Genomic DNA, 83692 nt, shown 5'->3' on the forward strand with positions numbered 1-83692 from the left:
TGGTGCCGCCGCGGACGACACCAAGCCCAACGTGGTTGCCGAAGACGCCTATGCGGAAGTCGACATGCGGGTGCCGACCATGGCTGACGCCGAGGAGCTGGTGCCGAAGATCCTCGGTATCACCTCCCGCACCAAGGGCGTCAGCGTGAAGGTCGCCGGCGAATTGAACCGTCCACCGTATGAGAAGAGCAACGCCGGGGCCGCACTTTACGAACACGCCAAGGGCCTTGCCGCCGAGCTCGGCTTCAAGCTGCTCGACGTCTTCAGCGGTGGCGGCTCGGACGGCAATTTCACCGCGCCGCACACCGCGACCCTCGACGGTCTCGGCGTTGACGGCAAGGGAGCCCATACGCATTACGAGCAACTCTACATTTCATCGATTGAGCCGCGCGCCCGGCTCTTCTATCGCCTCTATCAGACGCTGCAGTGATCTTCGCACTTGAAGAGCCCGCGATCGCGACATGCACCGGATGAAGGTACGCTTGCACATTCGCGCGGCTGGTTCGAACGGCGCAACGTGATAAGCTGCCATGAGGCCGACTTGTCGAACACGATCGTCCGATCTCGCCTTGTGCATCCGACAGATGCGCACTGAAGGATTCAATGACGGCGCAGCGGACGTTACATCCGCTATCAGCTGCGAAGACGACGGATGCCCGATCGCATAAGCGTGGGCGTTTCGATCACGGCCTCATCGCTCGCGAACCTAGTCTCAAGCGACATTCTGACGATAGACCGTGGCGCAGAATTGCCGTCGACACCACGCCTCTCGGCAGTGCTTTCCCGACAAACCTGAGAGCTTTGCCGAAAGGGCTTGAATCGGACGTAACGTTAAGTTGTACGATCCGTAAAACGACGCGAGTCTTCGTCTGTCGTCGGAAACGTGAAGGATTGCGAATGTCTCACCTCAACAGAACATACGCTGGGTGTTAGTCATGATCCTCATCCCCGACAGCGAGTCGGTCGAGAAGCTCATGCAGCGAGTCTTGATCGCAGCGCCACGGCTTGAAAGAAGTCATGAACGGGCCCATATTCCGGAACCGATGCTATGGGGCTATCCCAAAGCGAGGCGCCGACGAGACGGTGATGCCGGAAGAGATCGGCGTAGATACCGAGCCCTTGCAGCGCGCTGCCGCATCCCGAATTCGAAACCGAACGGCGAGACCACGGTATCGAACTCAGGCGTTTCGCTCGGTTTACACCACTTTCCCGTCCCTGGCAGGGCCCGCCCCTCGCGCAAGCGCGTGACAGCCCGTGCGACAGCCGAGACTTTCAAGAGACTTGAGCTGCACGTGGCGCTCGGGGTGACCGGCGTGACGTCGAAAGAGATGGCGCGGTATTTTGGAGCAGCAAGTTGAAAGCGCCGGACGGCGTCAAGAAGGTCCTGCTGATCGACCACATTGAAGGCCAATGCCGGGCCATTGTCGGCTTTAAAGATGGAGATCCAAGATCAGCATATATGTGCGGCGAACCTGTATGTCAAAGACCAGGCAAGAAACAGTCGTCATGGTGTACCTATCACTACGGGCAGATGCACGCCACTTCTGCCGAGCACAGCAGAGCAAGTGGATCAAGTGCCTGAGACACTTCGAAAAGCGTCGATCGTTCGCAATCCACGACAATCCTCAAGAATCGCTTCGTCATGCTAAAGGCTACGTGGTCATAACCTTTGCGAAGGGTACCCGAAGCACTCGATCGAGGTCTGACGAAGTAATTCCGGACTCCCGGCTGAACTACATTGGAACCAACGTCTCTTGCGAAGCGCAATCACACGGAGAATGAGTTGGATCTCTGCACATTGATCGAGCGCAACGCTGCGTATGCTCCCGACAAAGCCGCGATCCGTTTCGAGGGACAGACCCTGAGCTACGCCGGCTTCTATCGACGGATTGAGCGGGTCTCTCGCGGCCTCAAGAGCCAACTCGGCATCGAGAGAGGTGACCGGATCGCGATCCTCAGCCTCAACCGGCCTGACTATCTGACCTTGCTCTACGCCTGCGCGCGGCTCGGCGCAATTCTCGTCCCATTGAATTGGCGCCTTGCGGCCGCCGAGCAGCTTTTCATTCTGTCTGACTCCGGGGCAAAAGTGCTCATGCTTGAGCAGTCCTTTAACGCAGTCTTGCCGGATCTGACGCGGCAACTTCCTGATATCTGCCTCGTCGGGCTGGACTTTGGGCCGCCGGGCGGAAGCAAGTTGGACGACCTTATGGACGGAGACGGTGGTGGCGAACGCAATCCGCGTGCTGACCTGTCTTGCCCGCTTCTGATCGTCTATACTTCGGGCACCACAGGGCGACCCAAAGGCGCTGTGCTGCGTCAGGAAGCATTGCTGTGGAACGGGGTCATGAGTCAGCATATGCATGACCTAACCTCGACCGATCACGCCCTGACTGTTTTGCCGCTCTTCCACGTCGGCGGCCTGAACATCCAGACGACCCCAGGTTTGCATCACGGCGCGACGATAACTATCCAAAGCCGCTTTACGCCAGAGGCAACGTTTGATGCATTCGAACTGGACCGGCCCACGGTAGCAGCCTTAGTGCCGGCCATGATGCAAGCGCTAACCGACCATCCGCGGTGGGTAAGCACGGACCTATCCGCGCTCAAAGCAATCTGTACCGGGTCGACGATGGTGCCTCAGCGCCTTGTCGAGCGCTTTGTCAGGCGCGGAGTGCCAGTCTTACAGGTTTATGGTTCCACGGAGACCTCTCCCATCGCTGTGTATACCAAGCTCGGCGCAGATCCCGTACCTGACGGCGCAAGCGGCCTGCCTGGTCTTTGCTGCGAAGCAGCCGTCATCGATGATGTCGGCACCAAGTTGCCGCCAGGGACCCCAGGCGAGATCGCAGTACGCGGGCCCAACGTTTTCTGCGGATATTGGGGCGATCAACAGGCGACGCTTGAGGCCTTTAGTGAAGGTTGGTATCGCACTGGTGACATCGGCCGCTGCGACGCCGATGGATATTTTTGGATCCGCGACCGCAAGAAGAATCTGATCATCTCCGGCGGAGAGAATATCTATCCGGCGGAAGTGGAACGTGTGCTCATGGGCCATCCCGATGTCGCCGACTGCGCCGTCGTCGGTCGACCGGACCCGCGCTGGGAAGAAGTACCGATAGCCTATGTGATCAGGCGACCGAGGACCCGGATCGGAGCCGACGCGCTGTTGGCGCATGTCCAATCGCAGCTTGCCCGTTTTAAGGTACCGCGCGAAATCATTTTCACGCAACAGCTGCCGAAAACGGCGTTGGGCAAGGTCCAGCACTTCATGCTGAAGGTGCTCGACACGCAGTCAAGCCCGCAAGGAGACAACGATTGAGATCGGCGGATAAGCTGGGCGTAGTTCCCAACCACACCAAAAGAGATATCGAGACGGCGCAATACCGCCTTTCGGTCAGTACCTGCATACGATGCGCCGCTGCGAATTCATCATTGCTGGCATGGCGGTCTGTGTTTGATCGCGCCAAGCGCCTGGGGGACCGTCGTTGCCTCGGGTCCTAATCATGAATGCCGGGACGGCTCAAATGTCGGGCGGCGATCTGACAGCAACTCAACTGTCCCTTTCCGCCAACTCCGCATGCCGCTCTGCCTGGTTTGCACAGGAGGGTGACCTAATAGTCTCTCCGATAGCAATCCCGACAGACTTGTTATTCTTCATTGGCGCGACGCTCAATTTCGATGCCTCGAGTCTCTCTACGCTTGTGCCTGAAGGCACCGGCGAATCACCGATTCTTAATGATTGCACCCTGCTGTCCAATACGCTCGTCGAGCGACTCAACCGCCATATTCGCCGGAATTTCTCATCTTGGAGAATCCATTCCTGCTACTCTAGTGAGGGCGTAGCGCGCTTGGCGGCGCTGCTGGGCATCCCGCAGAGCGGGGACGATTTCGCTTTGCAGCGAGGGCCGGATCTCCTGAACCGCAAGAGCCACTTCCGTCAGTTGGCGACAAGTGTCGCGCTCCCGCTGCCCAGTGGATGCGCGACCACGAATCCAGACGAACTATTCAGAGCGGTGACCTCCTTGAGGTCAGAAAGCGGCAGCGTGATCGTCAAGTTGGACAATGGAGCGGGCGGGGTCGGAAATGTCATCCTGACCGGCAATGAAAGCGGTCCACTCCCTGGGGCAAGAGATACCCGAGCTGTTGCTTGGCCATCGTTTGATCCTGAAGCACTTTGGTCCGAGCTGACAACAGCATCCTGCAAGACGTTGGTCGTTGAATCGTACCACTTGGCTCGCGCTCCGTTCTATCTCGAGTATGAGATAGAGGAGGATGGTTCCATCGTTTTCATTAACAGCGGCAACATACGGCTACGTCGCAGCAAAGATCGATCCGAACGGGCACTCATCTGGACAGGACTTGAGCTTCCCAGCGACCTGACGAATGAGCAATGGCTGACGGCCCAGGCGCATGCCTACCGATTTGTGGAGCTCGCGCGAACGTTGGGATACCGCGGAATGATCAACATTGACGGCATTTTCGCGAGCGACGGCCGGCTTTTCTTTAACGAAGCGAACGGCCGATGGGGCGGAGGTTCGGTGTTACACAGCATTGCCGTCCGGCTGCTCGGCATCGACTATTCCGGTCGCCACGTCATTTCATCCGTGCGAAACGTCCCATCAGGTTCTCTCCAAGCTGCGCTTGATCGTTTCGTCAGGCATGGATTTCTATTCGATGGCGCACGGAAGGAAGGCGTGATTCCGCTTGCCGTCGATCAAGATGCAGGCACGGTGGAGTGCCTGGTGATCGCGCACGATAGGCCCACTGCCCGCGCTCTGCAGCACTGGTTATTGGCAATGGTCAATTGAAATCACTGTTTCAAACTCCTCCGTTCATTCGAACCCCTGCCTGTGCCCGCACGTGTGCTTGACGCCGGCGGCTGGGAACGTCAGGTGAGTATCTGCTTCGTCTCGCTCGAAGTAGATCCCACCGTGAACCTAGGATACGGCGCAAGGTCCGCTCTACAAAGCGCACGGCGTCTGTCAGAGGTTGGCTCTCCATATTCAACGCGTTCGAAGGCCATTCCAGCAAACGCTCCTATAGGTCATCAGCAGAGCTTTCGATGTTCCGGCGATTCGCGCCGCTGCGTTTTGAACAGAAATACACCAGCGATCGGCGCTCGCCAGCATGCACGGGCTTCACCTCATGCCGAAGCTTGCATGTGGTGACGAGCACGGCCCCCAGCGGCGGACGAAATACCTGCTGTTCGTACGCGCTCGGATAGACCACAAACTCCCCCCCCTCAAAGTCCCTCGCGAGCTGCACAATCACGGAGTAGTCGAAGTCGGGGTCGCTCTCAGCATCCAAATGGATGCCAACAAACGAACCGGGAGGCAGTCGATGCATTTGGCATCGACGAATCACGTAATCTGACGATGCTCCCAAGATCTTTTTCAGCGCAAAGCTGCGGTCTTTCCTCTCGAGCAGTTCGATGATCTGTCCTGTAGCTCTTCCATGGGCATTGCTAGGAGGGCGGCCGGGCGGATCCACCCTCACCCGCTTTACAAAGACATTGTGCGAATCGCCAGCATCGCCCAACCGCACCTCCTCTTCGGGAATTTGCGTCTGGAGCTGATCAATTCTCGCCAAATCATCTTGGGTGAACAACATCTGGGGAGCGATCACGACCGTACCCTTCACCAACAGCTCTATACGATATTTGGTGAGAGCTTCCTCTGAAAGCAGACGAGATCTATCATTCATTGCGCGGGTCATACGGCTTCACTCCAAGGTTTGATCTAATGATTGGCTTCCCAATCCTCGTGCGTCGAGCGGAACGCTTCCTCCCAATGCTCACCATCGAAATCTTCTATTCTCATGTTTTCGATCGTTCTCTTATCTAAACATCGAACGTTCACGCTGAAGCCGGAGGGATTCGATCGCGGCCTATAAAATGGCTTTACGCCGCAGATCCGGCAAAACGTGTGACGAGCGATATTCTTGTTGAATTGATACGTGGTGAGAAATTCTTCGCCGCACTCAATCGTGAGCCTATTGCCGGGCACAAGCAGGTGCAGTACCCCGGACATTTGGCAGATCGAGCAGTTGCATCGAACCGCAGATAGATCTCGCGGCGCTCGGACGTAGAACTTGACGGAACCACAATGACAACGGCCATGGTGTTCGATCTCCGCAAGGCCGTCTCCCTCAACTGAGACAATTCGCAGCAGATCGCGGCACCACTGTAAGCTGAGCCGGTAGGCTCGATCGAATTCATCCAAAAAACGACTATTACCGTCAGCAGGCACAAGTTCGCGAATGAGCCGGGTCGTCATTTCTCCGTGATACTTCTCGGCAGGATCGTCGCCGCCGACGTGACTGCGGAAGTACTCAAGATCGTCAGACCGTACATCAAAGATTTTGACCAGAGTGGTCCACAGCGACTGGATCATTTCAGCAGCATGCAGCTCAAAAGCCACCATGTAGGCGCAGCGCACTAACGGGTCTTTCGATGACAATCCGGTGTAGATGGAATGCAGGTATCGCTTCGTTGTAGTGCTGTAGCTGGGCTGTATCGGTCTTCCGAGTAGCCGCGATGCGTCCTTTCTAAGCAGATTTGAGTGGAAGTTTTCAGTGGCCAGGATATCGGGCAGCGCAGCCCTGCCGCCTCGGAGAACTCGGTCATAACCACCCGTCTCATCCCAACAGATGAAATTTGCGACCACGCTGGTTAGTTCAATATCCCTCGGAAGGTCTCGATTGCGACGCATCGCATCAAATATGAGATCCTTTTGCGAACCTGCCTGCAGGTAAGGGAACGCCTGTGACATCGCCAAGTATTCAGGCAGCATGCCCGCAACCTGGCCCTCAGACATCTCCGCAGCGAACGGATGCGGGCCAAACAGAGTTCGCGCTTGCTCAGTCAAGTACTCGCAGAATATCTGCGAGGGCTGATCCAGTTGAACTTGTGACGCTTGAGAAGACCTCATTTGAACCCTAGCCGTGAGGAGAGAACGATTCTTGACGAGCAACTCCGTGTAAGGGCCAACTATTGGCAGCAACGAGATCGGAGAGTTCGTCGGTTCGACAAGTTGTTGGTCGCGTTCGCCATGTAGGCGAACTTTCCCTTGACCATCTTCGCAGCAACAAAGAGGGGATCACGGGATCAGTCCGCGTTCATGAGTCGTGGATGGGAAACTGCGCATTGATTGAAGCCATGACCTCCCGTATTCGGATCCCGATCCACGAGCGATCCGATGCCAGAGCCGGGCGGCCACTCGCGCTTGCAGAAGCGCGGTAAGGGATCGCGCAGCCCTGGGGAGGCTCACGTCACATGCGGGAGTGACATATCTGGTCGCCCCGACATTTCGAGCTTGCGCGACGTGTCCTGGATAGGCCACGCTCTCGTGGTTCGCCTCGCTGACAGTTCAACGGACTCGCTGCGGGCTTAGTACCGCACTGCTGGTGTGAACCGCATCCGGCTGGCCAGGGCGAGTGTCTCAATGCAAAGAGTCCTCTACTGGTTTTTGTGCGTCCTACGTGCACTCGCCCACCATCCTGTGTTCCTGCGCGCTTAACAGCAATCTGCATGCCAAGCCTGCCGCCAATCCATAAAGTTCTGAATGCGCTGAAAAAACGCTCGCGACCGGCTCATCATTGCAGGTGTTTTGAACCTGACAGGATTTGCGCGGCGGTCAAAAACCGGACAGCGCCGGCGAGTCCGCGGCCTGCAGGACCTCATGGACGGCCAACGAGTGGCGGAAGACGAACCCCATCGGCCAAATTTCATCTCAAGAGCGGCTTGCGGCGATTGACGTAGAGGAACGCTCTTGGTTGTCAAACAAATCCCCAGATTCTGTGCACCAATGGCGCTGTCGCCGAAAATAAGCCGAAAAGATGAGGCGCCTTCCGGTTGTCGGCAATGTCTGTCTCTAAGAGAAAGTCACGGCCTGATTGCCTTGGGCTGGCCGCGAGGTTTTTCCGCAACCGGCCATTTCAGACGGGAAGGAAACTCGCGGTGTCACAAACGTTTATTCAGCACGCGACGGTCAAATCGCGCATCAACGCGATCCTGCGTGCGACCAGCGGGAATTTCCTTGAGCAGTTCGACTTTTTCCTATTTGGCTTTTACGCCAGCGCGATTGGGAACGCCTTCTTCCCGTCAGAGAACGAAACCGCCTCATTGCTCAACACCTTTGGCGTGTTCTGGCTGGGCGCCTTAATGCGTCCGGTGGGCGCAATCGTGCTGGGCGCCTATATCGATAAGATCGGCCGTCGCCAAGGCCTGATCATCACGCTATCGATCATGGCGATTGGCACCGTGATTATCGCCTTCTGTCCCGATTATGCGACAATCGGTATTGCCGCCCCGATCATCGTTCTAGCCGGACGGTTGTTGCAGGGTTTTTCCGCCGGTGTCGAGGTCGGCGGCGTTTCGGTCTATCTGGCGGAGATCGCAACCCCAGGCAATCGTGGTTTCTATACCTCGTTTCAGTCGTCCAGCCAGCAGGTCGCTATCTTTGTCGCGGCAATCGTGGGTTACCTCCTGAACGCATCGATGCCGGTCGACACCGTCGCCTCCTGGGGCTGGCGCATTCCTTTCTTTCTCGGCTGCCTTATCATCCCGTTAATATTCTTCCTTCGTCGAACGCTCGAGGAAACCCCCGAATTTCTGGCGATGAAGAAGCATCCCACGGCCCGCGAAATCTTTGCCTCGGCGCTAATCAACTGGCGCACCATCGTTCTCGGGATGATGATGGCGATCCTGACCACAACGACCTTCTATTTCGTTACGGTCTACACGCCCACGTTTGGCAAGACCGTCTTGAAGCTGTCCACCCAGGACGCGCTTTTGGTGACGCTCTTGGTCGCCGCGACCAACTTCATCTGGAATCCAATTGGCGGCGCCGTTTCCGACCGTATCGGCCGCAAGCCGGTTCTGCTCGGCATTGCTAGCCTAGCGTTGATGACCGCCTATCCGGCTTTAAGTTGGCTGGTGAGCGCACCCACTTTCGGTAAGATGCTGGCCGTGGCGATGATGTTCTCGTTCTATTTCGGTATCTATAGCGGAACTATGCTCGGGGCTCTCGTTGAGATTGTGCCTACACATGTGCGCACAACATCCTTCTCCCTGGCCTTCGCGCTCGCGGCAGCTCTATTAGGCACCTTTACGCCACTCGCTTCGACTTGGCTCATTGAACGGACTAATGACAAGGCTTCACCCGGGTTTTGGCTGATGATTGCAGCCGCGCTTGGCATCATAGCGGCACTCACCATCTATCGGGGGACCGCCAAGCCATCGAGGGCCGAGAAGCCTTCGCGCTCTGAGCCGTCCGACACCGCCTTAGGCGCGCAAGCTGCATCGCGCTAGGATACTGGCCGTAACCCTGAAGTATTCCCCATCGTTCATTACAACCAACCGCAGCGCTCTGGCCTCGGCGGCTTGCGAACGACGAGCATACGCCTGCGCAGTGTTGCGAGCTGGACACGGGTACGCAGCCTCTTGTCGACGCGCTTGATGGGCTCGGCCGGTTCCACGCGTTGATCGAGGCCGTAACACAGTTTGCGGAACAAGATGATTGGCGGGCAAATGAAGAAGGCCCCCGACAGAATGCGCCGATCGCGGGCCCGGCTACATGTTGCGCACGCAGTTGACCGGCGCTCTCGAAGGCCTCGAGACACTCCGCGACCACAATGTCAAGGTCAAAGCCCTATCAAAATAGAGATCGAGAAGCCGAATGGGACGATCGCGGCGCGTGCAAGTTTCAAATGTGGAAGCGTCGGCATCCCAGAGAGCCAACGTCAATTAGCCCTATGCAGCATGCATGTTCGAGATTGTCGGAAACCAGACACGTGATGCAATTGCACGTCTGAAGACTTACGAGTAAGCGGTATGAATTACCACGTCAGGCGATGATCAGCGTGCGCAGCTGATCGGCATTGAAAATCGACGTCAGGCCTCGACTGGCCGCTCGGTCCCGCGACCGCATGTGGCGCTCTGGACGGCTCTATGTCGCAGCTATGAGCAGCATGGACGACGGCAGGCCCTGATTGACGTTGCCAGCGTCCAGCTCCGCGCCCACACCGACAGCTTGACCTGCGTCGCGGCATAGAACCCTGGCACCAGGTGCTCGGATCGAAATCACCATCAACTTCTCGCCTCTGCATCGGCCTGAACCGATCGGGCGCAGTCGAGGGGGCGTTGCTGATATCATTGCGGCGCAGCTGGACGGCCGATATCGCGGCGAACTGCGGGGTGCTGCCATAGTTGAAAGCTTCGGCATCGATCACGAGTAGCCGCAAATCTAGTCGATCGACGTCGGCCCGGGTACGGTCACAGCGGCACAGTCGTCGAGCGTGGGAATGCTCATGGCGGCAGATCTCGATTGTCGTGAGCCTGGCGCCATCGCTTGAGGTCCGCAAGCAGCAGCATCGCCGCTGACGCCATCGAGATGCTACCTTATGATGACGTGCGCTCACGAGACAACCTGATGCGATGGTGCGCCATTCTGCTCGGACTAGATGCGCTCGCTCAGCACATTGGTCAGATAGACCCGCCGATCAAATTCTTGAAGTTTTGCCGTGAGCAAAGCCTGGACCGTGAGCTCTCGGCCGCCTTGGCCGTGTCCCCGAACAATGCAATGCGTTTTCCCATGCTAATCGAGCGCATGGAATGCTGGACGTTCATCGTCGGCAAGGTTGCTACTTGACCGGGCTGCAGGGTGGCCTTGTGTCGGATCCAGATCGGCTCCACTACAGGCGATAATTGATATCACAGGGGATTTCCATGCGCTGAAGGCGGATGCGCAGCGGTCGATGGCGCCGCACGATCAAGCAAGACAGTCCTGTCAGCGTTCCGCGATCAACGAGGCCATTTGACGAAGAGAGCTAGTCTCGGCCGTCACAGAGGCCAAGCCCAAAGAAGCGCGAGCTGGCCGGCTTGCAATGAGAATCGGATTCCAGACGTTGGGGCTTCAGTTCCAAGAACCTCGGACGTGCGGGTGGCACGAATGTAACCGCGTTCCTTCAGAACTCCCCGCTGGCAGTTTCAACGGTCACTTCACGCAAGAACTCGACCCTTCCGCTACTTCCGTGCTGGCCCAGATCCTGCATCGCGTCCAATGCGAGAAGATGAGCGGCAAGACGAGGGCCTCGTTTACGCTTTTGATCCATCAATCGACGATGCAGCTACCGGTGCAGAGCCGGCGACGGCGATTAGCAACGTCACGGAGACGAAAGAGTGAAAATCGTAGGTGCCTCGGTCACGCCGCTCGGGAGTCGTTCTGGGAGGCGGCTCTGCGTATCACGGCTAATGTGCGCGAACGCATCGATGCCGAGTGATGTTTGTGCGGACCCGGTGGCAGCCAGTCACGTTTGGAACTGCTTTCGCGAATTGAGAGCGGCTCGGGTCTCTTTTCGCCACGATACCATTGGAGGCCTGCGCGAACAGATCCTTACAGTCAACACCATCGCCGCTCGCGGCGACGCAGACAATTGCGTGCCAATTCTGAGACGAGGTGCTTACACGTGCTCGATAAGCTGGACCTTCGAAGTTTCAAACTACATCCGCAGCGGGATGCTGTGCTCAATGAAGTACACGCGCGCCCCTTTATGCAGCTTGTTCCGCCATTTAAGGTGGTCCACTTCGCATTTCTTGCGAAGGGCGATGCGGCCGCAAGCGTTCGCCGCGGCTTCGTCGCATTTTGTCGAGAGCGCGACCTTCCACCTCCGCAGCTCTCGGCGAAACATCACCAAATCGACATCGGACCCGTTGTGCTTCGCTGGGAGCAGCATGCCGAATTCGCAACCTTCACCTGGATAGCACAGAGTCCGTTCGCTCGTCAGACGGAGGACGCCCAAGGCGCCGTTCACTCCTTGATGAGCGCCTTGCGACAGGAAGGACAATTACTGGTCGCAATCAAGTTGGATGCAGAGCAGAACGCCTCCCCATTGAAACGCGCCGAACAACTTTTCGACAAGAGCAGCCTCGCCATGGTCCGCATAAAAGGCGGAACAAGTGTTATGGCCTCTGATTTTCGCGTGGACGAAGACGGTTTCACCAAAATTCTTGTCTGCGACCTCGGGTTGACGCCCCATAATCTCGGAGCACTGGTGCAACGGCTCCTTGAAGTCGAGACCTATCGTCCGTTGGCGCTGCTTGGTCTATCGGTCGCTCTTGAGCTCGGTCCATTCGTCGATCGCATTGATAGACGTCTTGGTGAGGTGCTCGACGAAATGCAAGGCGCGGAGGGATTGAAACTCAACAACCATCTGCTTGCCGAACTGACCGCATTGGCTGCCTCTTTCGAGCGTGGCGCGACCGGAAGCCTGTTTCGCTTCGACGCCAGCAGAGCTTATTACGAGTTGGTCCAATCTCGACTGTCCATTATCGAGGGCAGTGAGATCGCGGATTATCCGACCTGGTCGTTGTTCCTGGCGCGCCGGATGGCGCCGGCGATGCGGACTTGCGAGACGACCAAGGATCGTGAGGTAACCCTGTCGGTTAAGCTGGCGCGTGCCGCGGATCTTTTGCGAACCCGCGTCGACGTTGAAATCGAACGGCAGAATCGTGACCTATTGCACGCGATCAATGAACGCACTGGACAGCAGCTTCGGCTGCAGTGCACGGTAGAGGGATTGTCGGTCGCGGCGATAGGATATTATGTGGTCAGCCTGTTCGGCTACCTTGCCAAGGGAGCGCACGATGTCGGACTTCGTGTAGAACCCTCTTATCTAACCGCAGCGTGCGTTCCGATCGCCGTCGGGGTTATCTGGCTGGTCAGTTACAATACACGGAAGCGACACCTCAAGCATCGCGACGAGCCGTCCGTAACGGGCGAGTAAGCGCCCATTGCAGTGAATGGACGATAGGGCTTCACGACGTTGATCCTCAAGCGTCGCCGCCAGACGTGCTCGTGCCAATGGCGCGCAAGTCCGGCTTACGAGTTGCTGATATGGAAACAGAGGATGTCGCACAAACGATCCGCCGGCGGCTCGCGACACGACCGAGAGCGCGACAGATCTCCTTGATCGGCACCGTCAAGTTAAGGAATTAGGGCGATCGGGGAGCGGACGACCGGCATGCCGATCGCCTGGGACACTCCTAGTTCGGGGTACCTGTGGTGCGGAGATTTGACCTTTTCTCCGCAATTTAGGCGGAGAATAATATTGCTTATCCGACGAATGTAGCAGGCTATTCCCTGAGTGCTCACCAAAAGGACGATGCGAGATCGTCGCCGCGGATGCCTCGATCGACGAATCTTATTGACTTGAAATCGATAGCGATACGCCGTGGCGGGCAACCACCGTTGTGGAAATGATTTTCAAAGATCACGCGGCCCAGCTTTTCGTTGCCGATCTTACATTTGTGGCAAAACGACCTGATGATGGCAGCTCTCCTAACCACGACATGCCTATCGAATACGGATGGGTGCTCGGTTTGACCAACGACGAGCGCTCGGGATCGTAAGGACTCTTCAGATCAAGCCTCGCGGGCGAGTGCCGCAAGATCGGTTTCGAGATTCGGTTGATGCTTAAAGATGGCTTCAATCAAGGCTTGCGCTGGTTGCTCGGCGGCCTCAACAAGCGCCGCTTTGTCGGTCCGCGCAGAGGGAGCAAACACTCGCTTGACGACGGTCGGCGAGCCCTTAAGACCGCATTTGGAGACGTCCTCGACGCCGGCATCGTGCGCGTTCCATTTCACGATTGGTGCTCGCGCGGCACGCAGGGCATCCGCCATCGTGCCCCGCCGTATCTGGTTGGTCGCCTCTAGCATGGTGATGAGACAGGGCAGCCTCGTGTGCAAAACCTGGATACCACCTTCGGAGCGTCGCTCCGCTTCAATCGTGCGTGCGGCCAGGTCGAGGGATCTGACCTTGGCGACGTAAGTCAGCTGCAGCACGCCCAGCCGCTTTGCGATGCCGGGACCAACCTGCGCGGTATCCCCGTCGATGGTCTGCTTGCCGGTAAAGATAAGGTCTGGCGGGCCATATTCCTTGCCGATTTTTCGGATAGCGGTTGCCAGTGCGTACGTCGTGGCCAGGGTGTCGGAGCCCGCAAAGCAACGATCGGTGAGCAGTACGGCGCGATCGGCGCCATAGGTCAGCGCTTTCCGCAAGGAGTCTTCCGCCGATTGCGGCCCCATTGTCAGTACGGTTATTTCGCCGCCGAACCGATGGCGCAGCTCCAGCGTAGCCTCGAGCGCGAAGAGGTCATATGGGTTGATGATGGTCGGCACGCCCTGACGCATGATCGTATTGGTCACCGGGTGCACGCGGATCTGCGCAGAATCGGGAACCTGTTTGATGCAGACGACATTGTGCACGGAGTTGCTCCAAAAGTTGCGACAGCTGCGAAGAGAACAGCAAGTGTTGTACCATCGCACCCCATTCCCTGAATTAGCTCATTACTACAATGCCTTAGATGGAGCCCATGCACTCCTGTTGTTCGACGTTCCCGACGAACGAATATCGACACGCGTCGGAGCTGCGACAGCGCTATTCCGTTGGGCATGCCAGCCGAGTGGCGACAGGATCGCTTGCGACAGATTACCGCCGTCAAGATCAGCGCGCCGACAAGCGCCATCGCGGTATCAAACGAAGCTGTTGTACCGGCGGGCGAACGAAGGATAGATGATGCGAACGCGAACAAGAAGGTGGTGATGAAGCCGCCCGATTCCTTCTCGAGCTGCCGGGAGGAGTCTGCGTCGTTGACCGATTAACCGGCCGGAAGCGGCTGGGCGAGGTTCTTCAACGTCGCGCGCATCGCCCATTTCAACGCCCGGCATCGCCACGCGGAAACCGTTGCGGCGTTGACCTGCTGGAAATGGTTGATCACCTGCGGCACGGTGTTGTTCTCCAAATTGGCGACCGTCGCCAGCGATCGCATCATGTTGTTGCTGGTGCGGATCTCGTAGCTCAGGAGCTGCGCGTTCGTGAGGCGGTCCCTCTGACGGACCGGCGGGATTACTTCTAGGAGTGGCCGTCCAAGCTGAAATACTCGGCGTAACTGCCGCCGAGCATGGTCGCCAGCGAACCGCCGACATCGCTCATGTTCAGGCTGAGATCGCTGGTCTTGCCGCGGTCGAACATGACCGTTCTCTTCGACTTGTCGATCTTGAGTTCGTTGTCGAGAAAGATGAACTGTCCGGGCCTTGAACGCGTCCGCCATGAATCTCCGGGCGACCTCGTCGAGCTCGTTCGACGAACCTGTCGTGCCGATGACGAACTGGATCGGCAGCCCGTTGCTACCCGGCAATGGCGGCGGTGGAACGCCACCGAGCGCGCGCCCGCAATACCGTCGAGCACGCCCTGCAGTTCGGGCTGAACGCGCGGTCACACTGCGCGTTCCCACGGCTTGACCACGATGTCCCGAAACCCATCGTCCTCTCGTAAGTGCGTGCGTTCAGAACCGCTTGATCTCGATTCCGTACTTCCTCAGCGCGTAGCCAATCTGGCGCGGCGTTAGTCCGAGCAAGCGCGCTGCTTTTGCCTGAACCCAGCCAGATTTTTCCATGGCCGCGATGACCCGCTCGCGATCAGCTATCTTCGCACCGCTTACGAGGACTGTGCCGGGAGGCACCGGCGAGGCCAGCTCGCTGCCAGCAGGCGGAACCGGCGCGGTCGCTTCAGACAGCGAAGTGATCGGCTTGCCGGGCGCTGGGACGGTCGGTGCCGGTTGGACGGTCGCCTCCTCCGACGTACTTTTCCACAGCATCGCGGAAAGGCACTGACCATGGCAACATGCAAAGTCATTTCTCACGATCGAGGGCCCGGCCGACAGGGTCGCTGTGCGCTCGATGCAGTTTTCGAGCTCGCGCACATTGCCCGGAAAGCCGCAGTTCATCAGCACATCGATCGCACTCGCCTCCAAGGTCAGCGTACGACCGTTCACGCTGTTGAAATTCCTGAGGAACTCGCCGGCAAGCAGCGGGATATCGCTGCGTCTTTCGCGCAGCGGTGGCAGCAGCAAGGGAACAACGCTGATGCGATAGTAAAGATCTGCGCGAAACTCGCTTCTTGCCACAGCCTCTTCAAGGTTCTTGTTGGTCGCGGCTATGACTCTAACATCGACCTTTATGGTCTGATTGCTGCCGACCCGTTCGAACTCCTGCTCCTGCAGGACTCGCAGCAACTTCGCCTGGAACGGGGCCGAGATCTCGCCGATCTCGTCGAGAAACAGCGTGCCTTTGTCAGCAAGCTCGAAACGCCCCTTGCGCGAGCTGAAGGCGCCGGTAAAGGCACCTTTCTCATGACCGAACAATTCGGACTCCAGCACTGTCTCGGGCAGTGCCGCGCAATTCAGCTTAATGAAGGGCCGCTTGGCGCGGGAGGATGATTCGTGAATGGCCTTGGCTACAAGTTCCTTTCCGGTACCGGATTCGCCGCGCAGCAGAACCGTGCTGTTCGATTTGGCGACGACTGCGATCTTCTCGAGCAGCCCGCGCAGCGCCGGGCTGTCGCCAATGATCCCATGGACGGGCAGCTTCTTACGTTCCCGTGTAGGCTGCCTAAGCTCGAATAACTGCTTTTGCAGACGGTCCTTCTCTGCCATCAGTCGCTCGCGGTCGCAGGCGAACAAGCGATGCAGCCTCACTGTCTGTCCTACCAGGTTGGCGATCATGGCGAGCAGCCGCGCGTCGTAATCGAGCCGGAGACTCGACCTCTCGTCACGGACACGATCGATGGTCAGCGTACCCACGACGTTCGGATCAATGCGGATCGGAACTCCGATGAAGGACACTGGCATATTATCTGAGGCACCGAGCACTTCCAGATCAGCTGCGCTGAATGCCGGCTCCGCTGCCACGTTCTCGGCGACAAGAGGCCTGTCGGTCGCGACGATCTGGTCGACCGCCTTCCGCGGCAGGCGCATCCGGTAGCGCTCGTCGCTCCCTTCGCTCCAACCCGCGCCCACGGTAATGTCCGGCATCCCGTCATCGTCGAACAGTGAGACGATACCGTGTCGCATCTGCACAAACGATTGCAGAAGACTCACGACGTTCGCCAGCGTGACCTCGAGGCGGCAAGGAGCAGTGAGTATTTTCGATATTTCGAAGATACCAGTCAGCGCGCTTTCGCGCAGCGGCTCACCCGAGAGCTCGCGTTCCGTCTCTGGGTGAGAGGCAGGTCTTTCGCGTGCGGAAGCGATATGCAGCATAAGGCGGTCTCCATTATTTTGATCATCCTCCCTGGCACCTTGTTCGGGTTTGCGAGCTTCGTTTTGCATGTCATGCTCGATTCAGCGCCACGAGTTGACGAGATGACATAGAAGCGTAACACCTTTTCATGGCACGACGGTAACCTTACGGTCCCTTGATTTCACTTCTTCGGAAATGGGTGCGCGACGTCAGCCTAGAACACAAGCTCGAGCGCTGAGGTCAAGTCAGCCGTGATTCCAGGCTTGCTCGATTCACAGATGTTGCCCACCATTGATCGGCACCTCGGCACCCGTGACATAGCTTGCGGCATTCGAGCATAGGAAGTAGATGACCTCAGCCACTTCATCGGGGGTTCCCACTCTACGTAGCGGGATAGTTGGCACAAGACGCGCCTCTGTATCGGGCGACAACATGTCCGTTCTGATCTCGCCGGGCGCGATCGCGTTCACGCGAATGCCATGCGGCGCATAATCGTGGGCCATTTCGCGTGTAAGACTCGCAAGCGCAGCTTTCGACGTCGCATAGGCGCTGCCGGCAAACGGGTGCACCCGCGAACCCGCAATCGACGTCACGTTGACAATCGATCCTGACGCGGCCCTTAGCTCGTCAAATAAACCCTTCGCCAGCAGAATCGGGGCCACCAGGTTCAGATGGAACACCCTCATCCAGATTTCCGTTGACGTCGTTGACGACGTCAGCCGGTCACCATCGGGTGTTTTCGGCGAGATGCCGGCATTGTTCACTAGCGCGTGCAAAGGTGCACCAGCCAGGCGTTCCTTGACCTCGGTGATCAGGCGCGGCAGCATTCGATGATTGCTGAGGTCGACCTGGACATGATCCTCGCGGCCGGACTCCCACGGGCACCGCTCGCCGTCGAACGGTTGGCGCGCGCAGGAAATGATGCGCCAACCCGCTTCCGAAAACAGCTTGGCAGTGGCATGACCAATTCCGCGCGATGCCCCAGTCAGCAGCATCGCCTTCTGTTCTCCCCGATGGACGCGAACTTTATCGGGGTGAAAGGGACAACCCAAGTGTGTCTGGGGCGGCGGACCTCCGACCAGATCGTCATTCGGCTGATCGAGACCCACGCCCGCCTCCTCTCCTGTAGCGCCGCTGGTGAACGCGTAGCAGGAATCGGGCCACCGCGATGCACGCAAAGGCGCTCCGGTTTTGCGTCCTAATGTCGCGCACGCCGAACGCTTGGCGGATTCGAGACATGTTGCGTGTGCTTTGCGACAGCGACGGTGCATCACCTACACAATCCCCGCAGCCAACTTGGCCCACTGCTAACATCGGACACCAAGCCGCACCCTCATAATCGCGCAAACGAAGGGGCGAGCGGATGAACAGCGTCCATCGCCGAGACACGATTGGTCAGGCTGACGAAGCCGCCCAGCTAGCCGCGTCGATGCGATCGAAACCTCATGTACCAGCTCCGCACGTTAGGTTTTTGTCGCAACTGATACCGACCTCATCGCAGCTCATCGCCGCGTCGATTGGTTACAGCATCAAGAACTGCCACACTGAATGTCCAGCCCAAGATCATCGATCCCGAATGAGTCAGTCCGCGCTAGCGAGTGCCCGGCCGCCGCAACGGAACTCGCCGGCTCAACGTAGACGCTTTCGAAAACTTAATCCGCGATCAGCCACCGCGAAACTTTCACTTCCGGGCACGCGAGGTAAAGCCGAGGACGATCTTCACTAGCGCGGTGGCAATACGTTAAGGCCGCTCTTGTCGCGCTCGAGCTTCAGCGGATCGCATTCTGCCGCCGTATCTTGCTTTTCTTCAGTGCAAGAGCGCGTTGAAGCGTGGGTTTGGGCAACCAATTGCCGCCCGGAAACATAGTGGCAGTACTGCTCGATGAAAAAAGCAGCCACCAGGTCGATGAGACGGGTTACGACCGTCATGAAGCCACGAGCTCTTGTGAGGTTTCCTCAATCAAGATCAATCGGCTCGGATCATTCAAATCGAACTCTATAACGCGTGGCGCAAAGAGGCGCGCATAACGCGTAAAAGCGCTCGTCGGGGGGAAACGGATCACAGTGTCACATCGCGCAAGGAGATACATCTCGATGAGGGCGGAAACGCCGCCCCCGGCTCCGAGCGCCGCACTGTGCAACGGTCCGGCCTGAGGCGCCTGGAAGCGCTTTGGGATCGTGAAAACATCGGGAAACATAGCCGACACCTTCTCAAGGACGAGCGCGCTATCCGTGCACAGGAAAGGCCTGACAGGTTTCGCATGGGGTAACGCCTTGGCCTTGTCGATGGCATTAAAGACCTGTTGCAAGGCGCGCTGCGGATCAGCCCAGTAGGGTGCATGCCCCATAATATCCTCGCCGTTTCCGTGCCGAACATGAATGCCGATCACGCTGTACGGTTCAAAGTGCTCCCGGAAGATGGCATCGATCCGTGCCTGCACTTCGGCTCGCGGCTTGATGCTCCGAAAGATCTCACGTTCAGCCTCCTCATCGCAGCGCCACATCAGGCAGGCGTCACACACAACCGTGTTTGCATCGCTATCTTGCTCGCTTTGGAACAGTTGATCGAGCTCGTCGCGTTCCCGGAAAATCTGCTCGTCCGGTCGATAGGCGCAGTCTATGGTTGGCTTATTCCACCATGCGGGAAAGAACGGTCCCGGAAATGTGCGCTGATTGATCTGGTCGTCGCAGATCACTCGTACGCCAGCAATGTCTTGAACCGGTTCGAAGAAGACTGGAAAGGCGTTGGTGAATGGTTGATCGAGATAACAGGATCCCCGCCAATCGATGACCAGGTTCCGTCCGGTCCGCTGCGCAAAACGCCAAGCTGCCGCCAGCGACCACAAGCAGTCGCCCAACCCCGTACGTCGTCGGGAAACAACGAACCGATCACTTTTTGAACCACCACGCATCTGCATTGCCTCGTTCCGGGCTTTTGGCTGAACAAGAGACGTCATTGGAGACACCTCACATATGATCTCCGCCGATGTTATCGTCGGCGCCTGTGCTGCTTGCGAGTTGCGTCGGTAGAACTTCATGCAGCGCTATCCTCGAAAGCGGTCCTCTCAACGCGTTGCCTCTTTTCTTCCATTCAGAGCTGTTGCGCCGATATACCCGATTTAAGCCGGATGCCTATTGTGCCTGCTCAACCTCGGCCTAGCCTCCTGTCCGTGGAGGCATAGCCATGGCCATACCATAATCGCCGGTTATGCTGTGCCTTGAGCTTTACTGCGGACGCAGGCAGCGCGTGGCGGATGCAGCCGAACGCTGCGCTGCTCCCACACGAGCCGCAGTTCCTTCATTAGATCTTCGCGCTTGGGCTGGTCCAGCATAGTTGTGTCAAGAAGCCAGCCCAGCGAGGCCTCCCCCTCAATCCGCATCAACAGGTCGAAGAGTTCATGCGAGATACGTATGCTGTCACGATCCGAATGTCCCATACGGATCTCGCAGACCGTTTCCTGACGATCTTCCGCTGTGTTGGAGCGAATACGATGAAGGGATGCGTACGGAGGCAATGAAACGCTCAGTGTACGCCAATCCTGCAGCGTTGCCGCCCGCTTCTTCACGAGGAATGGCCCAACCACAAGTCCGTCCAGGTCAGTCGTCAAAAACGTGACGATGGCGTCTGAAACGGAATCCACGATTGGCTCGGCATTGTTGTTAAAGGACGTGTTTAGAAGAATCGGAACGCCGGTTCGCTTCTTGAATGCATTAATGACATCCCAATAGGCAGGGTTTGTGTTGCGCGAGACCGTTTGCAGCCGAGCAGTCCCATCGACGTGCGTGACCGCACCGAGCACGCTGTGGTGGGCTTCACGCACACGAACCACAAAGTTCATAAAGGGAAACTCCCGCTTGCCGCCTGGGAGCTCAAAGAACTCACCTGCATCCTCCTCCAGCACTGATGGCGCAAACGGACGATAGCCCTCGCGCTTTTTGACCATCGCGTTGATCCGATTCTTGTTTTCCGCTGGCCGCGGGTCGGCGAGAATACTGCGATTGCCAAGCGCACGTGGCCCGAACTCAGAACGGCCCTGAACCCAGCCGATCACAGCGCCATTTGCCATCCAGTCGGCCGCACTGGCTGCGATGTCATCACTGCGTTGGATATCGAGGTGGCCGGACCATGCATTGAGCTCCTGTTCTACCGCTTGCTCGGTCCCGAGATCGGGCCCCCAATAGACGTCCGCCAATCGCTCGCGCGGCGCAGGCCGGCCCAGCTCGTTTGACATCATCAATGCAGCGCCGAGTGCGCAACCGGCGTCGTGCGCCGCGGGTTGGACGAAGATGTCGTCGAAAAGCCCGGAATAGAGCAGCTTACCGTTCACCGTGCAATTGTGGGCTACTCCTCCCGCCAGGCACAAACGCTTCATGCCCGTCGCTTCGCGATGGTATCGCAGGATGTGAAAGACGATCCGCTCGAGCGCTTCCTGCAGCGAAGCGCTGACATCTCGATGCTGCTGCGTGAATGGCGTTCCTTTTCGCCGGACCTGCATGCTGCGGATCAAGGCTGGACCGATTCGATCCAGGTGGACACGATAGCCACCATTGTCCAACAATTCGTAGAACTGCGCGAAGAGCTCGCGATAGGGAGCAGGGTCACCATAGGGGGCAAGCCCCATCACTTTGTACTCATCGAACAACCCGTAGCCGAGATAACGGATCGTCTCGAGATAGAACAACCCCAGAGAGTTATGTTCTGGGAAGCTTGCGAGCTCAGTAATTTCGGTGCCAGTCCCTACCGCCAGCATACCTGAGAGAAAATCTCCGCCGCCGTCGACCGCAAAGATCAGACTTTGGTCAAATCCAGACATCGCAAACGCGCTCGCCGCATGCGCTTCATGGTGATTTACGAAGGACACGCGCGACGCATCGACCTCGGCGCCGAACTCCCGTGCCAGCAGCTGCCGTAGCAACAGTTTGGCGTCCAACGGAACGGACTGAGAAACGAACAGCCGCTCGAGCATGGTATTGCAGTAGGTTTCAGTCGCGTAGAACGCGATGCGGTCGATCTCGCCAAGCTCAACTCCTGCAGTTGAAAGGCAGTACCGGATCGAATTGCTTGGGAACTTGTTCGAGTGCTTGACGCGATTGAGGCGCTCCTCTTCGACGGCAGCAATCACACGGCCATCCCGCACTAGAACCGCCGCGCCATCGTGCAGAAATGTATTGGGCAGCTCGGGCGAGCTTTCATAGATTCTGTCCAGACCACCACTCACTCCCAGACACAACATCTCATTCTCCATTTGATCACGGCAGGAAGACCACCAGCGGTTCCAACTAACTCGTCTGTACAGTCACGCGACATCGACCGCGCGCCAGGCAGCATAACCAAGTCTTTTGCGAAATTCGTCTTGATGCCCAGCGACTCAACCCGTTGACGTACTGGGCGTCCGCACCCATCGACCAAAGCGGCAGCCGTACACCCGGCTTGATCAAGTCCTTCCAAAATCATTGCAGTCCTCCTCGCAGCTCGCGCCTCGACCGGTTCGGAGAGCTTGGCACAATTCGTCAACGCAGCAGGCGGCGCCGAAGCAATGCTGTCGACGCGAAGAACGGCAATATCGCGTACATGCAAAGCGCACTAACGTGGAAGGCAGCGCTGACGCTGACCGCGCGCTCAAGCATCGCTGGGCGAATGAGGTCGACCGAATGCGCGAGCGGCAACAAGCCGGCGAAGTGCTGAAATGAGCTCGGCAATTGGCTCATCGGAATGACCGCGCCACACAGAAACACCATGGGTGTCAGGATGAGCGTCTGGTAAAACACGAAGTAGTCGTAACTTGGCGCAAGAGATATGACGACCATCGCCAGACTTGCGAAGACAAGGCCGGTTAGGGCGACCGTCGGCATTGCATACAAAATCGACAGCCAGGACGCATAACCCAGCGCTGCAGCGACAATTCCAATCGCAGCTCCGGCTAGAACGGACTTACTGGCCGCCCACACTAATTCGCCCAGAACGATATCGCCAAGCGTGAGCTGTGTGGACAGGATTGCTTCCCAGGTGCGATTGGCGTCCATCCGAGCAAAGGCGGCATACAAGGTTTCGAAGGTCGCGGACGTCATGGCGCTGGTCGCGACCATGCCCGCTGCCAGAAACGCGATATACGAAGTCCCCTCAACGCGGCCCACGATTAGCCCGAGGCCAAAGCCAAGGCCAAACAGGTTGGTTATGGGATCTGCCAGGTTGCCGAGAAGCGATGCAAGTGCGGCTTTCCTCCACGCCAGGAAGTTTCGACGCCATACCGCGATCCAGTTGTACGCGTTAGCGGGCATCAGCGCCGCATAACTTTCACCCATCCTCATTTCTCCATCTCGCGTCCGGTCAGCCGCAAAAACACGTCCTCGAGATTCGGTGGCCGCTGCAGAATGCGAAGACCCGCTCGCCCGCGCAGTTGCACTCGTACCTGCTCCGGATTCAGCGCATAACAAAAGAGCGTCTCTCCACTCACTTCGATGTGTCGCGCATAAGGCCCGATCAACTCACTGAGCTCATGTGGATCACCGCCGTAGATCTCGATCACGTTGCATCCGATATGCTCGTCGATTAAGGCGGCCGGCTTGCCTTCGGCGATCTTGCGTCCACTCTCGAGCACGCACAGCCGATCGCATAAGCGTTCGGCCTCTTCCATGAAGTGAGTGGTCAAGAGGATCGTCTTGCCACGCACAAGCAGAACGCGCAGGCGCTCCCAGATTAGGTGGCGTGCGTGCGGATCCAGACCGGTTGTGGGTTCGTCCATTACGAGCAGATGCGGATCATTGATCAGGGCACGCGCCAGCGTCAGTCGCCGTTTCATGCCCCCCGACAGCTCGGCGACGCGCACGTCCTTCTTGCTTTCGAGACGCGCAAACTCCAGCAACGCGGGTACGACAGCATCGATCTTCCGAGCGCTCATGCCGAAGTAGCGGCCAAACACCAGCAGGTTCTCTCGTACGGTGAACTGGAGTTCAAGGTTATCGAACTGCGGCACTACTCCAATGCGCACACGCGCGACACGAGCGCGTGCAGGCACGGGCTCATTGAGGACTGAAATCTTGCCTGCGTCCGGCGAGATCATCCCGAGAAGCATACGCGCGATCGTGCTCTTGCCGGCGCCATTCGGCCCGAGCAGGCCGAAGCATTCTCCGCGCGCAACCGAGAACGACAACTCGTCGACGATGATCTTATCGCCAAACGACTTTCTTACGCCGGCAAGGTCGATTGCTGCGCTGGACATGTTCATACTAGGCCGACAGAAGTCGTTCAGTCGACGTAGGCTTCGTTACGGCCGCTTTGGTCCACAGCAGGCCGTCGCACCACACGTGCTCCACGCGTCCCCATTGGCAGGCGGCGGCAGCATCCGGGAAGAATCCTCGCCCATGAAGGTTGGCGCTCGTATTGCAAAGCAGCGGAATGCCCGTGAGCTGCTCAAACTCGACCAGCAGCTCCGCGATTTTGTGCGGAGAGTTGCGGTCAACTGTCTGCAACCGCGCAGAGCCATCCAGATGGACGACAGCGGGGACCTTATCGCGCCACTCCGCACGAGTCTGGTGATCGAACAGCATATAAGGATCCGGCGTCCCGGGCTCGAAGATGTCTGGCGCCCGATCCTCCAGGCAAATCGGCGCCACCGGCCGGAAATGCTCACGGCGCTTGATGTCGTTGAGGTGATCCTTCATTGCCGGCGAGGACGCTGCTGCAAGAATGCTTCTACCGCCCAACGCCCGCGGCCCAAGCTCGGCGCGTCCCGAAAGGAAGATTACGGGCTTGTTGTCGGCGAGGATGGCCGCAAGCTCGCGGAGGGTGCATGGCGCAGCCTCCCATTCTGACGGCTTCTCGCTGGCCTGCAGCGCCGGACCACTGTAGACTGACCATCCCAATGGCCCGAACCCATTTTGCGCCGCCATTCCGCTGCAAGCAGCGCCAATTGCCGAGCCGCTGTCATTTGGGAATGGCGGCACCCAGACCTCATCGAACAATCCCGCCGCGCGAAGCGCACTGTTCCACTTGATATTGAGCCCGCACCCCCCGGCCACACATAGGTTTCTCGCGCCCGGAAGCGACGAGTGCCGTAACAGTACCATCGCGATTTCCCGAACAAGAAGACGTTCCAGGAACACATGAAACGACGCTAGGACGTCCTCCGCTCGCTTGGCCGTCAGGCGCAGTGCGCTCGCCTCGAAAAACTCGTGCACAGCTGCAAGTGACGCTTCCGCATTGTTGATGTCCGCGCGGTAGCGACGCGCCTGCTCCGTATCCCCCGCGAAATGCTTTTCGTAAAGCTCCTGAAACACTGACACGATAGCTTCGTCGACAGAGCCAAGTGCGATATAAGCCATCAGCTTTCCGGCGACGCCCAAGTCCCAATTGGTGCGGTTCGGCTGCCTATAAGGCCCGAAATGAAGGCCCGCAGCAGCATAGGCATGACCGATCATCGGAAACAGGCAGGCAATGAGCCGCGCGCCCCGAGGTTCGACATAGTAAAGACGTGGAAAAATGCAGCCATCCCAAACCAGACAGAACGCGGGTTTTCCGGCACTGGCAAAGGGGCTGGTGCTATATGCTGAGGCGACGTGACCCGTGACGTGCGGGTAACTCTTATAAGGAAACACCTTGCCGCCGAGGATCAGGCCATAGCCATCGACGGCATCAAGAAGGCCCTCGGCATGGCGCTCCACATATGGCGCCCCTTTCAGCGCAATCGGCACCGCCCCACTGAGAACCTGGAACTGCGACTCAATCTCCCCATCCCAGCCGTCAATGACGAATTGATCAATGTCGCGTGGATCCAGGCCATGCTCAGCCAATGCGAGCACAACTGCATCAAGGTTATCGACGGATTGATAGCGTGGATTATTGCCGCGCTTTTCCTGCTCGGTGCAGAAGACGAGCTGCCCGTCCTCGACCACAGCAATTGCCCCGTCGTGTGTTAACTTGATACCGCAGATGCGCATACGACCCCCTGGCCTAATGATCTAACTTTGTTTGTTCTGACGAGTTAGTCGGCTGCCGGAACAGGACGAGCAAGCAGTCCTCGTTGACCGACTCAGCGTGGCAATGCAGACGCTCGACTTCGGATAAACTCTCATTGAAGAAAGCAATCACCGTTTCAGCACCAGCAGCATGACCCCAGCGTCGACACGCGGCGTCACGCGCAGATCCGAAAACCAGCGCGCCATTGGGTGCAAGCATACTCACCAAGTTGCGTATGGCTGTGTGCATCGCGGCGACGTCCTTGAGGTAGTAGAGAACCTCAGCTACGACGATCAGATCGAACTGCTCGGCGGTCGAGAACTGTTGAATGTCGCAGGTTATCCACGTGATATGTGACCATCTCTTCGTCCGTTGGCGCGCTCGCTCAATCGCCTGCGGCATGACATCGACCACGGTGACCCGTTGGCAGTGAGGCGCCAGCAATTCGGTGAATGCGCCGGCGGCACATCCGACTTCGAGGGCATGCGCAATATCTCCGTTGCGCGAGAGCCGGAGCATTTGCGCGTATCGCCGCTGCTCGAACGAGTTGCTGTCGAGACGCCATGGGTCGTCGACGGCCAACTCGCGCTCCAATAGCTGGTAGGTCTTGTCCGGTGTCACGGGTCATGCAGCCTATTTGTAGGCGGTCGATCGATCCCGACCGCAAACACGCTCGGTGGCGGGCAAGCTCGATGGACGGTGCGAAAGCCCGGGCTTACGAATTGCGCCAGAACTCACCCCACTTCTTGCAGAGCCCATCCCGGTGGTCGCGTGTGGGATGACAGCCTTCTTTTCTCCTTCGGTTGTCACATTGACGACTTTGCGCGAAAGCCAATCGCTATTGCTCAATGTGCAAAGCGCATAGGCTTTTAGCGGCAGCAAGAGAAAGACGTTGATGGGGGTGTGGAGCGAGAAGCCGAGAAACCGCACATCGCGAGCACGGAACGCTGCCACACTGCACCGGACCATCGTCATTGCCGCAATCGTCAGCAACGTCCACCAGGCGATCGACCCGCCGATGACGAACTGTGCGAGCGCAGCCAGTGATGACAAGGCGAGAAGCAAGGGGCCAAGATTCTGTCCGACAACGTCTAGCGTGAGATAGCCATCGAGCTCGGGCAGCAGGCGCAACGCAAGAAATGTGTCCCGAAAAGTACTGCGTGCCCAGCGAAGTTGCTGTCGCAGATATGGCGCCAGACTGTCAGGTACCACTGTTGCCGCGACCGCGTCGGGGACATACTCGGTTCGAAACCCCGCCTTGAGCATGAGGATCGTTAGATGACGATCCTCGCCGAAATCACTTGGCTTTCCACGGAAGAATTGCGTTTCGTATTGATCAAGCAGCAAGGCGAGCGCAGAGCGACGATACATGGCACATGGGCCACAGCAACACATCACCGCACCAAAGCGAGCCTGCGCCGCGCGCTCCTCGTTGCAGGCTAACCAGTATTCCATGTCGATCAGCTTGGTCAGCCAGGTCTCGTTGCGATTGCTCGCTATCAACTGCCCCATGGCCGCGCCGACGTCGGCGTCCTGCATCTTCAATACAAGCTTCGTGACCACGTCAGCCGCAAGTATCGTATCCGAGTCGACGTTGAGGACCAGATCGCCCGAAGAGCTGCGTATCGCAGCAATCTGCGCCTTGCGCTTTCCGACGTTCTTGGCCAGCAAAATGATGCGAAACCTCGGATCGTTCGCATAGATTTTGTGCACAGGCTCCACGAGATCGCGATTTGCGGATCCGTCGTCGACCACATGGACCCGCAGCTTTCCAGCGTAGTCTTGGCTTGCAATCGACGCGAGGCATTCAGAGAGTGTGTTTGGGTCCTCGTTGAAAGAGGGTACAATGACATCTACGCTTGGTAGAGCCACCTCGGCTTGTCCGCGCTCGTCCCGCAGCGATGCGGGGCTGGCCGGCCGAGCGTAAAGCGCTTGCGCGCTCTTGTAGACGGTCGAGAGCAGCGCATAAGACGAAACGGCGACGGCGCTGGTTGTAGCGAGCAGGTCCATGGGGGTGCCAGTTTTGTTCAGTGAAGTTGAGGAAGCGGATGGATTTCGAACCCGCGCCGTTGGAGTGCCGGAATCAGATATGACAGCGCCCTCACCGTCTGATCGCGCGAAGTGGCATCCGTGCACGATCTCTCCTCGCCGGGAGGATATCCGTCGTGCAGGAGCACAATTGCGCCCGGTCGAATAGCCGCCAGCACTGAGCTCACGATGCGATCAACCCCAGGGCGCGCCCAATCTCTCGGATCGACCGACCAGTGCACGGCTGCGAGACCAGCCTTGGCTGACGTAGCAAGCACATCTTGGGTCCATATGCCGTAGGGTGCCCGCATGTGCCTGGGCAACGCGTGCGGGCAAGCCGAACGTATCGCCCTGCTCGCCGTTAGCACCTCATCGTGTACCTCTGCTGGTTCGCATCTGGACAAATCGGGATGAGTCATCGTGTGGTTTGCAACCTCGTGCCCTTCGGCGATCATTCGTCGAATGAGTTCAGGTTGATTGGCCACGTAGGTACCAATAACGAAGAATGTCGCAGGCACCCGATGTTGCGTCAGCACATCGAGGACGTCCGGCGTGCAGAAGGGGTTTGGCCCATCATCGAAGGTCAAGTAGACCGAGCGAGTTCCGCTGACGTCACCATAGTTGCGCCGCACCGCGGACAGGGGGATGAGTTCGTTCACAGCTCGGGCCCGTTCCGATCGATAATCGTTCCGGCAGGCCACTCGCCTATTGAGCGTTCAAGCGGGAACACCACCACGAGGACGTCTTCGATGCGGATCGGCGACAAATTTGGGTAGACATCCGGCTGGGTGGAGCGGACGCGAACGCCAGACATCAGGGTTGCCAACCCCTGCCTTCCGACCAGCCTGGAAAGATGCTTCTCAAGCGCGGGCCGGACCGTACCAAAGCCGAACGGCACCCCAAGCTGCTGCAGCGCAGGATACATCACGCGCATTGAGTGACTGATTCCAAGCCCTTCGAGATCCGGACGCACGGCATATAGTCCGAGTTCGGCCACGAGAAGATCGACGCCATCAATCTTGATGAAGCGGCGCAGTAGGCCGATGTGAGCAGCGACGCCGCGTGCGTCGTAACCGATTGCGCGGAGTTCAGGCCGTGCACCGGCCCAACTTCGATTACCTTCGAATGGCTGCGCATTGAACGCACCGGTCGGCCCGTAGCTGTTACGGAAGAAGTCGGCAAGCTCGGCATGATCGGCGAGCTGCAGCTCGTTTTCCCAGCGGAGGCTCCACTGGACTTGAGTGCGCGCGGAAGGCTCTTCCGCAGACCGCGACACGGCAATATTCATGGCGTACTTCCCTGCGCCAGTGGGCGTGAGAGCGGAGATGGTCACGTAAGCAACTCGCTATTTGCCGAACCGGTGATCAATCTGAAATGCGCTGGCATGCGGCATCCGCGCTCGGCTCTCCTCGCAGACCGCGCGAGAGCAGACCGAATCGGAATGGCGGCCTCGTTGGCGGCAAGACGATCTCGCACCTCGCGCGCATCTTTCCGGCCAATGCCATGGTCGAAACATGCCCGGACGTCCCAACGAAGCGATTGGATTGCCCGGAGCCTGTCTGCGGCATGAAGGCGCTCCGCCTCGTCCAAGATCAAGATCGGCGCTGTCGCATCGCGGGGCAGGCCATCGATGCGTGAGAGCTCATCGAGGACACACCCGACTGGCACCAGATCAACTTCGGTTCTATGCATCTTCGACGCGCCTTGAATTGCGATAACTGCGATGAACAGGCGCGCCATTTGGCCAGTCGCCGGAGATATTTGGCATCCGCAATCTGCGCACGCCGCTTGATTGCGACACTAAGGTGAGGCTGAGAACGCTCTCAAGTGTACGCGGGTAAACCGCCGATATGGAAAGGGTTGGCACACACATACGAAGGTTTATCAGGGCCTTCCTAGCGTCACATCGCGCGCTCGGCGCATCGGGAAGAGGCGCAATTCGCATGCGGCAGCGATATCCGTTTCCCAAACTGATTCGGCGGGTGCTTGCACGTCCAGGAGTCTTTCTCGGAGCCCGAGTACGACCAGCAGCCATCATGGTATACCTAATTCATTTTCCAAACTGATGTTTGCTATCCAACATTCCGCAATTTGGTAAAATCGATTGTTTCGATAGAACACATCCACACGATGGATAGACTCACAACATGCGGTTCAAGGGACTAGATCTAAACCTTCTCGTTGCGCTCGACGCTCTGATGACGGAACGCAATCTCACAGCGGCTGCGCGCAAAATAAACCTGAGCCAGCCCGCTATGAGCGCTGCGATCGCGCGGCTGCGCAGCTACTTTCGCGATGAATTGTTTACGATGAGAGGTCGCGAGCTCGTCCTGACACCCGGCGCGGAGGCGCTTGCGGGTCCGGTACGCGAGGCCCTGCTGCACATCCAACTTTCGATCATTTCTCGGGACGCGTTCGACCCGGCTCAGTCGAACCGACGCTTCAGGGTCATTCTCTCCGATTTCATGACAATCGTGTTTTTTCGGAGAATTGTCGATCGCATCGCGCAGGAGGCGCCTGCAGTGCGTTTCGAACTGCTGCCATTTTCCGATGAACCCGGTGAGCTCCTCCGCCGCGGCGAAGTCGACTTTCTCATTCTACCGGAATTGTTCATGTCGAGTGCGCATCCTAAAGCGACGCTATTCGACGAGACTCTCGTATGCGTGGGATGCCGCACGAACAAGCAGCTATCGAGACCACTTACATTCGAGAAATACAATTCTATGGGGCATGTTACGGCCAAGTTCGGACGGGCGCTGAGGCCCAATCTCGAGGAATGGTTTTTGCTCGAGCACGGCTTGAAACGACGCATCGAGGTCATTGTGCAAGGCTTTAGTCTGATTCCGCCCATATTGTTGGACACGAGCCGGATAGGGACAATGCCCTTACGTCTCGCCAGACACTTCGAAAAGCGGATGCCCCTGCGGATTATGGAGCCACCGCTTCCCCTGCCCACTTTCACCGAGGCCGTGCAGTGGCCCGCGTTCCACAACACCGATCCGGCGAGCATTTGGATGCGGCGGATATTGTTGGATGAAGCATCCAACATGGCATCTGAACATCGGGAGCCCCCAACGCGCAGGCGCGGCTAGATTCGCGCCCCCGGCAGATGCAAAATATCCTAATCAATCATTCGACGGCTTGGCCGGCTTTCTCATTTTAACTCCCGTGCGGCCACGCTGCAAAGCGCGCGATCCGGCGATGGATTGCGAGGGCTTACCGGCTCTTGGCCGCGATGATCTCGCAAAGTATGGTTTAGTGCCTTGTCCTGCAAGCAAGGTCCGGCAGCATCGCGGAAGGGCGCGCGTTTTCGAGTGCGATGGTTTAGCGACCCCAATTAAATCGCTTGAACCCGACACTGCGTCAGGTTGTAGTTTGCCTCCCAACGATGTGCTGGCGGACGTCGATGGGGCGAATTGGGCGAACTCGTGGCTGTGACGGGATAGGCACCTACGCTGGTCTGCCGGTGGCAATTTGACCAGGTTGAGTTGCGAGTGTGGTCGGAATTGACGGACTCGCTAGGGTTGGCGCTCCCACGGGCCCAGCCGTATGTCGTCGCCCTGCTCGCCATTCTGCGGTGATCCGCGAGCTACTCTTCGCGATCACACGGCAGGAACAGAGTCGATTCGGGCGAGCCGATGATACCGCTTCAGAAGCAGCCGTTGCCGAACAGTGTACGCACCGTGAAGAGATCGCGTGGGATAATAAGATATGCGTTTCAAAGGCCTGGATCTGAATCTTCTCGTCGCCCTTGATGCTCTGATGGCTGAGCGCAGCCTTTCCGCAGCAGCGCGCAAGATTAACCTCAGTCAACCGGCCATGAGCGCAGCCGTTGCCCGGCTGCGCTCCTATTTCCGTGATGAGCTGTTTGCAATGAGAGGCCGGGAACTTGTCCCAACCTCACGCGCAGAGGGACTGGCGGCTCCCGTTCGCGAGGCTCTGATGCACATCCAACTCTCCATTATCGCCCGGGATGCGTTCGACCCGGGACAATCGAATCGGCGATTCAGGATCGGCCTTTCTGATTTCATAACGGTCGTGTTCTTCCGACATGTCGTCGAGCGTGTCGCACGAGAAGCACCGGCCGTCAGCTTCGAACTGGTGGCGCTCGCCGATGAGCACGATGAGCTTCTCCGGCGCTGCGAGGTTGATTTTGTTATTCTCCCGGAACTGTTCATGTCCAGCGCGCACCCGCGGATAGCCCTATTCGAGGAACGGCTTGTGTGCGTAGGCTGCGGCACGAACGGCCGGCTACGGCGGCGGCTTACATTTGATCAATATATGTCAATGGGCCACGTCGCGGTTAAGCTCGGAGTTGCGCGTCAGCCTCCCATCGAGGAGTCTTTTTTGCTCGATCGCGGCCTCAACCGACGCATCGACGTTCTCGTGCAGAGCTACGGCATGATTCCGCCCATGCTGGTGGGCACGAGCCGCGTAGGGACCATGCCATTAAGGCTCGTTAAGCATTTCGAAAGGACGGTGCCCCTTCGGATTACCGAGCTTCCGCAGCCATTTCCCACCTTCATCGAGGCGGTTCAATGGCCTGGCCTTCATAACAGCGATCCGGAAAGCATCTGGATGCGAGAGATATTGGTGCAGGAGGCGGGTCGCATGACCTCTGCTCCTGACGAGCGCTCCATGATCTGCGCTTTGGAGCAGCCGGAGACTGAAGCAAGCTTGGCGGGACCTGCCTCGCGGCTATCGTAACGACTTTTGCAAGGCGCGCGACCTTGTATCCGGCTGCATGTCTCGACAGCTGCTCCTGCTTGAACTCGCTCTTTGCTCATGAACGTCCCGCAGTCTCGCTGCCCGGTCGGCCATCATGTCCCGTTGCGAAACTCCCATATTGGTATCACGCCGCACATGGCGGCGACGGCTCAAGCCGCCTGCTGCGTTGCCTTAGTTGATCACGCATCAGAGAGCACGCACTGGACGCGTAAGCCAGGCCCTTGCGTTGCAAGCGGAGCCTCGCCTACCGGCCTCATATACACGACTAAGATCAGCTCGGGGCTCGCCGTCTACCCTCAGAGCCAGTAGTACTCCTGATGCCCGGAGCCGATTCGCTTCCGCTGAGCTCACATGACGCACAGCCAGCGCAGCGATTGATTTACGCAGATAGCGGGAATCGCTCGTGCGATTTGCAAGACACCGCGTACCAGTGTTGCCTTGTCGCATCACCTTAAAGCGCTCTGCATCTTCATAGCGCTGCGCCGCCGGACCGACTTCTTTTGGCCCTACCGCGGTCAAACGCTTTGACGAGTGCGCTGCCTTGGCGCAACGACCAACAAGGAGCTAAAACGTTGAAACAATACAGCGGCGTATTCGATCCGGAAGAGCTTTCTGTCTTGGGAAGACTTTTTGATGGCGCAATCACCGCGCTACCCCCGTCGATGCGAACCTCTGAAAATCGAACAGCTGTCGCCAAACTCATCTTGGAGCGTACAGCGATCGGCGAGTCTAGACTGGCATGCCTGATGAACTTGTTGGTCATGATTTCCCCTCAGGGTTGATCGCCAGCCGTTCTGAGGATAGTGACCATCTCTTACGCTGGAATGGAAGACGATCCAGCTAGAGCTTTGAAATAGCTTGAATCATACGTGACGTCAGGTTGTAGGCTTTGAAATTGAACAACATGAGCAAAGCTACACCACGAAGGCGTCGATGGCGCATTGGCGAACTTGCAGAGGCGACCGGAGTAACGGTACGCACGCTGCATCATTATGAACACACGGGTCTCTTAGCCGCATCAGAGCGCACGGACGGCGGCCACCGGATGTACGATCGTGAAAGCGTTCAACGGGTTCATCAAATTCGCGCGCTACGTGAGCTTGGCTTTTCCCTTAGCGAGATCCGTAAAGCGATGGAGGGCACCACTTCACTCATTGACCTCCTGCGCAAGCATTTGGAGCGGATCGAACTTCAAGTCGCCCGAGCAACCCTGTTGCGAGATCGCTTGCGCGACATGACGACGGACAGTGAAATCCAGGTAAGTGTAGATGAGCTGCCTGCCACCTTGAATGCCATGTCTCGGGTCGAGACGCGTAGTCAGGCGTCCCGATGCACATGCAAGTTGGCTGCAGAGCGCGAGGATCGGTGGCGGCGGATCCGGGACGAACTGCGTGATTGTATGGATAGGGGCGAACACCCTTGCGGCGAGCGGGCAAAGGCTGTCGCGGTTGAAGCGCGGTTGCTGATCGGCGAAATCGCCGGAGCTGATTCACGCGTTTCGACGATCCTGAAGGTTCTTGCGCGGTTAAGTGCCCCCCGCAGTCTAGCTGGTTGGGATCCCAGTCTCATGCAGTATCTCGATCTCGCCCTTGCCGGGTTGGAGGATCAGCCGTACTGACAGCTTGGGGGAGGGATGCGTGCAGGATTGCCCGGCGGTCTCTGTCGTCAACATGAGAACGGGATGAGGCCTCGGTAGCTGATTCTGATGCGCGGCGGCTGAGTTGTGCGGCTCAACCGGACAGCTCTTCCCGCTTTTGCCTCGTCGACCTTTCCGCCGACGCCATGTCAGACACTTCCTCAAAAAGGGGCTTGAACCGTACGTAACGTCAAATTGTAGGCTCTACCGTGGCTGCGGTGTGGCTGAGCTGACGCGAATGACTTCGCTTGGCAGAATCAACCGCATCGATATCTGCAAGCAAGTCGGGCCGCAAATCCCGGCAGCTGGTGAGCATTGGAGCTCTATAATGTTGGGTAGGCGTAACGCTTTAGCTGCAAGTGCAGCACTGCTCTTTTGCGCCCTCGGTTCGGCTACGCGCGCTTCCGACGTCAATATTGCCGTGGCTGGTCCCGTGATCGGAAGCGGAGCTGCGTTTGGCGGACAAATGCGCGATGGAGCGGCTGCCACCGTCGAGGCCCTGAACGTGTCGGGCCTACTTCCCGATACCAAGCTGATATCGACTGTCGTCGACGATGCTTGCGATCCCAATCATGCCATCGCAGTTACGAATCAGCTCACAAAAGAGCGCGTCCGACTGACCGTTGGTCATTTTTGCTCTTCTTCGTCGATCCCAGTCTACGACGACGTAGCGGACATCGTTCAAGTGTTACCTGGCTCGACAAATCCTCAGCTAACAGACCGCGGCCTTGAGGCGGCGTTTCGGATCTGTGGCTGCGACGACAAACAGTGCTTCGTTGCAGCTGAGTACATTGGGAGCCAACATAATAATCATCCGATCGCAGTGCTCGATGACAAAAGCGCGGCGGGTAATGACATTGCCGACGCGGTTGCGGCTCAGCTTCAGAGATCCGGTGAATACGTCAATCGCCAAAGCTATGTAGCCGGCGAAAAGAACTGCGCGGCGCTGGTCTCAAGATTGAAGACGGAGGGGTTACGGCTCGCTTATTTCGGCGGCTATCTTACCGAAGTCGGACTGATCGTGCGCCAGGCATCAGAATCAGGTGCCGGCCTCATCATTATGGCGAACGATCCGCTGATGACCTCTAATTTCCGGGTCGTTGCCAGCACTACCGGAAACGAAACGTTGCTCACCTTCATGCCCGAACCCGGCAAGAATACCAATGCGGCCGGCATTGCGACCCGCCTCAACGCGGCCAACATGTCCGCCGAAGGCTACATGCTTTACGCCTATGCAGCCGTCAAAGCCCAGGCAGATGCAGTGAAGCGGGCTAGCTCTTTCGATTCTGCACGAGTCACCGACGCACTTCGTTCGACGCCGACCGATACCGTGATCGGTTCGGTCCGATTTGAGTCCAACGAGGCAAAGCGGCTCCTGGTTTTCTCGTTTCCCGCTGGCGCAGCGGACATGAAGGCGTCCAGCAGAACTGATCGTGGCCTCACGTAGCCTCCCACAATTCAACCAGTGGCACAGATGATAAGACGTCCTCACGACCTTGGTGCAACGATCCTCGCATGCACCCTTGTACTCGCGGTCTTCGGAGCGCTTCTTGCGTTCGCCGCAACGCTCGCAGAGCTGCCTGATGTCGACCCGCTGGGGGATGAGTTGCGTCCGATGATCGACAAATAGCACCCGTGCCAACCCTTAGTGTTGCAACTCTCGACCTTGGCAAGCCTGTTTTGATAAGCTCAATGGTTACTCTCTTTGGTTCACCGGTTCTTCCTCAAATAGGCTTCCCATGCCGTCTGCAGCAACTCGGCGGTGTCACGAAGCGCTGGCAGTTCTATCCAACAAACATAGCCATGAAACTCAGTTTGCAGCGACAACTTCCCCCATCGAGCACGCATGCCGACAAATGCACTTGCGCGCTGCAACCTACGGGTTGTCCCGCGTCGGGCGGAACACTACGAACTGCACGCGACAAAACGATCAACTTCCGCTCCGGCCGAACCGATCTCCATGAGGCTTGTGTCAACCCTGCCATCAACTCGTTCCCGCTGACCGCCGCCTTAATTAGAGGCTCGTTGCTGCCCTCGTACAGCAATGCCGATGCGCAGGGGACGGCTCCGCCTTGGGGCGAGCCGCCAAGCCGCCCGCGGCGATGTGCCAATCGGGTCGATTCGCTCGATTCAAACTTTCTTCAACAGCAATGTGATCAGCCATGCTATCGGCGTCCGCATCTTTGGGCGCCGTTTTGCCTTCGAGGACAACCCTCGGCCTATCAGGCTTGAAAGGCGGGAAGTTGCAGCAGACTTCGCTGAACTCGAATCTTCTGGAATACCTTCCGACCCAAGCTTCGTGTTGGCATCCGGCAGATGATTTCTCATTGGGCATCTCCTCCAGTTGGAGCGCAAGTTCTGCCCCAAGAAGGGCGGACAGATGAAGCGGCCGAGATTCACGGAGGAACAAATTATCGCGATACTGAAAGAGCATGAGGCTGGCGCGAAAGCGGCCGATCTAGCTCGCAGGCACAGAACTTCTGAAGCGGCGATCTACAATTGGAAAGCCAGATTTGGCGGCATGGACGCTTCTGCGGCCAAACGATTGAAGGCCCTGGAAGAGGAGAACGCGAAGCTAAAGATGCTTCTGGTCGAACACATGCTCGGTGTGGCTGCGCTTCGCGAGCTCCTATCACAGTAGTGGTCAGACCGCCATCTGCAGACCTCATGACCCAATCACATGGTGCAAGCTCAGGGCACCGCACCCGACGCGAAAGATCAAAAGCGGTCAAATAACGAAAAGCCGTCCTTGAGCACGACAGCATCAGGCAACCAGGATGCCTGTTCCACAAATGGAGATGATCAAGTGAAACGCAGCCTTCCTTCAAGACTAACGTGCGGCATTTTCGACCACTTGGACGACGACGGCCGCGATGTCGCGCGACAATACGAAGATCGGCTCAAGTTGGCGGAGGTGTGCGATTCTCTGGGCTTTTACGCTTATCATTTGGCGGAGCACCACTGCACACCACATGGCAGAGGGCCGTCGCCGAACCTGTTTCTATCAAGCGTCGCGCAACGCACCCAGAGACTGCGTGTTGGTCCGCTGGTCCTGCTGCTCAACCTCTATCATCCTTTGCGCGCATTCGAGGAGATCTGCATGCTTGACCAATTGAGCGGCGGCAGGCTCGAGCTCGGTATCGGACGTGGCTCCCTGCCAACCGAATGGGGCTATTTCGGCGTCAGCGCGGACGCAGCGCCGGAGCGTTATGAGGAAGCCAGCGAAATCCTAAATGCCGCGCTAAAGGGGCATACGCTATCCTATCACGGACGATTCTTCGAGCTGAGCGAGATACCTTTGACCATGAGGCCTCATCAGCATCCGTATCCGCCGACCTGGATCACGAGCAGTCGGGCAGAGTCGGCGGAGTGGGCTGCTGCCAATGGCGCCAATCTGGCATGCCTAGGCCGTTCCTCTGCTGTCCGAAACATTTCGAATGCGTTCCGCGCCCATCGAGCACGCATTACAGCCGGGGACGATCGCGAGCCGTTTATTGGGTTGCTTCGCATGGTCGTGATCGCGCAGTCTGACCGAGACGCCCATGTAACAGCGGAAACCGCGTATGAGCGATGGCTCGATAGCTTTAAATTCGTTTACGAGCTGAACGCCATTCCGACACCACCTACCCTGCCGCTGACCTTCGATGCAGCGCTCGAAAGCGAATTATGCGTCGTCGGAACGCCAGCTTCCGTCCGACAGACCCTTCTTAACCAGATGGAGGAGGCAGGTGCAAACTACCTACTTTGCCAGCTTGCATTCGGGAACCTTCCGCTAGAAGCTTCCCTATACACTGCAACCACAATTAGATCCGAAATCATCGCTAGCTTTGGCTGACGATGACTAGGATGTGGCCGCCTTAGAGGAGCTGCGCATCGCGACCTTCATTTATGATCGGCCGTCCTGCCAAACGCGCGTATTCAGGACCTCCTGCCTACTCAGCAGGAGGTCCGCAGACCGATGAGGACCGGATCGTCTTGATCACCATCACGGCGGCCCGTCGGCCGATGTCACCGACGCTGACGTGAACTGACTTGGAGAGCGGCGCATGACAAGCCAACTCTGTTCATATGCGGTCGGCATCCTGCGTCATCCAGAACAGGTCGGCCAAGGTCGCGCGCGCTATCCGCGAGTTGGATGCATCCCATCAAAACTTTCGATTTTACCGGTCTTAACCAAATACCCCATAGTCAATCGCCGATTTCCGGAACGTACCCTTCACGAAGCACGTGTAACAATGAACCCAGTTTGCTTTGAGCATAGTCGTAGGGCAACTCCAGTCCCCCGTGTCTGTATCGCCAAACAGACTCCCTTATCCTGCAAATCACGGCACGTATCGCCCGCTTATAGGCGGATGGCGCATCGCAACGCCTCACGCGCAATCTACCGCATAGTCGCCGACTTAGTTGTCCTCATGCTAAAGGCGGTCCAGGAGATTGGCTCTCGCGTACTCTTATTGGCTGGGGTCCATGCGTGCGCCCGCTAGAATTAGGACGGGCAGACTGCGCCCTAAGCCAAGGCAAACCGGACTTGTCGTCCTGAACCGTTTGCCCGCGCCATCAAGCTGGCGCTGCGACGGCCGGCAGCCGATGCAGGACTGTCAGCTATCTGACAACTCCATTGCAAGACATATTTTCGCCGGCCACGACGAGGCACTGCTGACGACTTGCGTGACCAGACCGGCTGCGCAGTACCACAGCGCGATTCCCTACGTCATTGTAGTCAGGGATCCTCACTGCGCTCGCGTACTTGGTGCTGCTCGGTTGCCGGCCGCCCTCACAAGTTTTGCGGTCATTGCATTCTATGTGCCGCTCTCAACTAACCGCACGTGTGCACAGCTTTCTGCGGTCGCAATTCGCCCTAGCCGAACGCCTGCAGCCCCACGAACGCGAAAAACGACGCGCATCTTTACTCAACCGACCCTGCTTTTAATTGCTCTGGAGCAACGCCGTGGAACTTGATCCTTCCAATTCACGCATACAAGACCTGACTCACCGCATCGACTTGCAACTGGACATCGTTGCCACCCTCGTCGGCGAGGAAGGCAACGAGCTCGAAGCAGTCCGACTACTTAATGCACTCACAAACGAAATGCTAAACGCGGAGCTAGCCATCGGTCAGCTAAGCGACGCGAAGACCAGTGGCCGCAATGGAGATGGGCAAACAGCGCGAATGTCCCGAGACCGCGGCGTCTATCATCCAGAAGACCTTCAGGTTTTGGGACGCGTGTTCGATCAAGCAGTGGCGGCCTTACCCGAGGCTCTACGCACTCCTGCCAACCAGATGAAGATCGCCACGCTAATTCTGTCGCGTGCAAATGAGTAGATTCCATTTCGTGTTCTTCAGCCGGTGACGACGCCCTACCGAGTACCGCCGCAAGGTTCACGATTTGCAAGATTGGACCGGCTTGTCGTCTCACGAGCGCGTCGCTTCTACTGCCTTGTCCGCATCGCAGTCGTTCCGTAAGGCGTTGATCTCCTAGTTGTCGTAACATTGCCTGCGGATGTTCGGATGAAGGACCGGCGCGTTTTCTGAACAAGGGGCGCTTGAGTGAAGGACGTCGATCGAGATCGTTGGCAAAAATCGCTTTGACCGGGCCGCAGATGCGCGCAGATGTCGATCGCCCGCAGGGCAGCAGCATCGAGCCACTGTTGTCCATAGGATCGGGCGGGCCGGATGATGCCGGCGGAAGGGCGGAAGCCCTGCCCGGGTGTGGCGGCGCATCAAGGATCAGGTGGCATAGCGCGGCGGTGACCGGCCGTATCGTGGCGGACATCCTCGCGGATGCGCTCGGTGCTCACCGGCAAGATTAGGCGAGGACGCGGTTCAGTCGAAGCAGAATATTCGTGGAGAAGAAGAGTCCGAGCACGATATATCGGGATTGCTCTTCTGCTGCCCAAGATCGCGGAGAGCCAAGACGAAACCGGTTGTTCCTGCCGGGAGGTGTAAGCCACCTCATTGTTTTGTCGAGGGCGCAAGTTCGGCGCGCAGATTGCGTATCGCCTCGTTCGCCAGATGCAAAGTATTCCGCTCGCCGCTCCTTATTGAACATTCCAGGAACGCCCGCAATCGGCTGTGAAGCACTGTCCTGAGATTGTGCGCCAGTAACGGGTCCTTCTCGACAAAGCGCCACGCCTTATCAAAGGCAACGCTCACGAGAACCTCCGGCGTCTGCACTTGCTCAGATGAAATCTGGTCCATCTCAAAACTCCAATCGAAATCTGAATACGAGGGAGTAACTTGTTCAAAGCGAAACCGAGTGCCTCTGACGTATCGCAGCAGGTAAGAGATCGGATCCACGGGTTCGCTCGCGCAGCGAGCTCCTCGCGGCGCTACAACAGGTCTATACAGATGCTTATTGAAGTGCGGATGACCGAGTGCCGTGTCGCCCAAGTCAATTCGACTAATTCTGAATCGCTTGAACGCGAGCATGCGCCATCGCGCATTTTTTGCTGGATTTCCCGCATTGCTCGATGTCGGTGGTCGCTCAAGCAGTCGAAAGCCGGGACTAATCATGGCCAGAGCCGCACTTGGCGAAACGGCCGTGCACCACATTCGAGCTCCGAGCTATTCCCTACCAGCTGCATTGTAGGCCAGGCTGTTATGAAAAGAGCAACGAGCAAGGCACCGATGACGCCAAGCGTAATGGAGCGCCAAACGAGCCAAATGCCATCGACGGTAGACCTCTGTTCCGCGAAACGCGTTCTAACGTCGGTCTCAACAGCGGTCAGTCTTTCACCTACTTCTTCATCAACCACCCTGATCTTGTCGTTCAACTGTTGCAATGACAACCGCTCGCGCGTCATTTCGCGCACGAATTCTTCGTCGATGCCTTGAACTGGCGATTTGTCGAATACGTATTTCTTGCCGGATTTTTGATCGATTGAGGCAAACCAGATTTTGAAAAGCCGCTCACCCCTGTCAGTTGCACTATTGTCGGACTCGTGTTGAACACTGCGAATATCAGCTTGCCTTTGTATCCGGGATCAACGTGGAACCCAAAACGTTGACAGGGCCCTTGAACTTGAAGGGCGTGCGCATTGAAATAAGCGCCATCGCGAAGTGCGGGATGAAAACTCCTTCAGTCGTTTCTTGATCGTGCGGTTCGAAGGCGGATTTGTTGGTGCGATCAATGGCGACGCAGAGGTAGAACCTGCTTCTAGAGTTCAGCAATGCCGCGGTGAAAATAACCAATCGGGTAAACTTCTAGCGTCTTCTTCGGCTTACTGCAGCGCCCACCGAAATCTGACGCATGGTCCGATTCAACCGATTTCTTCCGAAACAATGTTGTGCTGCAGTTACAGCAATCCGCGATGATCTTGTTAAGACCCGCGGTGCCGGGGGGCATCGAAAGGAACGACACTCGAATGAAGAATTTGCTGATTCTGACTGCAAGCATCGGCGCACTCAGTGCGGCTGCTCCCGCGCTTGGCGCGGACTTCGCCGCGCAGCCCGTCAACATCAAGGCGCCCCCGCCGGCGATCGTAGCCACAATCAACGACTGGACCGGTTACTACATCGGTCTCAATGGTGGCTGGGGATCGAGCCACAATTGCTGGGATTTCAATGGCGTCACCCCCGAGGGCTGCCATAATTCGACTGGAGGCACCATCGGCGGCCAGATCGGCTATCGTTGGCAGATATTCAATACGGTCTACGGCATCGAAGGTCAGGGCAACTGGGCCGACTTCAGCGGCTCCAATGTCAGCACCGCCTTCCCGGCAAACATCATTGGCACCAAGACAGATGCGTTCGGCCTGCTGACCGGCCACATCGGCTACGCGTTCAATGCCGTGCTGCTCTACGCCAAGGGCGGCGCTGCGGTGACAAGCAATACCTATCACATCAACTCTGTGGTCAATGGGGCCGAGATTGCCAGAAACAACGACGTGCGTTGGGGTGGCACGCTCGGCGCCGGTATCGAAGTCAGCCTCACGCCAAGTTGGTCCGCCGGCGTCGAGTATGACCACTTGTTCATGCGGGGCAGCAACGTATCCTTCCCAACAACCGTTGGTGGCGATCGCGTCCACCAGGACGTCGATCTCATCACGGCACGGCTGAATTACAGGTTCAGCCCGGCATTTGGTAGATAGTGACCTCCACGCGCTTGCTATGGTCAATCGAGAACCCCGACGGTCGACCGGGGTTCTTTCTTCAAGCGCTCCTCTTAATCAATCATCACCCCTGCCTCACCTTCCAGTTCGTGCAACTAGGTGATTGGCCGGATGATACGCATCGCCGGGCTCCAACGTTGCGATCCAAGTCAGTCGATCGGGCACGTCGTCGGTGATTGCGGCGCATTCACAACCTGACGCAGTGTCAGATTTCAAATTGCCTGTCTCAACGCAGCGTTGCGTCTGCAATTCCGGTAAATAGAGCGGGCCGCGACTTGCCAGACGCTGCGAGCAACAGTTTAGCCAATTGAGGCTTGCTTCCAATCGAGGAGGAATTCAAAGAACATTGAGGCGGATTGCCATAACGATCGCTTGGAGCCGGCTGGTCGCGCCCAGCTTTCGCATCGCATTCTTGATATGAAAATTGACTGTATTCTCGCTGATTTCCAGGATCATCCCGATTTCCCATGACGATTTTCCTTCTGCCACCCACCGCATGCAGCTGATCTCACGCTGCGACAGTGCCACTTTTTTCTCACCACCATTGTTGCAGGGACGTGCGATCTCGCCATAGGCGCTGTGAAAGTGACTAGCCAATGCGTTGAGATGACCGATGCGGTCATGCGGATCCGCATCTTCGGATGGAGACGCAAACGACACGACCGATACCCGGCCCAAGGGCCCAAACAACGGTACGCTTATGCCATGCTTCAGGCCTGCCTCTCTGGCCTCATCCAGGACACGTCTCTCGTCGGGATGAAGTTGATAGTGCTCAGCGAGCTGATCCCACAAAAATGGCCGCGACAGCATCGGCGTCCGCCGGACCACTGGATCGATGGTGTGGTACTTGCGTTTGAAGTATCGGTCGCACCAGTCTGGCGGCCATTTTACGGCCACGGTCGGGGGTGGATACTCCGCCAGGCGAAGTGGCTCGACGAAGTTGAGGGCGCCGTAAGCAACTTCACTGAAGCCCTCCTCCGTGGCGCAGCTGACAAGAAGCTCGAACAGCGCTCTGAGCGAATGCGTTTGGTTTGCGCATTCAGTGAAGCTGAAAAGATCCATGTTGCGCGGCCCGGGACACCGGTCAACGTCGGTGTCCCTGCGTTCAATTGCGCTTGTTTCAGGCGGAGCCAAGTTCCATTCCATGACCTGAACCCTGGGTTTGCTCTTTGCGAAGTCTGGAGCGCTCGCACGCTGCCTCAGATGCCATTCCCGCAATCGTTGTTCTGCCGCCGACTGCGATGGCGTGATCGTCTCCGTCAAACAGCTGCGATGTCGACCGCTATCCCTCGTCTGAGGCTGAACGGCATGCCGCAACCACAACGCCGGTTCCCATCAATGTGATCTGTCCGACCCGCCGACGACGCACTGGCGACATCGAGGATCCCCCAGTGTTGTCCGTATTGACGGTCTGGGCCCGCGATGCAGATTGACGCTGAATTAACCCAGTAATGTCCGCGCTGACGGAGAGTCTCACGGTGGTCCGACGTGCGCGGGCAACCGATCGGAGGCGATCCGACCGTCCTAAAAACGCGGCTGGCCATGCGGACCAAGCAGCACCGGCGGCTACGACGAGGGCGCGGGTCAGATTAAACTGTGCGAACCCGAAGTTCGGCCTGAACGAGACGCTGCGCCGTCCGAAGCGCCAGCGCGAGGGGACCCGAGGCGCTGAACTTCGCGATCGTGAGCTAGAGCAGGCTGGCTCGCCTAGCGGTGTCGTGTTCCGCCCGTGCGATATCGGCTTCGATGCTCTGCTTGCTGGCGAAAATGCCAGGAGCGTCATTTTTCATCCCAATCTTGCGGATTGGCATCGCTGAGCCTTGGCCGAGCCTTCGCTCTTCGACGCTGTCGAGGACGCAATCGATGCGCGACACGTAACAGTCGCCGCAAGAGGTAACCGCCCGGCATCAATGCCCGGCCTTTGAGGGCTTCCGCCGCGCAGGCTCGGTGTGAATGAATCGACGGGGCACGTGGTGATGGCACCAGAGGCACAACGGGCGGTACGCGCAGTCGCGAGATCTGCTCGATGCAGAGGACACTTTGCATGCGCGTCTCCAGAAGTGAGAGGACCTCGGATCTGACCAGCAAGTGTCGTACCAATTGTTGGGCTCGCTGATTCGACCGTCTAGACACGGCTCGACGGGACCGCGGTCGGTTCCTGCGTATGACATTGAAGCAATCGTGACATCGGGAGGAAACACGACAACGCCATTTGCGCAAGCCGCCGCACCGGTTGATCTAGATTAACGAGTGCAGCTCTCCAAGACGGCCGACTCGAGGCGCTCTTGTCCTCCAACTCGTCGGTACGCCAGGCACCAACGCTTGACGGAAAACACGGCGACTTACCAATCACAGACGACGACAAGGCCGGTCCCGATGGGTCGCAACCAACCGTGCAGTGCAACGGCTCGGAATGCAAGCGCGGATGTCAAGAGCCGAAAGCACTGTGGAAGTGCCGCGCCGGTCTCATTGTCGACTCGCTTCGTCAACTATGTCGAGGGCACCTTGGTGAAGACGGTCTGCACGCTTTCGCAATTAGTTCTGAGCAAGTAGTCCGTCCTTGCGGCCTGCTGGTCTGGAGCCGTTAGAGACAGTAACGTGCTGAGCGCCGAAAAAAAAATCGAAACAGTTGTGCATTGGTGGAGCGGCTTAAGTTCGGCGCCGCCAGGCGCCCCGACGCACTTTGCCGGGGTTGGAAGTGCGCCGGGCCCGCCCCAACACCATCAGTACATCCGTGATGATGCTTGCGCCAATGAGACAAGCAGCGTGGCGGAATTGAGGCTCATCCATTCTTTTAACGTCGAGTCCAAAATGTTTTCATCGCGGGTCCAAGGATCTTGAATCTCACGCAGCGTCAAGTTGTACGATCTCGCACTTGGCGGTTTCATCGAAGAACAATTCTTGTCCGTGACATCACCAGCTTGCAAGGTGATGCATCCTGCTCGTGGCGCCTGCGGGAGCGGTGACGCCATGGCGAAGGTAAGCGGCGCGAAGCCGATCGTCTTTGGACGAACGACTGACACTGCGCGCAAGTTAGTCGAGGGACGTCTAGCCGCTGAAGTCGTGCTCATATGAAAGATTTACTCTTTGAGCGAGCATCAAATGATTGCCAGCGAGTACTCGCGTTCTCAGACGCTAGGCGCCTGGTGGCATCGAGAACGCGAATTAGATTTGAAAACGAAAGTGGGATTATTGACATAACGCAAAGACAAAGGAAGGCGCATCGGTCAGCTTCATGTTGTGTGAGCATGGAAAGTTTAAGTCTTGCAGACCTCGCTTCTGAACAAATATTGCGATGCACGCTTGCCTTGGTATACCATCTATCCGACCGTACCTGATTTCTCCGCGACCGTAGGCGCCGAGACCTGTGAGACATGGTTGAGGCGGCTGCCGCCCGACGAACCCGTCTCGCTCTATCTCCACATTCCGTTCTGCCGATCAATCTGCTGGTATTGCGGTTTCCCGACAAACCTCACTCGCAGCGAGCGACCGATTCACGATTTTGTTGCGGTGCTGAGCGAGGAAATTCGTTTGGTCGCAGAGCATGCGCCGTGCGCCCTGCCCGTGAACGACGTACATTTTGGCGGCGGAACGCCGACTACGATCGCTCCAGCCGATTTCCTCGCCCTGATGGAGCTCCTACGCCGCTGCTTCACCTTCAGCGAATCGGCAAGCATCGCCATCGAGATCGACCCGCGCGCGTTCACGGTCGAGATGGCCGAGACCTTGGGTGCAGCCGGCGTGAGCCGCGCGAGCATCGGCGTGCAAAGCTTCGACCCCGTGGTTCAAAGGGCTGTCAATCGGCTTCAAAGCGAGGCGCAGGCGGCTTCTGCCGTCGAACGCCTTCGCCAGCATGGAATAAGCCGTATCAACTTCGACCTTCTCTTCGGACTGCCGCATCAGACGGTGCAGTCCTGTGTGAACTCCGCGAGGACGGCTGTGGCCATGCGACCCGACCAGCTTGCGGTTTTCGGCTACGCCCACGTTCCCTCCTATATGAAACGTCAGCGCCAGATCGACGAGGCCGCGCTGCCGGACAATATTGCCCGCGCCGAGCAAGCCGCGGCCGTGGCAGATACGCTGGTCTCCGCTGGCTACCACCAAATCGGGCTCGACCATTTCGCCCTGCCGGACGACGAGCTCGCGCTGGCCCAAAAAAGCGGTCGGCTACGGCGCAACTCGTTGGGCTATTCGGCCGACACCTGTAAAAACGTGATCGGCTTTGGTCCGTCAGCCATCGGCCGTCTCCGTGACGGCTACGTCCAGAACGAGGTCGCAACAGCTTCCTATAACCAGCACATCAGAGCAGGCCGTCTGGCAACATCAAAGGGCCGCAGTCTCACTGAGGAAGACCGGCTCCGGGCTGCAATTATCGATCGCCTGATGTGCGATTTGGAGGCCGACATGCCGGCAATCTGTGCCGCTCACGGATTTGATCCGATCGCTTTTCTCGATGCGGCTGATCGCTTGGCAATGCTCGCCGAGGATGGGTTAGTGGACATCGAAGAGGGTCTCGTCCGTATCAAGCAGGAGCACCGTTTTCTTATCCGCTCTGTTGCTGCCGCATTCGATGCTTATCTCGACCGCACCCCCTATTAGAAAGGCTGTCACGAGCTATCGCCGCGACATTCGCTCGACGGAAAACTAAAAACTCCCTCAAATGCTCCGGATACGCTGACAACTGGCTTTGCGGAAGACCCAGCGAAAGTTCGGCGGTGGAATTCATTCGTTGAAGATGTTGCTTTCCGAACCGGAGGCTCGCTGACGTGGTCAGAAACCTGCCCGCATTCCTGATGTCTCACGCGCCGGCGGCATGCTCGCTCGGTGAGACAGGATCAGCCTGACTGGGCAGGCCGCCGGCTGCCAAACGTGGAAAGCTCCCCGCGCAGCAGCCTGAGGCCTCAAGGCTCGCCTGTCTTCTGTCCTGCAATCACTGGCGCGCCTCCGACGGAAACGGGCCCCTGTCGTTTGGCCCGCTCGATGCGCTTCTTGGCCGGGCTCGAAGCAGCTTGCGCGGGCGAAGAAGTAACGGAGGGGGCAGAAGGGGCAGGTGCTGGATGTTGCAAAGAATCGATCCGCGAAGTCAGCACGGTGATCTGGTCCAGGATCCCTCTCAGGTCCTGCCGCTGAGCATCGATTTGACGGTTGAGCTCTGCAATGTCGTCGCTGGTCTTCTGCTGCATCCAATGTATCTCGGTCAGGGACGCCCTGTCCACCGGCGGCAGTCCCACCGGCGAATCGGCGGGCCCGGCTGCCGGCGTCTCGACAAATCCTGCGAGGCTCCCCCCAAAATGGGCTGCCGCCGCACACAAGCCGACGAAGACAACCAAAAACATCAAACCCCAGCGAATGCGGCCTGACGAGCCATATAAGAGCGGCCGCAAGTCCGAAGCGGCCGCCTGATCAATCATCTGCATCGTCCCCTGCCCGACTTCCCCGTTTTGATCGGCTTGTCTCCTTGACTCGAGAACTCGCGATACTTACGCATCCCAGCCAACCGCAGCCGCCGACAACATCATTCTTCACAAACTCGCCGATCAGTTGCCCCCTTGGCCTCGATGAAGCGGCCCGTCTTGACCGAGGCAAAGCGAACACTTTACGCGGAGCTAATCCATCATAGGGCTCGCGGTAAGCAATAGTTCTCGCCTTCGAGGGTCATAGCGCAGCATTTTCGCATCATTCAGGAGAACCTCGCAGATTTTCTTGTCTTGCCGGCGCCTGATGCGAACCGGCCGCTATTCCTTCAGGTCTGAATCTCAGCTTTCGCGCTGCCGAGACCGGCAACTTCACGGCTTGCTGCCGCGTAAAGCGCGACAGCTGGCGCTCGAGTCACCTTGCCATTGGAGCGGCAAGCGCTGGACATGGCCAACTACCAGTTCTGGCAGGTTGATCGAGACGACGGACACATGGCAAGCGTGGCCGAAACGAACGCTGCGGGATCACAGGTCCAGGAACTAGGAATGCACTACAGATTTGGCCATGCCAATGGAGCGTACGAAGTTAGCAACTGCTCGCCCACAGCCACCAAAGCCGCTCGAAACCTGATTCCTCTGATCTCATGGGCCATCATCATGAACGTTGTGACGCGATCGCTGCGCGAAGAGATTCCAAGGCTCTCTGGAAATCGCGGTCGTCGATCGTTTCGCCCTTCGCAGGCGAGCCTACCAAGCAGCTTCATGAAGCCACGGCGCCGGCTTGGCCAGCTTTGCATTCCAGTGGCCGCCATTTCGTCGAGAACGGCCTCTTCGAGCGGGATGCTCGGCACAACTGCAGTCCTCTGCCCCATAGTGTAGCAGGGTCGAGGCTCGCAATGTCTTGACGGCGAGGACAGCTGAGGCTCCGCGCGCTCGCTGCCAGCGGTTCTCGTCCAGCCAGCAAGCGCTGTCACTCTCGGCAAATCCGGCCTGATGCACAACAAGGTGCAGACCAGATCGTTCTCGCGTTTACGGGCGACGTGGCTCGGCGCGTTAAGCGGATCTCGCTGGGATGGACGAACCGCCTTGCCCGTGAGGCGTCGGCCCCCTTGTCCTTAGACGCCGAGGCTTGGGAAGTCCGTTCTGGGCCATCAAGGCCGGTTTTCAATTCATGCGTGGTTCGCAAACAAGGACGCGAAGAAAACTGTGGGTGATTACTTTGATGCGGCGACGACGCCTCAGACATCTTCGGCCACGGCAGCACTTGCCTGCAGCTTGCGATCAAGCGAGAAGAAACCGCGACTTGCCGTCGCACTTTCTCTCGCGGCTTGTTTGATGGGCCCCCCTGTTTTGGCACAAACTGCTGAAGAGACTGGTCCCAAAAGCAGCGCTGTGGGCCAAGCCACTAAGAGAAGAACGCCAAGAGCGCCCGACATGTCCACAAAGCTCCGGATCGGCGTGGTCAATCAGCCAGTTCGAACGGCGCCGGCATCAGCTCCCAACCTGTCTCTCATAAAGCGCAGCAGCGCCGATCGGGTTGTTCAGACGCAAACGCGAAAGACGATCGACCCCTTCGCACGCTTCGATACTTTCCGAGAAAAAGGGATCTGGCTCACCATACCGGGCCCTGTCGATACGATTGTTCAGGACAGGGACGGTGTTAGATCCGCTCTGGCTGACGTCGGGATCGGCTATATCGGCTGGACGCACAACACGTTTGCCAACGACCAGCTGCCGAATGCGGCCAGAAGCAGCATCGCCAACCAGCTCTACATGGGGCAGAATCCGACGTTTGCTACGGCGAACTTCATGATCGTCACCTACGATCTCGGCCGGTTTGGCATTCCCGATGGCCAGATTGTCGTGGGAGCGGAGCAGCAATACTGGACATGGAAGCGCCCGGGACCGGATCGAGTGGGGCTAAATACACTCGCCTATTATCAAACTTTCCTCGACAGGAAATTCGAACTCAAACTTGGCTATCTCAGAAATCAGAATGAGTTCACCGGCACATTGTTCGGAGGGATCTCAGGATCAAACATGTTTGCCTTGTTCCAGGCAGGCATGAGCACCAACGCCGCTCCCACGCCCGCCGTCAACCTTAAGTACAATTTTGCTGATCGCTGGTACAATAAAGTCTCCGTGCAGCGCTCCATCAGCCCAGATGGTCCTTATGCGCAGATAACCGACAATCCAACCGGCCTGAACTGGAGTACGGCCAATACAGGCATTCTTTTCATTGACGAACTTGGCTACAAGAGCAAGGCCGCTCCCGGCGTGCCCGACACATGGCTGCGGGCGGGCATTGGCTTCAACAACAGCCGCTACAAGAATCTAGCGGATCCGGATCAACAAAGGGAGAGCGGGAACAACTTTCATTACGTCGCTGCTGACAGGCAGCTCTGGCAGAGTGATGTCGAGGGGACGCCATCTCGCGGCATCTATGGCGGATTCTCCATCATGGGAGCTCCGCCTGACTTGAACCGGATCAGCCGGTATTACGAGCTTCGGCTGTATGCGAAGGGACCTTTTGATAGTCGTCCCAGTGATCTGATGGCTCTTGTCGCCACCAACACCGCCTGGAGCAAGTTTGCAGTGGATGCCGCCTTGGCAAAAGGACAGCTTGCGCATCGCGATACCACTGCAATTACGGGAACATACACCGCGCATCTCGCCCCGGGTGTGTATGCAACCGTCGGACTGTCGTACGTGCACAACCCGACAAGCGTCACACACACGCCCCAAACGGAGCACGCCCTCAATCTTCTGGTGTCTACGCTGATATTCTTCTAGTCATCGAGGATGCACACCAATTCGGCTTCCCAGTCCTCGGTTTTAAAAATAGGTAATGCGTCAGTTTGAATTTCAAACTGAGGCATTACCAAAATTACGTGCTACTTCTGTCAACGCGTCGGCTGGAGGCTGCGAAGAGCGAACCGGGAGCCGGCTCTCGGATGATCCCGGGGGCTTCCGATCGGATTTCGGCTACAGCTCTACTTATGCGCGGGCTGATCCGCTGGACAAAAGGGCGCGGGGCGAAGCTCCTAGAATGAGCTGAGACAGATAAGGAATGTCGCGCACGGTTCGGCGCACCATCAGCGCGACGAGAACAATCGCTCCCCCTAGAATTCCCGCCACGGCCAACCTGGTTGTGAGATCCGAAGGCACTGCGTACCGTATCGAATCCATGAGGCGAAATACCGTACCCTGAATCAAGTACAGCACCAGCGTGCTCTGTCCCATTTCCACGGCGATAAAGCGGACCACTCGATTTGAGCGGCCAGATCTCCAGCATTGCAAGAAGAGCTCAATCATGATCGCTGAGGCTGCCGCAGAGCCAAAAAGCATCAGAAGCACGTTCTTCGCCGACAGCACATCTTGAACCAACGCGAGATTTTTGTAGACGTAAGTGTCCTTCTGCCAGGCCAGAAAACACACCAGTGCCGCTATCCAGAGAGACACGACCAAGATCAGCTTGTAAGATGGTGTTATGCTTGTCCACCGGCCTTTCGACTGCGCAAATGAGAAGCCCAGGCAGAAAAACGGGTAAGTGTACTTTATGAGAGGAAATATGGAGAATGTCAGGGGTGCGAGCGCGACCAGTACGACTGATACGAACAAGATCCAGGGCGAGCAATGATCGAAGATCGAAAGAATTTTAACGAGAAGAAAATGAACGAACGCTGCCCAGATGAACCAGTATGTGTCGGCAACATCGTTCAGAACTGGCAAAATGTCGCCCGATGCGTCAGGCGCGCGGGGGAGCACAGCCAACTTTGCTGTCTCCAGGAGGGCGCACCAAAACAGCATGGGCAGCAAGAGCTGCATCGCCCGATCGCCGACGGCTTGCGCTAACGACTTTCGCAACAGCGCACGGCAAGCAAGATGTCCGCTTATCGCCATAAAGAGAGGCATATGGAACATGTAGATCCATTTGAAGCATGGCGAATCCCAGAAGCCTTCATCTCGGTAGAGGATATACTGGATCAGGTGACCGACGATCACCAAAATGATCAGCACTCCTTTGGCAAAATCCAAAGCTAGATCGCGATCGTTCGCCTCTGGCGCACCAGGTGCAGTCGATCCGGTTAAATTTCGCAATGTATCAATCATTCGCTCCTGCAGCTTTGCTCCATGGAGATCGATCCGACCGATCATCGTGGAGGCAATTGCCATTTAGAGACTACGCTCCGATAGCTGGCTGGGCACCAATGTTCAATTATATGGAGGCAGGTGATCGGTATAAAGAAAGAGGGAAGGAGTTATACGAGGGTTTGCAGATCGGCGATCTGTGCGGCCGCAAGCTTTCGAAAAGCTGACGAGATCAAGTGTTCGCAACAAGCAGCGGCGCGGCGATCGCATGATGTCTTCTGAAACATGCAACATAAAGCCGGCCAGCTGTGGCTTCGCAGCCCGCCTGAAGTTGAGCTGCCGCGGGTGCGTTCAAACCCAAGCAAAGCTTCCCTCGCCGTCATCCATACCAGGACGGCGCATGGCATCAACTACGCCTTTTTCGTGAATGTTTCTGTGCCCTATCTTCCGCTGGGCAGCCAATCCGTGGCCTCGCCGAAGAACGCCCTCAGCGACCATTTCGCGGCTTGGCTATCGGTCAGTTGATGAGAGTGAGGCTCGCGGCCTGCCGGATTGGCTCCAATGCCGGAGGATTTGTATTCGGCATAGTTGGCCGTCTTAAGTGTAATCGTCTTGCCCGGAGTCCACTCGCGCCAGCCTTCCGCTATGATCGGTGCATCCATCTTCGTCGACAGGAACACCACTGTGGCATAGGGGCGCCAAGGCCGGCCGAGCGCCACATAGCGCGCGGCAGGGTCGGCAGTCAGCCTGCAATGATCGAAAACATACGCGCTGTCCTCGTCCGAGGCTCCTTTGCTCTGTGCGGTATACACGACCGCTTGATTTGCGATGCCGTGCAACTCACATTGTCGGAAATAGGCCTTGGCATCACCAAATATGAAATCGACATGCCCCTCGATGTAGCAGTTCGAGAAGTATTGTCGCGATACTCGGCCGTTCGGCCGCTTACCGGCAAACAGCGTGTCCTGGGCGCCGAGCAGGCGGACGCGGGTGATAACGTCCCTGTCTCCAGTGACCGACAACGCCACCGCCTGCGAGGATGGATTGGCCGGATTGAGCGCGTAGTCGTTTTGGATTGTCAAATTATCGAGCCGGAAATCATCGCCAGAGGCGTCCAGCGTCGCAGAACGAGCGGTTTCTCCGACATTGATCGCGCCGTCGCCATACACAACGACCGTATCATTTGGCTTCTTGCCGGAACCTATGATATGTACACCAGATTTAGAGACTTTGACCTTCTCGCGATAAATGCCCGGCGCGATCTGGATGTCCCCGCCTTGGATCGGTAATGCGTCGATCGCTTCCTGAACCGAGTGATAGGCTGCCCTGTCGGCATGCGAGACAAAAAGTGGCTGAGCATGGGCCGCCGAGATGCAGAAACTTCCGACCAGAACTGCAGCGAACAGCGCGAAAATCCGCATGTGGTCTCACCTTTTGTCGGGCTCGCTGCACGCTCGATGCAGTCGGGATAACGTCCCGCCGCGACAAGCAGCTGAGTATGATCAACACGTTTCTCCACCGAGCCGGAACTCTCGCGCAACTGCGGGAACGTCCGATGGCGGTGACCCTGTCGGACTGCTGCAATGAGGGTGTCAGCGCCGTGTCTCGTCGCAACGCCCGTGAATCAAAGCGGTATCGAGGCGCATCTGACCGGCCTGAGCTTCGACACCGAGTTGTGCTTAATCATTACCGTCCCGGAATGCTCTGGCACATCCCTCCCATCCGCGCGACGCCGGTTCTCTGGCTCGCCCGGGTAGCGGCGGCGACACATCAGAATGATCGGCGGTCACATTGGCATGTTCGAGCTGCCAAGTCGCGGAATCGGCAAATCGAACATCCTCGAGCGTCACATCAAGGGCGTGCCGCTCGTCGACCCCGCGCATCAGCAGCGCACCATTGTCGCCACGCACATGGCGCAGAACGATCTGGCGATAGACTGGAATCCTCGTGCCTTGGGCACGTGGATCGTATTTTGTATCGAACGCGACCGGCCATCGGTTGCCCCGCAGACACACGTTCTCATAGGTCACCCGTTCGACCAGGCCGCCTCGGCTGATATCGCTCTTGATGCGCAGGCCGGACGTCGTGCCGTCCAAGGTCAGGTTGCGGACCAGTATGTCACTGGCGCCGGAATTCACCTCGCTGCCGATCGACATCCCGTGCCCCCAGCCGAAGTAGTTATCGGTGATGGAGATATGACGGGTTGCGCCATTGTCGCCGGCTTTGATTGCGACGTTATCGTCTCCAGTGCGGATAAAACTGTGGGTGATTGTTACGTCCTGGCTGGCGCCAGGATCGATGCCGTCGGTATTGCGGGCATCGGCCGGTGCATCGATCGTGAGGCCCCAGAACGTGGCACCTTGGACCCGGTTCATCGCGACATGGAAACTGGGTGAATTGCGCAAGGTGACGCCAGAAACAGTGATGTCCTGTGCATGATCAATCTGGATCAAACGCGGGGCGTTCTGGTTGCCGCCCTCGGCCTGTGCGCGGCGGGCCAGCTGCCACCAGGTTTCGGCGCTGCCGACCATCGGTGCACCGCCCTGGCCGTCGATGATGCCGTCGCCGTAGATGCCGCCGCCGCGCGTTTTGGAGAAGCTGACGAACGGCCGACAACCGTCGCCTTTCGCCCCGATGCGACCACACTGTCCGCGACCCTTGTCGTAGGCAGCAGGTTCGGGGATGGCGAAAAGCGTTGCACCGCGTCCGATCCACAAGGTCACGCCCGATTTCATCTCGAGTGAGCCCGATCGGAACTCGCCACGCCCGAGATAGACCGCAGCACCGGCGGGGCAATGGTCGATGGCACCTTGCAGCCTCGCCGTGTCGTTCCCACCAGATGGCACCGGGCGGTCGCAGACCGTTTGAGGTGCTCCGGGTTCGGCGACAATGCGGCGATCTTGTGCTTTCGCGGTGGGGCAAAAAGCGATGAAGGCAACGCTAAACAACAGGGTCCATTCGCGAAAAAGCTTTGTCATCGACCTCGTCTCGTGCCGCGAGCATCCTCGCCACTACCTTGTCCTGAGCTGAGCGCCGGCCAATCGGCCGCCGTTCGCCGCACTGGCCCGCGCAAGATGACATTTATAAGACCGCAAACGAGAGCGTGGGCCTTGCCAACGACGGCACTCGACGGCTGATGCCATCGAGGCAGAGCCGGAGCACCTCACGTCCGCATCGATTCTTCAGCGAACGGAGCAGCCGCAAGCCAGATACGAGGCGGCCAGGCACCATGTGCTCAGGTAGAGCAGCCTGCTTTGGACCGAACAGAACCAGAAACAGACTCAGGTCGATCGACGGCTATGCACGTGAACTGATTTTTCGATCTCGACCCTTTATTTTGCCCGGGATCAAACATTCTTGCCTGCAAACTCTCGAATAAGACCGAGCAGCGCGTCGGGGGCGATAAGCCGGGACGAGAAAGAACCGCCAGATCGCAGCTGAACGACAAGTTACTGCTCGGGCGCCGCCGTAGTTTACAGAACGGCTCGGCGCAGTGGGTGATTGAATAGTGCAGTTCGCGGCGCCGTTGCTCGCAGCTTGAAGCGTTTTCCGCGTTCAGCATGTCGTAGTTTTGCGAGCCTTATCGAATCGAAGACCAGGCAGCACGCCGCGGCCGCGCATCGAATGCCAAAAAGACAGTACGCGCTCGACCACTTGCAAGCGGTGGCGGTGGTGTAGCGACGACGATGAGGTCGCAAGTTGACCGTCGATCATTGCAGAAGACGATGAGTTGTGATTTGGGCGCGAGCGCGCCTAGCTGTGTACGTTACGTACATAGCTGCTGTAGTGGCAGCTACTTTACCCGACATTTGGTTAGCTCTTTGCTTACGGTGTGATCTTGCGACCTCAGTGGTAGAACCGATGCAGGTTCATGATTCTGTGCGAAATTATGCTGCGAGCGCTAAAAGTTCCAAAGTTGCGACCAGGCTTTTACAAAGGGTCAAAGGAATATTCGACGACAAGCACCATCAACCCACCGTGCTAGTTCAGTAGAGACCATGAATAGACGGTGACCCGAATCGCGGATGGCGGTCCGCCGACCGTCGGAAGGCCCTGCCCGCCTGGGACTAAATCAGGGTCGGATTTCGGAACTCCGCGATCTCCCGGTGCGAACGAATCACCTGCGGAATCCTGCTGATTGAGAGCAGTCTTTAACCTTGTTGTTTGCGGTGCGACAAGCCGTTTCTGCCGACGCCAATAAGGCTCGAAGAACTTGATTGCATACGGAGAAAGGCCGCTCTCGAAGAGATAAGCAGGTCAGCCCAGCAGGCCTGTTTGTCGCTGGCTGGGCTTTGGGAGATTCCGACGAAGCCGATTGTCCGCATCAGTTGCGCTGGACCGCTGCTTCATCGAGCGGGAGTTTGCGATTTCGGAGGTGATGTACTCGGGTAATTGAGCTACCAGGATTATCGGAACATCGGGCAATCTCGCATGCCCCCGGCCGAGCCGTCTACTACGACTCTCGCGCGCGCCTTTTACCTAGTTCACCGACATGGTCACGCTTCCCTCCGGAAACGTGCGGTGATTTTAGTGAGCCACCTAAAGCTTCGATGTAGCGTCGTAGATTGCTGACATACAGATCCGCGCGACGTTCTAGTTTCGCGATGGCGCGTTGGCCTACGTTTGGTTCACGCGCCAGCTCTTTCTTGCGAGCGCGCGCCTGCGCGAAGTTTGGCGGCCAGGTGATGTCGTCTCGCTTGAAGCAAGAATCGAGGATGCACAGCGTGCCGTCCAGCCATCAGGTCGTCCCTTCCTTCTTAAGCCTTCGAGATGCCCCCGTCGCAACGCTTGTCAGCGAGGGCAGCATTCTTCGTAGAACATGTCCTTACCCGTCTTGCCTCCGCCGATCAGCGCCGCGCCGTAGAAGAAGCCGATCCCATGAAAATTCTCATCCAAATTGACGCTGTTAGCGGTAACCTTCCCGATCGCCAAGCTCACCTTCCGGCAGTCGGCTTCCCAGCTGACGGAAAGCTGACGTGACCTGATCATGAAAGTGGATCTGTCTGCTCACAAACGCCGGCCGCGGCCAGTGCGACGTGCCCGGCCGCCGGCAAGATGAGCCGCTCGGCCACGACCACTTCCTGCTAGCGCCGCGCCTCCGTTTTTTCAAAGTGGAGCCCGGTGGCAAAAAGGAAACCGGATCGGCAGGTGGCACGCTTCTCGTGCCCAACTTCCCGACCGCTTTGGCCGTCCGGAAAAGCTACCGACCAGTGGCCTGAACAACTGCAGTGTATGGATAATACCGGTGCCCGATCGACAGAAACCAAATGCAGGAATTGGAGCGTGGCTTTTTTGCAGTCAAGGGCGAAGCGTTTGACGAGTCAGAAGTCCCGCCTCGTTCGGGACGTGGCCCGCGGCGCCTACAACAGCCTCGGCGTCGGTACCACGCAGCTTTACGACAAGACCGTCGTCTATAACCACAAGCGCCACGGCGAATCTCAGCTCGGCAATCGCAAGTTTGCCTTTCGCGTGAAACCACGCTTTCCCAAGTCGCTGACGCGGGAGTTTCTGCTCGTTGATCTGGTCAACAACGTCGATCAGCTTGCCGAAGCGAAAGACGAGGTTCTCAGGAGGGTCGCCTAACGTGCCATGTCATCGAACCGGCGGCGCCTGCAACAGGCGGTTCGTTCCTATGGAAATGAGCGAACAAGGAAGTTCTTCGATCGCGCCTTGAAAGCGAGCGGGTCGCATGCCGCGTGATTTCCTTCACAACCATCCGCAATTCGGCGACTTGATTCGCATCGTGGCGGAGGAAAAAGGCATCGATCCAGCCCTGGTCGAAAAGGACTACTGGATCATGCATTGCCTCCATGGACTCCAGCAGTTTGGCTTCACGTTTCAGTTGAAGGGCGGCACGTCGCTTTCCAAGGGGCACGGCATTATCGGTCGCTTTTCGGAGGACATCGACATTCTCATCGAGCCTCCGGCTGAGCGGGATGTAAAGACCGGCAAGAACCACGATAAGCCGGCACATATTCAATCCCGGAAAGACTTTTACGATTGGCTGGCGCAAAGCATCAAGATCGATGGCATCGCCACGGTCGAACGGGACGCGGACTTTGATGATATCCCGAAATATCGCAGCGCGGGAATCAAGCTGACCTTTCCCAGCACGGTCGAGGCCATGGAAGGTCTTCGCGACGGGGTGTTGCCCGAAGTTGGCTTCGACACCGTTGCACCAAACGAGCCGAGGGACATCAGTTCGTGGGTCTATGACTACGCCGCGGGCAAGGTCGAGGTCATCGACAACCGGGCCAAGGCCGTCCCTAGCTATGACCCGCGCTACACCTTCGAGAAGCTGCAAACGGTGGCGACGAAGCTCCGTCATCAGCAGGCTGACGGCAGCGACCCTATTGAGACATTCACCAACTGCTTCAACGCGACGATGTTCGAACCTTCATTGGCACCGAGGCCTACAACAAGCACAAGAATGATCGCTTTCCGAAAGCGGACAACAAGGATATCGCCACAAACGAGGCCTTCACCCCGAGCGACGCCAAGACGCGCGCGCTCTATGCCGACGCCTGCGAGCGCAGCAGCGCCCTGTACTATGAGGGCAAGTCGAGCTTCGACGAGATCCTGGCGGAGATCGGAAATTGGATCGGCAAGCTTTAGCAGTTCTGTCATAAGAGAAGCGGAAACACATTTCTGAATGCTCAAACCCAACATCGCGGACCAAAACTTCTCAAAATCTGCACCTTGATCATGATGAGAGGCCCAGACAAGGAAGACCATCCACCATCGCCGAGGGGCTGAGACCGGTTCATGATGGTCGAGTTCAGCCGCAACCAACGTATCCGTGCGGGAGCGGACTACGACACAAACACTGCCACGGCAGTCTTGCGCCTGATCCCTTCCCGCAGGACCTCTTCCCAAGCGATGTCGATAGCTTAAGCGAGCGCTATAACGATCGCGCGAATGCCATGTCAAAGCATGCGGGCTGGAGGCGGCGGACTCTGTGGCCGCCGAGTTGTGGCCAGATGCCTATCTTGGCGCATCTGCTGAAATGCAGGACGACGGTAAGAATGTCATCAAGATCAACCGCGGGACGGGGCTTCTGTTGCGCGATCTGTTTGATCAGATGCTTTCGCACCCCAACAATTTGCCCCACGTAGGATGGCCTAGTGCGGAGATCGTTCGCGGAGATTATCAACCGAGACGCAGCTTCTATGATATGACGACCACCGCGCAACGCAACTGGCAGCCGAAGGACCCAGCACGCGCGAAGTACGCCTCAGACCTCGCCCTTCAGCTATTGATCACTTGTTCGACCATGAGTTGGGCCACATAGTCAACGGTCACACCGCTCTGCAGAAGCAGGTCACCGGCTCCAGCCTGACCTCAGAAGCGGAATCGTTCTCTGCGCTGGACTACCAAGCTGTCGAATTTCAGGCCGATTGTTTCGCGATCGGACAAGGCTTGCACCGGCTTAGCACACGACCAGCCGTCGCTGCTAAGCGGGTATATGACCTATTGTGCGTGAGAACTCCGTCGAACACATCCTTGCACAGAAGAAACACCCGCCCGCGAACATCCGACTGCGGTTGATCTTGGGTTCAAGCGTCGAAGTGATGCTGCATCGCAAATTGATGCCCATGCCCAACTTTGGATAGCTGATGCTCAATGCAATGCTTGAGTGTGAAGAAGGGACGTTCATCGACCCCGATAAATGATAGACGATGGTGGTTTGACCGCGCCGGTCATGCCCGCCTTGCGCGATAACTACTTTAAGAAATTGCGGCCGCGATTGCTACCGTATGCCTTCGGTGGAAGGCTGAACCCAGACCTTCCATGAAGCTGCCGCACGACGAACGCAGCCAACAAAACTGCCAAGATTCCGGAGCGCGAGCATGATGCGCCGGAGTGGCAGGCTACGTTCAATCGCCATACGGATCGATAATTGGCAAGCAACGGCATATCGGACAATCGCCGCGCTGGTGGTTTTCCCTTGCTGCGGTGCTGCGATGGCCGCCGACCGGATCGGACAAGCCAGCGTTATCGATGACGATACGCTCGCAGTTCACGGCACCCGCATCCGCCTTTGGTGTATCGACGCGCCAGAGAGCACGCAGCTCATGCAGTGACAGTCGATGCGAGCAACCACATTGACGCGGTGAATTGCTCAATGCGACGCAGCGATGATGAATACAGAGGCCATCACTACGAAAAGCAAACCGCCGATTACTATCGTTCATCGTGAAACATACATTACCTGTCTACCGTGCTCTCCGCGACGAGGGCAATCTGGGGCTTGTAGGGTTGCTCCGTTATTGGCGGCGATTCGGTGGACTGCGCGACGGCTGCTGAGGTTGCAGACGATGGCCTCGCGTTTGATGTACTCAGCGCAAAACGGACATTTCCTCGCCTTTCCTTCGTGACACTCCATCTACGAAGGGTCGCCATCATCCCCACGTCTCGGCAACAATGCGAGCAGGATGACCGCCAGCAACGGCGAGATCACACAAGCGAGAACGAACCATCCGAAAGGGACGACGACCGGGACCGGTGGCAGCAACCGCGACGACAATCGCGAAGATACCCCAAATGAGTATCTGTTCCAGCGTGCCCCTTGCGCGACCACAAAATTTAGAGCGCAACCAAAGGGCATGCACGTCCGAAAACGCACGGACGTGGGAAACACTCAACCACTGCTTGCGCTGCATCTCGGCTTGCGCTTGAATGAGAAATCATGCGGGGCGGAGTTGTCATTTTGCTCTTGGGCGTCACAGCCCTCGGGGCCTATTCGATTGGTCGTCAGGATGCGCCTGTAGCGTATCCGCCGGTGCCGTCTGCGCCATCGCAGACCGTTGCACCCGCAACGCCACTCGCTATGACTGATGGGCCGGTCATTGTGATGCAGCCGAAACCACCAACGACGCCGGCCTCTGGCGTCGGCGACAGCGCGCCCGTCAACAAGATCAACGTCCCCGACAAGACTTTGCCGCCTGCCCCAAAGCGCAACGTTGAGGCCGCGCTGACGGCCGCTGCGATTGCCTCGATTTTGATCAAGACCAGCCGGGATCAGTACCACGCGACGGGTAAACCCTGCGCTTGCCCAGATGACGTGAAGCGGAACGGCCGAGCCTGCGGCGCGCGAAGCGCCTACTCCCGACCCGGCGGCGCTGCGCCGATCTGCTACCCGCATGACGTGACGACCGCCATGATCGACGCCTATCGCCAGCGAGTGATGTCGAGATGAACCGAGCGGCAATCGCGCTACGGATAACGGTGGCAACCACGATCGTGCTTTGTGCTGTTCTTTCTTTAACGTTGGCGCACAGCCGACGGATGTCGAGTGGAAGGTTTACGGATGTTCCGACAGGGCAGACGTGTCAACGACAGCTTCTATGCGTGATCGGCAGTCAACAGCCGTCTCGAACAGGCGTTTGGCGGGGCGCGATCATCGTCGATGGCGGTGATGGGGTATGGTCCTGACCAGAAGAGGCCAAGCACCAATGCGCTGGCGACCGAGGTTGGTGTGCCTGAACGTCGGCGCCGGAGGCCGCCGTGAAGACTAGTTTGACCGTCGTTCAGCTAGTCGTCTCCACCCGGTGCTTGGGTCCAATTGCGACCAGAGTGCCCCATCAGCTTCGATTGGATGCGAGCTAGCGCGTCACTGAGCCTCGCCGCTTCACTAAAGCGTGTCTCCGGGTATGGCGGCCGCGCGGAAGGATCGTGCACGAGGGCCTCCGCTGTATTCGAGAGCCGGCGGAGGGGCGTCCTCAGCCACTGCGCTGCACATAAGAGCAGCGCTAGTGTGGCAATGGCGCAAGCAACGAAACTCCTCCAGAATGATCGGATCAAGTTATGGGTGGACGCAAGCGCCTCGTCGGCACTCTGCCGAACCAGAAGAGACCAGCCGAAGCTTGGAAGGTTCGCGAAGCCGACCGTGGGAACGATCACCGTGAAGTAGTCCCTACCGTCAGGCCAACCTTCGCGTAGAGACGCAGTCGTGACGCGACTAGCCGCAAGCGCGGAGCCGATGTTAAGCGGCTTGTTGATGAGATCCGGTGGACCAAATAGGACGGTTCGATCACCCGAAAGCAGCAGCACGTCAATGCCGGGTACTTGCAACGAATCCATGCCTTCTGCAACCCATTTCCAATCAAGGTGAGCGCCGATGACCCCGGCAACGGAGCCGGCGTGGCGCAACGGCGCAGCAAGGTCGATAAAGCGATAGGGCTCAAGGGATGGAGGCAACTGGGTGGCCAGTAGTTGAGCGGCATGCACATCGATAGCCGCTGGCGAGACAAGGCCCCGCCTGAACCAAGGTCGCTGTGCACCGCTTACTCCTTCCAGCATGCCGTCTTTAGCCACAAGAATGGTCCCTTCGAGATCCGCCACGCCGAGCCAAGTGTAGCGCTGATCAAGGCGGCTCAAGAAATCTATGTGTTCTCTCGCCTTTTTTAGATCTGTTGGGTCAATGAGCTCAGCGGACCGAGCTACATCCATCCAAACCCCATAGAGCCGGCGGGCCAACAGCGCGGAGCTCAATTCGCCGCGAATCCTTAGCGCGTCGAATTGCAGCTGCTCTCCCCGTTGCTGTAGTAAGGCCGTGTAGATTGTTGCGGTCACGATCGCAGGGACCAATATGAGCAAGGCGCCTCCACAGAACACCAAGGACAGTAGGCTAGGTCTTTTCGGCATCTCGCGCTCCTCAACTCGTTAGAGCTCGCGCCAACTCACGGATCATTTGCAAGACGTTTCCTCGATTGGCCCCTGGCATGGCGGATTCGGTGTGAAGCTTCTTGATAATTTTCACCCTTTGCTCCGGAGTTGGAGAGAACTTAAGTCGATAGCCATCACGTGTTGTCGCAGCAACATGCGCGTCCACTCCGCTAATCCCCGGCAGGTTGAGCTTCCCTGCTGCTCCAGCGGAAAGTCCGGATGGACCGCTGATTCGAGCGCCCCCACGGCCCAGATTGAGAAGCCATCCGCGATGCTTCTCACCTTGGATCACCAACGTGATGGGTTCTGGGATCTGGCGCTGAGGTCGATCGTATCGCGGTCGTTCGATGCACACCACGACTGCTACTAGCAACACCAGAATGTTATAAACCGTCCAGAACATCACAATAGCCGTGCCGTCGCCCGCGGTAGCGGACGTATTGAAGACGAAATCGGAGTTCAGCGGCACGATCAGACCACCGATCGTCAGTCCGAGTAGGAGTAGGAATGGTCGCATCAACATCCATTGAACAACGACTTTGGCACGGTCGCCGCCTTTGGCCGTCACCGAGAACTTATGCGATCCCCCGGTCAGCAGCCCGAGAGCGGCTGCCTGGCTGATGGGCCAGGCCGCGATCAGCTGAGCCGTATCGTTGAGAAGCGGGACAAATAACCCTTTTGAAAGCCAGTTCAGGGACACCAGAACCATTAGGTAATAGGGTACATAATATTTGATAATTTCCACCAACGACGCGTTCACGATGGTGATGCCACACCACCAGTACAAGAGTGGGATGATCAGGCTGGCAAGCCTGAAAGGAAAGGTACTGAGCCAGTAGAGCAACGAATCAATAATGCCGATTCGATGCATCAGACCAAGGCCGTGCATGCCAAAGGGGTTGTATGAGTTGCGGACAATCTGCATCAGGCCAAGGCACCACCGTCCGCGCTGAGTGATATATTCTTTCAATCCCTCGGGAGCCAAGCCTTCCGTCAACGGCTCGTTAAGGTACACCGTTTGCCAGCCGTTTTCCGCGAGCTTAAGCGTGAGCAGAAAGTCCTCGGTTACGCTTTGTGTCGGAATCCAGCCAATCTGCTCGACGGCTTGGACCCGCATTACGGATGAGGTTCCGCAGCAGATAGCAATGCCCCAAGCGTCGCGCGCTGGCTCAACGTTGTCGAAGAAATGACGTTGCTCATCCGGATATGCGGTGCTTATTCTCAGGTTATGTTGGATCGGATCAGGATTGAAGAAGTGCTGAGGGGTCTGCACGAGCGCGACGCTTGGCTCGTGAAACAACGCTAGCGTCCGCTCGATGAAGTCCGCATGGGGAACGAAATCGGCGTCAAGTACAGCAACAAAGGCCGGGGGATCCGGATCTCGAGCGCGCGCGCGAAGTGCATGATTGATGTTCCCCGCTTTAGCGTGCTCCTTGTCCGAGCGTGCCAAATATCCGATTTCGTGCAGCTCGCAGAGCTGCTGCACCCAATTCCTGGCACCGTCGTCGAGAACAAAAATCCGAAGTCGAGGATGGCGGATTTCTGTCGCGCCGACGATCGTGCGCTCGAGTACTTCCGACGGCTCGTTGTAGGTCGTGATGAAAACATCCACGCGCGGCGCTTCTCCAGGCGGCCACCATTCGGAGTGCTGGTCTGCTTCGGCCGTCCGCTCCTTCACCCGCGACAGTATAAAAAACGCAATGCTAGAGGACAGCACTGTCAGCGCTTCGAGCAAGGCGAATCCCCAACTGAACAGCGCGTCCGCAGTCCAGTCGAGTGGCGCCAGCGTTTCGATGAAGCGCCAAGCCATATAACGCCAAGACAGTAAGCCAGCCGTCCCCAGGAGCAGAGCGCGCCAATACCAGTTCATAGGATTAAGGAACGGAAAGATGGTAAGGCGGAGGCCAATTATGAAGGCAGCACCTGCGAAGGCAGCAGCGATTGGTGACAGCAGAAGCATCAGAGTCCGTACCGCGTGATAAACTGACGGAATTGAGCGATTGGGCCGGCTGTGAAGATAACGCGTCCAGTACGCCCAATCGCGCAGCTGAGATCTGGCTCTCCTGCGAGGTCTGAAACAGTCACGGTGACATCAAAGCGCTGGAGATGTTGTGCACTTGGACCAACCGCAAGGTTGGTGTAGAGCGCGGCTGCACCGGCTCCGCCAAGGCGGGTTATGGTTCCATTGAAAATCCGATCATCCCCAAACAACCGAAATTGGACGGCCGTTCCGACCGAAAGACTGTCGTAGAGAGATTCGTTGACGCCCGCAGTGACGATCAGCGTACTGCAGTCGACGATCTTGACGAGATCCTGGCCGCGCCGCGCATATTGGCCATCGTCTACTAATATGTCCCAGACTAGACCAACAACGCTGGCATTAAGCGTAGCGAAACTCAAACTATTGGCACGAAGACGCTCGGCAGCGATTTGGCCGTCGAGCTGGACAATACGCGCTTTCACCTGCTCTTTGTCGACATTCAGCTCGGCCAGCCGCTGCTCGAGCTCTCGGATTCGTTGAGCCGAGGATGGAGCGTCGTTATAGGACTCCCCGATGAACACGCCGTCGCGAGCGGACGTAAGTTCCGTCTCCAGGTAATTCACTCGCTGCTGCGCACTCTCCAGTTCTTGCTGCGCAACGTCGTAAGTTGCGCGAGCGCGATCCAGATTCGCCGCCGTTTGTACACCACGCGTGCTTAGTTCGTTTGCGCGCTTAAATTCAGCGTCCGCCTGACGAAGGCGCGCGGCTGCAGCGTCTTGAGCTGCTTTCGTTTCGGCAATTCGGGCCTCGATCTGCCGAACCCTGCCACGCTGGTAATCAGTTGATTGAGCATCGAAGCGAGACCTGGATGCGGACAAGGCCTCTCGCTGGCCAACGAGGCGGTTCAGCTCAATCTGCTGGTTTGCGCGATCGCGATCGAGCTCAAGTAGCCTCGCGGTATCGAAGCGCTGGTCGTTGATTTCTGCGATGAGCTCGCCGCGGCTCATGCGGGCGCCGATGCTCTTTACGACAAGCGTTACCTTTCCTTCGATTGGGGCGCGAACGATGTAGAGTCGAGCATTGAGTGTAGCATCCGCCGATGTTCCAGCGAAGTGCTCGCCGATAACAACGTACAATCCCACTGCCAACAGCGTTAAGCCGACGATCGCACGTACGAGGCTCATAAGGACATTCCAACTGCATTTATGATGGGAGGGGTGGCGCAGCGGTATTCGCACACGGGGCAAACATATGCTGTGCAGCCTGAGGTCGAATCTATTTCCCCTAAGCGACCCTCCGCCCCTGCTCTGGATTGCCAAGCCCGGCGCCGCTCGGATACGACTGTTAGCGGCTCAGGCGTCATTGATCAGACTAACAGGCTAGTAAAGAATAGCTTTGCGATCTCAGCGGCAGGAGGATCCGTCCCTTCAGAAGTAACAACGGTGATAAATTCGTTCCTGCAGTTCCAGCAGCGCCAAAGATTTTGAACTTCCCGCACACCGATGCGTTCATGCCACTCAAGGCGGACCAATGCAGAGCTGCATTGGGGGCAGATTTTGTGACGTACTATTGAGACCGACTCCATGTGATAGTCCGTGTCATTGCGCAAAAAGGTCGTAGCCTAAAAAGCAATATTGTAGCCGTCGCTTCGCGAGCGGGTGCGGCGGATGGACCCTTCTCTTCAAAACTTGTGCCAACTGCGACAGCTTGATCATTAAAGGTAATTGTTCTCAAGGAAGCGTACCAGACCGACAGCATGTAAGAATTCGGACAGTCTGGGTCTTGTTCTAACGTAAGACCGCAAATCAGATTCAGCGACGTTCTGGAAGTCTTGGGTGGATCGTTTGGTGTTGAGTGAGTCGGCCTCGCAGGCGTCGCTGATCCTAGATGGCCCGATAGGGCTCCACTTGGCGGGACAAGCGGATGATCGTGGAAGTGTGCTTTGGATCGTGCGTACGACACTCCCTGGCGCAGTTAGGAGTTGTTCGGAGACTGCAACGGTCAACTCCGGCGCTTCAGTCGGAGGGTATTAGCCGCGTGTGGATGACGGATCTTCGAGGCGCATCCGATATCCGGAATTCGGATATCTGATCGCCATTGATGCTATGTACATCTGAACGTCGCCGGGCCGAAGAGAGGTGATCGAGGATCAGGCGCCTTGCCGCTCGCGCGGCCTGAGCACACAGGGCATTCGAGGATGCCCTGCGCCTTCACGTTCGAGCAGATCAAAACAGTGATCCACGACAGGCCGCCAGCGGTCGAGTAGCTCGGCCATTTGGTTTTGCCCTCACAGATCCGGGCGGGCGGCTTTCGCGCACCCGGCTCTTCCCTAGAGTAACCCGCGTCATATCCGCGCCTGCGCCCATGTGCGAGTGATGCGTGGAGTTGGCAGGCGGAAGCGTGCCGTCAGGGTCTCGAACTCCGGCCAGCCCATGCGCCGGCTTTTCTGGCTGCGCCGTCTCAGACAACGCAGCCAGGTCCCGACGCACTTTGCGGTAGAAGTCGTTGAGCGCTGGATAATTGTGCGGCCTGCCATAGTAGCCGTAGCGCCCGCGCAGGACGGCGGCAAACCACTCGTGCTGCGTGGTCAGTGGCGCGTGCATGAGCCGCCAGGCTTGTGCTTCACGATGAACCGGCCATCTCTGGTCCGCCCGCAGTAGTGGGTGAAGCCGAGGAAGGCGAAGGTCTCTGGCCGTCGCTCGCCGCGCCGTTGACGCGAGAGGGCCGCGAACCGGCCAAACTCGATCAGCCGCGTCTTGTCCTCATGGACCGTCAAGCCGAAGCTGGCCAGCCGCGCTTTGAGGGCCAAGAGCATTTTTTGCGCATCTGAACGGCACTCAGCACCTCGGCCATCGCGCTTTGGACGATCTTGTCTTCTAGCACTGGCACACCGAGAGGCCCCCTACCGCCATCGGCTTTGGGGATGTAGACTCGCCGCACCGGCTGTGGCCGGTAGCGACCGGTGTGGACCCGTCCGCAGGCGTGTCCACTTCATGCGCAACGCGCTGGCGCATGCCGGCAAGAGCGGACGGCGCGTCGTCTCCGCCGCCATCGTCACCGCCTTCGTCCAGGACGATGCGGAGGCGGCGCGGGCGCAATGGCGGCGCATCGCCGACCAACTCCGCCCCAAGCTACCGAAGCTCGCCGCCTTTCTCGACGAGGCCGAGACCGACGTGCTCGCTTACATGAACTTCCCGGCCGCGCATCGCGCCAAGCTGCACTCAACGGATGAGACGGACAAGCGATTTCTTCATGGCCGAGACGACGATTGCGGAGGTCGCCGTAAGTTCATTGTTCGGTCGCGCTGCGGGCCATTCTTCCGTCCCGGCCACCGATCTCGCAGCCGCCGCGCGCAGGGGCGGTCAAGGCTGGCCGCATTTGCGGCCACCGCATGGCTTGGCCTTGACCGGCCCGAGCACGATGGCACGCTGGCGTGGAACGGGACCGCGTGGCTAGACCTTGCCGTCAGCCGCGATTGTGGTTGTCGGGCGCGGGCGACCTCGTGGCGAAGCGTGACGCGTCGGCTGTAAGCGTCACCGGAACGCCTATTTTGTCCTGCCGGATTGATGCGCCCGCGCGCCCGGTTTGGGCCGCCGCGCTTTCCATTGCGACACGAACCGTTCGTAGCTTTGCTCCGCTTGGGCGGCAATCAGCATCTCGCGATCGCGCAGCGCCTTGATGTTGTAGGCATAGGCAGGTCCACGGCGGCTGCCTTTCTGTTGTGGATGTCCGGCTTGAAGTTGCATCGTGCGGGTCTTGTTGGCGACCAGCGCTGGGCGCGCCCACAGGTAATCCTCGCCCTTGGTCAACAAATGCCAGCAGAGCACAGTGAGCTTCCGGGCCACGGCCACCGCGGCGATCTGATGGCCGCGCCGGGCGCGGATGCGGACGAAAAACGCATGCAGTGGACCGGGCGCCTTGGCCGCGGCCCAGGCCGCCTCAACCAGCATGGCACGCGCGTGACTGCGGCCGATCTTGCTGATACGGCCGTGATGGGCGGCTCCGAGTCCCGACTGCCGCACTCGCGGGTTCAGCCCGAAATAGCTTACCAGCTTCTGCGGGCTGTTGAACCGGCTGATGTCGCCGATCGCCGTCATGATGCCGGCGGCGACCGCCAAGTTGACGTCGGTGATCGTCATCAATCGGTTGACCGCGGAATCCTCGATTGGGTCCTGCGCGATCTCGCGGTCGAGCAGGGCCAGGTCTTCTGCCAGCCGGTCAAGCTCACGGACGTGCCGATCGATGGCGGCGCGCTCATCGTCTGGCAGCTGTTAAGCAGCCAACCAGGCCCGGCCGCGAGCGTTGAACAGATCGGCATGCGGGCACTTCGGGATCAGATGCGCGTGCAGGATTGAATGCACCTCGTTCTTGAGCCGCGTGCGATGCCGCATGATCTGGTAGCGCCGCGCCACCAGTCTGCGCTTGCGTTCGGTCTCCCCGTCAGGCGTCCAGATCTGCGGTAGGTATCCTGCCGCCTGCAGACTGGCGAGCGTGCCGGCATCGATCTTGTCAGTCTTGACGTGCGCCTGGGCGATCGCCTTCACCTGCAAGGGATTGGCAATGGTCACCCGCGCCACGAAGAGCGCCAGAACTCGCGACACCGCTACGCTGTTGCCGGTCGCTTCGAGCACCACCTCATCACTGGCCAGCAGCGTCTTGCCAAACCCCTCCAGCGCAGTCCGCGTCATATCAATGCGCCCCGCATGTCGGAGCCTGCCGTTCCCCCAAAATACCACCTGCCCGAAGGTTCGGTGGACATCGATGCCAATTACCCGTCGCATTCGCACCTCCTGCCAGACACATGACGGGACCTGCGGGCGACACGACAACTACGGATACGCGCTCTCGGCGCAACCGGGCGAGTCGCAGAGGCGGCCAGCTACTAACTCGAGCTCTCGGCTCATCGTGCGTATCGGCCTGCCCGCACATCGTGCTCCCGGTGCCTCTGTCCCGATGGTCGTACCATACGCTACGATATAGAACACCGCAGCGGAACGTTGGCACCGAGACATCTCATACCGGTTACCAATCCGCTCGAACGGGTCAATGGCGAGATCAAGCGTCGAACCGAAGTGGTCGGCATCTTCCCCAATGAAGACGCCATCGTGCGCCTCGTCGGTGCGATCCTGCTCGAGCAGAACTACGAGTGGGCGGTTCAGCGCGGCCGCTACATGACACTGGAAACGATCGCCCCGTTGGGCGATGATCCCGCCGTCAGCTTCCCGGCAATCGCCAGTTGACCGATCCGGCCATGCCGGCGAACGTGGTGAGCCCTGTTACACCACGCCCAGGGACACGATCGAATGCGGCTACCCTGAGCAACAATTCCGATTGATGCGTCCAATGCTGCGCCACAAATCTAGACCCCTTATTTCTAATCAGCGCTCCCGAGCACGCTCCACGTGTCATTGGAGGAGATTGAGCCTGACCTGCTCGGGAAACCGTCGTAGAGGCAGAAGCTACTTAAGAACTCAGCGCGTCGACTGGCGCATGTAGGCTTCTTGCTCCATCTTCAGTAACCGCTGCGCGGCCGGCTTCGCGATCAAGCAACGCGGGGATACCGGAGGCTGGAACAGCACTACTAAACAGATAGCCTTGTCCTTCTGTGCAACCATTGGCCACCAGGTAGACCAGCTGGCCTTCGTCTTCGATCCCCTCTGCCGTGGCGGTCAAACCAAATCCTTCAGCAAGGCCGAGTATAGCACGAACGATCACCCGGCAGTCGGCACTGTCGTCGAGATGCGATACGAAGCTGCGGTCAATCTTGATCTTGTCAAGACGAAACCAAAGCAGCTGGCTAAGTGTAGCATAACCTGTTCCGAAATCATCGAGCACGATCCGGATGCCGGCTTGACGAAGTTCGTCAATCACGGTCTTCGCAACCCCAGTTCTTTCCACGAACGCGCTCTCGGTAATTTCAACCTCCACGCGGCGTGGGCTGAGGCCGGTTTGCTCAAGGATCGATAGAATGCGCTCTCCAACCGTGGAATCCCGCAATTGACTTGGCGAAATGTTGAAGGCAAGCGAAAACGTCTTCGGCCATGCATTGGCATCAAAACAGGCGCGGCGAAAAAGCTGATCTCCAAGAGCGTTGATGAGGCCCGTTTCCTCTGCCATCGGAATAAAAACGTCGGGCGGGATCTGCCCCAATGTCCTATTTTCCCAACGCGCCAAGGCCTCGAACCCGATAATGCGATTACTTTCGAGTGAAACCAGCGGTTGGTAGTGCAGCTCGATAATATCCGCCGCGATGGCGCTGCGAAGCTCACGCTCGATTTGAATGCGCCGCTCGACATGCATGTCCATGCCTGGTTCGAAAAAGCGAACACGCGACCTGCCGTCGCCTTGCGCGCGATAAAGCGCGCGATCTGCGCGCCTGACCAATTCGTGGAGATTGACCCCGTCAAGCGGAGCGATGGCGATGCCAATTCCAACACCAAGCTCGGCGGCGCCAGTCTCAAGTGCGAAAGTGTCGGCGGTGGACGCCACGATACCGCGTGCCAGATTGGCGGGATCTTCGAGGGAGCTAATGTTTGGCAGGACGATCCCGAATTCGTCGCCACCGATCCTCGCCAGGAGGCCGTCCTTGCGCAAGATTTCGGCAAGCCGCTTAGCAAATTCGCAAAGCACCTTGTCCCTCGCTGCATGTCCATGCGTGTCCTTGATCCGCTTTACGCCGTCGAGGCCAAGCATCAAAACAGCGACTTGTTGCGTGTCGGTGGCGAGGCCAAGGCACAGATCAAGTTTTTCATCAAACAAGCGGCGGTTCGGCAGGCCCGTCAATGGATCGTGTCGCGCCAGATCGCGGGCTTCTCCTTTTGCAATGATTCGTGCTTCAGTTTCGCGCGCGAGTTCTCGATAGCGCCGAACACTAAAGATTGTAAGCGAAACGCTCATTAAGAACGCAACGAATATGATGAATACAATGTCGCCGAGTACCGAGTCTAAGCCCCGCCCCAGCTGAATCAAGCGAGGACCAATCTCATAGAGATGAGCTAAGATTGAAGCGACAACGAGGCAGCCGAAGAGAGCAATGAAGTCCCTCGTGGCAGAACTCCGCCAATCGAACTGCATTACGCGAGATGGTGGAGTTAATAATCTCATCTCAGTCGGATCTTCGCTAACGCAGATTGGTTCAGTAAGGTTCCTACCCGTAGCATGAATGTCAACTGAGGACCAGATGATGTGCGCCGATTGCCGAACCATTACCGGCTTCGCAAGCTGCGCCATCGACTCTCGATCGTTTGTCACCGGCAACCGTCCTGTTCGATCGACCAGCAACTTCGCACATCGTCAACGCGGCCGAAGCAACGAGTTGCGCCCTCAATATGCCGCTTCAACGTTCTGGACGCTCTGGAACGCGAGTGGCTAGTGAACGTTAGTCGGCGTGCGACAGCGCTTAGTGCGACCAGGCTCCTGCCAGTGGCGCCCTCTGATCGGGACCTTCCGCCAAATGCCTGACGAGCGGATTGGTGATCGCAGCGTCGCGCGCCGGCGCTGCCCGCCTTGGCGGGGTGAGGCGACCGCCGGCTGAGCACTCGACAAAACCAAGGCTTTTGAGCGACGCCGTAGCAGGCAACGACCATTGCAGCTCCCGGCAGCTAGTGGTCGCGGCCTAGATGTTTAGTCCCGGCATTTGCTGGAGCGGATTGATAGAGAAGCGTTCGGGGCTGGAAGCCCAGGCTTTGCAAATGAACTCGTAGGGCGTGAGGCCCTTGAGGGTTTTGAGCCTGCGGCCGAAGTTGTAAGCCGAGACGAAGTCGGCGAGATGTTGGCGGAGCTGGTCATGGCTCTCGTAGTAGAAGCGCTTGACCGTTGCGTCCTTTATGGTTCGGTTCATTCGCTCGACCTGACCGTTGGTCCATGGGTGCTTCGCTTTGGTGGTCCGATGGTCGATGTCATTCTTTGCACAGGCGAGTTCGAACGCGTGGGCCCAGTAGAGTTCGCCGTTTGCCATGGCCTCCTTGATCAAAGGTACAGCCGAGCCTCCGGCACCGGGGGTCGTGAACTGGATGCCATTGTCGGTGAGCATCGTATGGATCTTATAGGGAACGGCCGCGATCAAGCGCAGCAGGAACTCCCTTGATACGGCGGTGGTAGCCCTTTCGTGCAGTTCGACGGAAGCGAACTTGGAGGTTCGGTCGATCGCCACAAACATGTGGAGCTTACCCTGTTCGGTCCGCACCTCGGCGATATCGATCTGGAAGAAGCCGACGGGTAGCTCTTGAACTTCTTCTTTGCCGGTCTGTCGCCTTCGACGTCCGGCAGTCGGCCGATACCGTGGCGCTGCAGACAGCGGTGCAGCGATGAGCGTGTCAGTTGCGGGATGGTCGGCTGCAGTGCATAGAGGCAGTCATCAAGCGGCAATAGCGTGTAGCGCCGGAAGGCGACGATAACCGCCTCCTCTTCGACGGACAGTACCGTTGATTTCGCCCGCTTGGGGCCGGTCGGGAGGTCGGCGACCGAGGTCCGCTTCTTCCACTTGGCGACGGTCTTCTGGTTGATGCCGTAGCGCTTTGCCAGCGTTCTCAGGCTCGCTTGACTATGCTGTATCGCTCGACGGATCGCCTCTGTCGTCGTGGCGCTCCCATGAAGAACCTGGCCCATAGTGCATCCTTTGATTCGGCAGACAGGAATGCCCCATCAAAACCCGGGATCAACATCTAGTGCGGCGCGAACTCGCCTGGAAGCATTGCAATTGATGGACCACGACCGAATAGAACTGTTAGTAGTATTGTGGCTCTGACTTACGACAGTGAGAACCGACGTCGCGCCGGCGCGCGCTTGAGTCGAAGTGCGCGACGAGCGATAACCTAGGCGACAACCACACGGTTGCGACCTTCAAACTTTGCGCGATAGAGCCGCTGGTCGGCGACGTTCAGGAACCCGTCGAGCGTGTCTCCATCGCGCCCGAATTCCGATACTCCAACACTGATGGTGACGCCAACCGACGGTTCGGCTCCGACGTCGAATGCAGTGCGTTCGATGGCTGACCGAAGGCGTTCGGCTACCGCGCAAGCCGCGTCCAGCGTCGCCCCCGGCAGCAATACCATGAATTCTTCACCGCCCACGCGCGCGACAGAGTCGTAAGGCCGGATCGCTTCCAGACATTTTCGCACGAATACGCGCAGGACCTCATCGCCGACGCTGTGACCGCGTGAGTCATTGATATCCTTGAAATGATCGAGATCGAGCGACAGCAGAGACAATGGAGCACCGGTCCGCTTGGCCCGCGCGATCTCGGCGCCGATATGCTCGATGAAGTGGCGCCGGTTCCCGGCACCAGTCAGTGGATCGGTGGCGGCGAGCCGTTCTAGTCTTTGATTGCTCATTTGCACTTGTTGAAGCGCCTTTTGAGTGTCGGCCATCGATCTGGCCAGGCGTACCGTCATTTCTTCCTGGCTATAGATGGTCGCGAACGATTGCGTTGTTCGGAAAGCCTGAACAACGCCATAGCTGAGCAGAAAGAACCCGCCGGCAAAGATCGCGTGGGCCAGCCACCACATATGGTTCCATGGCGCCGCCAGAATGAATGCGAGCGACGATAGCGCGAACCACGCGACGGAAACGCCGAAAACAAGCATGAGCGGCGAGTGAATCCGTCGCATGAGCATGACCGAGACGTTCAGCGCACTGAATAGCAATGCGCCGCCCTCCATGGACAAGCGGACCGCCGGGTGCCCAGCATAGTGAGAATAGGCGACCAGTGCGACAGCTATGTCCACCGTCAGGAATAGGCCAATCCACATCAGCCATGCGCGCGCGTCCGAACGCTTCTCGGGCTCGTCTGACGGCTGATTGTAGCTGAGCAGCCCGATGAAGAGCAAAATCGACATCACCAGACGCGACGCCGGCCCATAGAGCAGGAACAGCCAAATATTGCGGTGCGCCATCCCAGTGAAGGCACCGTGCAGCGAATAGATCAGCGCGAACGCCAGAAAGCCAAGCGTCAACCAGCGCAACAGGGGCTCGCCTGAAGACCGGTAGCAACGCCACGTCACATATGTGACGAACAGCCCCTCGAGGGTGGCGACGACGATCGCGAATTCGTGGAACAGGTGATCTTCAAACTTCAGCGCGGGATCTTGCTGGAAATATAGGTAGGCGATGAACTGAGTGGGCAGCAGCGCGAAGCCGGTGATGAGAAGGATCGTATAGGCCTCTGTGACCAGCCGCAGCGCGTTGGGCCGCTCGTGCACCGTAAGATTGGTACTCATATGCTATACCGTCATTCCACGATGATTCCGCGCAGTCTTTTCCTGACTCCTGGGCTTTTCTTCAGAGACCTTAGAGTCCTGCTGTACAAAGAGTCCTGCTGTACAACCAAGATGAAGGCATCATGGTTCGTCTCCGCCGAAGGCCATCTAACAGCCTAGCACGATAATCACTGCTGACGGGCGCGGAGGTCATGAGCTTCACCTTCCGTCCATCTGCTGCACTCACTCAAGCAGCACGGCGACGCCGCCAGGATCGGCTTGCCATCCAGCAGGGCCGAGTTCCGCAGCCGCGGGGTTCCCTACGCCGGTGGCGCGTTATGTGTTAGAGGCCACCACGTTCAGTCCACCCGCTCCGCTGAAGGTAAGGGTATCGTGCGTGTTCAGTACGGTATCCCAGCTGCTGCCCCGAGTCGTCACGATCTGCGACCCGTTCGAAAAGGCGCCATCGGAGGATGAGGAAATCACGAGCCCGTTAAGGAAAGGATTCTGCGCATTACCGTACTCAATCGTCTGCTTGCCACCCACCGGTAGCGCCGCTGCGACGATCGGTCCGGGCTGGTTCGGCTCTGAGCCAACGCGCGTGACGAGCAACACCGTAAGTGTCAGCCCGCTTTGATTGATGAGTTTCTTGTACGCCACCTGTGACCTCCGTTACCTGCTGGGCGTCCCCGCGCCGAAATGCGGGACAGAGATTCCGCTATATACATAAGCCGGTTGAGCTAGGCCCCTGCCAGATCTTGTAGGCGGCCAATATTCGGAACCTGTCAGATAGCTTTCAGCACATTGAAAATGCGGTGCCGCTTCGGTGTAAGCGCGCCTAATGGCGCAGTGTTGCAGGAATAGGCAACAACCCGCTTACTCGGCACTAGCCAAACTGGTCGCGCTGGAATGTTTATTGATCGGCACAGGCGCCACCGGTAGTAATGAATTTCCGTTTTGCCGCCCCTGTCTGGTTGAAGACGGCGAAGTCAGAAACCCGACATGACGATGCTTTCATTCCTTATTCAAGCAAGGACCCCAATCGGTCCTTTGCGAGCCGCGAAAATCTGCTGGCATGACTTTGATTGGTCCCGATCAACGCGGCGTAGTTGCTGCTTATTATGATCTTTGCAGTGATTTGTCCCGGAGCTGTGCTTCACGAACTTCTTTGCACGCGCCGTTATCGGCGCGCCGATTGCACTGACGGTATTCGAACCGTTACATGCCGGAGAACGTTATGTGCTCTGCTTCCTTCTTTTCCCGCGTGGAGTCACCGAAGCAGGCGGCTCCTCGCAACGCCTACTTGATCGGAACCGGCATCGCCGCGTTGGCCGCAGCGGCCTACCTCCTCAAGGAGGGCGGGCTATCGGGCCCGAATATCGTCCTTTTCGAACAAATGGAGCAGTTCGGTGGAAGCCTCGACGCACACGGCAATCCGAAGGATGGATATGTCATGCGTGGCGGGCGTATGTTCGAGGAGAAGTTCAACTGCACCTACGACTTGTTGTCCTTCATTCCCTCGATCGCTGACCCGACGAAATCGGCCAAGGACGAACTGATGGAGTTTCATCAGGAGTTCTTCTGGAACGACAAGGCGCGCTTGGTTTCAGGCGGGCAGATCGTCGACGTCTCCGATCTCGGTTTCAGCGAGAGAGATCGCCTCGACCTGATCGCTCTTTGTGCGACGCCAGAATCGGTGCTCGGCGTCAGGACAATCCAAGACTGGTTCAAACCCCATTTCTTCCGTAGCAACTTCTGGCTCATCTGGTCCACGACCTTTGCTTTTGCGCCTTGGCATAGTGCCGTCGAGTTCAAGCGCTACTGTTTACGCTTCCTGCATCTGTTCTCGACGATCGATACGATGGCAGGAATCTACCGAACGCAGTTCAACCAGTTCGATGCGGTAGTCCGCCCGATCGTCGCATGGTTGAAGGCGCGAGGCGTGCGGCTCGAGATGAGGGCGGAAGTGACCGATATTGATGTTGTTGTCGAGGGCGGGCAGAAGACCGCGACCCATTTGCACTATCGGAAGGGCGGCGAGGATCGCACCACTGAGCTCGCCGAACGGGATATTGTGTTCGTCACCAATGGGTCAATGACATCCGACAGCAGCTACGGCTCTATGGACACGGTTCCGGTGCTGAAAACGCAGCGGATCGGAGGCTCCTGGCAACTATGGGAGCGCTTGGCCGCCAAAAGCCCCGACTTCGGTCGCCCCGCTGCTTTCGTTTCCAACATCGATCAGTCCAAATGGGAATCATTTACCGTCACTGCAGACGACGCGAGCTTCTTCGACCGGCTTGAAGCCCTCTCCGGTAGTCGAGCCGGCAAGGGCGGGCTGATAACGATCAAAGACTCCAATTGGCTCCTGACCGTCGTCCTTAATCATCAACCGCACTATTACGAACAGCCGAAGAATGTCTGGGTCTGGTGGGGATACGGACTTTTCCCGGACAGGCCGGGCCAATACGTGCATAAACCTATGGCGGAGTGCACGGGGCGTGAAATCCTCATCGAGTTGCTTTCGCACCTGCGATTCACAGACAGTATTGCGCACATTCTCGATACTTCGCGCGTCATGACCTCGCTGATGCCTTACGTTACGGCCCAGTTCATGCCGCGCGTGAGGTCCGACCGACCGGAAGTCATTCCGAACGGCTCGCGCAATCTCGCCTTCATCGGCCAATTCTGCGAGATCCCCGACGACGTAGTCTTTACCGTCGAATATTCCGTGCGGGCGGCGCAGATCGCTGTCTTCGGCCTACTCGACGTCCAGCGTCCGGTCTCACCGTTCTACAAAGGCCAGCATGATCCCAGCGTCCTCTTCGATGCCTGGAAGACGCTGCACCGCCACTGATCAACGGCAGGAAGCAAGGATCCGTCATGAGGCGTGTGAACAACAAAGTCATTCTGGTGACGGGCGGGGCTCGCGGGATGGGCGCGGCTCATGCGCGCCTATTGGTGGCTGAGGGGGCCAAGGTAGTAATCACCGATATTCGGCATACGGAAGGCGAAGCTCTTGCCGCTCAACTAGGCGGATCCGCCGTCTATGTCTGTCAGGACGTTACTCAGCCGGAGGAGTGGGCCGAGGCGGTCGCGAGTGCCGAACGGCAGTTCGGTGCGCTGCACGGGCTGGTCAACAATGCGGGGATCGCCAACATGGCTCCCCTCGAGCAATTTCCGCTGGATCAATGGAACAAGACCCTCGCCGTCAATCTGACCGGTGTATTCCTCGGAATGAAGGCGGCCTTGCCGGCCATCAGGCGCGCCGGCGGAGGTTCGATTGTCAACATCTCGTCGGTCGAGGGGCTGCGAGGCAGTGCCGGTCTCCATGCCTATGTCGCTTCCAAATTCGGCGTGCGGGGCATAACCAAGTCCGCTGCGCTGGAAGCTGCGGCCTCGGGGATCCGCGTCAACTCGATCCATCCCGGCTTCATCGCCACCTCGATGACCGAGAGCTTCGAGTCCTCTCTTTTCCCCATTCCGCTGGGCCGGCCAGCCGAGCCGCAGGAAGTGTCGCGGGCAGTCTTGTTCCTACTCAGCGATGAGTCCAGCTACCTCACTGGTTCCGAGATCGTAATCGATGGCGGCCTGACGGTCGGCGTCCCGCGCAAATACCCGGCACCCGAGAACATCTTTTGATGAGTCCAACTGATCACCCACCCGGACGGAGTGTTCCATGCATCATGGTAGCGGAAATTACGAAGCATTTGCCCGCCCCCGAAAACCCGAAGGTGTGGACAATAAGACGGCGTGGTTCGTCGGAGCAGGCCTGGCAGCGCTCTCTGGCGCAGCCTTCCTGATCCGCGATGGCCATATGCGCGGCGATCGGATCACCATCTTCGAACGGCTGAAAATACCGGGTGGGGCGCTCGACGGTGGCCAAGACCTGGAAAGGGGATTCGTGATCCGGGGCGGCCGCGAAATGGAGGATCATTTCGAGTGTCTATGGGATTTGTACCGATCGATCCCTTCGCTCGAAATCGAAGGTGCCAGCGTCCTCGATGAATTCTACTGGTTGAACAAGGATGATCCAAACTACTCTTTGCAGCGGGCGACTGTGAACCAGGGACAGGATGCGCGCACGGACGGGCTTTTCAGGCTGAGCGAAAGGGCGCTCAAGGAGTTGATTGCAGTCTTTCTTGCCTCCCGTGAGGAGATGGAAAACAAGCGCATCGACGAAGTGTTCGGAAGTGACTTTCTGAACAGCAATTTTTGGCTTTATTGGCGAACGATGTTCGCTTTTCAGGAATGGCATTCTGCTCTCGAGATGAAGCTTTATCTGCATCGGTTTGTTCACCATATTGGCGGCCTGCCGGATTTCAGCGCGCTGAAGTTTACCAGGTACAATCAGTATGAATCGCTGGTTCTACCGCTGTGCAAATGGCTGTTGGAGCAGGACGTTGACTTCCGCTACGGCGTCGAAGTCACCTGTGTCGATTTCGATATCAAGGCCGGACGCAAGCAGGCCACGGCAATTCACTGGCTGGAGGATGGCGTCGCGGGCGGTATCGGGCTCGGCGCCGACGATCTTGTATTCATGACGATCGGCTCGCTCACCGAAAACTCGGACATGGGAGACCATCACACCTCCTCTAGGCTCGACCAAGGCCCGGCGCCTGCTTGGGATCTGTGGCGACGTATCGCCGCCAAGGACACAGCCTTCGGCCGCCCGGACGTCTTCGCCGGTAATATCCCTGCCACCAAATGGGAATCGGCGACCATCACGACTCTGGACGCGCGCATTCCCGCCTATATCCGCAAGATCGCTAAACGTGAGCCGTTCAGCGGCAAGGTCGTCACGGGAGGAATAGTCACGGCGAAGGACTCGAGCTGGCTGCTCAGTTGGACCGTAAACCGCCAGCCGCATTTCAAGCACCAGCCCAGCGATCAGATCGTCGTCTGGCTCTATTCGCTTTTTGTTGATAGGCTCGGCGATTACGTGAACAAGCCAATGCAACATTGCACAGGCGAGGAAATCACGCAGGAATGGCTTTATCACCTCGGCGTGCCGGCCGACGACATACCGGGATTTGCTGCAACGGCCGCAAAGACAGTGCCGGTGATGATGCCCTATGTCACCTCTCTCTTCATGCCGCGCAAGGCGGGCGATCGGCCAAATGTTGTGCCGAACGGCGCCGTCAATTTTGCCTTCATCGGCCAGTTTGCTGAGTCGACGGAGCGCGATTGCGTCTTCACGACGGAATACTCAGTTCGCACGGCGATGGAGGCCGTGTACGCGCTCCTCAAACTCGAACGTTGTGTGCCGGAGGTGTTCAATTCTACCTATGATATCCGCAAGCTGTTCGCGGGGATCCGCAGGCTGCGCGATGGCAAGGAAGTCCAAGTTCCGGAACTAGAACCAGCGTTCTTGCGCAAGCTGATGCTGAAGAATATCGGCGGTAGAGACTTCGGAAGCACTGCTCAATGAATATCATCTGATTGCCGGGTGGCCATCTTGCGCTGATCGTCGGTCGTCGAAAAGATCCTTCGCGCTGTTCCTGCGCTCTGCCCCGGAGGGCAAGCGCCGCCTCGCCGTGCGCGCCAAGCGTCGAGCCCAGCGCTTGCACCATGAGCGAACTTGCGGACGAATAGGGCGACCATCACTGCTGCAGACTACAAATATAGGCAACGTCGATCATTCGCAAGATCACCACAACGCCTCAGCATATTACTGACGGCTGGCCCAGCACGGAAATCGGAGCGATCATGCCATCGAACAACGCCGCCAGCGATCTTTAGCTCGCGGATTCCCCGCGTTCTTATGCGCCTGCAGCCGTGGCGCGACCGGTACATAAGCGATGCGGTTCGCTGCTCCGATCGTGGCCTTATGCAAATTGCCGGCACTAATGCTTAGCCAGTCTTGCTGCCTTACACCTGCGTCCGTTTTCAGCAAACGGCGGCGCTGGTCGCTCGAAAATGCTTTGCTTCTACCGAAGGCGCATTGCCATCATACTTGGCAATCGGACGATCTTGGGGGAGTATCAGGCGACCGCCCCAAGCTCGCCGTTTATATCAATCGATCCGACTGCTCACCGCTGATGTTGTTGTACCTTGAGATTATCCAACAACTTCGAGCCTTCACTGAACGATCTCGACCAAGATCGCTCTGCCAAGTCGAGATAGCTTTTCAGCAACTCGGAGGGAGTTTTGACCTCGGCAACGACTTTTAGAAAATTGGCCTGATCGTACAAGGAGGAAGCAGAAAATCTCAATCCGTCCTTCAAAGCCGCCGCGAAGAAGCTTGTCGTTGCTTCGATCGACTTCTGCCATTCTGGAAACACAAATGAGCCGCGCGCGGCTGCGGTCGACTCTTTAGTGTGCTCGGCGGCGCCGCCTAACCCGGCGGCCGATGCCTGGGTCACTTGCGGCCCTTGTTGTGTACGGCGTTTCTCGTCTTCGGCTATACTCGACGCCATTGGAAGTCTCCTCTCTGAAGGACTGTAAAGTTGTGATTGGTTTCGCGGATCAGCTCCCATCAACTTTCAGAGGGTAACACGGTCTCCAACGTCTGATACCTACCTCTTTTGGTGGATTCGATAAGGACTGACATCACGACGACATACAACGTGAGCATGCAAGCGCGGATCGTTCAAGTCGATGCTCGCGAACCGGCACTGCATCATTCCCGCCGAATACATTCATGAATGGCGGGAAGAAGACGGCGAAAAACAGCCATGTTTGTTCGCACGCCAGGACGGCAAGCCGCTTATGCTCGTCGGAATTGGGATTGGTCCGAAGTCAAAGGAGAACGAAGTTCCGTCGTTTGCCATCCTTACTGACGAGCCCAATGAATCGGTCTCGCCGTGCCATGACCGCATGCCGGTCGCGGTGATCGATCCGGAGAAGTGGTTGGACCTTGACAGCTTGACCTTGCCCCCAAGTTTTATCCAGTCCTGAGTTCGCCCCGGCTGTTGGATTTGCCCAGTTGGGCGATGGGAGCGACGGGAGCTGGCGCGGAGCCATCGGCATAGCGCAGCGCCAGATCCCGTCGCGGATGGCAGGTGAAGGCGAACTCGGACGGCGTCTTCCATCCGAGCCGCGAGTGTGGGCGCGCATCGTTGTAATCGGCCCCGCCAGCATCCGAGCGCGATGCGGGCCTGAGCCAGCGACGTGAACAGCGTCTCATTCAACAGTTCATCCCGCAGCCGGCCATTGATGGGGAAGACGGCCCCGCTCCCTCAGCGCCAACGATATACTGGCGTGGAGGAGCCGCTAACAGGAGGAATGCACCAATGGAAGTCGCGACAATTGGATTGGACATCTCGAAGCACGTGTTTCACATGCATGCAGTTGATAGCCAAGGCAAAGTGGCTGGTCGCCAACGGCTCCGGCGAGGAGAGATCATTTCCTTCTTCTCCTCACTCACACCTTGCCTGGTTGGCATCGAGGCCTGCGCGACCGCTCATCACTGGGCGCGGGAGATTCGGAAGTTTGGGCACGATGTGAGATTGATTCCGCCGGCCTATGTTAAGCCCTACGTACGTAGAGGGGCCAAGAATGACGCTGCTGATGCGGCCGCGATCTGCGAAGCGGTCGCCCGTCCCAATATGCGGTTCGTTCCAATCAAGACCGTCGAGAGCTAAGGATTCTTGATGCTTCATCGTGCAGGAGGCCTGCTGGTCCGCCAACGAACCATGACAGCCTGCGCCATTCGAGCTCACTTCGCCGAGTTCGGATTCATTGTCGGGCAAGGCCGGCAACGGGTGGATGGTCTGGTGGACTTGTTGGAGGTCGAGGGGTTGACGCTACCGGCCCATGCGCGCATCGCACTGGCCGTTCTTGTAAACCAACTAAAGGAATTGGACCGGCAGGTCGAGGCCATCGAGCGCGAGTTGGCTCAGATCCAGCGAGTAAATCCGATGGCGAAGTTGCTGTCCTTAATTCCAGGCATCGGTCCCATAACGGCTACAGCTCTCGCCGCAACGGTGCCGGATGCGACCATGTTCCGCTCCGGGCGAGAGTTCGCGGCCTGGCTTGGCCTGACGCCCAAGCAGAATTCCACCGGCGGGAAGGATCGGCTCGGCCGGATTACGAAACAGGGCGATTCCTATCTCAGGCACTTGCTTGTCATCGGAGCACGTAACGTCGTTCGGTACCCGGAGGCACGCTCTCGGGTGGGAGGCGGTTGGATCGAAGCCCTGCTGGAATGGCGTCGGCCGATGGTCGTCGCCATCGCAGTTGCCAACAAGTTGGCCCGGATCGTCTGGGCGATGATGACGACCGGGGAATTCTATCGGCCTAAGCTCGCGGTCTGACTTTCCGCGTATGTTGGCCACCTTATGGTGTGAGGGCAAATGACAGCATGATGGACGCCGGCGGAGCTGGGGATCGAGCAAGCCCGAAGAGCTTTAAGCGCAACAAGCGCGACCCGTTGATGAGGCCTCGATCCGCGATCTCCATCAGGGCCAGCGGCCATGGCATCGGTCGCACTGACAGGCCGTATACATGAACGCACCCGACCGGTATCCAAAGCGCGGCTGAAATCCTTGCATCCGCGGGGCCGTCTATACATGAAGCTCTCGATGAAGGCGTTCTGCATGGGCTTACCCGGCGCGATGTAGCAGGCGACGCGGCTCTGGTCGGCCCAGGTCAGGATGGCGGTGAGCTCGCTGCCATTGTCGCTGACCACCATCCTCGGCTTGCCGCGCTCAATCAGTAGCCGATCCAGTTCCCGCGCCACCCGAGTGCCGGAGAGTGAGGTATCGGCTACCAGCGCCAGACACTCGCGGGTGCAGTCGTCGACCACGGTCAGGACACGGAAGCGGCGGCCATCCGTGAGCTGATCCGACACGAAGTCGAGC

Annotated in this window: 57 protein-coding genes and 10 pseudogenes; 29 read left to right on the forward strand and 38 right to left on the reverse strand. The window is 58.0% G+C overall.

Annotated elements, in window-relative coordinates; all coding sequences use genetic code 11:
* The 3 genes and pseudogenes from AKL29_RS44605 to AKL29_RS41770 all read left to right on the forward strand — a co-directional run.
* Positions 1–430: pseudogene (locus AKL29_RS44605) on the forward strand (M20/M25/M40 family metallo-hydrolase); the annotation flags it as partial.
* Between the two features lie 1353 nt (positions 431–1783).
* Positions 1784–3319 carry a class I adenylate-forming enzyme family protein gene (locus AKL29_RS10365; RefSeq protein ID WP_050384141.1) on the forward strand — a complete coding sequence of 512 codons (1536 nt, stop codon included), beginning with the start codon at positions 1784–1786 and terminating at the stop codon, positions 3317–3319.
* A 205-nt stretch (positions 3320–3524) separates the two neighbouring features.
* Positions 3525–4808 (forward strand): preATP grasp domain-containing protein, encoded by a 1284-nt coding sequence (locus AKL29_RS41770; RefSeq protein ID WP_244481903.1) that lies wholly within the window; start codon positions 3525–3527, stop codon positions 4806–4808.
* 229 nt (positions 4809–5037) lie between these two features.
* Here AKL29_RS41770 and AKL29_RS10375 read toward each other — a convergent pair whose 3' ends face one another.
* Positions 5038–5715 carry a 2OG-Fe(II) oxygenase gene (locus AKL29_RS10375; protein WP_050384086.1) on the reverse strand — a complete coding sequence of 226 codons (678 nt, stop codon included), beginning with the start codon at positions 5713–5715 and terminating at the stop codon, positions 5038–5040.
* 23 nt (positions 5716–5738) lie between these two features.
* Complete coding sequence (locus AKL29_RS10380; RefSeq protein WP_244481905.1) at positions 5739–6866, reverse strand: GFA family protein; 1128 nt, start codon at positions 6864–6866, stop codon at positions 5739–5741.
* 1091 nt (positions 6867–7957) lie between these two features.
* Between AKL29_RS10380 and tcuC the strand changes: the two genes are divergently transcribed.
* From tcuC to AKL29_RS10395, 3 genes are all read left to right on the forward strand, one after another.
* On the forward strand, positions 7958–9310 hold the full coding sequence (tcuC, locus tag AKL29_RS10385; RefSeq protein ID WP_050384088.1) for an MFS transporter: 1353 nt from the start codon (positions 7958–7960) through the stop codon (positions 9308–9310).
* A 1039-nt stretch (positions 9311–10349) separates the two neighbouring features.
* Complete coding sequence (locus tag AKL29_RS10390; RefSeq protein ID WP_050384089.1) at positions 10350–10649, forward strand: hypothetical protein; 300 nt, start codon at positions 10350–10352, stop codon at positions 10647–10649.
* Between the two features lie 817 nt (positions 10650–11466).
* Positions 11467–12783, forward strand: coding sequence for a DUF3422 domain-containing protein (locus AKL29_RS10395; protein ID WP_050384090.1), 1317 nt, complete (start codon positions 11467–11469; stop codon positions 12781–12783).
* A 637-nt stretch (positions 12784–13420) separates the two neighbouring features.
* Here the strand turns inward: AKL29_RS10395 and AKL29_RS10400 are convergent.
* From AKL29_RS10400 to AKL29_RS10460, 14 genes are all read right to left on the reverse strand, one after another.
* Positions 13421–14263 (reverse strand): electron transfer flavoprotein subunit beta/FixA family protein, encoded by an 843-nt coding sequence (locus AKL29_RS10400; RefSeq protein WP_050384091.1) that lies wholly within the window; start codon positions 14261–14263, stop codon positions 13421–13423.
* Between the two features lie 392 nt (positions 14264–14655).
* Positions 14656–14784, reverse strand: coding sequence for a hypothetical protein (locus tag AKL29_RS46435; protein WP_347336978.1), 129 nt, complete (start codon positions 14782–14784; stop codon positions 14656–14658).
* Positions 14785–15342: 558 nt separating this feature from the next.
* Positions 15343–17166, reverse strand: coding sequence for a nif-specific transcriptional activator NifA (gene nifA, locus AKL29_RS10410; protein WP_050384093.1), 1824 nt, complete (start codon positions 17164–17166; stop codon positions 15343–15345).
* A gap of 183 nt (positions 17167–17349) precedes the next feature.
* The gene (locus tag AKL29_RS10415; RefSeq protein WP_050384142.1) at positions 17350–18186 is read right to left on the reverse strand and encodes an SDR family NAD(P)-dependent oxidoreductase; all 837 of its coding nucleotides are present in this window, start codon (positions 18184–18186) and stop codon (positions 17350–17352) included.
* Positions 18187–18799: 613 nt separating this feature from the next.
* Complete coding sequence (locus AKL29_RS10420; RefSeq protein WP_050384094.1) at positions 18800–19006, reverse strand: hypothetical protein; 207 nt, start codon at positions 19004–19006, stop codon at positions 18800–18802.
* On the reverse strand, positions 19003–20115 hold the full coding sequence (locus AKL29_RS10425) for a nodulation protein NodZ (RefSeq protein ID WP_152977520.1): 1113 nt from the start codon (positions 20113–20115) through the stop codon (positions 19003–19005). The genes AKL29_RS10420 and AKL29_RS10425 overlap by 4 nt, the downstream gene beginning before the upstream one ends.
* Before the next feature lie 168 nt (positions 20116–20283).
* Entirely contained in the window at positions 20284–22311 is a 2028-nt protein-coding gene (locus AKL29_RS10430; RefSeq protein ID WP_050384144.1) for a carbamoyltransferase family protein, read from the reverse strand.
* Between the two features lie 277 nt (positions 22312–22588).
* Positions 22589–23380: an ABC transporter permease gene (locus AKL29_RS10435; RefSeq protein WP_050384095.1), complete on the reverse strand. Its 792-nt coding sequence runs from the start codon at positions 23378–23380 to the stop codon at positions 22589–22591.
* Positions 23381–23382: 2 nt separating this feature from the next.
* Complete coding sequence (nodI, locus tag AKL29_RS10440; protein ID WP_152977521.1) at positions 23383–24303, reverse strand: nodulation factor ABC transporter ATP-binding protein NodI; 921 nt, start codon at positions 24301–24303, stop codon at positions 23383–23385.
* 1 nt (position 24304) lies between these two features.
* Positions 24305–26014, reverse strand: a complete 1710-nt coding sequence (nodU, locus tag AKL29_RS10445; RefSeq protein WP_050384096.1) for a nodulation protein NodU — start codon at positions 26012–26014, stop codon at positions 24305–24307.
* A 13-nt stretch (positions 26015–26027) separates the two neighbouring features.
* A complete protein-coding gene (gene nodS, locus AKL29_RS10450; protein WP_050384097.1) occupies positions 26028–26654 on the reverse strand; it encodes a nodulation methyltransferase NodS in 627 nt (208 codons plus the stop codon).
* Between the two features lie 12 nt (positions 26655–26666).
* Positions 26667–28043, reverse strand: a complete 1377-nt coding sequence (gene nodC, locus AKL29_RS10455; RefSeq protein ID WP_050384098.1) for a chitooligosaccharide synthase NodC — start codon at positions 28041–28043, stop codon at positions 26667–26669.
* A 17-nt stretch (positions 28044–28060) separates the two neighbouring features.
* Positions 28061–28720, reverse strand: coding sequence for a chitooligosaccharide deacetylase NodB (gene nodB, locus AKL29_RS40535; RefSeq protein WP_082190548.1), 660 nt, complete (start codon positions 28718–28720; stop codon positions 28061–28063).
* Positions 28717–29349 (reverse strand): NodA family N-acyltransferase, encoded by a 633-nt coding sequence (locus AKL29_RS10460; RefSeq protein WP_050384146.1) that lies wholly within the window; start codon positions 29347–29349, stop codon positions 28717–28719. The genes nodB and AKL29_RS10460 overlap by 4 nt, the downstream gene beginning before the upstream one ends.
* Positions 29350–30208: 859 nt before the next feature.
* Here AKL29_RS10460 and nodD1 point away from each other — a divergent pair.
* From nodD1 to AKL29_RS39860, 5 genes are all read left to right on the forward strand, one after another.
* Positions 30209–31153, forward strand: coding sequence for a transcriptional regulator NodD1 (nodD1, locus tag AKL29_RS10470; protein ID WP_050384100.1), 945 nt, complete (start codon positions 30209–30211; stop codon positions 31151–31153).
* 619 nt (positions 31154–31772) lie between these two features.
* On the forward strand, positions 31773–32768 hold the full coding sequence (gene nodD2, locus AKL29_RS10475) for a transcriptional regulator NodD2 (protein WP_050384101.1): 996 nt from the start codon (positions 31773–31775) through the stop codon (positions 32766–32768).
* Between the two features lie 593 nt (positions 32769–33361).
* Entirely contained in the window at positions 33362–33571 is a 210-nt protein-coding gene (locus tag AKL29_RS40540) for a hypothetical protein (protein ID WP_082190553.1), read from the forward strand.
* Between the two features lie 122 nt (positions 33572–33693).
* Positions 33694–34407: a MerR family transcriptional regulator gene (locus AKL29_RS10480; protein ID WP_193395198.1), complete on the forward strand. Its 714-nt coding sequence runs from the start codon at positions 33694–33696 to the stop codon at positions 34405–34407.
* Positions 34408–34663: 256 nt separating this feature from the next.
* A complete protein-coding gene (locus AKL29_RS39860; protein ID WP_244481907.1) occupies positions 34664–35872 on the forward strand; it encodes a branched-chain amino acid ABC transporter substrate-binding protein in 1209 nt (402 codons plus the stop codon).
* Positions 35873–36555: 683 nt separating this feature from the next.
* Here the strand turns inward: AKL29_RS39860 and AKL29_RS42760 are convergent.
* A complete protein-coding gene (locus AKL29_RS42760) occupies positions 36556–36753 on the reverse strand; it encodes a hypothetical protein (protein WP_160321731.1) in 198 nt (65 codons plus the stop codon).
* A 52-nt stretch (positions 36754–36805) separates the two neighbouring features.
* Here AKL29_RS42760 and AKL29_RS10490 point away from each other — a divergent pair.
* The 3 genes and pseudogenes from AKL29_RS10490 to AKL29_RS10500 all read left to right on the forward strand — a co-directional run.
* Positions 36806–37063 (forward strand): annotated as a pseudogene (locus AKL29_RS10490) (transposase); the annotation flags it as partial.
* A gap of 216 nt (positions 37064–37279) precedes the next feature.
* Positions 37280–38260, forward strand: coding sequence for an LLM class flavin-dependent oxidoreductase (locus tag AKL29_RS10495; RefSeq protein WP_488230420.1), 981 nt, complete (start codon positions 37280–37282; stop codon positions 38258–38260).
* Between the two features lie 1113 nt (positions 38261–39373).
* On the forward strand, positions 39374–39748 hold the full coding sequence (locus AKL29_RS10500; protein WP_050384102.1) for a hypothetical protein: 375 nt from the start codon (positions 39374–39376) through the stop codon (positions 39746–39748).
* Between the two features lie 630 nt (positions 39749–40378).
* On the opposite strand, the gene AKL29_RS10510 is transcribed toward AKL29_RS10500, so the two are convergent.
* Together AKL29_RS10510 and AKL29_RS10520 are read right to left on the reverse strand one after the other, a co-directional pair.
* Complete coding sequence (locus AKL29_RS10510; RefSeq protein ID WP_050384104.1) at positions 40379–40624, reverse strand: hypothetical protein; 246 nt, start codon at positions 40622–40624, stop codon at positions 40379–40381.
* 762 nt (positions 40625–41386) lie between these two features.
* The gene (locus AKL29_RS10520; RefSeq protein WP_152977523.1) at positions 41387–41617 is read right to left on the reverse strand and encodes a hypothetical protein; all 231 of its coding nucleotides are present in this window, start codon (positions 41615–41617) and stop codon (positions 41387–41389) included.
* A 173-nt stretch (positions 41618–41790) separates the two neighbouring features.
* On the opposite strand from AKL29_RS10520, the gene AKL29_RS10525 reads away from it, so the two are divergent.
* Entirely contained in the window at positions 41791–42516 is a 726-nt protein-coding gene (locus AKL29_RS10525) for an outer membrane protein (protein ID WP_050384107.1), read from the forward strand.
* A gap of 357 nt (positions 42517–42873) precedes the next feature.
* Here AKL29_RS10525 and AKL29_RS10530 read toward each other — a convergent pair whose 3' ends face one another.
* Complete coding sequence (locus AKL29_RS10530) at positions 42874–43599, reverse strand: helix-turn-helix transcriptional regulator (RefSeq protein ID WP_050384108.1); 726 nt, start codon at positions 43597–43599, stop codon at positions 42874–42876.
* A gap of 626 nt (positions 43600–44225) precedes the next feature.
* A complete protein-coding gene (locus AKL29_RS10535; RefSeq protein ID WP_050384109.1) occupies positions 44226–44411 on the reverse strand; it encodes a hypothetical protein in 186 nt (61 codons plus the stop codon).
* 1390 nt (positions 44412–45801) lie between these two features.
* On the opposite strand from AKL29_RS10535, the gene hemN reads away from it, so the two are divergent.
* Entirely contained in the window at positions 45802–47136 is a 1335-nt protein-coding gene (gene hemN, locus AKL29_RS10540) for an oxygen-independent coproporphyrinogen III oxidase (RefSeq protein WP_050384110.1), read from the forward strand.
* 302 nt (positions 47137–47438) lie between these two features.
* On the opposite strand, the gene AKL29_RS10545 is transcribed toward hemN, so the two are convergent.
* Positions 47439–47954, reverse strand: a complete 516-nt coding sequence (locus tag AKL29_RS10545; RefSeq protein WP_050384111.1) for a hypothetical protein — start codon at positions 47952–47954, stop codon at positions 47439–47441.
* Positions 47955–49385: 1431 nt separating this feature from the next.
* Here AKL29_RS10545 and AKL29_RS10555 point away from each other — a divergent pair.
* On the forward strand, positions 49386–50744 hold the full coding sequence (locus AKL29_RS10555; RefSeq protein WP_193395199.1) for a carbohydrate porin: 1359 nt from the start codon (positions 49386–49388) through the stop codon (positions 50742–50744).
* 204 nt (positions 50745–50948) lie between these two features.
* On the opposite strand, the gene nolL is transcribed toward AKL29_RS10555, so the two are convergent.
* The 4 genes from nolL to AKL29_RS10575 all read right to left on the reverse strand — a co-directional run bounded on the left by nolL (position 50949) and on the right by AKL29_RS10575 (position 57032).
* Positions 50949–52064: a nodulation factor fucose acetyltransferase NolL gene (nolL, locus tag AKL29_RS10560; protein WP_050384150.1), complete on the reverse strand. Its 1116-nt coding sequence runs from the start codon at positions 52062–52064 to the stop codon at positions 50949–50951.
* 419 nt (positions 52065–52483) lie between these two features.
* Entirely contained in the window at positions 52484–53464 is a 981-nt protein-coding gene (locus AKL29_RS10565; RefSeq protein ID WP_050384114.1) for a pectinesterase family protein, read from the reverse strand.
* Positions 53465–53722: 258 nt separating this feature from the next.
* The gene (locus AKL29_RS10570) at positions 53723–55021 is read right to left on the reverse strand and encodes a glycoside hydrolase family 28 protein (RefSeq protein WP_038378073.1); all 1299 of its coding nucleotides are present in this window, start codon (positions 55019–55021) and stop codon (positions 53723–53725) included.
* A 1813-nt stretch (positions 55022–56834) separates the two neighbouring features.
* The gene (locus AKL29_RS10575; protein WP_050384115.1) at positions 56835–57032 is read right to left on the reverse strand and encodes a hypothetical protein; all 198 of its coding nucleotides are present in this window, start codon (positions 57030–57032) and stop codon (positions 56835–56837) included.
* A gap of 294 nt (positions 57033–57326) precedes the next feature.
* Here AKL29_RS10575 and AKL29_RS40555 point away from each other — a divergent pair, with 294 nt between their 5' ends.
* From AKL29_RS40555 to AKL29_RS10595, 5 genes are all read left to right on the forward strand, one after another.
* Positions 57327–57626: a hypothetical protein gene (locus AKL29_RS40555; RefSeq protein WP_202814542.1), complete on the forward strand. Its 300-nt coding sequence runs from the start codon at positions 57327–57329 to the stop codon at positions 57624–57626.
* Positions 57627–57732: 106 nt separating this feature from the next.
* Positions 57733–58695 carry a nucleotidyl transferase AbiEii/AbiGii toxin family protein gene (locus AKL29_RS10585; protein WP_244481909.1) on the forward strand — a complete coding sequence of 321 codons (963 nt, stop codon included), beginning with the start codon at positions 57733–57735 and terminating at the stop codon, positions 58693–58695.
* Positions 58696–59001: 306 nt separating this feature from the next.
* Positions 59002–59334 (forward strand): hypothetical protein, encoded by a 333-nt coding sequence (locus AKL29_RS10590; RefSeq protein WP_152977524.1) that lies wholly within the window; start codon positions 59002–59004, stop codon positions 59332–59334.
* Positions 59335–59893: 559 nt separating this feature from the next.
* Positions 59894–60127, forward strand: coding sequence for a hypothetical protein (locus AKL29_RS46440; protein ID WP_193395200.1), 234 nt, complete (start codon positions 59894–59896; stop codon positions 60125–60127).
* Between the two features lie 746 nt (positions 60128–60873).
* Positions 60874–61242, forward strand: a complete 369-nt coding sequence (locus AKL29_RS10595; RefSeq protein ID WP_152977525.1) for a hypothetical protein — start codon at positions 60874–60876, stop codon at positions 61240–61242.
* 335 nt (positions 61243–61577) lie between these two features.
* On the opposite strand, the gene AKL29_RS10600 is transcribed toward AKL29_RS10595, so the two are convergent.
* The 4 genes from AKL29_RS10600 to AKL29_RS44615 all read right to left on the reverse strand — a co-directional run bounded on the left by AKL29_RS10600 (position 61578) and on the right by AKL29_RS44615 (position 67501).
* The gene (locus AKL29_RS10600) at positions 61578–62642 is read right to left on the reverse strand and encodes a hypothetical protein (RefSeq protein ID WP_152977526.1); all 1065 of its coding nucleotides are present in this window, start codon (positions 62640–62642) and stop codon (positions 61578–61580) included.
* A 58-nt stretch (positions 62643–62700) separates the two neighbouring features.
* A complete protein-coding gene (locus tag AKL29_RS10605) occupies positions 62701–64671 on the reverse strand; it encodes a glycosyltransferase family 2 protein (protein WP_050384119.1) in 1971 nt (656 codons plus the stop codon).
* A complete protein-coding gene (locus tag AKL29_RS10610) occupies positions 64671–65876 on the reverse strand; it encodes an HlyD family secretion protein (protein ID WP_050384120.1) in 1206 nt (401 codons plus the stop codon). The genes AKL29_RS10605 and AKL29_RS10610 overlap by 1 nt, the downstream gene beginning before the upstream one ends.
* Positions 65877–67279: 1403 nt before the next feature.
* On the reverse strand, positions 67280–67501 hold the full coding sequence (locus tag AKL29_RS44615) for a hypothetical protein (RefSeq protein WP_244481911.1): 222 nt from the start codon (positions 67499–67501) through the stop codon (positions 67280–67282).
* 166 nt (positions 67502–67667) lie between these two features.
* Between AKL29_RS44615 and AKL29_RS10620 the strand changes: the two are divergent.
* Positions 67668–67934, forward strand: a pseudogene (locus AKL29_RS10620) (transposase); the annotation flags it as partial.
* 303 nt (positions 67935–68237) lie between these two features.
* Here the strand turns inward: AKL29_RS10620 and AKL29_RS10625 are convergent.
* Positions 68238–69455 (reverse strand): annotated as a pseudogene (locus tag AKL29_RS10625) (IS110 family RNA-guided transposase).
* A gap of 252 nt (positions 69456–69707) precedes the next feature.
* On the opposite strand from AKL29_RS10625, the pseudogene AKL29_RS10630 reads away from it, so the two are divergent.
* A pseudogene (locus AKL29_RS10630) lies at positions 69708–69932 on the forward strand (transposase); the annotation flags it as partial.
* 223 nt (positions 69933–70155) lie between these two features.
* On the opposite strand, the gene AKL29_RS10635 reads toward AKL29_RS10630, so the two are convergent.
* The 4 genes and pseudogenes from AKL29_RS10635 to AKL29_RS10650 form a co-directional block, all read right to left on the reverse strand.
* Positions 70156–71661: a putative bifunctional diguanylate cyclase/phosphodiesterase gene (locus AKL29_RS10635; RefSeq protein ID WP_244481912.1), complete on the reverse strand. Its 1506-nt coding sequence runs from the start codon at positions 71659–71661 to the stop codon at positions 70156–70158.
* A gap of 646 nt (positions 71662–72307) precedes the next feature.
* Positions 72308–73299, reverse strand: a pseudogene (locus AKL29_RS10640) (IS481 family transposase).
* 206 nt (positions 73300–73505) lie between these two features.
* Entirely contained in the window at positions 73506–74909 is a 1404-nt protein-coding gene (locus tag AKL29_RS46265; protein ID WP_050384122.1) for a sensor domain-containing diguanylate cyclase, read from the reverse strand.
* A gap of 315 nt (positions 74910–75224) precedes the next feature.
* Positions 75225–75548 (reverse strand): hypothetical protein, encoded by a 324-nt coding sequence (locus AKL29_RS10650; protein WP_028337843.1) that lies wholly within the window; start codon positions 75546–75548, stop codon positions 75225–75227.
* A 562-nt stretch (positions 75549–76110) separates the two neighbouring features.
* Here AKL29_RS10650 and AKL29_RS10655 point away from each other — a divergent pair.
* The 3 genes from AKL29_RS10655 to AKL29_RS10665 are packed head-to-tail and all read left to right on the forward strand — an operon-like array spanning position 76111 to position 80319.
* The gene (locus AKL29_RS10655) at positions 76111–77745 is read left to right on the forward strand and encodes an oleate hydratase (protein WP_082190550.1); all 1635 of its coding nucleotides are present in this window, start codon (positions 76111–76113) and stop codon (positions 77743–77745) included.
* Positions 77746–77771: 26 nt separating this feature from the next.
* Positions 77772–78530: a glucose 1-dehydrogenase gene (locus AKL29_RS10660; protein WP_050384123.1), complete on the forward strand. Its 759-nt coding sequence runs from the start codon at positions 77772–77774 to the stop codon at positions 78528–78530.
* Between the two features lie 37 nt (positions 78531–78567).
* Positions 78568–80319 carry an oleate hydratase gene (locus AKL29_RS10665; protein ID WP_050384124.1) on the forward strand — a complete coding sequence of 584 codons (1752 nt, stop codon included), beginning with the start codon at positions 78568–78570 and terminating at the stop codon, positions 80317–80319.
* A 601-nt stretch (positions 80320–80920) separates the two neighbouring features.
* Here AKL29_RS10665 and AKL29_RS10670 read toward each other — a convergent pair.
* Positions 80921–81307: a hypothetical protein gene (locus AKL29_RS10670; protein ID WP_050384125.1), complete on the reverse strand. Its 387-nt coding sequence runs from the start codon at positions 81305–81307 to the stop codon at positions 80921–80923.
* A 172-nt stretch (positions 81308–81479) separates the two neighbouring features.
* Between AKL29_RS10670 and AKL29_RS10675 the strand changes: the two are divergent.
* Positions 81480–81788, forward strand: a pseudogene (locus AKL29_RS10675) (SOS response-associated peptidase family protein); the annotation flags it as partial.
* Here AKL29_RS10675 and AKL29_RS41790 read toward each other — a convergent pair.
* Positions 81775–82045 (reverse strand): annotated as a pseudogene (locus tag AKL29_RS41790) (integrase core domain-containing protein); the annotation flags it as partial. The pseudogenes AKL29_RS10675 and AKL29_RS41790 sit on opposite strands and share 14 nt — an antisense overlap.
* Before the next feature lie 78 nt (positions 82046–82123).
* Here AKL29_RS41790 and AKL29_RS10680 point away from each other — a divergent pair.
* Positions 82124–83146: pseudogene (locus AKL29_RS10680) on the forward strand (IS110 family RNA-guided transposase).
* A gap of 257 nt (positions 83147–83403) precedes the next feature.
* Here the strand turns inward: AKL29_RS10680 and AKL29_RS44625 are convergent.
* Positions 83404–83692, reverse strand: a pseudogene (locus tag AKL29_RS44625) (DDE-type integrase/transposase/recombinase); the annotation flags it as partial.

This window comes from Bradyrhizobium pachyrhizi, from assembly GCF_001189245.1.
In the GTDB taxonomy this organism is placed as follows: Bacteria; Pseudomonadota; Alphaproteobacteria; order Rhizobiales; family Xanthobacteraceae; genus Bradyrhizobium; species Bradyrhizobium pachyrhizi.

What these genes read in the sequence shown, in the direction of transcription:
- AKL29_RS10570 (WP_038378073.1), bottom strand. Translation starts at nt 55,021, where the DNA reads ATGACAAAGCTTTTTCGCGAATGGACCCTGTTGTTTAGCGTTGCCTTC.
- AKL29_RS10420 (WP_050384094.1), bottom strand. Translation starts at nt 19,006, where the DNA reads ATGACGGTCGTAACCCGTCTCATCGACCTGGTGGCTGCTTTTTTCATC.
- AKL29_RS10525 (WP_050384107.1), top strand. Translation starts at nt 41,791, where the DNA reads ATGAAGAATTTGCTGATTCTGACTGCAAGCATCGGCGCACTCAGTGCG.
- AKL29_RS10425 (WP_152977520.1), bottom strand. Translation starts at nt 20,115, where the DNA reads ATGAAGTTCTACCGACGCAACTCGCAAGCAGCACAGGCGCCGACGATA.
- AKL29_RS10665 (WP_050384124.1), top strand. Translation starts at nt 78,568, where the DNA reads ATGCATCATGGTAGCGGAAATTACGAAGCATTTGCCCGCCCCCGAAAA.
- nodU (WP_050384096.1), bottom strand. Translation starts at nt 26,014, where the DNA reads ATGCGCATCTGCGGTATCAAGTTAACACACGACGGGGCAATTGCTGTG.
- AKL29_RS10435 (WP_050384095.1), bottom strand. Translation starts at nt 23,380, where the DNA reads ATGGGTGAAAGTTATGCGGCGCTGATGCCCGCTAACGCGTACAACTGG.
- AKL29_RS46265 (WP_050384122.1), bottom strand. Translation starts at nt 74,909, where the DNA reads ATGAGTACCAATCTTACGGTGCACGAGCGGCCCAACGCGCTGCGGCTG.
- AKL29_RS10555 (WP_193395199.1), top strand. Translation starts at nt 49,386, where the DNA reads ATGTCCACAAAGCTCCGGATCGGCGTGGTCAATCAGCCAGTTCGAACG.
- nodC (WP_050384098.1), bottom strand. Translation starts at nt 28,043, where the DNA reads ATGGACCTGCTCGCTACAACCAGCGCCGTCGCCGTTTCGTCTTATGCG.
- AKL29_RS10545 (WP_050384111.1), bottom strand. Translation starts at nt 47,954, where the DNA reads ATGCAGATGATTGATCAGGCGGCCGCTTCGGACTTGCGGCCGCTCTTA.
- AKL29_RS10660 (WP_050384123.1), top strand. Translation starts at nt 77,772, where the DNA reads ATGAGGCGTGTGAACAACAAAGTCATTCTGGTGACGGGCGGGGCTCGC.
- AKL29_RS10530 (WP_050384108.1), bottom strand. Translation starts at nt 43,599, where the DNA reads ATGGATCTTTTCAGCTTCACTGAATGCGCAAACCAAACGCATTCGCTC.
- nodD1 (WP_050384100.1), top strand. Translation starts at nt 30,209, where the DNA reads ATGCGGTTCAAGGGACTAGATCTAAACCTTCTCGTTGCGCTCGACGCT.
- AKL29_RS10565 (WP_050384114.1), bottom strand. Translation starts at nt 53,464, where the DNA reads ATGCGGATTTTCGCGCTGTTCGCTGCAGTTCTGGTCGGAAGTTTCTGC.
- AKL29_RS10575 (WP_050384115.1), bottom strand. Translation starts at nt 57,032, where the DNA reads ATGATCAGGTCACGTCAGCTTTCCGTCAGCTGGGAAGCCGACTGCCGG.
- AKL29_RS42760 (WP_160321731.1), bottom strand. Translation starts at nt 36,753, where the DNA reads ATGAGAAATCATCTGCCGGATGCCAACACGAAGCTTGGGTCGGAAGGT.
- AKL29_RS10595 (WP_152977525.1), top strand. Translation starts at nt 60,874, where the DNA reads ATGACTGATGGGCCGGTCATTGTGATGCAGCCGAAACCACCAACGACG.
- AKL29_RS10605 (WP_050384119.1), bottom strand. Translation starts at nt 64,671, where the DNA reads ATGCTTCTGCTGTCACCAATCGCTGCTGCCTTCGCAGGTGCTGCCTTC.
- AKL29_RS10585 (WP_244481909.1), top strand. Translation starts at nt 57,733, where the DNA reads ATGCCGCGTGATTTCCTTCACAACCATCCGCAATTCGGCGACTTGATT.
- AKL29_RS10430 (WP_050384144.1), bottom strand. Translation starts at nt 22,311, where the DNA reads ATGTTGTGTCTGGGAGTGAGTGGTGGTCTGGACAGAATCTATGAAAGC.
- AKL29_RS10510 (WP_050384104.1), bottom strand. Translation starts at nt 40,624, where the DNA reads ATGGACCAGATTTCATCTGAGCAAGTGCAGACGCCGGAGGTTCTCGTG.
- AKL29_RS10610 (WP_050384120.1), bottom strand. Translation starts at nt 65,876, where the DNA reads ATGAGCCTCGTACGTGCGATCGTCGGCTTAACGCTGTTGGCAGTGGGA.
- AKL29_RS46440 (WP_193395200.1), top strand. Translation starts at nt 59,894, where the DNA reads ATGATGCGCCGGAGTGGCAGGCTACGTTCAATCGCCATACGGATCGAT.
- AKL29_RS10670 (WP_050384125.1), bottom strand. Translation starts at nt 81,307, where the DNA reads ATGGCGTCGAGTATAGCCGAAGACGAGAAACGCCGTACACAACAAGGG.
- nodD2 (WP_050384101.1), top strand. Translation starts at nt 31,773, where the DNA reads ATGCGTTTCAAAGGCCTGGATCTGAATCTTCTCGTCGCCCTTGATGCT.
- AKL29_RS10655 (WP_082190550.1), top strand. Translation starts at nt 76,111, where the DNA reads ATGCCGGAGAACGTTATGTGCTCTGCTTCCTTCTTTTCCCGCGTGGAG.
- AKL29_RS39860 (WP_244481907.1), top strand. Translation starts at nt 34,664, where the DNA reads ATGACTTCGCTTGGCAGAATCAACCGCATCGATATCTGCAAGCAAGTC.
- nolL (WP_050384150.1), bottom strand. Translation starts at nt 52,064, where the DNA reads ATGATTGATACATTGCGAAATTTAACCGGATCGACTGCACCTGGTGCG.
- nifA (WP_050384093.1), bottom strand. Translation starts at nt 17,166, where the DNA reads ATGCAAAACGAAGCTCGCAAACCCGAACAAGGTGCCAGGGAGGATGAT.
- AKL29_RS10375 (WP_050384086.1), bottom strand. Translation starts at nt 5,715, where the DNA reads ATGACCCGCGCAATGAATGATAGATCTCGTCTGCTTTCAGAGGAAGCT.
- AKL29_RS10480 (WP_193395198.1), top strand. Translation starts at nt 33,694, where the DNA reads ATGAGCAAAGCTACACCACGAAGGCGTCGATGGCGCATTGGCGAACTT.
- AKL29_RS10460 (WP_050384146.1), bottom strand. Translation starts at nt 29,349, where the DNA reads ATGAATATTGCCGTGTCGCGGTCTGCGGAAGAGCCTTCCGCGCGCACT.
- AKL29_RS41770 (WP_244481903.1), top strand. Translation starts at nt 3,525, where the DNA reads ATGTCGGGCGGCGATCTGACAGCAACTCAACTGTCCCTTTCCGCCAAC.
- nodI (WP_152977521.1), bottom strand. Translation starts at nt 24,303, where the DNA reads ATGAACATGTCCAGCGCAGCAATCGACCTTGCCGGCGTAAGAAAGTCG.